This is a genomic window from Enterobacter sp. LU1, assembly GCF_008271405.2.
GTDB classification, from domain to species: domain Bacteria; phylum Pseudomonadota; class Gammaproteobacteria; order Enterobacterales; family Enterobacteriaceae; genus Enterobacter; species Enterobacter hormaechei_C.
In genome coordinates this window covers 3,728,708-3,843,082 of record NZ_CP043438.2, presented here as the reverse complement: position 1 = coordinate 3,843,082, position 114,375 = coordinate 3,728,708, and the positions used below count along the sequence as shown (strand labels likewise).

The 114,375-nt window shown below is 56.2% G+C and carries 106 protein-coding genes, 2 tRNA genes, 1 other RNA gene and 4 pseudogenes (2 of these 113 only partly in view); 65 read left to right on the top strand and 48 right to left on the bottom strand.

Annotation, left to right across the window (positions count from 1 at the left end):
- Together pgaB and pgaA are read right to left on the bottom strand one after the other, a co-directional pair.
- Positions 1-922, bottom strand: partial view of a poly-beta-1,6-N-acetyl-D-glucosamine N-deacetylase PgaB gene (gene pgaB / locus FZF21_RS18370; protein ID WP_047365735.1) — the 5' portion only. It extends 1,016 nt beyond the left edge of the window; only the first 922 of its 1,938 coding nucleotides appear in the window; its start codon is at positions 920-922; its stop codon lies beyond the left edge, outside the window.
- Positions 923-930: 8 nt separating this feature from the next.
- Positions 931-3,369 (bottom strand): poly-beta-1,6 N-acetyl-D-glucosamine export porin PgaA, encoded by a 2,439-nt coding sequence (gene pgaA, locus FZF21_RS18365; protein ID WP_149121182.1) that lies wholly within the window; start codon positions 3,367-3,369, stop codon positions 931-933.
- Positions 3,370-4,037: 668 nt separating this feature from the next.
- Here pgaA and FZF21_RS18360 point away from each other — a divergent pair.
- Positions 4,038-4,565 carry a LuxR C-terminal-related transcriptional regulator gene (locus tag FZF21_RS18360; protein ID WP_045327529.1) on the top strand — a complete coding sequence of 176 codons (528 nt, stop codon included), beginning with the start codon at positions 4,038-4,040 and terminating at the stop codon, positions 4,563-4,565.
- Positions 4,566-4,626: 61 nt separating this feature from the next.
- On the opposite strand, the gene FZF21_RS18355 is transcribed toward FZF21_RS18360, so the two are convergent.
- Together FZF21_RS18355 and FZF21_RS18350 are read right to left on the bottom strand one after the other, a co-directional pair.
- Complete coding sequence (locus FZF21_RS18355; RefSeq protein ID WP_149121183.1) at positions 4,627-7,674, bottom strand: autotransporter outer membrane beta-barrel domain-containing protein; 3,048 nt, start codon at positions 7,672-7,674, stop codon at positions 4,627-4,629.
- A gap of 116 nt (positions 7,675-7,790) precedes the next feature.
- On the bottom strand, positions 7,791-8,105 hold the full coding sequence (locus FZF21_RS18350) for a lipoprotein (protein ID WP_017382737.1): 315 nt from the start codon (positions 8,103-8,105) through the stop codon (positions 7,791-7,793).
- Positions 8,106-8,280: 175 nt separating this feature from the next.
- Between FZF21_RS18350 and FZF21_RS18345 the strand changes: the two genes are divergently transcribed.
- A complete protein-coding gene (locus FZF21_RS18345; RefSeq protein WP_017692678.1) occupies positions 8,281-8,913 on the top strand; it encodes a response regulator transcription factor in 633 nt (210 codons plus the stop codon).
- Positions 8,910-10,694, top strand: coding sequence for a hybrid sensor histidine kinase/response regulator (locus FZF21_RS18340; RefSeq protein WP_063931820.1), 1,785 nt, complete (start codon positions 8,910-8,912; stop codon positions 10,692-10,694). The genes FZF21_RS18345 and FZF21_RS18340 overlap by 4 nt, the downstream gene beginning before the upstream one ends.
- A 948-nt stretch (positions 10,695-11,642) precedes the next feature.
- Here FZF21_RS18340 and tssD read toward each other — a convergent pair.
- From tssD to tssB, 4 genes and pseudogenes are all read right to left on the bottom strand, one after another.
- Positions 11,643-11,864 (bottom strand): type VI secretion system tube protein TssD, encoded by a 222-nt coding sequence (gene tssD / locus FZF21_RS22265; protein WP_244323634.1) that lies wholly within the window; start codon positions 11,862-11,864, stop codon positions 11,643-11,645.
- A 39-nt stretch (positions 11,865-11,903) separates the two neighbouring features.
- Positions 11,904-13,778: pseudogene (gene tssM / locus FZF21_RS18335) on the bottom strand (type VI secretion system membrane subunit TssM); the annotation flags it as partial.
- Positions 13,775-14,632 (bottom strand): annotated as a pseudogene (tssC, locus tag FZF21_RS18330) (type VI secretion system contractile sheath large subunit); the annotation flags it as partial. The pseudogenes tssC and tssM, both read right to left, overlap by 4 nt.
- A gap of 23 nt (positions 14,633-14,655) precedes the next feature.
- Entirely contained in the window at positions 14,656-15,153 is a 498-nt protein-coding gene (gene tssB, locus FZF21_RS18325; RefSeq protein WP_045349727.1) for a type VI secretion system contractile sheath small subunit, read from the bottom strand.
- A gap of 709 nt (positions 15,154-15,862) precedes the next feature.
- On the opposite strand from tssB, the pseudogene FZF21_RS18320 reads away from it, so the two are divergent.
- From FZF21_RS18320 to FZF21_RS18305, 4 genes and pseudogenes are all read left to right on the top strand, one after another.
- Positions 15,863-15,991: pseudogene (locus FZF21_RS18320) on the top strand (type VI secretion system tube protein Hcp); the annotation flags it as partial.
- Positions 15,992-16,393: 402 nt separating this feature from the next.
- Positions 16,394-17,221 carry a DUF3289 family protein gene (locus FZF21_RS18315; protein WP_047738284.1) on the top strand — a complete coding sequence of 276 codons (828 nt, stop codon included), beginning with the start codon at positions 16,394-16,396 and terminating at the stop codon, positions 17,219-17,221.
- A gap of 71 nt (positions 17,222-17,292) precedes the next feature.
- Positions 17,293-17,757, top strand: coding sequence for a DUF943 family protein (locus tag FZF21_RS18310; protein WP_080347220.1), 465 nt, complete (start codon positions 17,293-17,295; stop codon positions 17,755-17,757).
- Between the two features lie 217 nt (positions 17,758-17,974).
- Complete coding sequence (locus FZF21_RS18305; RefSeq protein WP_126513985.1) at positions 17,975-18,265, top strand: hypothetical protein; 291 nt, start codon at positions 17,975-17,977, stop codon at positions 18,263-18,265.
- Positions 18,266-18,512: 247 nt separating this feature from the next.
- On the opposite strand, the gene FZF21_RS18300 is transcribed toward FZF21_RS18305, so the two are convergent.
- The 4 genes and pseudogenes from FZF21_RS18300 to FZF21_RS18285 form a co-directional block, all read right to left on the bottom strand.
- Positions 18,513-19,325, bottom strand: coding sequence for a hypothetical protein (locus FZF21_RS18300; RefSeq protein ID WP_047738286.1), 813 nt, complete (start codon positions 19,323-19,325; stop codon positions 18,513-18,515).
- Positions 19,326-20,053: 728 nt separating this feature from the next.
- A pseudogene (locus tag FZF21_RS18295) lies at positions 20,054-20,773 on the bottom strand (integrase family protein).
- A gap of 158 nt (positions 20,774-20,931) precedes the next feature.
- Positions 20,932-21,007: transfer RNA gene (locus tag FZF21_RS18290), tRNA-Phe, on the bottom strand.
- A 95-nt stretch (positions 21,008-21,102) separates the two neighbouring features.
- Positions 21,103-21,816 (bottom strand): DUF554 domain-containing protein, encoded by a 714-nt coding sequence (locus tag FZF21_RS18285; protein ID WP_017692680.1) that lies wholly within the window; start codon positions 21,814-21,816, stop codon positions 21,103-21,105.
- A 181-nt stretch (positions 21,817-21,997) separates the two neighbouring features.
- Between FZF21_RS18285 and FZF21_RS18280 the strand changes: the two genes are divergently transcribed.
- On the top strand, positions 21,998-24,136 hold the full coding sequence (locus tag FZF21_RS18280) for an ornithine decarboxylase (protein ID WP_047738501.1): 2,139 nt from the start codon (positions 21,998-22,000) through the stop codon (positions 24,134-24,136).
- Between the two features lie 75 nt (positions 24,137-24,211).
- Here the strand turns inward: FZF21_RS18280 and FZF21_RS18275 are convergent, their stop codons facing one another.
- Together FZF21_RS18275 and FZF21_RS18270 are read right to left on the bottom strand one after the other, a co-directional pair.
- Entirely contained in the window at positions 24,212-24,904 is a 693-nt protein-coding gene (locus tag FZF21_RS18275; protein ID WP_015571854.1) for a response regulator, read from the bottom strand.
- Positions 24,894-26,531 carry a sensor histidine kinase gene (locus tag FZF21_RS18270; RefSeq protein ID WP_047738292.1) on the bottom strand — a complete coding sequence of 546 codons (1,638 nt, stop codon included), beginning with the start codon at positions 26,529-26,531 and terminating at the stop codon, positions 24,894-24,896. The genes FZF21_RS18275 and FZF21_RS18270 overlap by 11 nt, the downstream gene beginning before the upstream one ends.
- Positions 26,532-26,876: 345 nt before the next feature.
- Between FZF21_RS18270 and FZF21_RS18265 the strand changes: the two genes are divergently transcribed.
- From FZF21_RS18265 to citG, 8 genes are read left to right on the top strand one after another with little or no spacing between them, the layout of a single operon-like run.
- Positions 26,877-28,238 (top strand): 2-hydroxycarboxylate transporter family protein, encoded by a 1,362-nt coding sequence (locus FZF21_RS18265; RefSeq protein WP_015571852.1) that lies wholly within the window; start codon positions 26,877-26,879, stop codon positions 28,236-28,238.
- A gap of 17 nt (positions 28,239-28,255) precedes the next feature.
- Positions 28,256-29,119, top strand: coding sequence for a fumarylacetoacetate hydrolase family protein (locus FZF21_RS18260; protein WP_015571851.1), 864 nt, complete (start codon positions 28,256-28,258; stop codon positions 29,117-29,119).
- 13 nt (positions 29,120-29,132) lie between these two features.
- The gene (gene citC, locus FZF21_RS18255; RefSeq protein ID WP_015571850.1) at positions 29,133-30,155 is read left to right on the top strand and encodes a [citrate (pro-3S)-lyase] ligase; all 1,023 of its coding nucleotides are present in this window, start codon (positions 29,133-29,135) and stop codon (positions 30,153-30,155) included.
- Positions 30,156-30,171: 16 nt separating this feature from the next.
- Positions 30,172-30,465: a citrate lyase acyl carrier protein gene (gene citD, locus FZF21_RS18250; protein ID WP_040118086.1), complete on the top strand. Its 294-nt coding sequence runs from the start codon at positions 30,172-30,174 to the stop codon at positions 30,463-30,465.
- Positions 30,462-31,337, top strand: coding sequence for a citrate (pro-3S)-lyase subunit beta (citE, locus tag FZF21_RS18245; protein WP_023306921.1), 876 nt, complete (start codon positions 30,462-30,464; stop codon positions 31,335-31,337). Before citD ends, citE begins: the two co-directional genes overlap by 4 nt.
- A 10-nt stretch (positions 31,338-31,347) precedes the next feature.
- The gene (gene citF, locus FZF21_RS18240; RefSeq protein ID WP_023304410.1) at positions 31,348-32,871 is read left to right on the top strand and encodes a citrate lyase subunit alpha; all 1,524 of its coding nucleotides are present in this window, start codon (positions 31,348-31,350) and stop codon (positions 32,869-32,871) included.
- Positions 32,868-33,407 carry a citrate lyase holo-[acyl-carrier protein] synthase gene (gene citX / locus FZF21_RS18235; RefSeq protein WP_047738299.1) on the top strand — a complete coding sequence of 180 codons (540 nt, stop codon included), beginning with the start codon at positions 32,868-32,870 and terminating at the stop codon, positions 33,405-33,407. The genes citF and citX overlap by 4 nt, the downstream gene beginning before the upstream one ends.
- The gene (gene citG / locus FZF21_RS18230) at positions 33,385-34,188 is read left to right on the top strand and encodes a triphosphoribosyl-dephospho-CoA synthase CitG (protein ID WP_047738300.1); all 804 of its coding nucleotides are present in this window, start codon (positions 33,385-33,387) and stop codon (positions 34,186-34,188) included. The genes citX and citG overlap by 23 nt, the downstream gene beginning before the upstream one ends.
- A gap of 79 nt (positions 34,189-34,267) precedes the next feature.
- Here the strand turns inward: citG and FZF21_RS18225 are convergent, their stop codons facing one another.
- The 4 genes from FZF21_RS18225 to mutY all read right to left on the bottom strand — a co-directional run bounded on the left by FZF21_RS18225 (position 34,268) and on the right by mutY (position 38,348).
- Positions 34,268-35,524 carry a nucleoside permease gene (locus FZF21_RS18225; RefSeq protein WP_015571846.1) on the bottom strand — a complete coding sequence of 419 codons (1,257 nt, stop codon included), beginning with the start codon at positions 35,522-35,524 and terminating at the stop codon, positions 34,268-34,270.
- Between the two features lie 271 nt (positions 35,525-35,795).
- On the bottom strand, positions 35,796-36,872 hold the full coding sequence (mltC, locus tag FZF21_RS18220; protein ID WP_017382930.1) for a membrane-bound lytic murein transglycosylase MltC: 1,077 nt from the start codon (positions 36,870-36,872) through the stop codon (positions 35,796-35,798).
- Between the two features lie 124 nt (positions 36,873-36,996).
- The gene (locus FZF21_RS18215; RefSeq protein ID WP_003862425.1) at positions 36,997-37,269 is read right to left on the bottom strand and encodes an oxidative damage protection protein; all 273 of its coding nucleotides are present in this window, start codon (positions 37,267-37,269) and stop codon (positions 36,997-36,999) included.
- A 26-nt stretch (positions 37,270-37,295) separates the two neighbouring features.
- Positions 37,296-38,348, bottom strand: coding sequence for an A/G-specific adenine glycosylase (mutY, locus tag FZF21_RS18210; protein WP_169810408.1), 1,053 nt, complete (start codon positions 38,346-38,348; stop codon positions 37,296-37,298).
- Positions 38,349-38,492: 144 nt separating this feature from the next.
- Between mutY and trmB the strand changes: the two genes are divergently transcribed.
- Genes trmB through FZF21_RS18195 form a run of 3 tightly spaced genes read left to right on the top strand, consistent with a single transcriptional unit; the run spans position 38,493 to position 40,311 of the window.
- Positions 38,493-39,212: a tRNA (guanosine(46)-N7)-methyltransferase TrmB gene (gene trmB / locus FZF21_RS18205; protein WP_015571843.1), complete on the top strand. Its 720-nt coding sequence runs from the start codon at positions 38,493-38,495 to the stop codon at positions 39,210-39,212.
- Positions 39,212-39,538, top strand: coding sequence for a YggL family protein (locus FZF21_RS18200; RefSeq protein WP_003862421.1), 327 nt, complete (start codon positions 39,212-39,214; stop codon positions 39,536-39,538). The genes trmB and FZF21_RS18200 overlap by 1 nt, the downstream gene beginning before the upstream one ends.
- A gap of 56 nt (positions 39,539-39,594) precedes the next feature.
- Positions 39,595-40,311, top strand: a complete 717-nt coding sequence (locus FZF21_RS18195) for a DUF2884 domain-containing protein (RefSeq protein ID WP_003862419.1) — start codon at positions 39,595-39,597, stop codon at positions 40,309-40,311.
- An 83-nt stretch (positions 40,312-40,394) separates the two neighbouring features.
- Here FZF21_RS18195 and FZF21_RS18190 read toward each other — a convergent pair whose 3' ends face one another.
- The 6 genes from FZF21_RS18190 to FZF21_RS18165 form a co-directional block, all read right to left on the bottom strand.
- On the bottom strand, positions 40,395-40,703 hold the full coding sequence (locus FZF21_RS18190) for an endonuclease domain-containing protein (protein WP_047729422.1): 309 nt from the start codon (positions 40,701-40,703) through the stop codon (positions 40,395-40,397).
- Positions 40,704-40,788: 85 nt separating this feature from the next.
- Positions 40,789-41,937 (bottom strand): radical SAM family heme chaperone HemW, encoded by a 1,149-nt coding sequence (gene hemW / locus FZF21_RS18185; RefSeq protein WP_017382926.1) that lies wholly within the window; start codon positions 41,935-41,937, stop codon positions 40,789-40,791.
- Positions 41,930-42,523, bottom strand: a complete 594-nt coding sequence (locus FZF21_RS18180) for an XTP/dITP diphosphatase (RefSeq protein WP_039269793.1) — start codon at positions 42,521-42,523, stop codon at positions 41,930-41,932. Before FZF21_RS18180 ends, hemW begins: the two co-directional genes overlap by 8 nt.
- Before the next feature lie 3 nt (positions 42,524-42,526).
- Complete coding sequence (gene yggU, locus FZF21_RS18175; protein WP_023304404.1) at positions 42,527-42,823, bottom strand: DUF167 family protein YggU; 297 nt, start codon at positions 42,821-42,823, stop codon at positions 42,527-42,529.
- Entirely contained in the window at positions 42,820-43,386 is a 567-nt protein-coding gene (locus FZF21_RS18170) for a YggT family protein (RefSeq protein ID WP_015571838.1), read from the bottom strand. The genes yggU and FZF21_RS18170 overlap by 4 nt, the downstream gene beginning before the upstream one ends.
- Before the next feature lie 21 nt (positions 43,387-43,407).
- Positions 43,408-44,109: a YggS family pyridoxal phosphate-dependent enzyme gene (locus FZF21_RS18165; RefSeq protein WP_047726777.1), complete on the bottom strand. Its 702-nt coding sequence runs from the start codon at positions 44,107-44,109 to the stop codon at positions 43,408-43,410.
- A gap of 17 nt (positions 44,110-44,126) precedes the next feature.
- Here FZF21_RS18165 and FZF21_RS18160 point away from each other — a divergent pair, with 17 nt between their 5' ends.
- Complete coding sequence (locus FZF21_RS18160; RefSeq protein ID WP_047738304.1) at positions 44,127-45,107, top strand: type IV pilus twitching motility protein PilT; 981 nt, start codon at positions 44,127-44,129, stop codon at positions 45,105-45,107.
- A 9-nt stretch (positions 45,108-45,116) separates the two neighbouring features.
- Here the strand turns inward: FZF21_RS18160 and ruvX are convergent, their stop codons facing one another.
- The 8 genes from ruvX to metK all read right to left on the bottom strand — a co-directional run bounded on the left by ruvX (position 45,117) and on the right by metK (position 52,256).
- Positions 45,117-45,533, bottom strand: coding sequence for a Holliday junction resolvase RuvX (gene ruvX / locus FZF21_RS18155; protein ID WP_006811925.1), 417 nt, complete (start codon positions 45,531-45,533; stop codon positions 45,117-45,119).
- Positions 45,533-46,093 (bottom strand): YqgE/AlgH family protein, encoded by a 561-nt coding sequence (locus FZF21_RS18150; protein WP_006811924.1) that lies wholly within the window; start codon positions 46,091-46,093, stop codon positions 45,533-45,535. The genes ruvX and FZF21_RS18150 overlap by 1 nt, the downstream gene beginning before the upstream one ends.
- Before the next feature lie 74 nt (positions 46,094-46,167).
- On the bottom strand, positions 46,168-47,115 hold the full coding sequence (gene gshB, locus FZF21_RS18145) for a glutathione synthase (RefSeq protein WP_047738306.1): 948 nt from the start codon (positions 47,113-47,115) through the stop codon (positions 46,168-46,170).
- A gap of 31 nt (positions 47,116-47,146) precedes the next feature.
- Positions 47,147-47,878: a 16S rRNA (uracil(1498)-N(3))-methyltransferase gene (gene rsmE, locus FZF21_RS18140; protein WP_045333606.1), complete on the bottom strand. Its 732-nt coding sequence runs from the start codon at positions 47,876-47,878 to the stop codon at positions 47,147-47,149.
- Between the two features lie 51 nt (positions 47,879-47,929).
- Positions 47,930-48,637, bottom strand: a complete 708-nt coding sequence (gene endA, locus FZF21_RS18135; RefSeq protein ID WP_003860034.1) for a deoxyribonuclease I — start codon at positions 48,635-48,637, stop codon at positions 47,930-47,932.
- 94 nt (positions 48,638-48,731) lie between these two features.
- Positions 48,732-49,229: a SprT family zinc-dependent metalloprotease gene (locus tag FZF21_RS18130; protein ID WP_015571833.1), complete on the bottom strand. Its 498-nt coding sequence runs from the start codon at positions 49,227-49,229 to the stop codon at positions 48,732-48,734.
- Positions 49,230-49,287: 58 nt separating this feature from the next.
- Positions 49,288-50,685: a galactose/proton symporter gene (gene galP, locus FZF21_RS18125; protein WP_015571832.1), complete on the bottom strand. Its 1,398-nt coding sequence runs from the start codon at positions 50,683-50,685 to the stop codon at positions 49,288-49,290.
- A 416-nt stretch (positions 50,686-51,101) separates the two neighbouring features.
- Complete coding sequence (metK, locus tag FZF21_RS18120; RefSeq protein WP_003860037.1) at positions 51,102-52,256, bottom strand: methionine adenosyltransferase; 1,155 nt, start codon at positions 52,254-52,256, stop codon at positions 51,102-51,104.
- 660 nt (positions 52,257-52,916) lie between these two features.
- Between metK and yqgB the strand changes: the two genes are divergently transcribed.
- The 3 genes from yqgB (at position 52,917) to speB (ending at position 56,240) form a co-directional block, all read left to right on the top strand.
- Positions 52,917-53,048, top strand: coding sequence for an acid stress response protein YqgB (yqgB, locus tag FZF21_RS18110; protein ID WP_057979949.1), 132 nt, complete (start codon positions 52,917-52,919; stop codon positions 53,046-53,048).
- Between the two features lie 8 nt (positions 53,049-53,056).
- Positions 53,057-55,033, top strand: a complete 1,977-nt coding sequence (gene speA / locus FZF21_RS18105) for a biosynthetic arginine decarboxylase (RefSeq protein WP_017382922.1) — start codon at positions 53,057-53,059, stop codon at positions 55,031-55,033.
- 286 nt (positions 55,034-55,319) lie between these two features.
- Complete coding sequence (gene speB / locus FZF21_RS18100; RefSeq protein WP_003860040.1) at positions 55,320-56,240, top strand: agmatinase; 921 nt, start codon at positions 55,320-55,322, stop codon at positions 56,238-56,240.
- Between the two features lie 3 nt (positions 56,241-56,243).
- Here speB and FZF21_RS18095 read toward each other — a convergent pair whose 3' ends face one another.
- Positions 56,244-57,455 (bottom strand): MFS transporter, encoded by a 1,212-nt coding sequence (locus FZF21_RS18095; RefSeq protein WP_026094259.1) that lies wholly within the window; start codon positions 57,453-57,455, stop codon positions 56,244-56,246.
- A 415-nt stretch (positions 57,456-57,870) separates the two neighbouring features.
- On the opposite strand from FZF21_RS18095, the gene FZF21_RS18090 reads away from it, so the two are divergent.
- The 14 genes from FZF21_RS18090 to FZF21_RS18025 all read left to right on the top strand — a co-directional run bounded on the left by FZF21_RS18090 (position 57,871) and on the right by FZF21_RS18025 (position 70,566).
- The gene (locus FZF21_RS18090; protein WP_003860044.1) at positions 57,871-58,194 is read left to right on the top strand and encodes a non-heme iron oxygenase ferredoxin subunit; all 324 of its coding nucleotides are present in this window, start codon (positions 57,871-57,873) and stop codon (positions 58,192-58,194) included.
- On the top strand, positions 58,191-58,499 hold the full coding sequence (locus FZF21_RS18085) for a recombinase-like helix-turn-helix domain-containing protein (RefSeq protein ID WP_003860045.1): 309 nt from the start codon (positions 58,191-58,193) through the stop codon (positions 58,497-58,499). The genes FZF21_RS18090 and FZF21_RS18085 overlap by 4 nt, the downstream gene beginning before the upstream one ends.
- A 10-nt stretch (positions 58,500-58,509) precedes the next feature.
- A complete protein-coding gene (locus tag FZF21_RS18080) occupies positions 58,510-59,532 on the top strand; it encodes an aromatic ring-hydroxylating dioxygenase subunit alpha (protein ID WP_006811913.1) in 1,023 nt (340 codons plus the stop codon).
- Positions 59,532-60,281 carry an SDR family oxidoreductase gene (locus tag FZF21_RS18075; protein WP_017382918.1) on the top strand — a complete coding sequence of 250 codons (750 nt, stop codon included), beginning with the start codon at positions 59,532-59,534 and terminating at the stop codon, positions 60,279-60,281. The genes FZF21_RS18080 and FZF21_RS18075 overlap by 1 nt, the downstream gene beginning before the upstream one ends.
- 12 nt (positions 60,282-60,293) lie before the next feature.
- The gene (locus FZF21_RS18070; RefSeq protein ID WP_003860053.1) at positions 60,294-61,082 is read left to right on the top strand and encodes an IclR family transcriptional regulator; all 789 of its coding nucleotides are present in this window, start codon (positions 60,294-60,296) and stop codon (positions 61,080-61,082) included.
- 78 nt (positions 61,083-61,160) lie between these two features.
- Complete coding sequence (locus FZF21_RS18065; RefSeq protein WP_015571827.1) at positions 61,161-62,087, top strand: VOC family protein; 927 nt, start codon at positions 61,161-61,163, stop codon at positions 62,085-62,087.
- Positions 62,084-63,271, top strand: coding sequence for an FAD-dependent oxidoreductase (locus tag FZF21_RS18060; RefSeq protein WP_047738310.1), 1,188 nt, complete (start codon positions 62,084-62,086; stop codon positions 63,269-63,271). Before FZF21_RS18065 ends, FZF21_RS18060 begins: the two co-directional genes overlap by 4 nt.
- A gap of 25 nt (positions 63,272-63,296) precedes the next feature.
- A complete protein-coding gene (locus FZF21_RS18055; RefSeq protein ID WP_023314815.1) occupies positions 63,297-64,553 on the top strand; it encodes an MFS transporter in 1,257 nt (418 codons plus the stop codon).
- A gap of 10 nt (positions 64,554-64,563) precedes the next feature.
- The gene (locus FZF21_RS18050; protein WP_017382915.1) at positions 64,564-65,094 is read left to right on the top strand and encodes a cupin domain-containing protein; all 531 of its coding nucleotides are present in this window, start codon (positions 64,564-64,566) and stop codon (positions 65,092-65,094) included.
- Positions 65,095-65,104: 10 nt separating this feature from the next.
- Positions 65,105-65,875 carry an alpha/beta hydrolase gene (locus FZF21_RS18045; protein WP_047729428.1) on the top strand — a complete coding sequence of 257 codons (771 nt, stop codon included), beginning with the start codon at positions 65,105-65,107 and terminating at the stop codon, positions 65,873-65,875.
- Positions 65,859-66,653, top strand: coding sequence for an SDR family oxidoreductase (locus FZF21_RS18040; RefSeq protein WP_032654958.1), 795 nt, complete (start codon positions 65,859-65,861; stop codon positions 66,651-66,653). Before FZF21_RS18045 ends, FZF21_RS18040 begins: the two co-directional genes overlap by 17 nt.
- A 9-nt stretch (positions 66,654-66,662) precedes the next feature.
- Positions 66,663-67,433: an aspartate dehydrogenase gene (locus tag FZF21_RS18035; RefSeq protein ID WP_149121185.1), complete on the top strand. Its 771-nt coding sequence runs from the start codon at positions 66,663-66,665 to the stop codon at positions 67,431-67,433.
- A gap of 9 nt (positions 67,434-67,442) precedes the next feature.
- Positions 67,443-68,912, top strand: a complete 1,470-nt coding sequence (locus FZF21_RS18030; protein WP_149121186.1) for an aldehyde dehydrogenase — start codon at positions 67,443-67,445, stop codon at positions 68,910-68,912.
- A 13-nt stretch (positions 68,913-68,925) separates the two neighbouring features.
- The gene (locus tag FZF21_RS18025; RefSeq protein ID WP_149121187.1) at positions 68,926-70,566 is read left to right on the top strand and encodes a thiamine pyrophosphate-binding protein; all 1,641 of its coding nucleotides are present in this window, start codon (positions 68,926-68,928) and stop codon (positions 70,564-70,566) included.
- 82 nt (positions 70,567-70,648) lie between these two features.
- On the opposite strand, the gene FZF21_RS18020 is transcribed toward FZF21_RS18025, so the two are convergent.
- Positions 70,649-71,917: an OprD family porin gene (locus FZF21_RS18020; protein WP_047726790.1), complete on the bottom strand. Its 1,269-nt coding sequence runs from the start codon at positions 71,915-71,917 to the stop codon at positions 70,649-70,651.
- Between the two features lie 210 nt (positions 71,918-72,127).
- Positions 72,128-72,886 (bottom strand): M48 family metallopeptidase, encoded by a 759-nt coding sequence (locus FZF21_RS18015; protein WP_017382909.1) that lies wholly within the window; start codon positions 72,884-72,886, stop codon positions 72,128-72,130.
- Between the two features lie 272 nt (positions 72,887-73,158).
- Here FZF21_RS18015 and tkt point away from each other — a divergent pair, with 272 nt between their 5' ends.
- The 7 genes from tkt to FZF21_RS17980 all read left to right on the top strand — a co-directional run bounded on the left by tkt (position 73,159) and on the right by FZF21_RS17980 (position 81,552).
- Entirely contained in the window at positions 73,159-75,150 is a 1,992-nt protein-coding gene (gene tkt, locus FZF21_RS18010) for a transketolase (protein ID WP_047738317.1), read from the top strand.
- A 356-nt stretch (positions 75,151-75,506) separates the two neighbouring features.
- Entirely contained in the window at positions 75,507-76,526 is a 1,020-nt protein-coding gene (epd, locus tag FZF21_RS18005) for an erythrose-4-phosphate dehydrogenase (RefSeq protein WP_015571810.1), read from the top strand.
- A gap of 49 nt (positions 76,527-76,575) precedes the next feature.
- Positions 76,576-77,739, top strand: a complete 1,164-nt coding sequence (gene pgk / locus FZF21_RS18000; protein WP_003860077.1) for a phosphoglycerate kinase — start codon at positions 76,576-76,578, stop codon at positions 77,737-77,739.
- 92 nt (positions 77,740-77,831) lie between these two features.
- The gene (gene fbaA, locus FZF21_RS17995; RefSeq protein WP_003860079.1) at positions 77,832-78,911 is read left to right on the top strand and encodes a class II fructose-bisphosphate aldolase; all 1,080 of its coding nucleotides are present in this window, start codon (positions 77,832-77,834) and stop codon (positions 78,909-78,911) included.
- Between the two features lie 187 nt (positions 78,912-79,098).
- Entirely contained in the window at positions 79,099-79,953 is an 855-nt protein-coding gene (mscS, locus tag FZF21_RS17990) for a small-conductance mechanosensitive channel MscS (protein ID WP_015571808.1), read from the top strand.
- Between the two features lie 148 nt (positions 79,954-80,101).
- The gene (gene argO / locus FZF21_RS17985; protein WP_015571807.1) at positions 80,102-80,737 is read left to right on the top strand and encodes an arginine exporter ArgO; all 636 of its coding nucleotides are present in this window, start codon (positions 80,102-80,104) and stop codon (positions 80,735-80,737) included.
- A 92-nt stretch (positions 80,738-80,829) separates the two neighbouring features.
- The gene (locus tag FZF21_RS17980) at positions 80,830-81,552 is read left to right on the top strand and encodes an oxidative stress defense protein (protein WP_017382904.1); all 723 of its coding nucleotides are present in this window, start codon (positions 80,830-80,832) and stop codon (positions 81,550-81,552) included.
- 42 nt (positions 81,553-81,594) lie between these two features.
- Here FZF21_RS17980 and argP read toward each other — a convergent pair whose 3' ends face one another.
- Positions 81,595-82,488 (bottom strand): DNA-binding transcriptional regulator ArgP, encoded by an 894-nt coding sequence (gene argP / locus FZF21_RS17975; RefSeq protein ID WP_003860089.1) that lies wholly within the window; start codon positions 82,486-82,488, stop codon positions 81,595-81,597.
- A gap of 127 nt (positions 82,489-82,615) precedes the next feature.
- On the opposite strand from argP, the gene rpiA reads away from it, so the two are divergent.
- Together rpiA and serA are read left to right on the top strand one after the other, a co-directional pair.
- Positions 82,616-83,275 carry a ribose-5-phosphate isomerase RpiA gene (gene rpiA / locus FZF21_RS17970; RefSeq protein ID WP_045327264.1) on the top strand — a complete coding sequence of 220 codons (660 nt, stop codon included), beginning with the start codon at positions 82,616-82,618 and terminating at the stop codon, positions 83,273-83,275.
- A gap of 266 nt (positions 83,276-83,541) precedes the next feature.
- Positions 83,542-84,774: a phosphoglycerate dehydrogenase gene (gene serA / locus FZF21_RS17965; protein WP_017692705.1), complete on the top strand. Its 1,233-nt coding sequence runs from the start codon at positions 83,542-83,544 to the stop codon at positions 84,772-84,774.
- 154 nt (positions 84,775-84,928) lie between these two features.
- Here the strand turns inward: serA and FZF21_RS17960 are convergent, their stop codons facing one another.
- The 3 genes from FZF21_RS17960 to zapA all read right to left on the bottom strand — a co-directional run bounded on the left by FZF21_RS17960 (position 84,929) and on the right by zapA (position 86,104).
- Positions 84,929-85,525 (bottom strand): 5-formyltetrahydrofolate cyclo-ligase, encoded by a 597-nt coding sequence (locus FZF21_RS17960; RefSeq protein ID WP_017692706.1) that lies wholly within the window; start codon positions 85,523-85,525, stop codon positions 84,929-84,931.
- Positions 85,526-85,549: 24 nt separating this feature from the next.
- A non-coding RNA gene (gene ssrS, locus FZF21_RS17955) (6S RNA) lies at positions 85,550-85,733 on the bottom strand.
- 41 nt (positions 85,734-85,774) lie between these two features.
- A complete protein-coding gene (gene zapA, locus FZF21_RS17950) occupies positions 85,775-86,104 on the bottom strand; it encodes a cell division protein ZapA (protein WP_003860096.1) in 330 nt (109 codons plus the stop codon).
- Between the two features lie 167 nt (positions 86,105-86,271).
- Between zapA and FZF21_RS17945 the strand changes: the two genes are divergently transcribed.
- From FZF21_RS17945 to FZF21_RS17910, 8 genes are all read left to right on the top strand, one after another.
- Positions 86,272-86,850 (top strand): YecA family protein, encoded by a 579-nt coding sequence (locus FZF21_RS17945; RefSeq protein ID WP_072253007.1) that lies wholly within the window; start codon positions 86,272-86,274, stop codon positions 86,848-86,850.
- Between the two features lie 31 nt (positions 86,851-86,881).
- Positions 86,882-88,195, top strand: a complete 1,314-nt coding sequence (pepP, locus tag FZF21_RS17940) for a Xaa-Pro aminopeptidase (RefSeq protein ID WP_126543299.1) — start codon at positions 86,882-86,884, stop codon at positions 88,193-88,195.
- A complete protein-coding gene (gene ubiH, locus FZF21_RS17935) occupies positions 88,192-89,370 on the top strand; it encodes a 2-octaprenyl-6-methoxyphenyl hydroxylase (RefSeq protein ID WP_045340102.1) in 1,179 nt (392 codons plus the stop codon). Before pepP ends, ubiH begins: the two co-directional genes overlap by 4 nt.
- Before the next feature lie 12 nt (positions 89,371-89,382).
- Positions 89,383-90,585, top strand: coding sequence for an FAD-dependent 2-octaprenylphenol hydroxylase (gene ubiI / locus FZF21_RS17930; RefSeq protein WP_023295388.1), 1,203 nt, complete (start codon positions 89,383-89,385; stop codon positions 90,583-90,585).
- A gap of 397 nt (positions 90,586-90,982) precedes the next feature.
- Positions 90,983-92,077, top strand: coding sequence for a glycine cleavage system aminomethyltransferase GcvT (gene gcvT / locus FZF21_RS17925; protein ID WP_003860107.1), 1,095 nt, complete (start codon positions 90,983-90,985; stop codon positions 92,075-92,077).
- A 23-nt stretch (positions 92,078-92,100) separates the two neighbouring features.
- On the top strand, positions 92,101-92,490 hold the full coding sequence (gene gcvH, locus FZF21_RS17920) for a glycine cleavage system protein GcvH (protein ID WP_006811885.1): 390 nt from the start codon (positions 92,101-92,103) through the stop codon (positions 92,488-92,490).
- A 124-nt stretch (positions 92,491-92,614) separates the two neighbouring features.
- A complete protein-coding gene (gcvP, locus tag FZF21_RS17915) occupies positions 92,615-95,488 on the top strand; it encodes an aminomethyl-transferring glycine dehydrogenase (RefSeq protein ID WP_047738329.1) in 2,874 nt (957 codons plus the stop codon).
- A gap of 70 nt (positions 95,489-95,558) precedes the next feature.
- A complete protein-coding gene (locus FZF21_RS17910) occupies positions 95,559-96,302 on the top strand; it encodes an SDR family oxidoreductase (protein ID WP_045327261.1) in 744 nt (247 codons plus the stop codon).
- A gap of 2 nt (positions 96,303-96,304) precedes the next feature.
- Here FZF21_RS17910 and FZF21_RS17905 read toward each other — a convergent pair whose 3' ends face one another.
- The 6 genes from FZF21_RS17905 to FZF21_RS17880 all read right to left on the bottom strand — a co-directional run bounded on the left by FZF21_RS17905 (position 96,305) and on the right by FZF21_RS17880 (position 102,222).
- Positions 96,305-96,805 (bottom strand): protein disulfide oxidoreductase, encoded by a 501-nt coding sequence (locus FZF21_RS17905; RefSeq protein WP_045327259.1) that lies wholly within the window; start codon positions 96,803-96,805, stop codon positions 96,305-96,307.
- Positions 96,795-97,397: a DsbA family protein gene (locus tag FZF21_RS17900; RefSeq protein ID WP_045141943.1), complete on the bottom strand. Its 603-nt coding sequence runs from the start codon at positions 97,395-97,397 to the stop codon at positions 96,795-96,797. Before FZF21_RS17900 ends, FZF21_RS17905 begins: the two co-directional genes overlap by 11 nt.
- 1 nt (position 97,398) lies before the next feature.
- Entirely contained in the window at positions 97,399-99,408 is a 2,010-nt protein-coding gene (locus FZF21_RS17895) for a protein-disulfide reductase DsbD domain-containing protein (RefSeq protein WP_063945986.1), read from the bottom strand.
- Between the two features lie 48 nt (positions 99,409-99,456).
- The gene (locus FZF21_RS17890) at positions 99,457-99,816 is read right to left on the bottom strand and encodes a hypothetical protein (RefSeq protein WP_003863427.1); all 360 of its coding nucleotides are present in this window, start codon (positions 99,814-99,816) and stop codon (positions 99,457-99,459) included.
- Between the two features lie 124 nt (positions 99,817-99,940).
- A complete protein-coding gene (bglA, locus tag FZF21_RS17885; protein WP_017382891.1) occupies positions 99,941-101,374 on the bottom strand; it encodes a 6-phospho-beta-glucosidase BglA in 1,434 nt (477 codons plus the stop codon).
- A 116-nt stretch (positions 101,375-101,490) separates the two neighbouring features.
- Positions 101,491-102,222 carry a MurR/RpiR family transcriptional regulator gene (locus FZF21_RS17880; protein ID WP_015571796.1) on the bottom strand — a complete coding sequence of 244 codons (732 nt, stop codon included), beginning with the start codon at positions 102,220-102,222 and terminating at the stop codon, positions 101,491-101,493.
- 266 nt (positions 102,223-102,488) lie between these two features.
- Between FZF21_RS17880 and FZF21_RS17875 the strand changes: the two genes are divergently transcribed.
- Entirely contained in the window at positions 102,489-103,148 is a 660-nt protein-coding gene (locus FZF21_RS17875; protein ID WP_003863433.1) for a hemolysin III family protein, read from the top strand.
- Between the two features lie 111 nt (positions 103,149-103,259).
- On the opposite strand, the gene ygfZ is transcribed toward FZF21_RS17875, so the two are convergent.
- Positions 103,260-104,240: a tRNA-modifying protein YgfZ gene (ygfZ, locus tag FZF21_RS17870; protein ID WP_017692714.1), complete on the bottom strand. Its 981-nt coding sequence runs from the start codon at positions 104,238-104,240 to the stop codon at positions 103,260-103,262.
- 294 nt (positions 104,241-104,534) lie between these two features.
- Here ygfZ and sdhE point away from each other — a divergent pair, with 294 nt between their 5' ends.
- Both sdhE and FZF21_RS17860 read left to right on the top strand, forming a co-directional pair.
- On the top strand, positions 104,535-104,801 hold the full coding sequence (sdhE, locus tag FZF21_RS17865) for an FAD assembly factor SdhE (RefSeq protein ID WP_003863437.1): 267 nt from the start codon (positions 104,535-104,537) through the stop codon (positions 104,799-104,801).
- Positions 104,782-105,192, top strand: a complete 411-nt coding sequence (locus FZF21_RS17860) for a protein YgfX (protein WP_047738334.1) — start codon at positions 104,782-104,784, stop codon at positions 105,190-105,192. The genes sdhE and FZF21_RS17860 overlap by 20 nt, the downstream gene beginning before the upstream one ends.
- A gap of 1 nt (position 105,193) precedes the next feature.
- Here FZF21_RS17860 and fldB read toward each other — a convergent pair whose 3' ends face one another.
- The gene (gene fldB / locus FZF21_RS17855) at positions 105,194-105,715 is read right to left on the bottom strand and encodes a flavodoxin FldB (RefSeq protein WP_015571793.1); all 522 of its coding nucleotides are present in this window, start codon (positions 105,713-105,715) and stop codon (positions 105,194-105,196) included.
- Between the two features lie 101 nt (positions 105,716-105,816).
- Here fldB and xerD point away from each other — a divergent pair, with 101 nt between their 5' ends.
- The 5 genes from xerD (at position 105,817) to lysS (ending at position 111,910) form a co-directional block, all read left to right on the top strand.
- Entirely contained in the window at positions 105,817-106,713 is an 897-nt protein-coding gene (gene xerD / locus FZF21_RS17850) for a site-specific tyrosine recombinase XerD (RefSeq protein WP_003863442.1), read from the top strand.
- 28 nt (positions 106,714-106,741) lie between these two features.
- The gene (dsbC, locus tag FZF21_RS17845) at positions 106,742-107,455 is read left to right on the top strand and encodes a bifunctional protein-disulfide isomerase/oxidoreductase DsbC (protein ID WP_015571792.1); all 714 of its coding nucleotides are present in this window, start codon (positions 106,742-106,744) and stop codon (positions 107,453-107,455) included.
- 5 nt (positions 107,456-107,460) lie between these two features.
- Positions 107,461-109,194 carry a single-stranded-DNA-specific exonuclease RecJ gene (gene recJ / locus FZF21_RS17840; RefSeq protein ID WP_017382886.1) on the top strand — a complete coding sequence of 578 codons (1,734 nt, stop codon included), beginning with the start codon at positions 107,461-107,463 and terminating at the stop codon, positions 109,192-109,194.
- Positions 109,195-109,284: 90 nt separating this feature from the next.
- Positions 109,285-110,383, top strand: a protein-coding gene (gene prfB / locus FZF21_RS17835; protein ID WP_096147815.1) for a peptide chain release factor 2 whose coding sequence is annotated in 2 segments (ribosomal slippage) — positions 109,285-109,359 and positions 109,361-110,383 — 1,098 coding nt in all. Because the reading frame shifts where the segments join, the coding sequence is not laid out codon by codon here.
- Positions 110,384-110,392: 9 nt separating this feature from the next.
- A complete protein-coding gene (lysS, locus tag FZF21_RS17830; RefSeq protein ID WP_003863452.1) occupies positions 110,393-111,910 on the top strand; it encodes a lysine--tRNA ligase in 1,518 nt (505 codons plus the stop codon).
- Between the two features lie 48 nt (positions 111,911-111,958).
- Here the strand turns inward: lysS and idi are convergent, their stop codons facing one another.
- On the bottom strand, positions 111,959-112,501 hold the full coding sequence (gene idi / locus FZF21_RS17825) for an isopentenyl-diphosphate Delta-isomerase (protein WP_003863454.1): 543 nt from the start codon (positions 112,499-112,501) through the stop codon (positions 111,959-111,961).
- A gap of 163 nt (positions 112,502-112,664) precedes the next feature.
- Between idi and actS the strand changes: the two genes are divergently transcribed.
- The 3 genes from actS to FZF21_RS17810 all read left to right on the top strand — a co-directional run.
- Entirely contained in the window at positions 112,665-113,405 is a 741-nt protein-coding gene (actS, locus tag FZF21_RS17820) for an amidase activator ActS (RefSeq protein ID WP_022651807.1), read from the top strand.
- An 80-nt stretch (positions 113,406-113,485) separates the two neighbouring features.
- A tRNA-Gly gene (locus FZF21_RS17815) sits at positions 113,486-113,559 on the top strand.
- Positions 113,560-114,107: 548 nt separating this feature from the next.
- Positions 114,108-114,375, top strand: the 5' end (the start) of a protein-coding gene (locus tag FZF21_RS17810) for a hypothetical protein (RefSeq protein ID WP_080340097.1). Its footprint extends 302 nt past the window's final position; the window shows 268 of its 570 coding nt (coding positions 1-268); the start codon lies at positions 114,108-114,110; its stop codon lies beyond the right edge, outside the window.

Genomic DNA, 114,375 nt, shown 5'->3' with positions numbered 1-114,375 from the left:
CGCGGCTAACCGTGTTGGAAAAGGTTTTTATCGACGGATTTCCAGCGATCAGCAGGCGCGGGATGTTGCCGAGGTCGCGCACGTTTCCCAGCCCGTCCTCCAGGGTAAAGGCCAACTGATAGCCCTGTTTCTGGGCGATAGCGAGCGACGTACCGTTGGCAGCCCCATAGGGCCACACCCAGGCACGCGGCGCTTTTCCCGTCACCTGGGTGATTTTATCGGTGACTTTGCGTACGTCTGCGGCGATCCGCTGGTTGAAGTGTTCATCGGTTTCGTAATGCCCCGTCGCGTTATCGAAAAAACGGTTGGCGATGGCGGGTTCACGGCTTCCCTGCGGGTTGGCCGGAATGCCGTAATGCGAGGCCCAGGTATGCGAGCCAATCTCAATCAGCGGGGACTGGCTGAGCTCGCGAACCATATCCCAGGTGGCAAAGCGATCGCGGGGCGTCATCAGACCGCCGAAGTTAACTTTTTGATTTGCCGGCGTATCCACCCAACTGCCCACCGGCGCCCACAGCGCAGGAACGTTCCAGGCCTGAAGCAGAGGCCAGACCCGGGTGTAAAAGCTGCTGTAGCCGTCGTCAAAGCTGAGCAAAACGGCTTTCGGCGGCAGCGCTTTTTTCCCTTCATGCGCATCCAGAATGTCCTGCACGCTGATGGCGTGATAGCCGTTGTGCAAAAGCCAGCTTATCTGCTCGTTTAACGCGCTGGTGCGAACGGAGAGGTAGCGCTGATCGGCGGCATCATCTTCAACGTCGTGGTAGGCCAGGACCAGAAACTGATTCTCCGGCCAGGGTTTGCTGGCCTCCAGCTGCGGCCTCTTTTCAGGGGCCATAAAGGAGAGCGGCTGCGCGCAGAGGCTCGCGCTGAGGCAGAGCCAGCCGATGACGATCAGGCTTATAGAAAAACGTGTGTTCAGCATATTCATCCTTAAAAGCGTAAAGTCGCATCTAACGTGACGGAGAGATTGCTCTCGCGTTTGCCGTCGTAAGGGCGCTTATCCCAGTTCAGCATCACGCCAGTATCGACAACGTTGTTCCACTGGATGCGTTGCCCGTAACCCAGCAGGGTAACGGCACTCGCGGACTGATTTTTCTGCCAGTAGCTGCCCCCTCCTGCCACGAACTGCTGGCTCCAGAGGGTGTCGTAGTGGCGGTACATCTCATGGTCAACGGACAGGGCAGCCGTCACGGACAGATCCCGTGCCGGGTTGTAATAGAGCGTATTCCGCAGGCTGTTTTTACTGGCGGCGATCCCCGGTTCGAGATCCAGCGTCAGGGTCGGGGTCTGCCAGAGACGCTCTTTCCCAGAGAGGGTGTATTCCTGACGGCGGTTGTGGTCTGAGAAGCGGCTGACGGCGGCGTTGAACTGGTATTCACGTCGCTCGTTTTGATACCAGCGCACCCCACCTTCACCCCGGTTGGCGCTGATCCCATTGCGTAATGCCCGTAAGGGTGTGGCGCGTGACAAGCGTTCGAGATTACCGCTGACCTGCCAGTTATCACTCAGGCTGTAGGTTGTTGAGAGCCGTGCGCCCGGCCTGTTTGTACCGTGATAGCGGTTGCTGGAGAGCTCGGCTTCGAGCGTGAGGTCACGGGGGCGCCACTCAACGCCGCCCAGCAGGTGGCGGCTGATGCCTTTACCTTCGTCGAAATTCCCTTGGGCATAGCGGGCGCCGGCAAACAGCCGCCAGTTATCCGCCACGGGCGGGCCATAGAGCGTGGCGTCCCAGTTCATGTCGTGGCTACCGCTGACGGGGTTATCTGAGTGCAATCCTTTACCCGCGTTCAGACGCAGCTCAGACATATGGTGGACCGCTCTGAGTCTGTCCAGGCGACGGGCGCTGCGATCGGCGGGGGCGAGAGCAATTACGTCATCAGCCAGTAAATCCATCTGGCGCCACTCCTGAAGGTCCATTGCGACGTAAGCCTGCTGTTTTTCAAGCTCCAGATTCGCGGGTTCAAGCGCCTCTGCTCGTTTAAGCTTTTGCTCGGCCGCGCGCGGCAGGCCTCTGGCCTGAAGCAGGGCGGCATAATCAATCTGTAACCCCTGATTTCCCGGCGCCGTTGATGCCAGACGATACGACAGCTTTTCGGCCTCCGGCAGGGCGTTGGTCGCCAGCAAATAGTTAAGTTTGAGAGACTGTCCGGTGAGCCACCGATCGTTCGGCTGAGCGGTCGGGGATCCGAAATCGTAGCGGGTCCAGGGAACGCTGCGGGTCTCGCGCTCAACGTAGCGGCGGGCGGTCTGATACTGCCCCGTATCCAGCCAGGCGTAGAAAAGCGCATGCACCTCATCCTGCGGATCGGAGGCGTAGTGTGGATAGCGTTGCACAAGCGAGAAGGCGGCGACGGCATTTTTCTCCTGCAAATATGCAGAGATCACCCAGCCGATGGCCCAGTCCGGCACCGGATGCTGTGCGGCCGTCAGCGACTCGTATTCGCTAATGACCTGCCGGTAATCACCCTTCGCATACAGCGCGCCAAGCCGATCGATACGGGCAAGGATGACGTCTTCAGCCGCCTGCGGTTCGTTTTGCCAGCGGGAAAGCAGGGTGTGATAGCGATCTAACGCGTTTTGTGCCAGCCGCAGGCGCTCTTTCTCCGTTCTGCCAGGCACATCCGCCAGGCGTACCCTTTCAGCCGCGGCGTTACGCTCAAGGCGGCGGCGCTCCGCGGGAGACATCGCCGCGCTTTGCGACAGCCAGAGTGCAGGCGTGCTTACCCGGTTTTCCGTTAACGCATCGATCGTCTCGCGAAGAAGGGCATTATTCCCGGGAGCGGCGTTCAGTGCGCGCATGTCCGCCAGCAGCCGGTCCCCGTTTTTTCCCTGGCGCATCCAGACATAGGAGAGCGTCTCAAGGTGCGCGGGAGAAGGATCGTCCTTAACCAGCTGCCGGGCTTCCGAAAGCGCGAGGCGATCTCTGCGGGCATCGGCCAGGGTCTTAACATAGCCGATGCGGTAATCGTCGTTATCCGGCGCAAGGCTGAGCGCCTCTTTCCACAGCGATAAGGCGGATGGCCAGGCTTTTTGGTTTCTTCTGGACCGGGCGACGGCAGCGATGGCGCGAGCGGGCAGCGGCATATAAATACCATAACGCTGCCAGACCCGGATAACCTCATCATCGCGTCCTGCCCAGGAGGCTACCTGTAACCAGTCCGCAACCTGTCCGGGTGTTAAAGCATGCTGTTGCTCATAGCGCTGTAGGTAATCAAGAAACAGCGCGTAATTACCGTTACGTGCCTGTTGTATCTGATGCTCATAAACGGATTCATCAGCCTGAACCAGAACAGGAAAGAGTAAAAGCAGGAGCAATAATATTGTGGTGCGATAAAAGAATAACGTAGTGAAGCTAAGCGATCTTTCCATATCTATTTGCCATTTGTTTATCGTGAATCCATTGCATAACACGGCCGCCTTTTAACTCTGTGTTAAAGGGCATAAAGGAGAACATTAAATCTGAATGATGCTACGTTATGGGGTACTTACTTAAAGGTAATTATGAGCCCTCATCTCAGTGGTCTGATTGGGCTTAATGTACACCCGATATGTTGGGGGATAAATAAGTTGAAAAGCGGCTGGGAGGTTTTGAGATAATTCTGGAAGAAGTAAGTTTTTTAGATAATTCAGTGCAGGATTGTTCTTTTTAACTGATTGATGTTAAATGTTTTTTCTTTTGCTGCTTCCTGTTTTTTTATATTAGAAATGAAGTTCTGCTGAGTTAATTAAAGTACTTTCTGGTGCATGTTTGGGAAGTTTCATGACAAAAATTCTTAATGTTCAGAGAAGTGACTTTTCTGAAATTCTTTTTTATTTATAATTAACGCCAGGCATTGAGTGATAGTCTACAAAAAGTCTAGCTCACCAATGTCATATTGAGGGATGATCAAAGCCAGAAAACATTTGCCGTTAATGTAAAACGCTATAAACGAAAGCGTTCTTGTTTCTTAAGAGGCGGGCTTGCTTTAATCTAAAAGGGATGGTTAGTGGCGACTTCAATAGTGTTAGTGACTCAGGATTGTTTCCTTGTCAGGGGGATGCGGCTATTTTTCCCGGATATAATTTGCCTCAGTTCGATAGACAGAAACATATTTGATACCGACGCAAATGAATATACTGTACTGATTGATAGCCGTACGCCGCTCCGTTTATATGATTACCTGATACGCCATCCGGCCAGAACGAGAAAAACGGTCTGCTGCGTTATGCTGGATATGCGTCCTCGAGAGGAGGATCTTCTCAGTATGAAGCTGTTTATGAACACGTCGCTTACGGCTCCGGATATGGCGTCGTTATTCAATCTGGTGCTTGATATGAAAGGCAGGCGTCTGACAACCAAATGGCTGCTTAACTTACGGCTGAGTCGACACGAAGCGATAATGATCAGGTTGCTGAAGGCAGGGAGGTCAATGGAAGAGATTGCAGATAAGCTGAATATGTCGGTTAAAAGCCTCTATCGCAAGCGAACGGTGCTGTCGGAGCGGTTAGGGGCAGGGAACTTCAACGAGGCGTGTTTGTTTATCTTTAAAAACAAACTGCTGGACGTGGTTGGGAACGATCCCTAGCTTTGTCAGAAGCCAAAAGCAGAAACCCGCCACGAGGGCGGGTTCTTTTAATGGAAATAATTCAGAACGACCAGCGCAGATTGGCGTTAACAGAGTTGACGCGGGTATCCGCACCATATTGTCCCTGGTAACCCACATCCAGCGTCGCAGCACGCGACAGCTGTACGCTCACGCCGATATCACCGACCATCACATCCTCATCCACGGCCTGTCCCTGAGTAATGAACGCGTCGCTGCCCGCAAACGCCATGCGCGAAGAGGTATTCTTATCGCCATAGGCGTGCTGCCAGCCCAACGAACCGTAGAGGTTAACGTGCTTCGGCAACTCGGTCACACCGCGCAACCCGAGTGTCGTATAGAAGGTGTTCATCGTTTCGTTACGGACGCTCAGCGCAGCGGCACCGCCGTCTTCCCTGAAGCTGTCGGTATGCAGCCGGATGTACGATAAATTGACGAACGGCTCAATATTCCTGTCTGGCTGGCCGAAACGGTAGCCCGCTTCGGTGAACGCCAGCAGGGAGTTCGCGTCGTAATCTGATTTCAGCCGATCCGAGAAGCCGCTGAAATCAACATTGCGCTCGCCTTCGATCTTGTGCCAGGTGTAACCCAGCGCGCCGCGAAGGGAGAACGCATCCTGTTGACCCGCCGCATACAGACCAAGGTGATAGTTGTCGGTATCCGTTGAGGAGCGACGGCTGTCGACGTCATAATCACCCCGGCTGTAGCCGAAGTAGCCGCCGACACGCACGTTATGGTCCGCCAGTTTGCGATCTGCCCCCAGCAGGAAGCCGGTGGTGTTGCCGTCCAGCTTGCCCACGTTACCGTCGCCGCTGTTTCGGCTCCAGGAGCTGAAGGTCTGGCCCCAGACGCCATTGTTTTGCGGCTCCGGCTGCTGCACCAGCGACATGGCTAACGGTGGTATCGGCAGGCTGTCGTTATCAAACGCGCGCTGCATCCGCTGGTTTAACACGTTAAACACCTGCGTGCTGCCAGCGATCAGGTTGGACTGCATTGACGGATAAACTTCACCAGAAAGCTGGTTGAACGCCTCGCGCGCTTCCGGTGCGCTCAGCAGAAGCAGCGAGTTATACAGCGCCAGCGACGGGCCGCTTTGCGTCAGCGTGGAGAGCGCGCCTGCGGTATTCCACTGGTTGCTGCTTTGGGCCACGGTCTGGAAAATGCCCGGCTTGCCGCTGCCCGGGTTTTCACCGCCAGGATTCTCACCGCCCGGGTTTTCACCACCAGGATTTTCGCCTCCGGGGTTTTCACCGCCAGGATTCTCACCGCCAGGGTTTTCGCCTCCGGGGTTTTCTCCTCCGGGGTTTTCTCCTCCAGGATTCTCGCCACCGGTCTCTTTCTGCGCGATGGTCAGATCGACGGCGTTGGTGCTTTGCTTAAGCGCCACGTCGAGGAATGCGGATTTGGAGATCGCTCCGGCGAACTCACCGTCGATTCCCCCGTCGGAGGTCAAAATGCGGTAGCTTTGGCCCGTTTTATAGCTGGTTTGCGGATCCAGCGCGGTGACCTGTACCTTAGCCTGATTGCTGATGGTGGTTTTGCCCGATACCAGTAGCTGGTCGCTGCGGCCATCTGCTGCGATATCGACGTCATAGAAGGATTCGCCGATAAAGTTCAGATAGCGTTTCAGCGTCAACGTACCGATATTGCCGTCGCCGGGCGAGATATGTCCGCCGGACAGGATCTCGGTCTGGCCCAGCGTCCCGTTGCCGCCCAGCGTGCCGCCGGACTTGATTGACGCGGCGCTGCTATAACCCACCCCGTTGCTGACGTCTGAACCCGCCGTCGCGTTGAGGATCAACGTGCCGCCGTTCTCCGCGCTAAGGGTCTGGACGTCAAAGATATCGTCTTCTGGCTGGGTATTAATATTGCTGGCAATGATGACTTTACCGCCCCGCGCGGTTACGTTCGCCTTGAGTGCGGAAAGATCGCCGTTCAGCGTCGTCTGCCCGGAGGTGTTGATCACATCACCTTCACCGCTCATCGTGTTGCTGAAGAGGTAATTTCCGTCGGTATGGTTGAAGTAGACATAGCTGCCGAACAGTCCGCCACGAAGGCTGATTGCCGTCTTCGCATCGAGGGTACCTGCGCCGCCCGCCGTGCCAAGCGTTGGCTCAGTTAAACCCGTGCCGGTGTCCATATTGCCGCGGCTGCCGATGATGAGCGCACCCCGGTTCGAGCCGGAACCCGATGTCCCCACGATCAGCGCATTGCTGCCAGCGGAAAATGAACCGCCGTCAATCACAGACAGCACGCCATTGCCGTAATCGCCCACGCTCACGCTGCTGCCGCTGGTAAAGCGCGAGTCCTTGCCCGCAATAACCAGTTCGGCAGTTTTCCCTGCGCCGGAGACGCCCGCCACCTGCACGCCGCCAACGTTAACCGTTCCGCCGTTCAGCACATCCAGGTCGCCATATAGCGTCAACGTACGGCCAACGTTCCACTGTGACCCGCTCCCCGTGACGGTGGCTTTCGGGCTCAGCGTGTCGGTTTCACCCGGCCCGGTACCGTTGCCGATGCGCGCATCGTAAGCGGTGCTGAGCGACGCGCCGTCTTCAATCGCAAGCGTGGAGCGTGCGCCCAGATCGGTGCCTACGCTAAGAAAATTACTGGTCACACGAGAGCCGGCACCCGTGGCGATTAGGTGGCTGTCGTAGCCGCGGGTGGTGCCGACAACGATCTCCTTCGCGCTCGCAAGCGCGCCCTCTTCGACTCGCAGGGTGCCGAGGCCAAGATTCAGGTCGCCGCGCAGGACGTACCGATCGTTCACCGCGTTAAGCTCAGCGTCTGGCCCACGGACCGTGACCACGCTTTCATAAATTTGGCCGTCGAACAGCCGACCGATATTGATGTTATAGGCGGTGATTTTGCCATTATCGATCAGCAGGTTTCCGCGTTGGTTACGTCCAACATAAACATCTCCGGTGTAACCCAGCGTTTCGGTAATACGCGACTCGCCATCAAAAAAGGCATCGGCTGCACGCGCGACATCGGCAGGTAAAAAAAGTAACAGCGGCGCGGAAAATAGAGCGAGGTAAAGTCTGGAAAGCGGTGTCTTAACCGCTAAAGAATGTGATGTAGAGTTATTCACGGGCTATCTCCGTACTCATTAGCATGATGTCAGGAACATCGTTTTTATATGAAAACTCAGATACGTCAGATAACGTAAAAGGCGTTATTTATGTACGCCTTTTAATGCGGTGCTAATTATTTATGTGTGACAACTGGTGTACAGGTTGGCGCGCTCAGCGTCGGTGCAGATCCTAAAATTCCCGGCATCATCATCGATGAACAATCGAAAATACGCCCTTTTTCTGTCGTGGCGCGATAAGAGAGTTTTTGTCCTCCCAGTGCGTCCGGCTGGGCGCCATTAACGTTGGATACGGTTATTTCATCCGATGAGCCCAGTCCCAGCATTTTAGCGGTCTCCGCCTGTAGGAGTGGAATAGCCTGATCGGTTTTCAACGTGGAACAACCGGCTAGCATCAACGTAACGGTTAAAACGATTAGTGGTTTTTTCATAAATTATCCTTGATATCCAACCAGTTAATTTCACTGATTGTATTTATGTTTTCTTTTACCCAAATCAGCGAATAATATATTTCTCTTTCCTAATCGAAAAAACCCTCCTAAAGTAGGGTGGGTAGATAATAATTCATCTGTACTCTAAGATATGCGAAGGTAAAAGGAGGCTCCTTTGGGACAGAATTATGCGTTAGTCGTTGATGACCATCCATTGGTAGCAAGCGGCATCGCCAATTTTCTGATTACACATTGCCAGTTTAAGCAGGCGTGTGTGGTGACGAATGAGGATGATTGCTACCGCCAAATTAGGGATCATGGCCCGCCACGTTTGCTCGTAATCGATTTTTGGCTCTCTTCCGGAACGGCCCTGAAATTACTCAAAGAAGTAAAGCAACTTTACCCACAGGTACGACTCCTGGTGGTCAGCGGGGATGACAATAATGATATCTGGCGCAAAGTTAATGCCGCCGGGGGACACGGTTTTGTATTGAAAAGCGAGCCACCTGAGATGTTCTCGCGGGCCGTTTTCGCACTCACTGATAATCAGACATGGTTTCCTGAGGGAAACGAAATTTCCGTTAAGACGAATAATGAGAAGTTAAGTAAATTTAACTTAACGCCGCGACAAATAGACGTGTTAAATATGATTATGCGCGGCCTGCCAAATAAACGCATCGCCGCCCAGCTTTCAATTTCTGAGCCCACGGTCAAAGAACACATCAGCAATATATTGAAAAAGATAGGCGTTAACAGCCGGGTCGAAGCCATCACGCTTCTGCATGGCAAGCAGGAACCGTCGGAATGAGGTTTTTTCAGAGCTTACAAAATGATGGTATCTCTCCTCCGGCGCAGATCCGTTTGCTAAACAACACCTTTCTGCGGCTGGTATTCAGCTTTAGTGCGGTACCCTTTGTTGGTATTCCTTTCGCCATCTGGATTTATATGCTTGGGGATGAACTCGGCCCGACGATTATCTGGATAATTATTTATCTGCTATGTGCCGTGGCGATACGAATATTGCACCGACGCTATCAGCGTGAAGCGAAAGAAAACGGTGAAAGGGACGTTCTGCGACGCTGGCTTCCGCGTATTAATAATATTGCCTTTATTCACGGGCTGGGAATTTCATCACTCTATTTAATTACGCCACAGACGCAGAATTTTGACTTTTTCCTGTTACTTAATATCAGCATTGCCGCCATCGTCGCCGCCAATGCGACGCATCTGACGCCTGTCATCAGTACCTTTACGCGTTTTTTCTTCGCCTCCTGGGGGGTGCTGAACCTCGGTATTATCTGGCGGCTGGATGAGTTGATGTTCATCGTGCTCATGCTGAATCTGCTTTACGGCTTCGCGATTTACCGCCATGCGTTAACTTCCCATGCGTTCTTTATTCAGCAAGCGCTGCTTGAGGAAAAAAGCTCACGCCTTGCGGAACAGTTTCGTCAGGCCAAAGAGGACGCGGAGCAGGCACTGCTGGATAAAAATCAGTTTCTGACCACCGCCAGTCACGATCTGCGCCAGCCCGTACACGCAATGGGCTTTCTGATCGAAGCCATCCTCCACCGAAACCGGGACGACAGCCTGACGCCGCAACTCCTTGACCTTCAGCAGAGCGTTCGCTCGGTGCATTTAATGCTCAATTCTCTGCTCGATCTGAGCAAAATAGAATCCGGGAATGTCCTCTCTGCCCCGACCAAAGTGGATATCGGTGCTCTGCTCGACTCGGTCATCACGCTGTTTCGTGAAGAGGCCAACAGCCGCGCGCTTAGGCTGTGCATCCGGCGGCCTAAACGCCGTATCGACGTGATGGGCGATCCACTGCTGGTGCGACAGTCCCTGATTAACCTGATTCAAAACGCCCTTCGCTACACGCTCCAGGGCGGGGTGCTGGTCGCCATCCGACCGCGCGGTGACGAGTGTATGGTGGAGGTGTGGGACACGGGAGTCGGTATCGCCGATGAAGAGAAGGGCAAAATCTTCTCACCTTACTACCGCCCCGAGCTGGCATGGAAGATCGACAGCGCCGGACACGGGCTGGGGCTGGCCGTCGTTGCCCGTTGTGCCAAGCTCATGAAGGTAAAATACGGGATGCAATCCATTGAAGGTAAAGGCTCACGCTTCTGGATGCGCTTTATCCAATATGCTGGCGAAGATAGCGTGCTGGACACCCCGCCCGCCGCTGACAACACCGCCACGCCGGTACGCTATGCGCCGCTGCACGGTTCCTGCCTGGTCGTCGATGACGACCCGCTGGTGACGTCTGCCTGGGAGAGCCTGATGAGCGTCTGGGGAATCGACGTACGCTGTGCGGCCTCCGCTGAAGAAGCGTTTGCCATCATCGACGACGGCTTTACGCCGTTCGCCGTGCTGTGCGACCAGCGCCTGCGATCGGGTGAAAGCGGCTTCGACATCCTGAAAGCGCTTTTTGACCGTCTGCCGGATATGAGCGGCGCGATAGTCAGCGGCGAATTTAATTCACCGGTTCTGCTGGAGGCGGAGCAGGAGGGTTACCTGGTGCTTCGCAAGCCTCTTGAGCCGGCTAAACTGCATGCGCTGCTGACGCAGTGGTCGGGGTGTCATTAAGGGAATGCAGAAGTGTCGATTCTGGCGGGTTCAGAATGCAAAAACGGACCTCCGTGGAGGTCCGTTAATATGAAATTTGGTGCCCGGACTCGGCGTAGTCCTTTGAGCTAATGAACTGTTTTAAATACTAAAACTATCTTTGGCTATTTTCAAGACCACCAGGCAGACCACCACGAAACTATCCCTTACAGCATTGCCAGCATTGCAGGCAATTAACATTATTTGCCAGCTATTTTGTACGTCGTCAGATGTGGGTTTGGTTCCTGCCACTATCTGATAGCGAAGGGATAAAAGTTGTTGAACCAGCCTCTTGTACACAACATCAATCAGGAAAGGCTCACGGAATTAAGCGCTCTGAGGGACTTGCGTGCGGTACTCCTGTCTGGTGGTTTTGATTTTCTGGAACCCACAACATACAGACTTAACCAGATTTAATTCGCCATGTTAACGAATCACGTAAATCGTTGCGCATCATAAATACACCACCCCGGCAAATGCAGCAGAACATCTACGGTAAGGGTGTCAGATACAGGTGTTTCCATCAACGCTCGCAGGAGCGCCGGATGAGGGGTTTAAATCCCTTTGCTGTAACGTCAGGTCGCCAGGAAAGAAAATCGCTGGATAGCCCGGTACAAACCAGGTATGAATGAGCGATGTCGTTTGTCCATAAATAATACCACCCAGCAGGTTTGTGGCAGAAAACATCATTACAATCAGTCAGGAAACTTCCGGGGCAGCCTATAACCTTTCGTTAATCGGACATATTCAATTTTTTCCAGGGCTGTGGATATTTTTGCAAAAAGTATCTGCGATAGACAACAGACTGGAAGTCAGAACGCTCATCCCCCGTATATCTCTTCCTTAAAAAAGCCGTTCACTCCACAGACTGTAAGCGCTGGTGCCTGCGATACAGTGTTCCCAGTTAATGCTTTCATAGCTAAACGAGATTTACTCTTCTGGCTGCCCTCCACTGTCGGTAATGGTATGGGGAACGTTCAGACTGATATTCGATATTCGGGCATTAGTCAGTTTGAGCTTGTAGTACAGTTCATTTATGCCAAAACGGTTGGTACGGTAAAAAGTAAAAACACAGGTCAGACACTCATTATCCGAAATCGCCTTACCCAGCAGAGGCGAGGATTTATCCACGGGTTTAATGATGGTCAGCATCTGATGATTGACGTTTTGATCGCGGCTCAGACCGTGGCTTAGCGTACTGGTTTTGTCCTTCTGCTCTTCCAGTACGCTGTTTTCCGGTGCAAAGTCGCGTCCCAGCCGGGACAGCAGACGGTAATCCAGTTCGTTCGTTGCTATTTCCCGTTCCTTGTCTTCCAGCTTGCCCGAAAGCGTCAGGGCGTGGGTGTTATCCCGCAGCGCCGTCAGCGCCCGCTGGAATGGCTGATCGCCGCTGATGATTTGCTCCAGCGCATCCGTCAGTTCCGGCAGGGCTTCATAATCGCGAACGTTGAGGTTATCCATTCCGGCGCGCCAGGTGGCGGTGTAGTCGCTGATATACTGCTCGGTGATATGGCGCTGGATTTCATCCCTGTCGGCGTCGCTGTATGCGACACTCTGCGTCAGGTTCAGCACCCACGAATCCAGCGCGGTCAGCTCGACCAGACTGTTACGTTGTTTCACGAAATAGCTTTGCAGTCCGTAGCGGGTCAGGAATTGCGGGATCACCAGTTTGTCATCATCACCGGAGACAAAGACCTTATCAAAGTTAGGGCCAATATGGTCACGTAAATTCAGGTCGGCAGGCAGCACGCCCATGGCTCTGGTACGAAGCGTCTGGTAGACGCGCTGGTATATTGGCAGTTTGCTCAGTTCACGCTGTGCGGCAGCAACCGGCTTGTCATAGGGTGCCCAGCGGCTGATGGCGTCACTGTCACCTGCCGCCCGCTCTGCGTGCCAGTCGGTATGTGCCAGCGCATAGTCCAGGTGGGACATCAGCTGTGTCTGAATATCGCGCTGGCCGTGGAATTCATCGCTCCAGCGCTTCGCCATGTACTGTTTTACCAGTTCATTATTGCGCCCGCTTTTATCCTCCATCATGCGCATAACCCGCAGGACGGCGAGCTTTTCCTCGCTCTCCGGCTGTGCGTTATTCAGATCGCGGATTAGACCGTTAAGCAGGGAAGGCAGATAACGCTGCTCCAGCAAATGAATATAGGTCTGCTCCACATACGGTCCCACGCGGGCACCCTGATACAGCCCCATATCCGCCAGAAAATTATGGTCGCGGTAGTCACCGTAGGCGAGGGTGGCGTCGCGTACCGGGTTAAGCAGCGGCAGTTGCAGGTTGCCATATTCATCAGTACCCTGCGGCGGCGGCACATTCATAAAGGCTTTGGCCTGCGCGAGTACATCAACGCCGGACTGCCAGTTTTTGTTGTAATAGTGATGCCAGCCGCCTGCCAGCAGAATAACAGCTGCGGCACCACAGACGGAGGCTGTTACAAGGCTGCGCCGTGAACTGCCCAGCCAGACGCTGCTTTCATCGGCCAGATTCGGCTCGGCCAGCAGCACCTCCGGGAACAGGCGGCGGGTGAAATAAGGCATGGTTTCCACTAGCGGCCAGGAGGCCAGCGAACTGCTGCCCAGGCCGTACTGGCGGGCGGCGGACTGGGTAAAAATATCATCCACCTGGCCGCGTTGTAGCGAGGAGGTGAGGTACACGCCGCGCAGCATCACGTCCATATTTTCGCCGTCCAGCAGGGCGGTGAGTAAGGATGCAACAATATCTCCCGTTCCCTGCATCTGGCGGGTAAAGCTGAACAGTGCGCTTCGCTGTGCGGCATTCCCCTGCGCCAGCATCAGATCCGCCAGCGCCAGGTTCATCTGCTGTCCCCACGTCTGCCAAAAGGCGTCCAGTTCACTGCGCCAGTCGTCGCTTTCATGGGCATTCCGGGTGAACGTCACGCCAAGGATCGTTTCACGATCTTTTTTGTCCTGCGCATGAAACAGCGCCGCAAACCCGGTCAGCAGATCCAGCCGGGTCAGCACCACATATACCGGCAGGCGGCAGTGCAAACACTGGCGAATCTCCTGTAGCTGCTGGCGCAGACTTTGTAGCAGGGATTGGCAGCCAGCAGAAACGCGGTATTGCCCCACAAATAATCATCGTGGCGCTGGCTGACATCTTCATTATAACGGAACGATTTTACCAGGTTTTCATCGGTCGAGTAGGGATGGCGCAGCAGGAACCGGGGCGCGGTCAGTCCCAGATAACGGGAATCTTCAGACTCCCGTAGGGCACGCCAGCGGGAGTAAGCCGGGCCTTCGAAAATGGCCCCGGGCTCCTTGACGCCAGGTAATTCCGTCCACGAATCCAGCCCGAAAAATTCGGACGATATTGACGACAGGAAAGGTGAATGGGACATGGCGGACACCTGGCTGAGATATTTCAGCAACTTCATATCCCGCGTGGTATTTTTAAACGCAAAATTACCAATTACCGCCGCCACTGGCTCGCCGCCAAACTGACCATAACCGCTTGAATAAACATGCTTATAATAAGCGGACTGGGTGATATCCGCCGCGAAATCGAAGTCGTCAAGTAACTCTTCCTGGGTGGCGTTCAAAAAATGAATTTTGATGTTTTCACGAGTATCAGCCCGTTCAACCAGCAGCTTCAGGGAACGCAACAGCGATTCCACTTCCTGAAACTCTGGAGTATGGATAATCGCGTCCATCTGCCTGCCGGTACGCGCATCAATATCGGCAATCATGGCATCCACGGCCAGAATATTGACGGGTTCCTCGTTACTGTCGTTCTGTAGCATGGCGGCAATAAAAGCCCCCACGCCCTGGCGGGTAATATCGTAGCTTTCTGATGCAGGCTGGACACGGGTCTGCGCCATAATTTCATCAAGCAGTGACGGCGCTGCGGCAGTCTGTGGCGCGCTGGCGGCGGTAATATCTTCCTGTACTGACATACTGAAAATCCTTCTGCAAAAAATTATTTCTTAGCGGCGATGCCCAGTTCCTGGATCAACTGCTCGCGCGTTTCTTCGTTTTCCAGCAGCGCCTGGATTTGCTGGCGGAAGGCGGGAAGGTTCCCCATTGGTGACTTAAGGGCGACCAGCGCTTCGCGCAGCTCCAGCAGTTTTTTTATCTCCGGAACCTGGCGGGCGATGCTGTCCGGGGAAAGATCGCTCATAGACTTAATTTTCAGGTTGATATGCAGACTTTCATCAGGCACATCACTGAGTTCAGCCGGAACCGAAAATTCCCGCTCGATACCCGCTTCCGCAATTACGGCATCGAGGTTGTGTCGGTTAACAGAAACGGCGGTACGTTCATCCAGCGGGGTTTCATCCGGCGCACCTTTCAAATTGCCGGTAATCAAAAGGTTAAGGGGCAGTTCAATATCTGTTGGCACTCCGTCAATTTTTGGAGTGTATTTTATTGAAATTCGTTCTTTCGGCGCGACACTGCCATCATTTTTGTTTCTCATAAGAAATAATCCATTGATTAATTGCCCAGGCCATGAATGCGGCATGATCCATTCAGGAAGAATACCAGGGACGCTGCTTTAATGGCGATGAAAGATAATTTTTGCTTGTGCAGTTTAGATCGCATTTTACGCGCATGAAAAGTTTTTAAAAGCACTTTTTTAGGTCGCGAAAGAAGGGTATTCTTCAGGGTGTTAATAAGTGTGAGTAAATGGCGGTTTTCTTTAAATCCATTTAAAGCAATAAGTTATGAACTCATTTTGTTGAATCATTCATTGTATTTTAAATATTTATGGATTATGTATAACTACAGCAAATAACAAAATAAACATGCATTATTTTTATCAATTATTGATTTTTATAGGTTTCGAGAATGCTTGTTTAATGAGTGATATTGAAGGGGTTATTAATGAGTATAATATTATTCATGATTCAGCCTTTTCAATTTTAAGTTGTTAGAAAATGCAAGCGTTGATGGGTTGCTTATGGTTGTTTGAATGTGTTTTTTTATAGGGATTCTGTTCGGGATTGTTATGCGTTAAATAATTATCTGTGTATTTTTAATACAGCTCGGGCGAATTGTATTTTCAGCAGTCCGTATATGGAAAAAATGCGGTTTCTGGAGTGAGCCGTATTACTTCTTCTGTCTGTAAGTTTTAACCGCAGGCAGTCATCGTAGTTAGTGTAATTAATCAACAAGGAGTTAATAAAATGCCAACACCGTGTTACATCTCCATTACTGGCCAGACTCAGGGGAATATCACTGCCGGTGCATTTACTGCTGATTCTGTCGGCAACATCTATGTGCAGGGCCATGAAGACGAAATGCTGGTGCAGGAATAGGGTAGTAGGCATTTACCATTATGTTGGCAGCAGTGGACGCTCAGCATGTTCTGCCGAAGGAAGCCACAGTGCCGATTACAGATGGATCGAAGCGGTGATGGATATGAAGAGGCCGGACAGTACGATTTTCAGAAGCTGGGTTTTCAGCCGCTGGAGGAAACCGCAGCGGCGACATGATGTACCGCCCTTTTACCGGGAACTGATGGACGCTATGGACAGCAACCATGACGGAAAGGTGACGGTGGAGGGCAGGCAGGAGCAGAGCACGACGGGGGCCATATAAGCCTGGTGAAGGGGGACCTTCGGTCCACTCACTATGTACTGTAGATAATTTAATAGATTATTTATGGAAGATGTTTATTTAACAGAAGATGCGTTTTAGGATAAAAAGGCAATACTATGAAAGTTCCATTACTGAAGTTCCCCACTATGATATTTAAAACCAAACATCTTATGGATGATGAATCGGCTGAGGATATGAAATATGGTGATTTAACAGAACAGCAATTGCGCAATGATTATCATCTGGAGCAGGTATCAGATACCATTGATCCCTGGCGGAATCAATTTTTTATACCTGGAGTAACACAATTTCCTCAACCTCTTTCTGATGCTGAAGTCGTCAGTAATTTGTTCAGCGATTTCAGACTGGAGAGTGCGAAACTTACATTCATGGGGTATCGCAGTGTATTCCTTGCAATGGTTGATCATCTACAGAACAGAACTTCGGGAGTCTTTACAAGTAAAGATCTGGATCTGGCTGCTAAAGAACAAATTGAGAATGATAAATCAGTAAACAGTACCTATCTGTCAATAAAGAGTGTACTGGATCAAAATATTGATTTTGATGCTGGCGGATATCCTGAATCCCATAGGTCAAAATTGACAAGCGGTATTAAAAATAAAGTGTTGCCTAAGTTTGACAGGAACCAGGATAAAATAAATGGGCTGGGATTATCTGTCCACGATATGTATGCTACCCACATTACGTTAACATCGCTGAAGGTGGTTAAGAATACCTACGAAGCAACCATACATTACAGGATGCAGGATCACTTTGGTCTTGACAGTAATGATATCACTCATTGGCTTTATAGCCATTGGGATGTCTTTAAAATTTGGTTTGTACTTCAACATTATGAGAAAGAGAACTATGCTTTTAAACCATTTATTACAGAGATAAATGCTACCGTAAAAATATCAGGTATTAGAGGGTATTATTCCTGACAGTACATATACTGCTTGTGAGATATTTTTTTAATATAATTAGTCCAATATTCTGCATGAGGAATGTGATTGTGTCATGGATAATAACTAAAAAATCCATTCATATTGTGACTGCCGTCATATTATTTATTATATACTTATGGGCAGGTAGGCCAGTAGAGATCGTGGACATCCATTACGATCCGGGTGAACAACTTAACATTCTCGCCAGACACTTCCCTATTACAGACAGAGGGAAACTGAATTGGTGGAGAGAAAATGAAAGAAAAATACTGGAAAAATACAATCTCCCTGAAAATGATTTTTCTGTATATATATGGAATTTTGGTGATGGTTATCAAAAATTATCACCTTATGATGCTGAGGATGAATTTTATTGTTTCCCTGATATAAAATCAGAATCAAAATGTATAAAAAAAGATATATATATGTCCGTTGACTCAGGTGGTAATTATTATCGGATGTTTTTATTTTCTGGCTCTGGTTATTTTTACCAGCCTAAAAAAGATAATGATATGCTTATCAGACAGAATTAAATGTCCAGCTAATCATAAGTTAATTGCTTGGTGATATGATTGGTTTTGTGATTCTTCTTTTTATGGTTTATATATGGCGTGTTTCACAAAGCCATCAATTCTGCTCGTAAGATGAAACTGGTTTGTATGCATTGAGATGATGTTTCTTTGTTGGAAAAATTAGATTTTTCCTGATGTGGGTGTCATGTTATTTTATTAATTTAAAAGGAAGGTGGTTGTGATAATAAATCCTATTGAGCTTGTTTATAAATCATTAACCGGTATAGTTATCCCTTATATGCCGGAACCAGAAAAAGTTCAGGGGAAATGCTCATGCTGTGAACGTTCGGCTGAAGCGTTTGATTATTACGGCTACAGATTGCTTAACAGCTATAAACAACCCGTTATGCACTGCCCGCAATGCCAGACCTTTTTTGTCTCTGCGCCTGATATTTTAGGTCTTGAACCCTCTAAAAAAATATCAAGTCAGCGGTTTGGCCCGGAACCATCATACCGACTGGAATTATGAAGTTTTAGAATTTCTGGAAACAGACGTTCTCCCGCGTTCGTGCGGGTTATCGATACGTATGCAGATTCGCAAGTTGGGTGCAGGCAACTTTACCGCGTTCGCATTCGCGCTCGTCTGCGGCGTGGCCACTGGCGCGGTTTCTGTTCAGGGAAAAAAGTTAAGCCGGATACGAGAAAATATTCATACCGCTGCCTGCCACCGCAAATCACCGGCGGCAGATATTCCTGAACGACACAGTCCGTATCCGTCAGATTTTATTGCTGTACCGATTGACCAGATCCTCAACCACCATTTTGCAGGTTTTCTTTTTCAGATCTGCAATTTGCTGTTCTGTCATATCTTTTTTATTGTCTGTTTTTCCGGTCAACGGAACAGCCATCAATTCTGTATTAGCCGGTGAGTACGTTGCCCACTCCCCGGTCGCAACATCCACCAGAGCAAACCGGATCAGATAGCGCAGCGATGAGCCGGAAACATTCCCGCCTGTATACTTTTTCCAGACCACCTCTTTTATGGCCGCATTATATTTCCCGGCTTCAAGTTCGCTCCAGTAAACCACAATGTTTTTTTGCCTTCCTTTTGCACCGATGTATCGCAGCGCCTGCATATAATTGGCATTGATCACGCCGTTTTTGCTGTCTGAAAAATTTTCCGTGTCGCTGTCTGTTTCCTTTGCAGGCGTTGCTGGTTTAACCGCCCTTTTTTTCCTGGCGACAGGAATACCGGAGAAAGTGGAAACCCGGTAATATCGCTGCATTTCTTTCTGCATGATAACATCAGGTGCACGTGATCCCGATTCCACCAGAATGATGGCAGAATTTTGCGGGATCTCAAACCCATTCGAGGCTTCCTCCACCGCATTCTCAATATCTTCTTCCGTAATATCCAGCGTCAGCTCATCACCAAAAACATCCCGGTCAGTAAGCTGTGATGCGGGAGTGGAAATCGCATCCATGCGTGGTGTAGCAGCTCCGGTTTTCCTGCCATCAATAGATGATAATTTTGTACATCCGGCCAGTAAAAGGATACAAATTATACCGGGCAGTGGCTTCATATTCATCAGTGAGTCCCTATCTTCATATTATATAGTATCGAAACTACCAAATTGGACAGTCATTATACCGTTATTTTCCTGCAATATTAAAAAATAAATTCAATCACCCCATGAATGATTTAGTTGGTAATATAGTTACAATAAATAAAACAGTATAATCAAACCAGACAAACTTTTGGGTAATGATTTATAAAGACCACTCGCAGGCTAAAATATATGATAATGAAGATTATTTATGACGTGTTCAAATCAACGTCATTATTTTAAATTCTGGCCTGCATAAAATTTATTAAGTCATGAAATATCTTTCTCGAAGGTAATTAAATAGCAGCAACTTTTCCAGGAATACATATAACAAGCACATTAAGTAAGCACGGAAAGCTATATAACACGAAATAACCAGGGATCTGGATTATCAGATATTGAGATATTTTCACAGCTAATGGAGAATGTTGATATGTACCCCATCCTTCGTGACACCCAAAATACATCAATGCCGCAGCGCATATCAACGGACTGGCGGACGAGGAAGAGGCGTTCAGGCGTCAGCATGTTTAAGCGCCTGGAGAACGTCAGCAAGTTGTGTGGGAAGGCAGTCGATACGGCAGTCGCCGGGAGATGGAGGGTGACAGGGTTATCAGTCGGTGGGATGGCAGATGATGGCTGAATGCAGGCAGGCAGTAGTACCGGGTACTCAGTGACAGATACGCCGTCATCCGGCAGGCTCAGGCTGCCTAATGCCGCCGCGCATAAATATACGGGTCAATGTATCTCTCGCGGTTCACGTCCAGATAATCCGACCACCACTGCATCATCTCCATACGCGCCTCCAGATGCTCCGCCTTATGCTCGTACGCCGTTGCGCTCCTTGCGGTTCATCTGACGCTCAATGGCATCCTTTGACCACGCGGACTCGTTCAGGGCGCTACAGGCCACTGTTCTGAAACCGTGACCGCAAGCCTCGGTTTTGGTGTCGTAGCCAATTACCCACAGCGCTTTTTTGATGGTGTTTTCACTCATCAGCTTGTTCATGGAACGCGCCACGCGATGAAAATCTCACTCCCTTAACCGCTTCCCGCTGTGCAGGCACCGTCCAGATACGGGCTTCAGATTGAACTCATCCCAGCGGGCGAGACGTAGCTCACTGGAGCGCAAAAAGACGTGCAGATTCAGCTCTAGCGCCAGACGGGTCAGTTCCCGCCTTACGGGGCAGGGAAGGGCAAACACCGGATACCAACAGCTTACGCGCCGCATCGCGCTTTTCTCGGGCTTCTGCCAGCGTAACCTGCGGATAGGGTCCGAAGGCCAGACGGTTTTCCTTACCTTCAAAACGACAGCGGAAATACCACAGCTTAGAGCCGCTGGCGGATACCGTCAGGTACAGACCTTGTGCATCGGTGAGTTTATAAGACTTTTCGAGGGTTTCGCAGCGCGGATTTACTGTTAGTCAACATGAGGGTCTCTCCGTTCATCGAACTGAATGAACCCTCAATCTGACCCACAATTTTCCGGATACACAGGGATAAACCAAAACGGATCAGGAAAGATTTTACGCTAACTCATTGAATCACAAACACATGGGGATTTATAAGGAAGCATAAAAAAGGAAAGGTGGTGCCCGGACTCGGAATCGAACCAAGGACACGGGGATTTTCAATCCCCTGCTCTACCGACTGAGCTATCCGGGCAACGGGGCGCATTAAACCCGATCCTCCCTCCGGCGTCAACGAAATTTGTTGCTTTCGGTGCAGACTGCACACTCTCTCACCATTTCGTCGCAAACTTAAGCGAAAAAGCGCGTCCAGAGCGCGGAAAGCGGCATCGCGAGCAGCAGGGCAGGGAGCATGTTCACCACTGCAAACATCTTAATGCCACAGATGCGCAGCCCTGTCGCCAGCAGCAACAGGCCGCCGACGGCGGTAAAGTCTGCCATCATCGCTGGCGTTGTCAGCGGCAGGATCAGCGTGGCGCAGGTGGCCAGCGCCAGCTGAATAAGCAACATCGGCACACAAATCGCGGCGACGGCGATGCCGAGGGTGGTGGCAAAAATGGTGGCAGTAAAGAAATCCAGAAACGCTTTCGCAATCAATATGCTGGGATCGCCGGTCATCCCTTCCTGCATCGAACCGAATATCCCCGTGCCGCTGGCGCAGAACAGAATAATGATCGCAACGTAGTTCTGAATAAACGACTCGTGCGTGCCGTGCTTTGCCTTGCCTGGTCGGGCAATCAGATTTTTGGCTTTGCCTACCGCGTGATTAATACCTTTTTCCAGATAGCAAAACTCGCCGATGAGCGCGCCGAGCAGCGTCGCCAGTACCATCACCGGCAGGTTGGCGCATTTCACCACTAAAAGGATACCAATCCCTAACGACGCCAGGCCAAAAATAGAAGGCATGGAGACGCGAATACGCTCCGGCAGGCGCTGACTTAATACTGCCCCAAGTACACCGCCCAGCAATACGGCTCCCGCATTGATAAAGGGTCCAATTACCACGTTTAACTCCTGTTATTTAAGCACTGGTATTGCATGATTATGGCACGTTCGTCCCTGATTACGCTTAGCTTTGGGAGGCGTAACGCATACTGATTCCTTCTTGCACCTGAAAATAAAAGGTGACATGATTGCGCGAATTTTCTCCTTCCTGTCTCGCCGTTCGGTGAGGGTATTTGCGCCTATGAAAACCATGAAAATTGCCGTCAGCCGTGAGCTGGTATCCAAAGTTTCTACGCATCGCGAAAAAGTTATGCTGGATAACACTGATTTCACCGATGTGGCGGCAGTCGTCATTACGGTTGTTGAAAGCTACAGCGGCATTCTCGCATTGCTGAAGCGTACGGGCTTTCAGTTACCGGTATTTTTGTTCTCAACAGAGCCAGGAGAGGTGCCAGAGGGTGTCACGGCGATCATCTCGGGTAAAGCACAGGAATTGCTGGAACTGGAATCTGCCGCCTGCCGGTATGAAGAGAACCTGCTGCCACCCTTTTTTGACACCCTGAGCCAGTATGTGGCGATGGGAAACAGCACCTTTGCCTGTCCGGGTCACCAGCACGGTGCCTTTTTCAAAAAACACCCGGCGGGGCGGCAGTTCTATGATTTCTTCGGTGAGAACGTTTTTCGCGCCGACATGTGCAACGCCGACGTTAAGCTGGGCGATCTGCTGATCCACGAAGGCTCCGCCAAGCACGCGCAAAAGTTCGCGGCGAAAGTATTCAACGCGGACAAAACCTACTTCGTGCTGAACGGCACGTCGGCGGCCAACAAGGTGGTGACCAACGCGCTGCTGACCCGCGGCGACCTGGTACTGTTCGACCGCAACAACCACAAGTCCAACCATCATGGGGCGCTGATCCAGGCCGGGGCAACGCCTGTCTATCTTGAGGCAGCCCGTAATCCGTTTGGTTTTATCGGCGGGATTGATGAGCACTGCTTTGATGAGGCCTGGCTGCGGGAACTGATCCGTGACGTCGCGCCGCAGAAAGCCGCCGAGGCGCGCCCGTTCCGTCTGGCGATCATTCAGCTCGGCACCTACGATGGCACGATCTACAACGCCCGTCAGGTGATCGACAAGATCGGTCACCTTTGCGACTACATCCTCTTTGACTCCGCCTGGGTCGGCTACGAGCAATTTATCCCGATGATGGCGGAAACGTCTCCGCTTCTGCTGGAACTGAACGAGAACGATCCGGGAATTTTCGTGACCCAGTCGGTCCACAAGCAGCAGGCCGGGTTCTCGCAAACGTCGCAGATCCATAAAAAGGATAACCATATTCGCGGTCAGTCGCGCTTCTGCCCGCACAAGCGGTTGAACAATGCGTTCATGCTGCATGCCTCCACCAGCCCGTTTTACCCGCTGTTTGCTGCGCTGGACGTGAACGCCAAGATCCACGAGGGCGAGAGCGGACGCAGGCTGTGGGCGGAGTGCGTCGAGCTGGGCATTGAAGCACGCAAGGCCATCATCGCCAACTGCAATATGATCAAACCGTTTATCCCGCCGGTGGTGGCGGGGCGGCCATGGCAGGATCACCCCACACAGGCTATCGCCAGCGAGCGTCGCTTCTTTAGTTTTGATCCGGGTGCAAAATGGCACGGTTTTGAAGGCTATGCCCGCGAGCAGTATTTCGTCGATCCGTGCAAGCTGCTGCTGACCACGCCGGGCATTGATGCTGAAACAGGTCACTATACCGATTTCGGCATTCCGGCGACCATTCTCGCCCACTACCTGCGCGAAAACGGCATTGTGCCGGAGAAGTGCGATCTCAACTCCATCCTGTTCCTGCTGACGCCAGCCGAGAGCGCGGAGAAGCTAATGCAGCTCGTGGCAATGCTGGGGCAGTTTGAACAGCATATTGAAGACGACACACCGCTCGCGGATGTGCTTCCGACTATCTATCAGAAATACCCGGTGCGTTACCGCGACTACACGATCCGTCAGCTGTGCCAGGAGATGCACGATCTCTACGTCAGCTTTAACGTGAAGGATTTACAGAAGGCGATGTTCCGTCAGGAGAGCCTGCCTGCCGTGGTGATGAACCCGCAGGATGCCAACCAGGAGTACATTCGCGGGAACGTCGAACTGGTGCGTATTCGTGATGCCGAAGGACGCATTGCCGCCGAAGGTGCGCTGCCATACCCGCCGGGCGTGCTGTGTGTGGTGCCCGGGGAAGTCTGGGGTGGAGCAGTACAGCGCTATTTCCTGGCGCTGGAAGAGGGCATTAATATGCTGCCGGGTTTCTCGCCAGAGTTGCAGGGCGTTTACAGCGAGAAAGATGCGGACGGGATTAAGCGGCTGTATGGATACGTATTGAATGTCTGAACGTAGGCCGGGTAAGCGTTAGCGCCACCCGGCGAGTGCCCGGCGGCGCAAGCTTACCGGGCCTACAATACTGCGTCAGGCTTCTGCGCGGCGGTACATCCTTCTCGGATGCCCAATCTTCCCGTACAGCATCTCCACCGTCAGAAAACCCACCTCCACGCAGTGTTCCAGATAGCGCCGGGTGGTGGTTTTACTCAGGCCCGTCTCGCTCACCACCTCATCCACCGTAAAACAGTGCGCCGCCTTGTTGTTAAACAGCATTTGCACCCGCGCCAGCGTGTTCTCCTCTATCCCTTTGCTGCCGTTGTCCAGGCGATAGTTTTTCGCCTGCAATTGATAGAGTGAATCTACGTTCTGCTGGTCGACGATCTTCCAGACGCGCTGCTGTTCGGCAAACTGCACAAAACGTTCCAGCGACTGGCTCAGGCGCTTCCAGGAAACCGGCTTGAGGATGTAGTCGAACGCGCCGTTACGAATTGCCTGGCTACAGGTGTCCATATCGCTGGCGGCGGTGATGAAAATCACCGAGCAGTTGGCGCGGGTGAGCATCGGGTTGCTGATAAGGGTGATGCCTTTGCCGTCCGGCAGGTAGTTATCCAACAGCATCAGCTTCGGCTGTTTGCTCTCCAGTTGTACCTGCGCGTCGGCCAGCGACGCGGCAATCCCCACCAGCCTCAGGCGCGGATGTTTACCGATAAGCTCCGCGTGCAGTTGCGCCAGTTCGTTCTCGTCTTCAACAATCAGTACGTCGATAAGTTCATGTTGCATAGTCGGTATCTTCCAGTTCCTGTACGGGGTGCCGGGCCGTTCCCGTGGCGGGAATAAACAGTGAGAAAATGGCACCGCGTGGGGTGTTATCGGCAACTTCAATTGCACCGCCAGCCTGTGTGACATAGCTTTCAATCAGATACAGGCCAATACCATGATCGCCGCGCGTTTTGGTGGTGATGCCGCGCTCAAAGATCCGGTCGCGGATCTCCGGTGTGATGCCGACGCCCTGGTCGGCGACTTCAATAATCAGTTCCTGCTCGTTCAGCTTTATCAGCACGTCCACCGGGGCATGCGGGAGCGGTGCACGCTGGGTCGCTTCAATGGCGTTATCCAGCAAGTTCCCGATGATCGAGATAAGTTCCGATTCGAGCAGCGGCAGGAACGGTTTATCCACCCGGCAGGCCGGGTCGAAACTCAGCTCAACGCCTTTTTCACGCGCGCGGGCGGCCTTTCCAAGCAGCAAACCACACAGCGTCGGAGAGCTAAAGCGGGACGAGATAAAGTCCAGCAGCTCCTGAGCGTGTTCCGACTGCGCCTGTATGTAGCGAATCGCTTCGTCATAACGGCCCATATGCAGCAGGCCGGACAGCGTAGTCATGCGGTTCAGCTGTTCATGGCGCATGATGCGCAGGTTATCAACGTAGCGCTTCACCTGGCTGAGCTGGGCGCTGAGCGAGTCGATCTCGTTGCGATCGCGAAAGGTGATCACCCAGCCCTGCAACGCATCTTCCAGCATGATCCGCACCCGGCTGGCAATAACTGTGAGATCGTTAAAGCGACAGATCTCATCGTGGGTGTCTTTCGCAAGCATGGTTTGCGCGTTGAAGAACGGAACGGGCGCGATCACCTGGCTGATGAGCTGACCCCGCAGTTCGCGGGCGGGCTGGCGTAAGCCTAATAATTTACGCGCCGCCTGGTTAATCACCTCAATGCGAAGATCGTCGTCGATGGCAATCACCCCTTCATAAATGGATTCCATCATCGCCTTTTGCTGGCGCACCAGCAGGCCGATTTCGCGCGGCTCCAGAGAGAATATCTGCTTCTTGATGCTGCGGGTGAAGAACCAGGAGAAAATAAACAGGGCGATAAGCAGCAGCACGGCGGCAATCAGGATATTAACCACCTTGTTGACGGTGATGGTGTCCAGATAGCTCGTGAGATAGCCTACCGAAACAATCCCCACCACCTGCCCGGCATCATTAAAAATGGGCGCTTTGCTGCGCAGCGAAATGCCTAACCCGCCCTTGCGGATGGTGATGGTGCTTTTGCCGTGTAATACCTCGTCGTTATCTCCGCCAACCAGCGTTTTGCCTACCCGGTCGGCAAACACGGAGTGGAAAAGATGCAGCCCCTTATTGTCACCAATCACAATAAAACTGGCGTCGCTGCGGGCGGCTATTTTCTGCATAAAGTCATGGATACCCAGGATATCCTTTTGTTCGACTTCTTTTCGCAGGGTAGGAATAAGCGCAATTTCTTCGGCCTGTATTTTTGCGCGCGCGCTCATTTCCTGATAAAGCTGCCTGCCGACATCGACATAATAATATCCGCCCAGTAATGTGAACAGCACTGAGAAAAAGGCGACCAGCGAAATAAACAGCTTGATCTGAAACGATACTTTCATAACTATCACGCGAGATATCAACAGGTCGGCTGAATATATCATCTTTTAAGGCCAGGATGCCCGCTTTGCCGAAAACTTGTGATCCCTTGCACAGCGCAGCCTGTAAAAGATTTTTCCGAAAGTCTCATCCTCTTAAGGTTAAATGAATAAATGTTATTTCTTTGTTCAGTTAAGAAAAGAAACCATAAAAACCACGGCAATAAATAAGGCGTAAATCACATTAAATAAAAGAAACCATTAAAACCATAGCGTCCATTAAAACTTCGCTTTTAATATGCCATCCCTCACATAAAGTAAGCCTTTGTGACTCTAAGCTGAACGCACAAAATAACTAAGGGGCTTATTATGAGCACAACTGACGATTCATTCTCTGTTACCCACGACCCGATTGATATTCAGCGGCCATCGCTCAAAGAGCGCTGGTGGCATATTATGGATACCTGGAAAATCGGCATTATTCCTCTGCCGCTGTTCGTTCTGGCGGGCGCGCTGATTGCGATTGATTGCCTGGGCGGAAAACTGCCGAGCGACATTGTGGTCATGGTGGCCACGCTGGCCTTCTTCGGCTTTGCCTGCGGTGAATTCGGCAAACGCCTGCCGATTGTCGGCAAGCTCGGTGCGGCGGCAATTTGCGCCACCTTTATCCCTTCCGCGCTGGTCTATTACGGCCTGCTGCCGGACGTGGTGGTTGAGTCCACGACCAAATTCTATAAATCCACCAATATTCTCTACCTCTATATCTGCTGCATTATCGTCGGCAGCATCATGAGTATGAACCGCACCGTGCTGATCCAGGGCTTCCTGCGCATCTTCTTCCCGATGCTGTGCGGTGAAATCGTCGGCATGATTGTCGGCATGGGTGTTGGGCTGGCGCTGGGCCTCGAGCCGTTCCAGATCTTCTTCTTTATCATTCTGCCGATCATGGCGGGCGGCGTCGGGGAAGGGGCGATCCCGCTCTCTATCGGCTATGCCACCCTGCTGCATATGGATCAGGGCGTGGCGCTCGGCCGCGTGCTGCCGATGGTGATGCTCGGCGGCCTGACGGCGATCATTATCTCCGGTTGCCTCAACCAGCTCGGTAAACGCTACCCGCACCTGACCGGTGAAGGCCAGCTGATGCCGAATCGCGCCAACGCTGATGCCACTGTTTCCCAACCTGCGTTCTCCGGCAAAGCGGACGTGACGACCATCGCCTCGGGCGCGCTGCTGGCGGTGCTGCTGTACATGCTGGGCATGCTCGGTCACAAGCTGATTGGTCTGCCAGCGCCGGTGGGCATGTTGTTTATGGCGGTGCTGGTGAAGCTCTGCAACGGCGCCTCTCCGCGTCTGCTGGAGGGTTCCCAGGTGGTGTACAAATTCTTCCAGACCTCCGTGACCTACCCAATCCTCTTCGCTGTCGGCGTGGCGATTACCCCATGGCATGAACTGGTGGCGGCGTTCACCGTCAGCAACCTGCTGGTGATTGTCAGCACCGTTTCCGCGCTGGTGGCGACCGGATTCTTCGTTGGCAAAAAGATTGGTATGCACCCGATTGATGTCGCCATCGTCTCCTGCTGTCAGAGCGGGCAGGGCGGCACCGGTGACGTGGCGATCCTGACCGCAGGCAACCGCATGAGCCTGATGCCATTCGCCCAGATTGCTACCCGTATCGGCGGCGCGATTAACGTCTCTGTCTCACTGCTGATTCTGGGCAACTTCCTCGTTTAAGTTTTCAGGAAAGAACAATGAAACTCGCAAGCTTTTTATACCAGGGAAAACGCAGCTACGGCATCGTACAGGCCGAAGGCGTGATTGATTTGGGCCGCCGCCTGGGCGACCGCTATGGCGACCTTAAAGCACTGTTGCAGGGGAACGGGCTGGCGCAGGCCACCCGTTTTCTGAACGACGCGGTGGATGTACCGCTGAACGCCATCACCTTCTTACCGGTGATTGTCCAGCCGGAAAAAATCCTCTGCGTGGGCATGAACTATGCCGACAAGCGCAAGGAGTTTGACCAGCACAACCCGGCCCCGACGCTGTTTGTCCGCTTCCCGGATTCACAGACCGGCCACAACGAGCCGGTGCTGAAGCCGCGCCACTCCAGCGAGTTCGACTACGAAGGCGAGCTGGCGGTGATCATCGGCAAAGGCGGGGAGAACATCAGCCGCGACGACGCCCTGCGCCACGTGGCGGGCTACAGCTGTTACATGGACGGCTCCGCCCGCGACTGGCAGCACACCTGGTTCACCGCCGGGAAAAACTGGCGCCAGACCGGGGCGTTCGGCCCGTGGATGGCGACGGCGGATGAGATCCCGGACCCGCACAGCCTGGCGATCCGCACCTGGCTGAACGGCCGCATGGTGCAGGAGGACAACACCAGCAGCATGATCCACAAGGTGGCGGAACTGATCGAGTATATCAGCACCTTCACCCGTCTCAGCCCGGGCGACGTGATCATCACCGGCTCGCCTGGTGGCGTGGGTAAAAAGCGCAACCCGCCGCTGTTTATGAAGGAGGGGGATCGAATTGAGGTGGAGATCGAGCATATCGGTCATCTGAGCAACGTGATCGTGGAAGCGCCAGCCGTCGGGCTCGCGGCAGCGCACTGAGTAAGGCGGCAGCATGCAATCGCAACCCATTGATTTTCGGCACACCGTTGTGGCGAAACACCCGGAACGCTTAAGCCAGATCCGCTACCTGCTGGCAGACAGCGGCCTTGGCCTGGACAACGACATCACGCTCTTTGTCGAAGCCTGGTCCGGCGCGCAGCTGGTGGGTTGCGCCGGGCTGGCTGCCAACGTCATCAAATGCGTGGCGGTCAACGAGCAGCTTCGTGGGGAAAACCTCAGCGCGCGTCTGCTGGCAGAGGTGGAAAACGCGGCGCTGGAGCGCGGCCATTTTCACCTCTTCCTCTGCACCCGTCCGTGCAATAAGGAGCGCTTTGGCCGCAGCGGTTTCTGGCCGATTGCCCAGAGCGGGAACAACGCGGTGCTAATGGAGAACACTCCGCAGGGGATCGCGCGCTACTGCCGATCCCTGCGCGCTAAGCGCAGGTGTGGGGAAAAAACGGGCGCGATCGTGATGAACGCCAATCCCTTCACCCTCGGCCATCGTCATCTGGTGGAGCAGGCGGCGACGCAGTGCGATGCCCTGCATCTGTTTGTGGTGCGTGAAGACGCCTCGTTCTTCCCGTTCAGCGCGCGCATTGAGATGGTGCGTGCGGGCGTGGCGCATCTGCCGAACGTGGTGGTGCATGAAGGCTCGCAGTACATCATCTCCCGCGCCACCTTCCCGGCCTACTTCCTGAAGGAGACCGGCAAAGTGCAGCAGGCGTGGAGCGAGATCGACGTGCTGATCTTCCGGGACTATATCGCCCCGGCGCTGGGCATCACGCACCGCTTCATCGGCTCGGAGCCGTTCTGCGACATCACCCGCCAGTACAACCAGACGCTGCACGACCTTCTGGCCTCGCATATTGAGGTGGTGGAGATGCCGCGCATCAAGGCCACCGGCAACGCCATTTCGGCCTCGGAAGTGCGCCGTTTACTCAAGACACAGCAGTTTTCCCGGATCCGGGAGATTGTCCCGGACTCCACCTTCGCGCACCTCGAAGCACATTATCGTGCGAGTGCGGAAGTCGCATAACTATCAGGAATTTATCATGAATATTGTAAGGGAGGCGCTGGCCGGAACGCAGGAGTCCAGCGACCTGATGGTGAAAATCGCCCCCGCTCACGGTGAGCTGGAGATTGTCATCCACAGTGAAGTGATTAAGCAGTTTGGCGAGCAGATACGCCAGGTGGTCAACGACACATTGCGCGCCATGAACGTGCACCAGGGATTAATCATTATTGACGACAAAGGGGCGCTGGACTGTGTGATCCGCGCTCGCCTGCAAAGCGCGCTTCTGCGTGCCGCCGATGAACAGGCCATCAACTGGGGGGCGCTGAAATGAGCAAACTCCGCCGCAGTATGCTGTTCCTGCCAGGCGCCAATGCCGCCATGCTCTCTACCGCCTTTATCTACCGCCCCGACTCCATCATGTTTGACCTTGAGGACGCCGTGGCCCTGCGCGAGAAAGACACCGCACGCATGCTGGTGTTCCACGCGTTGCAGCACCCGATGTATCAGGATATCGAAACCGTGGTGCGCATTAACCCGCTGAGCACGCCGTTTGGCCTGCTGGATCTGGAGGCCGCCGTGCGCGCGGGCGTGGACGTTATTCGTCTGCCGAAAACCGACACGCCGGACGACATCTACGAGCTGGAAGGCCACCTCGAGCGCATTGAGCAGGAGTGCGGGCGCGAAGTGGGTTCCACCCGCGTGATGGCGGCGATTGAATCGGCCATTGGCGTTATCAACGCCGTGGCGATTGCCCGCAGCTCCCCGCGCCTGATCGGCATCGCGCTGGCCGCCTTTGACTACGTGATGGACATGCAGACCGAGCGCGGCGACGGCACCGAGCTGTTCTATGCCCGCTGCGCCGTGCTGCACGCCGCACGCGCCGCCGGTATCGACGCCTTCGACGTGGTGTGGTCCGACGTTAACGACGAAGCCGGGTTCCTGCGCGAGGTCGACCTGATCCGCAAGATGGGCTTCAACGGCAAATCGCTGATTAACCCGCGCCAGATAGACCTGCTGCACAACGCCTACGCCCCGACTCAGGAAGAGGTGGATCACGCCAAAAGGGTGATTGAGGCGGCAGAAGAGGGCGAGCGTAACGGCCTGGGCGTGGTGTCGCTCAACGGCAAAATGGTGGATGCACCGATTATTAACCACGCGCAGGTGGTGCTGGAGCGCGCGGCGGCCTCTGGCGTGCGTCGGTAAGGATGACATAATGAATCAGACAGAACTTCTCCATGTAAATTTCCCCCATCTGCGGGATCTGAAACCCTTTGATACCGCCCACAGCGCGACGCCGTGGCTGGCGGACAGCGAGGCGAAGCACAGCCGCAAGCTCTGCGCCTCAATTGAAGAGGCGGTTAAGCGCAGCGGCTTGCAGGACGGGATGACCATCTCCTTCCACCATGCCTTTCGCGAAGGCGACCGGGTGATCAACACCGTCGTGGCGCTGCTGGCGCGGATGGGCTTCAAAAATCTGACCCTGGCTTCCAGCTCGCTGATGACCTGCAATGACGCGCTGATCGAGCATATCGAGAGTGGCGTCATCACCCGGATTTACACCTCCGGCATGCGCGGCAGGCTGGCGGATGCCATCTCCCATGGGCTGATGGACGAGCCGGTGCAAATTCACTCCCACGGCGGGCGCGTGAAGCTGCTTCAGGACGGCGAGCTGAACATCGACGTGGCGTTTCTCGGCGTGCCGTGCAGCGATGAGTTTGGCAACGCCAACGGCACGCACGGAAAATCGTGCTGCGGTTCGCTGGGCTACGCCATGGTGGATGCGCACTTTGCCCGTAAGGTGGTGCTGCTGACCGAAGCGCTGGTGCCATTCCCCAATATGCCCGCCAGCCTGGTGCAGGATCAGGTGGACTACATCGTGCAGGTGGAGAGCGTGGGCGACCCGGCGAAAATCAGCGTCGGCGCGGCGCGCGTCACCAGCAATCCGCGCGAGCTGATGATCGCCCGCTATGCGGCGGACGTGATTGAACACTCTGGCTATTTCAAACCGGGCTTCTCGATGCAGACCGGCTCCGGCGCAGCGGCCACCGCCTGCACCCGTTTTATGGAAGAGAAGATGGAGCGCGGCGGCGTGAAGGCGCGCTTCGCCCTTGGCGGCATCACCGGCAGCCTGGTGGATCTGCACGAGAAGGGGCTCATCGAAAAGCTGCTCGACACCCAGTGCTTTGACGGCCAGGCAGCGGCCTCGCTGGCGCGCAACCCGAACCACGTGGAGATCTCCACCAACGTCTACGCCAACCCCGGCAGCAAGGCGGCAAGCTGCGACCAGCTCGACGTGGTGATCCTCAGCGCCCTGGAAATCGACGTCGACTTTAACGTCAATGTCATCACCGGCTCCGATGGCGTGATGCGTGGCGCATCCGGCGGACACTGCGACGTGGCGGCGGCAGCCAACCTGACCATTGTGGTCGCGCCGCTGCTGCGAAGCCGCATCCCGACCGTCGTGAAGCGCGTTACCACCCGCCTCACGCCGGGGGAGAGCATTGACGTGCTGGTCACCGACCACGGTATTGCGGTCAACCCGGCGCGCCCGGAGATCCGCGAACGACTTATGGAAGCAGGGCTGAAGGTTGTAGATATCAACGCGCTGTATGAGCGAGCGATTTCGTTGACAGGCGTACCGAAACCGATTGAGTTCACCGACAAAATCGTCGGGGTGATCCGCTACCGCGACGGCAGCGTGATCGACACCGTTCGACAGGTAAAGGAGGAAGTGTGACTATTGCGACACCCGTGCGGACGGGTGTCAGCCTGGACGAACTGCTGGCGGCGAAAGAGCGCCGCGCAGCGCGCCAGGCTGACATGCTTGCGCACTATCAACAACCGGTGATCTCCCTCACGCTGGTTACGCCCGGGGAAATCAAAGACAGCCTTCGCTATCGCAACACCATGGGCGTGGCGCTGCAAATGTGCGACCAGCTGCTGTGGGAAAACCGCTGGCAGGTGCTGGACCGTAAGGTGCTGTGGCTACCCACCGGACCTGAAGCCTTGTGGTGCATCGCGCATCCGGCGGCGGAAATTAAGGCGCACTGTGCAGAACTGGAGCAGACGCACCCACTCGGCAGGCTGTGGGATCTGGATGTGATCTGCCCTGAAAACGGCCACGTGGGCCGTCAGTCGCTGGGGGAGAATCTCAGACGCTGCCTGATCTGTGACGAGCCCGCCCACGCCTGTTCCCGTTCGCGCAATCACCCCGCTGAGCAGGTGGTTTCCCGCGTGGAGAAGATGATCGATGACTGGTTTGCTCGCGACTGAACCGCGCCCGGTTGATCTCCCTGCGCTTGCCGCAGATGCGCTGTGGCAGGAGCTGGAGCTGACGCCAAAACCGGGGCTGGTGGACAGGCTCAATAACGGCTCCCATCGCGATATGGACCATGCCTTGTTTGTCCGCAGCATTATGGCGATTACGCCGTGGTTTGCCCGGTTTGCGGAACTGGGTGAAGCACATGCGGCCAAACCTGCCGATCGGCAGTTGCGGATTCTTCGCCCAATGGGAATGGCCTGCGAGCAGGCAATGTACGCCGCCACGGGCGGGGTAAATACCCACAAGGGCGGGATTTTTGCCCTCGGTTTGCTCTGCTTCGCCGCCGGGCGTGTGAAAAATATCTCTGCGGATAGCCTCTGTTGTGAGGTAAGTAACATCTGTCGTGGGCTGGTGGCGAGGGAGCTGGCCGGGCGCAGCGGGCATGCAACGGCGGGGGAGCGGCAGTTTCAGCTGTACGGTTTAACCGGCGCGCGTGGCGAGGCAGAAAGCGGCTTTGCCACGGTGCGTAAGGCTTTGGATGCGTGGAACGGTCAGTCGCTTCACGGCCTGCTGTTGCGCCTGATGGCGGTAAATCAGGACAGCAATCTCGTTTCGCGCGGCAGCATTGAGGGGCTGCGCTACGTTCAGGGCTACGCGCGGGAATTACTGGCTAACGGCTGGGACTGCGAGGCGTTGCTGAAGATGGATAAGGCATTGATTGAACGCAATCTGAGCCCGGGCGGCAGCGCGGATTTGCTGTCGGTGGGGTGGGTGCTTTCTGGAATAAAATAGCCGGGTGGCGGCTACGCCTTACCCGGCCTACGGTCTGGTTTTGTAGGCCCGGTAAGCGCAGCGCCACCGGGCACAACAATCAATGCGCGATCGGCTGTGCACCGTGCGGCTCGCGCACGTGCTTGTACTTGAACAGCGCGATGAACGCGAAGAACAGCACCAGCGAGTACCCGGCGAAGATCAGCCACACTGGCTGCCAGTTGGTGATGCCGTTGGTGGTGTACATCTCAACCACTTTACCGCTCACCACGCCGCCCAGAATACAGCCGAAGCCGTTGGTCATCATCAGGAACATGCCCTGCGCACTGGCGCGGATTTCAGGTTTCACCTCTTTTTCCACAAACACCGAGCCGGAGATGTTGAAGAAGTCGAAGGCACAGCCGTAAACAATCATCGACAGAACCAGCAGCACGGTGCCGAACGCGCTTGGGTCGCCATAGGCGAACAGACCGAAGCGCAACATCCAGGCGGCGATACTGATCAGCATGACGTTCTTGATACCGTAGCGGCTCAGGAAGAACGGGATGGTCAGGATGAACAGCGTCTCGGAGATCTGCGAGATGGACATCATCACCGACGCGTGTTCGACGATAAAGCTCCCGGCAAACAGCGGATCGTTATCGAAGCTGTGCAGGAAGGTATTACCGAACATGTTGGTGATTTGCAGTTCCGCGCCCAGCAGCATGGAGAAGATAAAGAAGATCGCCATGCGCTTGTTTTTAAACAGTGCGAAGGCGTCCAGGCCAAGCATGGTGCTCCAGCTCTGGTTTTTCTGCTGATTAGATACCGGAATGGTGGGCAGTGTCAGGGTGAACAGCGCCAGCAGTACGGAGAGCGCCGCGCCGATGTAGAGCTGCATATGGCTCAGCTCGAAGCCCGCGAAGCTCACGCCCCACATCGCCATGATAAAGCCGATGGTGCCCCAGATACGGATTGGCGGGAAGTCGGTGACGATATCCAGACCGGCAGATTTCAGGCGATAGTAGGAGATGGTGTTGATCAGGCCAAGCGTTGGCATATAGGCCAGCGAGTTAAGCAGGATCACCATGAACATCGCCCCCGGCGTGGTCACTTCGGCCGCCATAAACAGCGTCCCCGCACCCACCAGGTGGCAAAGCATATACAGCCATTTCGCGCTTAGCCATTTATCCGCCACGATACCGAGCAGCGTTGGCATGAAGACAGCCGCAATACCCAGCGAGCTGTAAACGGCACCGATCGACGCACCATCGAACTTGAGCGTCACAAACATATAGGAGCCGAGTGTAGTCAGCCAGCTACCCCACAGGCAGAACTGCAGAAACGACAAGATTTTAAGCTGCAGCTTAAGGTTCATGTTACTTTCCTCACAAGTGAGCGGGAGATATGTTGTTTTGGGAACATTCAGGGTTGTTATTTGATGCAATTCTATCAGTTGGCAACGATATGTTTTGTTACCTCCCGCAAAAAAATGCAATCCACATTAATTTGCAGTCTGGATTGTGATGCAAATAGCATTTTCGTATGGGTGGGATGAGATGGGTGCGGTCTGATGCCCTCACCCTGGCCCTCTCCCACAGGGAGAGGGGAAGCAGAACACCTTCTCATTGCAGGAGAAGGTGTGTTGACTAGCGGCGACGGTAGTTCTTCTGCGCCGTATTCACCTTATACAGATAGCGGCGTGATTCCGCAGACGGGTGGCGGGTGGTGAGGGTTGAGTAGACATCCCCCGGCGCCATGCTGTTGATGATGTTCGCGGCCTGCACTTTGTCATTTGAGAAGACGCGCAGCACGCTGCCCGCGCCACCGTTATAGGCGGTGATCACCGCATAGCGGCGTGAGGTTGGGTTATCAATCCCGCCCAGGTAGACATTGTTCAGCATCGCCAGGTAGGCCGTACCGGTATCAATGTTGCTTTGCGGATCGAACAGGTAGCTGCGGCTCGGCGTGCCGGATTTCCCCTGTGCGCGGAACACGTCTTTACCGGCGCTGTGCTGTACAACCTGCATCAGCCCCAGCGCGTCGGAACGGCTTACCGCGTAGGGGTTGAACGAGGACTCGGTCTGCATAATCGCCAGGATCAGCGACTCATCCACGCCATACTTACGCGACGCCTGACGCACCATGCCCAGATACTTATGCGCACGCTTGTCGAGGTGGTTCGGCACCAGGTTGATCGTGACGCTGTAGATCACTTTCAGGCCGTTGGTGCGGCTTTTCAGGCGCGTTTGCAGCAGGTAGTCGGCAAATTTCGTGGCGCGGCCTTCCCAGCGGATCGGCTGACCGGTCTGGTCAACGACCTGGCCATACAGAAACGGCTCTTTGGAGATGGTGATGTCATCGGCATCAGAGTAGAGGTCGATAGACCCCGGATCGTCGCCCATCAGCAGGGTTTTGATGATGGCCTGACGTAAATGCGCCGCAGGTTCAGTCCCTGCGATGGTTTCAACCGTAATCGTACCGTCATCGAAGTTGATGTGGCTACGGGTCTGATAGGCGTCGGTGTACTTAACGTAGTCCTTCGGTCCGGCAATAAGAACTTCGTTAAATCCCCATATGTTCTCGATGTTGTGGGCAAACTGCCCCATCAAAATGTCAAAACCGTTGGTGTCCTTGACCCAGGCTTCGTTGTATTCATCGCCTTTTTTGGAAGAACAAGACACAAGCAACGGCGCAACAAGGGCTAGCGCTAAAAGTTTTTTCATCATTCCGGGAGTGCGTGTTGTGTTTGCTTTGGGGTTGCTGTTGCCGGGTGGCGCTGCGCTTACCCGGCCTACAAAACCGTAGGCCCGTGCAAGCGCAGCGCCGCCGGGCAGCAGCCGCAGAGTATTATTTTTCCGGTGGCGTATAGCCTTCGATATGTACGTCTTTACCCTCGAACAGGAAGTTCACCATCTCCTGCTCCAGCAGTTTGCGGTGTTCCGGGTTCATCATGCTGAGCTTTTTCTCGTTGATCAGCATGGTCTGCTTCTTCTGCCACTGTCCCCAGGCTTCTTTGGAGATCTCGTTGTAAATGCGCTTACCCAGGTCGCCCGGGTAGAGCTGGAAATCCTGGCCTTCAGCGTCGCGCTGTAGGAAAGTACAAAAAATGGTTCTGGCCATACTCATTCCTCTTTGTCTTGCCGATGCTAAACCATTGCACCGACACGTAATTGCTGTAACAGGCGCTCCACGGGAGCCGCCAGCCCGACTGATGGCGGTTGCGCTAAGTTATACCAGAGAGCGGTGCCTTCATCCATGCACGACGTGAATGAGGACACGGGAAGCCACATCGGCACAATATCCAGATGGAAATGGCTGAAGGTATGACGGAACGCGTTGAGTTGCGTCAGGGTATCGGCCGCAATGCCGCGCTGTTCAAGCCATGCCCGAAGTGAGGCTTCATCCTCAAACTGTGGGAAGCAGTATAGACCACCCCACAGGCCACTCGGCGGGCGCTGAGCGAGAAACACCTCGTCGCCATGCTGCATCAGCAGCATGTACCCGGTGCGTTCAGGCAGCGTCTGCTTCGGTTTTTTCCCCGGATACTGCGCCCAGGTGTGGTTCGCATAGGCCATGCAGAGGTTGTTTACCGGGCAAAGTTCGCACTTCGGTTTTGAACGGGTGCAGACCATCGCGCCCAGATCCATCATCGCCTGGTTAAAACGCGCCACCCCTTTCGCCGGAGTGACCGCTTCACTGATCTCCCACAGGCGTTTCTCAACCTCTTTCTTGCCCGGCCATCCATCTATGGCGTAGCAGCGTGCGAGCACGCGCTTGACGTTGCCGTCGAGAATAGGGAAATGTTTGCCTAAAGAGAGGGAGAGGATTGCGCCTGCGGTTGAACGCCCGACGCCGGGCAAATCCGCCACCTCGTCAAAGGTCTCCGGAAATTTACCGTTGTGGCGGGTGGCGACCTGCTGTGCGGCTTTGTGCAGGTTGCGCGCGCGGGCGTAATAGCCGAGGCCTGTCCACAGGTGCAGTACCTCGTCCAGCGGCGCGTTGGCCAGATCGGTGATTGTCGGGAAGCGCGCCATAAAACGCTCGAAGTAAGGAATGACCGTCGCGACCTGCGTTTGTTGCAACATCACCTCGGAGAGCCATACTTTGTAAGGCGTTTTTTCAATTTGCCAGGGCAGGGTTTTACGCCCGTATTTGTCGTACCAGTCCAGCACCTGGGCTGAAAATTGAGAGGCTTGCATGGTCATCGATTCGCTTAATCAGGGACGCAGATTGCAGCACAGCGTCAATCTGCTGTAAACCGGATCTTTCCCATGCTTGCATAGAAGCCTTAACTTTGGATAATGCCCGTTTCCCGAACATTCTCACAAGCAGACAACTCTTTTATGAAAAACGACGTCATTTCACCGGAATTTGATGAAAACGGTCGCCCGCTGCGCCGTATTCGCAGCTTTGTCCGCCGTCAGGGGCGCCTGACAAAAGGGCAGCAACACGCGCTGGACAACTACTGGCCGGTGATGGGCGTTGAGTTCAGCGAGCAACCGCTCGACTTCACCGACCTGTTTGGCCGCGACGCGCCAGTGACGCTGGAGATTGGTTTTGGCATGGGCACCTCGCTGGTGACCATGGCAAAAGCGCGCCCGGAGCAGAACTTCCTCGGTATTGAAGTACACTCGCCGGGCGTCGGTGCGTGCCTGGCAACGGCCCACGAAGAGGGCGTTGAGAACCTGCGCGTCATGTGTCACGACGCGGTGGAAGTGCTGCACAAAATGATTCCTGACAATTCTTTGAACATGGTTCAGCTCTTTTTCCCTGACCCATGGCACAAAGCGCGTCATAATAAACGCCGTATCGTTCAGGCGCCGTTTGCCGAGCTGGTGAAAAGTAAGCTCAAGCTGGGCGGCGTTTTCCACATGGCAACCGACTGGGAACCTTATGCGGAACATATGCTGGAAGTGATGTCGTCCCTGGACGGGTATAAAAATCAGTCTGAAAGCAACGACTACGTACCGCGTCCGGATTCACGTCCGGTGACAAAATTTGAACAGCGTGGCCATCGTCTTGGTCACGGCGTATGGGACTTAATGTTCGAGAGGGTGAAATAATGGCAAAGAATCGTAGCCGTCGTCTGCGTAAAAAGATGCACATCGAAGAATTCCAGGAAGTGGGTTTCTCCGTTGCCTGGCGTTTCCCGGAAGGCACCAGCGTTGAGCAGATCGATCAGGACGTTGATGCGTTCATCAACGAGGTGATCGAGCCAAACAAGCTGGCCTTCGACGGTAGCGGCTATCTGGCGTGGGAAGGTCTGATTTGCACCCAGGAAGTGGGGAAATGCACCGAAGAGCATCAGGCGCTGGTACGCAAATGGCTTGAAGACCACAAACTGGAAGATGTCCGCGTTAGCGAACTTTTCGACGTTTGGTGGGACTAATAAAGCAAGAACGGGCCAGCATTAGCTGGCCCATTTTGTCTGAGGGAGTGTTAAAGATGCGCAAAACGTTGCTGGCTGTTGCTTTACTGGCAATCGGATCCACCGCCCATGCGGAGTATAAATGTAGCGTCACCCCGCGTGATGACGTGGTGCTGAGTCCGCAAACCGTGCAGGTTAAGGGCGAGAATGGCAATCTGGTGATTACGCCGGATGGCAACGTGACCTTTAACGGCAAACCGCAAAACCTGACGGCCGCTCAGCGCGAGCAGGCGATGGACTACCAGGCCGAGTTGCGTACCGCGCTGCCCTGGATCAACGATGGCGCGCTGACCCGCGTTGAAAAGAGCCGCGTGGCGCTGGATAAAATCATCACCAAAGAGGTGGGGGAGAGCAGCAATATGCGCACCCGCCTGACGAAGCTGGATAAACAGCTGAAAGAGCAGATGAACCGTATTATCGAGACGCGCTCTGATGGCCTGACGTTCCACTATAAGGCGATCGATCAGGTGCGTGCCGACGGTCAGCAGCTGGTGAACCAGGCGATGGGCGGCATTCTCCAGGACAGCATCAACGAGATGGGCGCCAAAGCGGTGCTGAAGGGTGGCGGTAATCCGTTGCAGGGTGTACTGGGTAGCCTGGGCGGACTGCAAACCTCGATTCAGAACGAGTGGAAGAATCAGGAAGCCGATTTCCAGCAGTTCGGCAAAGACGTGTGTAAACGCGTGGTGTCTCTGGAAGACAGCCGGAAGGCGCTGGTGGGGACGTTGAAGTAACGCCTCTGCGCGAAGGACCCCTCACCCCGGCCCTCTCCCACAGGGAGAGGGAGTAACCAGTTCCCTCTCCCTGTGGGAGAGGGTTAGGGTGAGGGCATCAGGCATTGCAATCGTTGCAAAATAGCCATCAGCACCTGCTCCTCATTAGTCCTGAATTCATTATTCCAGAACCGTACGACTTCCCATCCGTTCGTATTCAAAAACGCGGTACGACGTGAATCATAGTTCTCCTCATCCTGATGTTGCCCACCGTCCAGCTCAATAATCAGCTTCGCCTTAAAGCAGGCAAAATCCACGATATACGGCCCAACCGGCATCTGACGACGAAACTTATACCCGAAGAAACGACGACCTCTGAGCAAATACCAGAGGCGTAATTCTTCGGGTGTCATTTGTTGCAGAGTTGTTTTGATTTTTCCATCCCCACACTCTGCCAGCCTTTCCCTCAGCCAGCAGAACGGGATGTAAAATTCTGAATCAGCCTTCAGGATTTTCAGCGAGGAACAGCTCAAGAAGGGAGTTTAAGAACAGCTTGCCGTGCTCGGTGATCTGCCAGGACTCATCACACTCGGTCAGATACCCCTGCGCCAGCGCCTCGTCAATCTGCGGACGAATCACTGACTCCGGCAGCCCGGTATAACGCGTAAATTCCGCGCGCGGTGCGGCTTCCAGCAGACGGAAGCGGTTCATAAAGAACTCAAACGGCTTATCCGCCGCCTCGACGTCGTGCTGACGCTCCAGGTAGCGGCCTTCCATATACCCGCGCGGGTGACGCGTTTTAGCGGTACGCAGAATGCGTCCGTCCGGGAAGGTCACTTTGCCATGTGCGCCGCAGCCAATTCCCAGATAATCACCAAAACGCCAGTAGTTCAGATTGTGCTGACACTGATAGCCCGGCTTCGCATACGCCGACGTTTCGTATTGCTGATACCCCGCCGCGGTCAAAAGCTGGTGGCCCTGCTCGAAGATATCCCACAGCGCGTCATCGTCCGGCAGCACCGGAGGACGGGAACCAAACAGGGTGTTAGGCTCAATGGTCAGCTGATACCACGACAGATGCGGCGGGTTCAGTTCAATCGCCTGACGCAAATCGTCCAGCGCTTCTTCGAGCGACTGATCCGGCAGGCCGTGCATCAGGTCGAGGTTAAAACTGCGCAGCCCGAGCCCCGTTGCCAGGTTCGCCGCGCGTTTTGCCTCTTCCGGGCCGTGGATACGCCCCAGACGCTTCAGCTTTGGCTCGCTAAAGCTCTGCACGCCGATAGAGATACGGTTCACGCCCGCACGCTGATACTCGACAAAACGGTCGGCCTCAACGGTACCGGGGTTGGCTTCCATCGTAATTTCAGCATCCACTGCCAGGTTCAGGCGTGCGCGCACGCCATCCAGCAGCGTCTGCATCGCCGGGCCTGAAAGCAGGCTCGGTGTACCGCCACCAATAAAAATGGTCTTCACTTCACGTCCCTGTGCGTACGATACATCGGCATCCAGATCGGCCAGCAGATGCGCGACGTAATCATCGTGCGGCACTTCGCCCTTCAGCGCGTGCGAGTTGAAATCGCAGTACGGGCATTTCTGCACGCACCATGGGATGTGAATATAAAGACTCAGAGGCGGCAAATTAGCCATTACGCAGTGCTTCCAGTAACAGTTTCAGGGCGCGTCCACGGTGGGAGATCGCGCTTTTCTCTTCGCGGGTGAGTTCCGCAGCGGTTTTTCCCTCGGTCGGGACAAAGAAAATCGGGTCGTAACCAAAGCCGCCGTTGCCCGCCGCTTCACGGGTGATCACGCCCGGCCAGCTGCCGTGACAGACAATCGGCGTGGGATCTTCCGCGTGACGCATGTAGACCAGCACGCAGTGGAACTGCGCGGTACGCTGTTCGTCAGGGACGTCTTTCAGGGCCATAAGCAGCTTTTCCAGATTCTGCTGGTCGGTGGCGTCCACCCCGGAATAGCGGGCGGAGTAAATCCCCGGCGCACCGCCCAGAAAATCCACGGCCAGACCGGAGTCATCGGCTATCGCGGGCAGTCCGGTGATCTGCGCGGCGTGGCGCGCTTTCAGAATGGCGTTTTCGATAAACGTCAGGCCGGTCTCTTCGGCGGAGTCCACGCCCAGCTCGGTCTGGGCCACCACGTCCAGCCCAAAATCATTTAATAGCGAGGCCAGCTCGCGCACTTTACCGGCGTTACCGGTGGCGAGAACAACTTTCTGCATGGTTTAGTCCTGTTCTTTCAGAGCCGCGACTTCCGTCGGGATAGATTGCGGGTTAAGGATTTTTACCTGTTTATGCCGGCCAAGTTCACCTTTCTCAATGATGACCTGGCTTTTAGCGACGCGAAACTGTTTAGCCAGATATTTGGTCAGATGCGCATTCGCCTGGCCGTCAACCGGCGGGGCAGTGATGGCGACTTTTAGCTCGTCGCCATGCAGCCCAACAATACTGTCGCGGCTGGCTTTCGGCTGAATGTACAGCCGCAAAACCAGCCCGTCGGCGCAGGGGCTAACTGCACTCATAACGCCATCCACAGCCCCGGCAGCAGCATATTACCCGTCGCCTGTAACAGTTCCGCGATACCCATATTCAGCACGTACAGCAGCAGAACGAGAAGCATCGGGGAGAAGTCGATTCCACCCATTGCAGGCAGCAGGCTACGAATCGGACGCAGCAACGGTTCAGTCAGCTGAATCAACGCGTACTCCACCGGGCTACGGCCCCGGCTTACCCAGCTCATGATCGCCATCACCAGCAGGACCCAGAAGATCAGCGAGCCGACGGTTTTAACCAGGATCAGAACGGCTGAAATCCAGATAATCGGCTGGAAAGTGATGACCATAAACAGCACGATCGCTTTGATAACGCTCAGAATAAACGCCATCAGCAGAGATGAACTGTCAATTGGCCCCATTGCCGGAATGACGCGGCGAAGCGGCCCCACAACGGGCTGCGTGATTTTCACGATAAATTGTGAGAATGGATTGTAAAAATCACAACGGGCCCACTGCATCCAGACGCGCAACAGCAGCGCCATCGTATACAGTTCAATGACCGTTGAAAGCAGGAAAGTCAACGTCTTCATGGCGTTCCTCAGGTTTCCTTATTATTGGGGGTAATCGCGCGCACCGAAAATTGCCGTGCCGATGCGCACCATGGTGCTGCCTGCCGCGATGGCGGCTTCCATATCGTCCGACATGCCCAGAGAAAGCGTGTCTACCGTGTCATAGCGCGCCTTAAGCGCCTCAAATGCTACAGCCATTTGCTGTGCCACGGCAAACTGCCTTTCATAACTTGACTCTGGCGCCGGGATAGCCATCAGCCCGCGCAGGGTTAAGCGCGGCAGCGCCGCCACGTCTGCCGCCAGCGCCTTCAGTTCGCCCAGCGTAATGCCGGACTTGCTGTTTTCATCGCTGATGTTGATTTGAATCAGCACGTTAAGCGCTGGCATCTCCATAGGGCGCTGGTCGCTCAGACGGGTAGCGATGCGCAGACGATCGATGGTGTGGCACCAGTCAAAGTGCTCTGCTACCAGACGGCTTTTGTTCGACTGTAGCGGACCGATAAAGTGCCATTGCAGGTCTGTATTTCCCCGTTCCCGGAAAGCGCGAATTTTATCCACGCCTTCCTGCACATAGTTTTCACCAAAGGCACGATGACCGGCGGCTATCGCTTCTGCGATGGCGCTCGCAGGCTTAGTTTTGCTGACTGCAAGCAACGTAATTTCTTCTGGAGCACGGCCGCAACGCGTTGCCGCGGCTGAGATTTTGTCCCGGACCTGTGCCAGGTTATGCGCAATGTCGTTCATTTTCCGAGGAGTAGTCTATGGATGTGGAAGAAATTGTGGCCCTTAGTGTAAAGCATAACGTCTCCGATCTACACCTGTGCAGTGATTCGCCACCGCGCTGGCGCAGGTCAGGCCGTCTTGAACCTGCGCCGTTTCCGCCCCCGGATGTGGAGGCGTTATTAAAAGCGTGGCTCAACGACGAACAGCAGGGCGCATGGTGGGCAAACGGGCAGGTGGATTTTGCCGTTACCCTCGCAGGCCGTCAGCGGCTGCGCGGCAGTGCGTTTAAGCATATGCACGGCGTTTCGATTGCGCTGCGGCTGTTGCCGCTGACGTGCCCGCAGCTCTCTGCGTTAGGTGTGCCGCGAGCGATCCCGGAGCTGCTGTCCAATGACAATGGCCTGATTCTGGTCACTGGCGCCACCGGCAGCGGGAAATCGACCACCCTGGCCGCGATGGTCGATTTCCTCAATCACCAGACGGACGGGCATATTCTGACCCTGGAAGATCCGGTGGAGTTTATGTACCAGAGCGAACGTTGCCTGATCCAGCAGCGGGAGATAGGCCAGCACAGCCCGTCCTTTGCCGAGGCGCTGCGCAGCGCGCTGCGTGAAGATCCGGATGTGATTCTGCTTGGTGAGCTGCGCGACAGCGAGACGATACGCCTGGCGCTGACGGCGGCGGAAACCGGCCATCTGGTGTTAGCCACGCTGCATACGCGCGGCGCGGCGCAGGCGATCGAGCGCCTGGTCGACACCTTTCCGGCGCAGGAGAAAGATCCGGTGCGTAATCAGCTGGCGGGAAGCCTGCGTGCGGTCCTGGCGCAGAAGCTACTTCAGGATGTCCAGGGCGGGCGCGTGGCGCTGTATGAGCTACTGGTGAATACCTCGGCGGCGGCAAACCTGATCCGCGAAGGCAAAACCTGGCAACTGCCGGGCATTATTCAAACGGGGCAGCAGGCGGGAATGCAGAACTTTGAGCAGAGTCTGGCGGAGCGACGGGCGCAGGGGCGGCTGTAGCCCCGGCGCTCAGTAACCCTGTTCGAAATAGCTTTCGAGGATAATTACGGCTGAAGCTGAATCCACGCTGCCTTTGTTCAGCGCCCGGAAACCACCGTGCTCGAACAGGCCAGCGCGTGCCTCGACGGTGCTCAAACGTTCATCGTGCAGCTTAACGGAGACGCCAAAGCGGCCATGGATTTTGTTCGCGAACTTGCGCGCGCGGGCGGTAAGCGGTTGCTCGGTGCCGTCCATGTTCAGCGGCAGGCCGACAATCACGTCGTCCGGCTGCCACTCTTTGAGCAAGCGCTCAATAAGGTTCCAGTCCGGCGTGCCGTCGTTAGCTTTCAGCGCCGTGAGCGGGCGAGCGGTGCCGGTGATCCGTTGACCCACAGCGACGCCGATGCTTTTGGTGCCGAAGTCGAAGGCGAGAAGGGTGCCGCTCATTACGCGTGCCCCGCAACGCCAGGCATGGTCAGAATATCAATGCCAATCAGTTTTGCCGCGTCACGCCAGCGATCGGCGATAGGGGTTTTAAACAGGATATTCATATCCGCAGGGGCTGTCAGCCAGGCGTTGTCCAGAATTTCTTGTTCCAGCTGCCCTTTTTCCCAGGAGGCGTAGCCGAGCGCAACCAGCACCTCAGAAGGCTGACTGGCAGTGCCCAGCGTTTCAAGCACGTCGCGAGAGGTGGTGACGACGGTGTTATCGGAGATACGAATGCTGGACGAGAAAACCGGCGGGGTATGCAGGATAAAGCCACGATCTTCTGCAAGCGGGCCGCCGAGCATCACCGGTTTATCGAGACGGATTTCCGGCAGCCGCGCTTCAGCAGGGATTTTCAGCTTGTCCAGAATGCCTTCCACCTGGAGGTTTTCCAGCGGCTTATTGATGATAATCCCCATCGCGCCGTCTTCGTTGTATTCGCAAATATAGACCACGGAGCGGCGGAAAATTGGATCTTGGAGAGCAGGCATGGCAATAAGAAAGTGATGCTGTAAATTCATTGTCAGAGGTACTGTTTCCTGGTTTAAAAAGCGACAGCGCCCAGTATGGGGATAAACACAGGCGCTGTCACAGGTTATTTCTGTAAACGTTTTTCGATAGCGTCCATCAGCATTCCGGTGATCGAGATCGGGAATTCCGCTTCGATTTCACGAATGCAGGTCGGGCTGGTGACGTTCACTTCGGTCAGACGATCGCCGATGATATCGAGGCCGACGAAGATCAGGCCTTTGGCTTTCAGCGTAGGGCCGACGCGGCGGGCAATTTCCCAGTCGCTTTCGCTTAACGGACGCGGTTCGCCACGGCCGCCAGCCGCCAGGTTGCCACGGGTTTCCCCTCCCTGCGGGATACGCGCCAGGCAGTAAGGCACCGGCTCGCCGTCTACGACCAGCACACGCTTGTCGCCGTCTTTAATGGCTGGCAGATAGTTCTGCGCCATGCAGTAGCGGGTTTCCAGCTCGGTCAGCGTTTCGGCAATCACGCCAATGTTCGGATCGCCCTCTTTCACGCGGAAGATCGACGCGCCACCCATGCCGTCCAGCGGTTTCATGATGATGTCGCCGTGCTTCTGCCAGAATTCTTTCAGCTGCGTTTTGCTGCGGGTGACGAGCGTTTCCGGCGTCAGGTCAGAGAACCATGCGGTATAGAGCTTCTCGTTACAGTCGCGCAGGCTCTGCGGCTTGTTGACGATCAGCGTTCCTTTCTCTTCGGCACGCTCAAGGATATAGGTGGCGTAAATGTATTCGGTGTCGAACGGCGGATCTTTACGCATCAGGATCACGTTAAGGTCGGCCAGGGCAATATCCTGCTCGGTACCGAATTCGTACCATTTTTCGTAGTTCTGCTCGACGTTAACGATGCGGGTGCGTGCGCGGGCTTCACCGTTGATCAGGTAAAGATCGTTCATCTCCATATAGTGGAGTTCATAGCCGCGACGCTGCGCTTCCAGCAGCATAGCGAAGCTGGAGTCTTTCTTGATGTTAATGTTTGCGATGGGGTCCATCACGATGCCGAGCTTAATCATCTTCTTCTCCGGTTATGGGTCAGGCTTTGCTTCAACCCAGATCGCCAAATCGCACCTGTAGCGCGGTAATGGCGGTGAGTGCCGTTGTCTCAGTGCGCAGAACGCGAGGTCCCAACAGAATATCAGTAAACTGGTAACGCGCCGTCATGGCAATTTCGTCAGCCGACAGGCCGCCTTCCGGGCCAATCAGCAGGCGTACACGCTCAACGGGCAGCGGCAGCGTATTGATGCTGGCGCTGGCGCGCGGATGAAGATTGAGCTTAAGCCCGCTTTCCTCTTCTGCACACCAGTCCTCCAGATCCATCGCCGGGCGGATCTCCGGGATACGGTTGCGGCCGCTCTGTTCGCAGGCCGCAATGGCAATTTTTTGCCACTGCTGGATCTTTTTGTTCAGACGTTCCGCATCCAGTTTAACGCCGCAGCGCTCAGAAAAAAGTGGCGTAATGAGGCTTACACCCAGTTCAATGGATTTCTGAATGGTGAACTCCATCTTTTCCCCACGCGACATCACCTGGCCCAGGTGAATGTGCAGCGGGGATTCCCGGTCGTCCACGTCGCCACGCAGCACCTTCACGTGCACGCTTTTTTTATCGGCGAGCGTAATTTCAGCGTCGAAAACCTGATTAGAGCCGTCAAAGAGCTGAATCGCCTGGCCTGCCCCCATGCGCAGCACGCGACCTACATGGTTTGCGGCATCATCAGACAGGGCGATTTCGCCGCCTGGGGTAATCAGTTCAGGGTGATAGATGCGAGGGATGCGCATAGTCAGAAATTCCATGTGTCATGCGATATAAGCGAATTGCCGTAGTGTAGGTTAGCTCTTTTGCGCCTGGCAAGCCCGCTGGACGTAAGGGTTATGATTCCCCTGGACTTTGGCGATACGTTCGTCGCGCTGGCATTCCCAGTCCGTTACCGGGTAGAGTTTGTCCCAGGCATTGAAGAGCTGCGTCTGCTGGCGGGAAAGATTGAGATCGTAGCGGTCGCGCATATAGAAATAAGTGCGGGCGATGCTGCCGCGCGCGCGGGCAGGCGGTTCGGCGACTTTCTCTTTGAAATCGACCTTCATGGCGCACTGACCGTACTGGCCTTCGCCACCGTTCCACTGGCTGTACATGAAGTTTCCGCGGTCGCCATTGACCTCACCCACGGCGGGTTGCAGGTTGTGCATATCGCTTTCCATCTGGCGGTAGACCGGATCTTTTGCGCAATTTTTACGTCCACCGTCCTGCCAGCACTGGCGCTGGTGGCCAAACTGCCAGGCCGGAACAACGTGTTCCCATTCGATTCGGCTGGCGCGGTTCTCGTTCTTGCGCACCTTATAGCCGCAGGATCCCAGATCCACGACCCCTTTCTTACCCTGCCAGTTAATTTTACAGCCGCAGTAGAAATCACCCGGTACGTCGGCGTTAATCTTTACGCCCGCGGTTTTTGCCTGAGAGAAACTGTGAATACCGTCGGCCAGAGCATGGCCGGAGAGCGCTGTCGCCAGAAAAGCGACCGCGAGAGAAACATTACGGGACATCTTACACTCCGTGTCAAAACGAGCCCGCAACGTAACGAATGTTGTTCCCGTATGCAATCAGTCAGATCAGGAAAGTTCCTGAAAGTTCGAGTGATTATTCCGCAACCAGCGGTTCGCCGCATTTAACGCAGCGATAGGTCGCCTCGCCGCGCACCACACGGTTGTGACGGCGGACGGTAAGCTGGTGCTGCTGACACTGGCAGCGGTAGGGGAAGGTATTGCGGCGTACCGATTCCAGCTCGAACTGATGGGTGCGGCGGGCCGGAACCCCGAGCACCGCCTCCATCATCCATTTCCACTCTTTGCCGTGCGGTGCGACGCGGCCAAAGTGCTTCCACACCAGAAGGTGGGCCAGCTCGTGCGGCACCACTTCGTCGATAAACGCCTGCTGGTTTTCCATCATCAGCACCGGATTCAGGCGGATCTCATACGACTCCAGCCAGGCTGTGCCTGCCGCGGTGCCACGCTGCTGATAGACCAGCTTCGGTTCAGGATAATTGCGGCCGAGCTTCAGGTTGGCCTGGGCGAGTTTTTCCCGCAGGCTGCGCATGACGGCTTGCTGAATGGCGATGGGGAGACGGGGAGCTTTCATAGGGGCAGAGCATAAAGCGGGAAGCGGGGAGGCGCAAGAGGCGCCTCCCGCAGGAGGATCAGTCGTGTGCGCCGATTTCGCGCAGAGGACGACCTTTCATCAGGTTACGTTCAATGTGTTCCAGTGAAACATGTTTGGTTTCAGGAACCAGCCAGATAGTGAGAACGATAAAGAACAGGTTCAGACCGGCGTAGACCCAGAAGGTATTGGCGTTACCCAGGGTATTGAGCATGGTCAGGAACGTTGCGCCGACGATCATGTTGGCAATCCAGTTGGTTGCGGTAGAACAGGTGATACCAAAATCACGCCCTTTCAGCGGCTGGATCTCAGAGCACAGCACCCAAATCAGCGGACCGGCGCTCATCGCAAACCCAATGATAAACATCAGCAGCATCGCCACGGCGAAGTACTGTGCCGTTGGAGAGTGAATGCCCATGTGCATCATGGTACCCAGCACGCCCATCCCGACGGCCATCACCAGGAAGCCCAGCGTCAGGGTTGGCTTACGTCCCCAGCGGTCCACCAGACCGATAGCGATAAAGGTCGCCAGCACGTTGGTCAGGCCGACGATCACGGTGCCCCACATCTGCTCGGTGGTGTTGGTGTAGCCCGCCAGTTCGAAGATTTTCGGCGCGTAATACATGATGACGTTCATCCCGGTGAACTGTTGCATGATCTGTAACAGCACACCGAGGAACACCGCGCGGCGGAAGTTGCTGTTCTCTTTGAACAGCGCCCAGCCGGACTGTTTGACCTTCAGGCTTTCGCGGATCTCTTCCAGCTCGTTTTTGGCTTCGGCGCTGGTATCACGCAGGCGTAAGAGCACGCGTTCGGCATCATGGAAGCGGCGTTTGGCGGCGAACCAGCGCGGACTGTCCGGCAGGAAGAAGACGCCAATCAGCAGCAGGATGGCTGGAATGATGATTACGCCCAGCATCCAGCGCCATGCGCCGCTGTAGCTGAATGCGGTATCCGAGAGATAAGCCCCCAGAATACCGATGGTGATCATCAGCTGATACATGGAAATCATGCTGCCGCGGATTTTTTCCGGAGCGATTTCAGACAGGTACAGCGGGGCAGTATAAGACGCCACGCCCACTGCCAGACCGAGCAGCACGCGGGAGATGATCAGCACTTCAACGTTAGGTGCAGCGGCAGAGAACAGTGAGCCGGCAACGAACAGGATCGCGCCGATCATCAGGCTCTTTTTACGCCCGAGCTTAAAGGAGAGCCAGCCGCTGCCGACCGCGCCGACGGCGGCACCGAACATCATGGAGCTAACCACCCATTCCTGAGTGTGTGCGCTAATCTGGAACTCATCGGTGATGAAAGGTAATGCACCGGCAATTACGCCAATATCCAGGCCAAAGAGTAATCCTGCCAGAGCGGCGAGGAAGCAGACGAAGAACGTCATTGCCTTATTGGACGTACGCCCCTGTTTATTATTGTCAGGCATTATGCCCTCCAGTTGGGTTATCAGTTTTTACGATATTAAGAGTAGGTGAGCGGCTCATAAAAATATGTGAGTCAAATCACAACGGTGTAATCGGTTACATTGACTTGTAACCGTAAAAATAATTAAAGCTTTGAAAATATAGAGGTAAATTAATTGATGTGCATCGCGTTTGCACAAATTTCAGACTTAACTGAAAGGGAATGTAACAGCAGAAGAAATGCGATCATGCAAAGAGAATATTCTGAAAGCGGGGTACAGAGAGTGGGGTGTAAACGGTTCCAAACATTGCCGGGTGGCGGCTGCGCCTTACCCGGCCTACAAAAACTCACTACCCGTAGGTCGGGTAAGGCATAGCCGCCACCCGACATAAAAAAGGCCAGCACAAAGGCTGGCCTGTTTAAGCTACTGGCAGTCGATTATTTCAGACCGGCAGCATCACGCAGCAGGGCGGCTTTATCGGTTTTTTCCCATGGGAAATGTTCGCGGCCAAAGTGACCGTACGCTGCGGTTTCCTGGTAGATTGGGTGCAGCAGATCCAGCATCTGAATCAGACCGTATGGACGCAGGTCGAAGAACTCACGCACCAGCAGGGTCAGCTGTTCAGAAGGCACTTTTTCAGTACCGAAGGTTTCCACCATGATGGAGGTTGGCTCAGCCACGCCGATAGCGTAGGAAACCTGGATCTCACAGCGGTCAGCCAGACCGGCAGCAACGATGTTTTTCGCCACATAACGTGCAGCGTACGCCGCAGAACGGTCAACTTTAGACGGATCTTTACCGGAGAATGCGCCGCCGCCGTGACGTGCCATGCCGCCGTAGGTATCTACGATGATTTTACGACCGGTCAGACCGCAGTCACCCATTGGGCCGCCGATAACAAAGCGTCCGGTTGGGTTGATGAAGAATTTGGTCGCAGAGCTCAGCCATTCAGTTGGCAGAACCGGCTTGATGATCTCTTCCATCACCGCTTCTTGCAGGGATTTCTGGTCAATCTCTTCAGCATGCTGCGTGGAAAGAACCACTGCATCGATACCGACGATTTTCCCGTCGTCATACTGGAAGGTCACCTGGCTTTTCGCATCCGGACGCAGCCACGGCAGGGTGCCGTTTTTACGCACTTCAGCCTGACGCTGCACCAGACGATGGGCGTAGGTTACCGGCGCTGGCATCAGCACGTCGGTTTCGTTGGTTGCGTAGCCGAACATCAGGCCCTGGTCACCCGCGCCCTGTTCCAGCGGATCGGCACGGTCAACGCCCTGGTTGATATCCGGAGACTGCTTGCCAATCGCGCTCAGTACGGCGCAGGAGTTGGCATCAAAGCCCATATCAGAATGTACATAGCCAATCTCACGCACCGTGTTACGGGTGATCTCTTCGATATCAACCCATGCGCTGGTGGTGATCTCACCGCCAACCAGAACCATGCCGGTTTTGACATAGGTTTCACACGCTACGCGCGCCTTTGGATCCTGCGCGAGGATCGCATCCAGCACCGCATCGGAGATTTGGTCAGCAATTTTATCAGGATGTCCTTCTGATACGGACTCGGACGTAAACAGGTGTTTTGCCATGTTTTATTTCACCTAAGAGGAATTTGGTTAGCTCAAGCTGCTGTGTGGAATAGCCATAGGAGATAATTCTACCAAGGCCTACAGGATTTTGACACTGGCAGTCTGAGTGTTAATCGGTATGGATGGATTAACATCTGGACGTCTATTTTAGGTCACTTCTTCACCCGATTTCCAGTTTTTTTTGACTCACCTCTCACTGCGTTGAAAACACGGCTGGAAATTTTTCCTGACGACGCTGGCAACCTGCGCATTTTTGTTTTGCTTTTTAGCGACCTTCTCGGTATAAAACGCGGCGCGCGGCTCATATAAAATAAGCGCTCGATGAACACATCGTGTCGCCACTTCCAGCCGGGTTAAGCAGTGAACTTTTAGCTTTGGCTTGTGGTCCGTTTCAGCAGAGGCGGCCGTGGAGGTGATACCAGATAATGAACCATCGTTTTCCGCTCATTCAGCGCAGCCGTTCTGGCGCGCATTTGATTCCCACCCGCACTTCTGGTCTAAACACCTGCCGATGTTATACCCATCTCGGTGCTTCTCAGGATTCCAGAGCCGGTCACGCTTTGTGAAAACTGAACAAGGGCGCTCTTGTTAATACAGGAGTTTTCTCGTGGTTTCGCCGAACCTTGTCATACAGAGTTCGGATACGTGTTTTACAATGATATGAATAAGAAACCGGTCGCACGGTCTGGATTTCAGCATACTCTGCTGGGAAATGGAGCCGTTAATGGGTTGTTATCGCCGTATAACGCTGCGATAGTAGTCAACTGTTTTACACTTAATACAAAGAGTTGAGGTTCGCTATGTCTGACGACATGTCTTCGCTTTCGCCTTCGTCAGCAGGCGAACAGGGTGTACTACGTTCTATGCAGGAGGTTGCGATGAGCTCCCAGGAAGCCAGCAAGATGCTGCGCACTTACAATATTGCCTGGTGGGGCAATAACTACTACGACGTTAACGAGCTGGGCCACATCAGTGTCTGCCCGGATCCGGACGTCCCGGAAGCGCGCGTGGATCTCGCTAAACTGGTGAAAACCCGTGAAGCGCAGGGTCAGCGCTTGCCTGCACTGTTCTGCTTCCCGCAGATCCTGCAACATCGCCTGCGTTCTATTAACGCCGCGTTCAAACGCGCGCGGGAATCGTATGGTTATAACGGCGACTATTTCCTCGTTTACCCGATCAAGGTCAACCAGCACCGTCGCGTGATTGAGTCCCTGATCCACTCCGGCGAGCCGCTGGGCCTGGAAGCAGGCTCTAAAGCGGAGCTGATGGCGGTTCTGGCGCACGCGGGCATGACCCGGTCGGTGATCGTCTGTAACGGCTATAAAGACCGCGAATACATTCGTCTGGCGCTGATTGGCGAGAAGATGGGCCACAAGGTCTATCTGGTGATCGAGAAGATGACCGAAATCGCGATCGTGCTGGAAGAGGCCGAGCGTCTGAACGTGATCCCACGCCTTGGCGTGCGTGCGCGACTGGCGTCGCAGGGTTCCGGTAAATGGCAGTCTTCCGGCGGTGAAAAATCCAAGTTCGGCCTCGCGGCGAACCAGGTGCTTCAGCTGGTGGAAATTCTGCGCGAGCGCGGTCGTCTGGACAGCATTCAGCTGCTGCACTTCCACCTCGGTTCGCAGATGGCCAATATTCGCGACATCGCCACTGGGGTGCGTGAATCCGCGCGTTTCTACGTTGAGCTGCATAAGCTCGGCGTGAATATTCAGTGCTTTGACGTGGGCGGCGGCCTGGGCGTGGACTACGAAGGGACCCGCTCGCAGTCTGACTGCTCGGTAAACTATGGCCTGAACGAATATGCCAACAACATCATCTGGGCGATTGGCGATGCCTGCGAAGAGCACGGCCTGCCGCACCCGACGGTGATCACCGAATCCGGCCGCGCGGTCACCGCGCATCATACGGTACTGGTCTCTAACATCATTGGCGTTGAGCGTAGCGAAATCACCGAAGCCACGCCTCCGGCAGACGATGCCCCACGTTCCCTGCAAAGCATGTGGGAAACCTGGCAGGAGATGCACGAGCCGGGCACGCGTCGTTCCCTGCGCGAATGGCTGCACGACAGCCAGATGGACCTGCACGATATTCACGTCGGCTACTCGTCTGGCACCTTCAGCCTGCAAGAGCGCGCGTGGGCCGAGCAGCTCTACCTGAATATGTGCCACGAAGTGCAGAAACAGCTCGACCCGAGCAACCGCGCGCACCGTCCGATTATCGACGAGTTGCAGGAGCGTATGGCGGACAAAATGTACGTCAACTTCTCCCTGTTCCAGTCGATGCCGGATGCCTGGGGTATCGACCAGCTGTTCCCGGTTCTGCCGCTGGAAGGGCTGAACCACGCCCCGGAACGCCGCGCCGTGCTGCTGGACATCACCTGTGACTCCGATGGCGCAATTGACCACTACGTCGATGGCGACGGTATCGCAACGACGATGCCAATGCCGGAGTACGATCCGGAGAACCCGCCAATGCTGGGCTTCTTTATGGTGGGGGCGTATCAGGAGATCCTCGGTAACATGCACAACCTGTTCGGTGATACCGAAGCGGTTGACGTGTTTGTCTTCCCTGACGGCAGCGTGGAGGTTGAGCTGTCCGACGAAGGGGACACCGTGGCGGACATGCTCGAATACGTTCAGCTGGATCCGAAAAAACTGCTCACCCAGTTCCGCGATCAGGTGAAAAACACCGGTCTGGACGATGCCTTGCAGCAGCAGTTCCTGGAAGAGTTTGAAGCGGGTCTGTACGGGTATACGTATCTGGAAGACGAGTAAGAAAACCTCCCTCTCCCTGTGGGAGAGGGGCGGGGTGAGGGCATCAGGCCGCTGTGCCGCCGATGCCCGGTGGCGCTGCGCTTACCGGGCCTACGAATGTAGGCCGGAGAAGGCGAAGCCGCCATCCGGCAGAATGCTATACTCACTTGAACCCATATGGATTAACGGCGATAATTCGCCCCAATATGCGATTTACGAATCAATCCCTTCCTCGTCGGGTTTAACGACGCGGAGGGGATTTTTTTTCATCTGTTTTTAATGTATCGACTTTATAAGAGGTCAGGACATGAGCACTTTAGGTCATCAGTACGATAACTCTCTGGTATCTAACGCGTTTGGTTTTTTACGCCTTCCGATGAACTTCCAGCCGTACGACAGCGATGCGGACTGGGTGATCACCGGCGTACCGTTCGACATGGCAACGTCCGGTCGCGCGGGTGGACGTCATGGCCCGGCGGCGATCCGTCAGGTTTCCACCAACCTGGCCTGGGAGCACAACCGCTTCCCGTGGAACTTCGACATGCGCGAGCGCCTGAACGTGGTGGACTGCGGCGATCTGGTGTACGCCTTCGGTGACGCGCGTGAAATGAGCGAAAAATTGCAGGCGCACGCCGAGAAGCTGCTGGCGGCCGGTAAACGCATGCTCTCCTTCGGCGGTGACCACTTCGTGACCCTGCCGCTGCTGCGCGCCCACGCGAAGCACTTCGGCAAAATGGCGCTGGTGCACTTCGATGCGCACACCGACACCTACGCGAACGGCTGTGAATTCGACCACGGCACCATGTTCTATACCGCGCCGAAAGAAGGCCTGATCGATCCAAACCACTCCGTGCAGATCGGCATCCGCACCGAGTTCGACAAAGACAACGGCTTCACCGTACTCGACGCGGGCCAGGTGAACGATCGCGGCGTGGACGATATTCTGTCTCAGGTTAAGCAGATCGTCGGCGATATGCCTGTCTACCTGACCTTCGACATCGACTGCCTTGATCCGGCATTCGCACCGGGTACCGGTACGCCGGTGATCGGCGGCCTGACATCAGACCGCGCCATCAAGCTGGTGCGCGGCCTGAAGGATCTGAACATCGTCGGGATGGACGTGGTGGAAGTAGCTCCGGCCTATGACCAGTCCGAGATCACCGCGCTGGCCGCGGCGACCCTGGCGCTGGAAATGCTCTACATCCAGGCGGCGAAAAAAGGCGAATAAGCCTTACGCGCTGATTGCTGCTGCGCGCCGCATGCGCAGCAGCAACATTCCCCCGGCAAGCAGGGTGACAACCTGCGAGACGACCAGCACCGAAAAGCCTGAACTGACCGACCCCACCGATCTCATCACCATCCCCATCAGCAGCGGAATAAACGCCGCGCAGATATTGCCGATCCCATTGATTATGCCGTAAGCGCTGCCCACCGCTTCCCGCGCGGCGTGATGCTGGATCACCGCCGGAATAGCCGCTCCCTGTAGCCCCCAGAAGACGTTAGCCGAAAGCATAAAGAGCGCCAGCCATGCGGGTTGATGGCTGAGCATCAGTGCGATCACGGAGAGTGCCGTCAACGTACCGCCCACCACAAACAGTACCGGCGCCTGTTCCGGCCGCATTTTGTCGAGCAGCACGCCGCCCAGAAACTTTGACCCCAGGCTCAGCAGGAAGGGGACCGCCGCAAGCATGCCCGTCGCGTGCAGCGAGAAGTGGTGCTCGTCACGCAGCCATGCGGGCAGCCACGCGCTGCTGCCCCACAGATAGCTCAGCGTGGCGATTTCAACCAGCAGGATCCAGCCCAGCAGCGGCGTCTGCCAGGCCAGCGTGAAGGTGTGAACAAACCCCGGTTTTTTCATCTTCACCGGGCTGTGTGGCGCGGGCAGAAAACGCCAGATGAGCCCGCCGCCCAACACCAGATTCATCACCGCCAGGGCGTAAAACGACCCGGCCCAGCCCAGATGCGACATCAGCCAGGTCACCAGCGGAAAGCCCACGGCCAGCCCGAGCGAGACGCCCAGCGCGGTCACGGCGTTGGGTTTGCCGATCTCTTGCGCGCTAAAGTTATCGCTGATAAAGCGCGTTTTCAGTGAAAAAAGCGGTCCCTCCGCGATCCCCAGAATCACGCGGGCGATGAGCATTCCCGTCAGCGAGCCGAGCAAAGGTGAAGCCGCGCAGACCGCGGCCCAAATCGCAATGCTGCTTAATAATCCTTGCCGATAATGAAGTTTGCTTTCAATAACTGGCGTTAATAATAAAGCGGAAAACCCATAACCCAGAAGAAAGCAGGTCATGAGCAGGCCCTGTAACATTCTGTTTTCATTTAACTGAAAATGTTCGGCAAATTCCGGGTTTAAAATCATTACCGAGATATTTACCCGATCGACGTAGGAAATAATAATGAGTAATAAAAGCGCTATCGTGCCTTGCCATCTTGCCGTCATCATGTCCGCCTTACGTTTTTTGTAACTTATATTTTTCATCAATGTGATTGTCACGGAGCTAAAATGGTTCACCTGTGAAACTCTTTGTTTATTAAAGATAAATTAAAGTTTCGTTTCACAGGCGAAACGCGAAAGAGGTGACGTTCATTTATTTTTAGAGAGTAAAAAGAAAAGAAGTCAATATCTTTTATTGAAAATAAGAGACCATTAAAAAAACGTATTTCTCACGCTGCAATAATGAAAATTTCATATCGCTGCATTTTTTCGTGATCCCTTGCACACTTAGTTAATTAATTGCCGATCGATTAACAAATTCGTCACATTGTCGCTTGACGAAACATTCATCGCTTTTATATTGACCGTATTAAATAAGAAACAGAGTTTCATATATGAAACAAAAGCCTGGAGGATCGTGATGAGCTGGATAGGCGTATGTGACGCAGAACAAGTACAGGAAGATTTCCCTTTTAGCGGCAACGTCGACGGTAAAGAGATCGGCGTTTACCTGATCGACGGTGAATATTACGCGCTGGAGGACGTATGCCCGCACGCCTATGCCCTGCTGAGCCAGGGCTTCGTGGAAGACGGCAAGGTGGAATGCCCGCTGCACGAGGCGGTGTTCGACGTCAAAACCGGCCAGTGTCTGCACGGCCCCGGAGGACGCAACCTCAACCGATACCCGGTTCGGGTCTTTGAAAACCAGATTCAGATTACCTTCGTTGAGGAGACCGTGGCATGAGCGACACGCTGAACTACAACCCGGCGCTGCCGGAAAGCCGCCAGTTTACCCCGCCGGCAGAGGGCGGTAATGGCGCCATTCACAAGCCGGGCGAGTACCAGAACCTGATCTGGCAGACCCGCAGCCGCGAGCCGGAAAGCTGGGAAGTGAAGCTGATTGCGACGCTGGAAGATCTCTTCGAGCAGGGCGTTGAAACCCTGCCGGAGCTGGTAAGCGGGCTGAACGCGGTGCGTATGCACGACCAGCAGGGCGAGCCGTGGAGCGACGCCAGTTTCCAGGCATTCTTACAGGTTAACGGCTACTGAGGGCAACGTGATGACGACGACCGTACAAAACTATCTTGATAAAGGCCTGCGCGGCCTCTGGTATCCGGTGCTGGCGAGCTGGGAAGTGCAGTCTGCGCCGGTGGGCATCACCCGCCTGGGCGAGCAGATTGTGGTCTGGCGCAATAAAGATGGCCAGGTGCAGGCGCTGGAGGACCGCTGCCCACACCGCGGCGCGCGCCTGTCGATGGGCTGGAACCTCGGGGACCGCATTGCCTGCTGGTATCACGGCGTAGAGGTGGCGGGCAACGGCGAGGTGAAAGACGTGCCCGCCGTGGATAAATGTCCGCTGGTCGGCCAGCAGTGCGTGCGCAGCTATAACGTGCAGGAGGCGCACGGCGCTATCTTCCTGTGGTTTGGCGTCACCGCGGACCAGCAGCCGGACGAACTGACCTTCCCAGATGAACTCGCCGACACGGAAAACTTCAGCAACTTCCTCTGCACCGCCGCGTGGAAATGCAATTACCAGTACGCGCTGGAAAACGTGATGGACCCGATGCACGGCACCTATCTGCACTCCTCGTCGCACTCGATGGCGGAAGGGGATCGCAAGGCCGACATGGTGCTCCAGCCGACCAAAACCGGTTTTATTTTCGAGAAGAAAGGGCAGAGCGGCGTCAATTTTGACTGGGTGGAGCTGGGCAACAGCGGCACCTGCTGGATGCGCCTCTCCATTCCGTACAAGAAGCGCTTCGGACCGGGCGGCCACTTCTTTATCGTCGGCATGGTGGTGCCGGAAGATAACGACAACTGCCGCGTCTTCTTCTGGCGCATCCGCCGCGTGCAGGGCTGGCAGCGCGATATGTGGCGCTTCATGTACCGCAACCGTCTGGAAAAACTGCACTGGGAAGTGCTGGAGCAGGACCGCGTGGTGCTGGAGAGCCTGGCGCCAAACGCGCGCGATCATGAATACCTGTATCAGCATGACGTTGGCCTCTCGCGCCTGCGCCGCATGATGCAAAAGGCCGCCAAAGAGCAGTTGGCGATGCGTGAAGCACAGCAGGGAGCCGCCTGATGAATGGGCTGCTGAGCGGCAAGCGCATCGTGGTGACCGGCGCCGCGCGCGGGCTGGGCTACCACTTTGCCCAGGCCTGCGCGGAGCAGGGCGCGGCGGTGGTGATGTGCGACATCCTCAAAGGCGAGCTGGCCGAGAGTGCCCACCGGCTGCGCGAGCAGGGCTATGCGATCGAATCGCACGTTATCGATCTGGCCGATCAGCACTCTATCGACCAGGTGTTCAGCGCCATTGGCGAGCAAGGGCAGATTGACGGCCTGGTGAACAACGCGGCGATGGCGACGGGCGTGGGCGGCAAAAACATGCTTGATTACGATCCGGATCTCTGGGATCGGGTGATGAGCGTCAACGTCAAAGGCACCTGGCTGGTGACGCGCGCCGCCGTGCCGCTGCTGCGCGAAGGGGCAGGCATTGTGAACGTGGCGTCCGACACCGCGCTGTGGGGCGCGCCGCGCCTGATGGCCTACGTTGCCAGCAAGGGGGCCGTGATTGCCATGACCCGTTCAATGGCGCGCGAACTGGGGGAAAAACGTATCCGGATCAACGCCATCGCACCGGGGCTAACCCGCGTCGAGGCGACGGAATATGTCCCCGCCGAACGGCATCAGCTCTACGAAAACGGACGCGCGTTAACCGGCGCGCAGCAGCCGGAAGATGTCACCGGCAGCGTGGTCTGGCTGTTAAGCGATCTGTCGAGGTTTATCACCGGACAGCTGATCCCGGTCAACGGCGGTTTTGTCTTTAACTAAGGTAGGGCGATGATGGCAAACGATCAGGAAGTGAAGTATCTGGTGCCGGGGCTAGAGCGCGGTTTACAGCTGCTGTTGGCCTTTGGCGAGCAGCATCGCGATCTGACCTTTGCCGAACTGCACCGGCTGGTGGATATGCCGAAGGCCACCGCCTATCGCGTGGTACAGACGCTGGAGTACATGGGATTTCTGGAGCGCAACACGCGCACCAATACCTTTTCGCTGGGCATGAACGTGCTGCGTCTTGGCTTTGAGTACATCGCCTCGCTGGACGTGGCGCAGGTCGGCCAGCCGGTGATCGAGCAACTGCGCGACGTGAGCCAGTGCAGCAGCCATCTGGCGATCCGCGACGGGCGCGACATTATCTACATCGCCCGCGTCAGCGCCGCCGGGTCGCGCATCAACCAGGTCAGCATTGGTACCCGCCTGCCGGTGCACTGCACCTCGCTGGGCCGCATGTTATTGACCGATATTTCCCGCGCTGATTTCGAACAGCTGTTCCCGCATGAGCGTCTGCCGGGCAACACGCCGGGGCAGCTTCACGACCGCGAAGCCCTGTGGCAGATGGTGCAGCAGGACAAAGCCCGCGGGTATGTCATCGGCGAATCCTTCTTCCGCCACGGGATCTCTTCCATCGTCTACCCGGTGTATGACCGAAGCGGCCGCGTGGCGGCGGTGGTCAGCATTCTGGTGCCGTCGGAGGAGATCCCGCAGAGCGACCGCGAGCGCCTGCAAAACGAGGTTCGCCTCGCGGCGGATAAAATTTCTGGCTTCTTAGGGTATTTGTCACAGGCCAGTTAAATCAGTGAGTTAACGTCAGGCGCTTGACTGCGTCGGGCATGTTTTACGCCCAATCTGGGCCAGATGAGGCAACGAACGATGAGTGTAACCGGAATTGAAAAGCTGGAATTTGGTGTGGAAGACCTGACGCACTGCGCCAAATTTATGCGTGATTTTGGCCTGACGGGCGATGCCAGCGGCCAGCGTTTCACCACCCTGAGCGGCGCGCGCGTGGAGCTTAACCCGATCGACAGCCCCGACCTGCCGCCCGCGTTTGAAGCGGGCAACACCCTGCGCCGCATGACCTGGGCGGTTGCCAGCCAGTCAGATCTGGACGCGCTGCGCCCGAAGCTGGCACAACAGCCAGGTTTTCGCGAAGTGGGCGACGCGCTGGAGTGCCTGGACCCGAACGGCATGACGCTGCGCGTGCAGGTGACCCAGCAAACTGACGTGGAACTGAACGTCGAGCCGATTAACCAGTGGGGCGATGCCCGCCGTATCGACACCCCCAGCCCGGTTTACGATCGCGCCCAGCCGATCAACGTGGGGCATGTGGTGTTCTTCGTGGAAGAGCTGGCGGCAGTGGAGAAATTCTACCGCGAGGTGCTCGGCTTCCAGGTCTCGGACCGCTATATCAACCGCGCCGTGTTCCTGCGCTGCGGCGTGCGCGGCGGCCATCACAACCTGTTCCTGCTGCAACTGCCGAACCGCAAGCGCGGCCTCAACCACGTGGCCTTCACCGTGCGCGATATCCACGAGGTGATCGGCGGCGGTATCGCGATGAATAAACATGACTGGAGCACCTTTATCGGGCCGGGCCGTCATCCGGTGTCGTCGGCGTACTTCTGGTACGTCAACAGCCCGACCGGCGGGGCGTTTGAGTATTACACCAACGATGATTACCTGACGGAAAACTGGCAGCCGCGTGAGCTGGAGCATTCCCTGGTCTCCTTTACCGAGTGGGCGGTGGAAGGCGGGATTGACCATGACACACGCCGCCAGCAGAAAAAGCCGGAGGCGGTATGACATCGCGCATTGTCATTATCGGCGGCGGTCAGGCGGGCGGCTGGGCGGCGAAAACCCTGCGCGATGAGGGTTTCGACGGCGAGATTTGCGTGGTAGCGGAAGAAGAGTGGGATTTCTACGAGCGCCCGCCGCTGTCAAAAGCGTCTTTGCTGGAGCCGGACGCGGCGCTCCCAAGGCTGTTTAGCGACGAGGTGCAGCAGGCGCTGAACCTGGCCTGGTACCGGCCGCTGCGCGCTGAATCTGTCGATCGCGATGAGAAAAAAGTTGTTCTTAGCAATGGCGAGCATCTTAGTTACAACATCCTTTTAATCGCTACCGGCGGTCGGGCGCGCCTGCCTTCGCAGGCGTGGGCCAGCCATCCGCAGGTCTACACCCTGCGCCACTGGCAGGACGCGCAGCGTCTGAAAGGGCGGCTGGCGGAAAGCCAAACCCTGGCGATTGTCGGCGGCGGCTGGATCGGCCTGGAAATTGCCGCGTCCGCGCGCAAAAGCGGCGTGGCGGTCACCCTGTTCGAGCAGCAGCCCGCGCTGTGCATGCGCTCGGTGAGCGGCGAGGTGTCGCAGCGCTTAGAGGCCCTTCACCGCGAGCAGGGCGTGGATATCCGTACCGGCTGCGGCGCGCTGGAGCTGGAGGACGATAACGGCCTGCCGGTTATCCACTGCGACGGCCAGCGTGAAACCTTTGATGCGGTGGTGGTCGGGATCGGCGTCGATCTCAATCTGGAGCTGGCGCGCGATGCGGGGCTGAAAACCGGGCGCGGGATCGTGGTGGATGCCCAGGGACGCACGTCGGATCCGTTCATCTTTGCCGCAGGAGATGTCGCCCAGCACCATCACTACGGGCTGTGCATCCAATCCTGGGCCTTCGCCCAGAACCAGGCGGTGGCGACGGCGAAAGCGATGCTCAACCCCGATGCGCCGGGCTATGACGACGCGCCGTGGCTGTGGTCGGATCAATACCAGCACAACATTCAGATCCTCGGCATTCCGCAGCCAGGCAGCAGAACGGTAGTGCGTGAAGAGACGCTGTACTTCTCGCTGGACGACAACGGGAGGCTGACGCAGCTGGTGGCGTTCGACGATGCGCGTACCGTCAAGCTGGCGAAGCGCTGGATGGCGGCGGGGCGGGATCTGTCCGACGTGCCGCTCGCCGACCCGACCTTTTCACTGATGTCACTGCGATAGCTAACCCGCACCCGTAGGGGGAGAGATGACCACACTCGAGACTAACACCGCACCGGTTGAGGCGAGCGGTGAGGGGACCCGCACGCCCGAAAAAGCGGTGCGCTGGGCCATCCCGCTGTCGCTGCTGGCCTGCGTGCTGCTGGCGTTTTTCGACAAAATCAGCATCGCGGCGCTCTTTTCGGATACCCATTTCCAGCAGGCGATGGGCATTGATTTCGACACCACGCGTCTCGGCATTTTGATGAGCGCTTTCCTGCTGAGCTATGGCTTCTCATCGGTGTTTTTAAGCGGTTTAGGCGACAAAATCGCGCCGCTGCGCCTGCTCACCGGGATGATGGCGGTGTGGTGCGTGCTGATGGTGGCGATGGGCTTTACCCATAACTACACGCTGATGATCGTCCTGCGTATTCTGCTGGGCGTGGCGGAAGGACCGCTGTTCCCGCTGGCCTTTGCCATCGTACGTCACAACTTCCCGCAGCATTTACAGGCACGCGCCACCATGCTGTGGCTGCTGGGTACCCCGGTGGGCGCGGCGATTGGTTTCCCGCTCTCCCTCTGGCTGCTGAACACCTTTGGCTGGCAGAGCACTTTCTTTGTGATGGCCATGCTTACCGTGCCGGTGCTTATCTTTGTGCGCATTGGTCTGCGCGGGATCCGCCTGGAGGCAAAACCCGGCACCTCGCAGGCGTCCCGGGACGAGCGGCGCGCGGCGCGGCGCGAGCTGTTTGTCAGCCCGCACTTCTGGATCATCTGCATCTTTAACATCGCTTTCCTGACCTACCTGTGGGGCATCAACGGCTGGCTGCCGGGCTACCTGATCAAAGGCAAAGGCATTCATCTGGAGCATGCAGGCTGGCTGTCGTCGATGCCGTTCATCGCCATGCTGGCGGGGGAAGTGATTGGCGCGTGGCTCTCGGACAGGGTCGATAAGCGCGCGGCGGCCTGCTTTATCTCGATGGCGGGGGCGGCAGTGGGGCTGGCGGCGGTGATGCACCTCGATACCCCGCTCGCCATCATTGCGGCGATGAGCTTCAGCACCTTCATGTGGGGCACCGGCGCACCCAACATTTTCGCCCTGCTGGCGAAGGCCACCCATCCCCGGGTGAGCGCCACGGCGGGCGGCATCTTCAACGGGCTGGGAAACTTTGCGGGCGCGCTGTCGCCGGCGGTGATGGGCGCGCTTATCGCCTTCACCCACAGCATGGATTCCGGGCTGATTTTTCTGGCGGTAATGGCGGCGGTGGGCTGCGTCCTGTTACTGCCGCTGCTGAGACGTTACTGAGGAGAGTGTCATGACTGATTCAACCGTAACCAACAAAACGGGCATCAAACCTGACCATCTGACGATGGAAGAGTGGGTGGAGTCGCGTATCGCGCGCTTCGAAGGCCGTAAATACGACTGGAACGCGCTGAAGTTCCAGGCCGATTTTGACCCGAAATACCGCCGGGCGCAGATGCGCTACATCGGCACCGGCGCAACCGGCGTGGCGAACGACACCAACACCGTGCAGGCGGACCATTTTACCTTCTCCACCATGGTGCTGCCGTCGAAGTGCGAAGGGCCGCTGCACCTGCACGACGACGTGGAAGAGGTGTTCTTCATGCTCAAGGGGCAGATCACGCTGATGATCCAGGACGGCGACAACTACACCGAAACCGTGCTGCGTGAACGTGACCTGATCTCCGTTCCGCCGGGCATCTATCGCGGCCTGTTTAACCACGGCGAAGAAGAAGCGCTGATGTGCGTCATGCTGGGGACCAACAAGCCGGAAATCCCAACCTATCCGTCCGACCATCCGCTTTCCAAAGTGAAGCGGAACTAAGGGGGGCATGATGACGGGTTTTCGTGAACAGGGAAGCGGCATTCCGCTGATGCTGCTGCACGGGATCAGCTCCGGCGCCGCTTCCTGGCACAAGCAGATGGCGCAGAACGGTTTTCGCGTGCTGGCGTGGGACATGCCCGGTTACGGCGAAAGCCCGATGCTGGCCGTAGCGCGGGCAAACGCGGGGGATTACGCCGACGCGCTGGCGGCCATGCTGGATCGCGCCGGTGTCTGGCAGGCAGTGCTGGTCGGCCATTCCCTGGGGGCGCTGGTGGCCAGCGCCTTTGCGGCAAAGTTCCCGGATCGCGTCATTCATCTGGTGCTGGCCGACGCCGCGCAGGGGTACGGCAATGCCGCGCCGGAGCAGCGGGAGCAGGTCTGGCGCAACCGCGAGCAGCAGATGGCGCTGGGGGGCGACATCCTCGCCCAGACCCGCGCCGCGAAGCTGCTGCGCCCCGGCGCGCGCGCGGAAGATATCGCCACCGTCGCGGCGGGCATGCGGGCGCTGCGCCCGGAAGGCTACCTCGCTGCCGCATGGATGCTGGCACATGACGACATTCACGGCTGGCTTAAACGCTACTCCGGCACGTTTGAAGTCTGGTGCGGCGAGCAGGATGCCATCACCCAGCCGGAACTGGTTCAGGGTCTGGCGCTGCGCTACGGCATGCCGTTTATCGCCATTCCGCAGGCCGGGCACGCCAGCTATCTCGATAACGACGCGTTTTTCAACCAACAGCTTTTACGCATTAACGAAGAGGTGCGCGATGAATGCACAAATTGACGGGCGCGTAGCGGTCGTTACCGGTGGTTCTTCCGGCATTGGCTTTGAAACGCTGCGCCTGCTGCTGGGTGAAGGGGCGAAAGTCGCCTTCTGCGGCCGTGACCCGGACCGGCTCGCCAGCGCCCATGCGACGCTGCAAAACGAATTTCCTCACGGGGAGATTTTTGCTTACCGCTGCGACGTGCTGAACGCCGACGAAGTTCAGGCCTTCGCGGATGCGGTGCAGGCGCGTTTTGGCGCGGCGGATATGCTAATCAACAACGCCGGGCAGGGCTACGTGGCGCACTTCCATGACACCCCGCGCGAGGCGTGGCTGCACGAAGCCGAACTCAAACTGTTCGGGGTGATTAACCCGGTGCAGGCGTTTCAGCCTCTGCTGGAGCAGTCCGACATCGCCTCTGTTACCTGCGTCAACTCCCTGCTGGCGCTACAGCCGGAGGAGCACATGATCGCCACCTCCGCCGCTCGTGCCGCGCTGCTGAACATGACGCTGACGTTGTCGAAAGAGCTGGTGGGCAAAGGTATTCGCGTCAATTCCATTCTGCTCGGCATGGTGGAATCCGGCCAGTGGCAGCGCCGCTATGAAAACCGGGCGGACAAAAGCCAGAGCTGGCCGGAGTGGACGGCGGATATCGCGCGCAAGCGCGGCATTCCAATGGCGCGCCTCGGCAAGCCACAGGAGCCCGCGCAGGCGCTGCTGTTCCTCGCCTCGCCGCTGGCCTCGTTTACCACCGGCGCGGCGCTGGACGTTTCCGGCGGCTTCTGCCGTCATCTGTAAGGACACATCATGAAAAAGGTAATGTTGATTGGTTTTGGCGCCATGGCGCAGGCGGTGATTGAGCGCCTGCCCGCCGGCGTGGCTATCGGCTGGATCGTGGCGCGCGCGTCTCACCATGCCGCCATTCACGACCAGTTTGGCAATGCGGTCGAGGCGCTGACGTCGCCGATGGCGTGCGCGCAAACGCCCGATCTGGTGCTGGAATGCGCCAGCCAGCAGGCGGTGGCCCAGTACGGGGAAGAGATCCTGCGTCGCGGCTGGCATCTGGCCGTCATTTCCACCGGCGCGCTGGCGGACAGCGCGCTGGAGCAGCGTCTGCACGCCGCGGGCGGAAAACTGACCCTGCTTTCCGGTGCGGTGGCCGGTATCGACGGGCTGGCGGCGGCGAAAGAGGGCGGGCTTGAGCGCGTCACCTATCAGTCGCGCAAAAGCCCGGCCAGCTGGCGCGGCAGCTATGCCGAGCAGCTTATCGATCTGAATGCGGTGTCAGAGGCAAAGGTCTTTTTTGAAGGCAGCGCCCGCGAGGCGGCGCGGCTGTTCCCGGCGAACGCCAACGTGGCGGCGACCGTGGCGCTCGGCGGCGTCGGGATGGACGACACCCGCGTGCAGCTGATGGTTGACCCGGCAACGAAACGCAATACCCACACGCTCCACGTGGAAGGAATGTTCGGCGAGTTTCATCTGGAGCTGAGCGGACTGCCGCTGGCTTCTAATCCTAAAACCTCCACCCTGGCGGCACTGAGCGCGGTGCGCGCCTGCCGCGAGCTGGCCCTGAGCTGAGGAGAGACGATGGACGATCTGAAGATTTTTATCGGCGGCCAGTGGCGACACGGCGGCGGCAACCCGATGCAGAGCCACTTTCCGGCAGACGGGTCGATCAACGCGACGCTGAATGCCGCCAGTCTGGATGACCTGGAAGCGGCGGTAGACGCCGGAGAGCGCGCCTGGCGCGATCCCGCATGGCGTAACAGCCTGCCGCACATGCGCGCGAAGATCCTGCATAAGGTTGCCGATCTCATTGAATCCCGCGTCGACGCGCTGGCGCAGATGCAGAGCCGTGATAACGGCAAGCCGCTGGCGGAAGCGCGCGGGCTGGTGATGAGCGCGGCGGGAACGGCGCGCTACTTTGCCGCCGCCTGCGAGCTGCTGGAAGGGGAACTGCCGACGCCGCGCCAGCCGGATCTGCTAACGCTGAGCCGCTACGAGCCGCTCGGCGTGGTGGCGGCCATCACGCCGTGGAACTCGCCGATTGCCAGCGAAATGCAGAAGGTCGCACCGGCGATTGCCGCCGGGAACGCGGTGATCCTCAAGCCCGCCGAAGCCACGCCGCTGATGGCGCTGGAGCTGGCGCGGATTTTTGAACAGGCCGGGCTGCCCGCCGGGCTGCTGAGCGTGCTGCCGGGCAAAGGCTCGGTGATTGGCGATGCGCTGGCGCGTCATCCTCGCGTGCGCAAAATTTCCTTTACCGGCGGAACCACCACGGGCCGTCATCTGGCGCACGTGGCGGCGGAAAAACTGATCCCGGCCTCGCTGGAGCTGGGCGGCAAATCGCCGACCATCGTGCTGGAGGATGCCGATATCGAACAGGCCGCGCGCGGGATCTGCTACGGCATTTTCAGCTCGGCGGGGCAGGCGTGTATCGCCGGGTCGCGGCTGTTTATCCACGAGAGTATTTACGCCCCGCTGATGTCGAGGCTGCTGGAATTAACTCGCGGGCTGCGCGTCGGACACCCGTTTACCGACGGCGTGCATGTCGGGCCGCTGATCGGCGAAAAACATCGCCAGAGCGTGATCCAGTACGTCGAACTGGCGAAGCGTGAAGGGGGGCGGGTGCTGTGCGGCGGTGAGATACCCGCCGATCCCGCTCTGGCAAACGGCAGCTTTTTCCAGCCCACGATTATTGAAGGGTTGAGCAACAGCGCCCGCGCCTGTCAGGAAGAGATCTTCGGCCCGGTGCTGGTGGCGATGCCGTTTGCCGATGAAGCCACGCTTATCCGCGAGGCGAACGACTCGGTTTACGGCCTGGCGGCGGGGATCTGGACGCGTGATACCGGTCGCGCCCTGCGTCTCAGCGAGCAGCTGGAGGCAGGCACGGTGTGGATCAACACCTACAAAGTCTTTGCGATTTCGACCCCGTTCGGGGGCTTTAAAGAGAGCGGTCTGGGCCGCGAGAAGGGTATCCAGGGGCTGAAAGCCTGGATGCAACAAAAGAGCATTTATCTGGCGACGGGTAACAGCGTCAACCACTGGTGCGACTGAGAAAGGGTGAGCAATGAGCGAAATGATAAACGTCGGCGACGCCATCGCCAGAACGCTGGAGCAGTATCAGGTTGAGGCCATCTACGGCGTCATCTCCATTCACAACCTGCCGATCGCGGATGCGGTTGGGCAGCGGGGCAATATCCGCTTTGTGCCCGCGCGCGGTGAAGCCGGTTCCGTCACTATGGCCGATGCCCACGGGCGCTTTTCCGGCCTCGGCGTGGCGCTGACCAGCACCGGCGCGGGGGCGGGTAATGCGGTAGGCGCGCTGGTGGAAGCCATGAATGCCTGCACGCCGCTGCTGCATTTAACCGGGCAGGTTGAGAAAACCTGGCTGGATGCCGACACCGGGTTTATCCATGAAACCCGCGACCAGCTGACCTTCCTGAAGGCCAGCTCAAAACGGGCGTACCGCATCAGCAATGCGAATCAGGCGATAGCCATTCTGCATAAAGCCATCCAGGACGCGCAGACCCCGCCATGCGGACCGGTCTCGGTGGAAATACCGATTGATATTCAGGGCGCCAAGATTCCGCTATCGCTGGTGACTAAACCGGTTAAACCGGCATCGGTTCCAGCCGTGGATACCGGAATGGTTGACGCGCTGTGGGCGCAGCTCAAACAGGCGAAACAGCCGCTGCTGTGGCTGGGGGGCGGGGCGCTGGGCAGCGCTGAGGCGGTGAAAACGCTGGCGGATGCGGGAATCACCGTGATTTCCAGCACCCATGCGCGCGGCGTGCTGCCGGACAGTCACCGCGCCAGCCTTCGCGCGTTCCACAACTCGCCGTCGGTTGAGGCGCTGATTGCGCAGTGTGATTTTACGCTGGTGGCCGGTTCTCGCCTGCGCAGCAACGAAACCCGATCCTGGACGCTTGAGCTGCCTTCCCCGCGGGTGCAGATCGATATCGACCCGGCGGCGGCAAGCCGTAACTACCTGATGGATAGCACGTTGATAGCCGATTGTTCAGCGGTGCTTGGCGCGCTGGCTGCAAAAGTACAGGGCCGCGAGTGGGGCAGTCCCCAGTGGGATATGCAGGTGCAGCAGGCGGTCGGGCAAGCCGAACAGGGGCTGCGCGAGCAGTGCGGCGCCTATGCGAAGCTTAACGACGCCATAGCAAAAGCCCTGCCGACAGACGGCCTGCTGGTGCGCGATATCACCGTGTCCGGCAGCCTGTGGGGTAGCCGCCTGTTCAGGGCTAACGGTCCGATGATGAACATTCACTCCCTCGCCGGGGCGATTGGTATGGGGCTGCCGATGGCCATCGGCACCGCGATTGCCAACCCGCAGCGCAAGGTGGTGGGGCTGGTGGGCGACGGCGGCCTGAGCCTCAATTTAGGCGAGCTGGCGACGCTGGCGCAGGAGAAAGCCAACGTGACGCTGCTGATCATGAACGACGGCGGTTACGGCGTGATGCGCGGTATTCAGGATAAGTATTTCGGCGGGCGTCAGTACTATAACGAACTGCATACGCCGGACTTTACCCTGCTGGCGCAGGCGATTGGCCTTCAGGCGTGGAGCGTTGAGCGGGCAGAGGATTTTGATGCGGTGATGACGGAGGCGCTGGCGATGCCGGGGCCGTCGGTAGTGGAAGTGCGGATGGGGCAGATTGGCGCCCTTAAGTTTGCGGGGCCGCCGCAGAAGACGCTTTACTAGCTGTTTCCCCTCATCCTAACCCTCTTCCACAGGGAGAAAACGGTAGGCCGGGTAAGGCGAAGCCGCCACCCGGCTTTTTTCATCAGAACACGTTAAACGGGTATTCCACGTAAGCGCGGATCTCGTCCCCGCCCACGTTGTACTCGCTGGCGTTGCTGGAGACGCGCAGTACGGAGTAGCGCAGCTTCAGCTTCAGATCTTTCGCCGGGCCATCCTGCACCTGGTACTGGATCTGGTTAAACCACTCGTGCTCTTTGCCATTGCTGGTTTCAGAGGTTTTGATGTTATCGCCGCGCACGTAGGCGGTGGTCCAGCTCAGGCCCGGTAAACCAAGGCCGCCAAAGTCCAGACCGTAGGATGCCTGCCAGGAACGTTCATCTTCGCCGTTGAAATCAGACCAGTAGGAGTTCGCCAGCCAGATGGTGTTACCGCCGTCACCCACTCCGCCTTTGTCGCGATAGCCGCCGTAGTTGTAGCCGGTACTGCCGCTGCTCTGCTGGTACGCCACTTTGAACGTGTGAATGTCCCAGATATAGCTCGCTGCCAGGCTCCAGATGGTGTTGCTGCGGCCCGTGTTGAGGCTGTCCGCGTAATGCTGGTCGAGACGGGAGTTATAGCCGTTGAAGTCGAGCACCAGCTGCTGCCCGGTACTGAACGGCTGTTTGAAGTTCATGCCCAGGTACTGCTTGTTCATCACCTCTTCGTTATGAGAGGCGTACAGCGCGCCGCTGAACTGGTCGTTAAACTGATAGCTCGCACCGCCGAAGGAGAGGCTCTTCAGTCCGCTGTCGTGGCGGTCATCGCTTTTACGCTGCTCGTCGGTGAAGTAACCGGCGTTGACTTCCAGACCGTCGATCTCTTTCGAGGTCAGCATGGTGCCGGTGTAGCTTTCAAACAGCAGGCGGGAGCTGTCGGCATTCACGATGGGCAGCTCAGGGCGCTGATTCCCGTAGCTCAGTACGGTATTGGAGATGCGCATTTTGGCGGTTGCGCCAAACTTTGCCAGATCGGATTTTGCCCGGCCGTCGTCTTCCTGCTTAAAGAAGTCGATGCCGTCCGCGCCGCTCTTGCCGCGGCCACCGTCCAGACGCACGCCATACTGCGCGATACCGTCCACGCCGAAGCCCACCAGCCCTTCGGTATAGCCGGATGCAAACGTGGCGATGATCCCCTGACCCCATTCGGCTTTGTCCTGCTGGCCCTGATGGTAGTCGCGGCTGATATACGCATTGCGTAAAAACAGATCCAGATGGCTGTCGTCAATAAAACCCTTGCTGTCGGATTGCTGGCTTGCGGCGGCAGGTAATGCGGCAAATAAACTTAAAGCAATTAATGATAATTCTTTTTTCACGGAGGGAACGTCTCTGTCTGGATATATTAATTTGAATAACTGCGGAAGAGATAATTACCGGAAAAAGTAACCTTTGCAATAATTATGTGACCAGACATTTCAGAGTGGCAGGGTAGATTTGGCGGGGCTTTCAGGGGGGTTATCGATACGTGCTTTTAAGTTAACAATTCATGCGAAATAAAAAGGAGGCAAAACTGCCTCCTTCTGAAATTATTTAATTCCGTCTGCCGCCATACGGTCGCGAATATGCTGTGCACGCTCTTCCGAAGCCGGGTGATCGTCAAACATGGAGCTTTGACGGCCCTCCTCCAGTTTCGCCAGTTTTTCGAAGCTGGTAGCTAAACCCGATGGATTGATGCCGCGTTTGCGCAACAGATCGTAAGAGTAGTCATCCGCTTCCGACTCCTGACGCTGGGAGAACTGCGAGTTCACCAGTTTTTCGCCCACGTCGCCCAGCTGCGACTGGGACAGGCTGCCGACGATGCCGCCCGCAGAGGCCGCCGCTGCACGCACGGCATTGGTGCCCAGCGCAACCTGCATCCCTTTCTTCACGTGACCCAGTGCAACGTGACCCATTTCATGGCCGATCACCGCTTCCACTTCGTTGTCGGTCATCATGTCCATCAGGCCGCTGTAAACGCGAATACAGCCGTTCGCCATCGCAAAGGCGTTGACGTCTTTCGCCATATACACCTTGTAGTTCACCGGCTGACCGTTAATGTTGTCGCCCAGCGCGGAAGCAATCTTGTTCAGACGCTGCGTGTAGGTGCTGTTTGCCGGGGCAAGCGTAGCTTTTCCATCCATATCCTTACAGGCCTCGTCGCTCAACGCTTTCACCTGCGCATCGCTCAATGAGTAGGCCTGAAAAGCTTCTGCGCCTGAGGTCATCAGGCCGTTAGAATCCATATTCTGACAGCCGCTTAGCAGGAGCGTTGTTCCCACAGCCAGCCCGATTGCACGCATTTTCATGATGTTGCTTCCGTACTCGTTAATCTGAATTAATTCCGAAAAATGCACCGTCAACGAAGCCGGTGTCGGGCTAAGTATAAGGAATATCGACAGAGGCGGGCGAGCAGATTGCGCAACATGCGAGCATGATCCAGAGATTTCTTAAGCTGCAAAAGAATGGTCCATGTACATGCCCTGCGGCTTGGGTTACATTGTTGGCACTTTTTTCCGGCGTAGCCCAAAACGCGCTGTCGTCAAGGGCATGGCCTTTAACAGTCCGATCTGGAGTTAAAATGTCCTCACGTAAAGAGCTTGCTAATGCTATTCGTGCGCTGAGCATGGACGCAGTACAGAAAGCCAAATCCGGCCACCCGGGCGCCCCTATGGGCATGGCTGACATCGCCGAAGTCCTGTGGCGTGATTTCCTTAACCACAACCCGCAGAACCCGGCATGGGCAGACCGCGACCGTTTCGTGCTGTCTAACGGCCACGGCTCTATGCTGATCTACAGCCTGCTGCACCTCACTGGCTACGATCTGCCAATCGAAGAGCTGAAAAACTTCCGTCAGCTGCACTCCAAAACTCCAGGTCATCCGGAAGTGGGCTACACCGCTGGCGTTGAAACCACTACCGGTCCGCTGGGTCAGGGCATCGCTAACGCCGTAGGTATGGCGATTGCAGAGAAGACCCTGGCGGCGCAGTTTAACCGTCCTGGCCACGACATCGTTGACCACTTCACCTACGCCTTCCTGGGCGACGGCTGCATGATGGAGGGCATTTCTCACGAAGTGTGCTCCCTGGCAGGCACCCTGAAGCTGGGTAAACTGGTTGCGTTCTACGACGACAACGGCATCTCCATCGACGGTCATGTTGAAGGCTGGTTCACTGACGACACCGCCGCACGTTTCGAAGCCTACGGCTGGCACGTTGTGCGCGGCGTTGATGGCCACGATGCTGACTCGATTAAACGTGCAGTAGAAGAAGCGCGCGCTGTGACGGACAAACCGTCTCTGCTGATGTGCAAAACCATCATCGGCTTCGGTTCGCCGAACAAAGCGGGTACGCACGACTCCCACGGCGCACCGCTGGGCGACGCGGAAATTGCACTGACCCGTGAAGCGCTTGGCTGGAAACACCCTGCCTTCGAAATCCCGTCTGAAATTTACGCTCAGTGGGATGCGAAAGAAGTGGGCCAGGCGAAAGAAGCGGCCTGGAACGAGAAGTTCGCGGCATACGCGAAAGCCTTCCCTCAGGAAGCTGCTGAATTCACCCGTCGTATGAAAGGCGACATGCCGTCTGACTTCGACGCGAAAACGAACGAGTTCATCGCGAAGTTGCAGGCGAACCCAGCCAAGATCGCCAGCCGTAAAGCATCTCAGAATGCGATCGAAGCGTTTGGCCCTCTGCTTCCAGAATTCCTCGGCGGCTCCGCTGACCTGGCGCCATCAAACCTGACCCTGTGGTCCGGATCTAAGCCAATCAACGAAGATACTGCCGGTAACTACATCCATTACGGTGTACGTGAATTCGGGATGACCGCGATTGCCAACGGTATCGCTCTGCACGGTGGCTTCCTGCCGTACACCTCTACCTTCCTGATGTTTGTGGAATATGCACGTAACGCCGTGCGTATGGCTGCGCTGATGAAACAGCGTCAGGTGATGGTCTACACCCACGACTCCATCGGTCTGGGCGAAGACGGTCCTACCCACCAGCCAGTAGAGCAGGTGGCTTCTCTGCGCGTGACCCCGAACATGAGCACATGGCGTCCATGTGACCAGGTTGAATCTGCGGTGGCGTGGAAATACGGCGTTGAGCGTCATGATGGCCCGACCGCACTGATCCTCTCCCGTCAGAACCTGGCGCAGCAGGAGCGTACCCCAGAGCAGCTGGCAAACATCGCGCGCGGTGGTTACGTGCTGAAAGATTGCGCAGGCCAGCCTGAGCTGATCTTCATCGCGACCGGTTCTGAAGTTGAACTGGCCGTTGCCGCATGGGAAAAACTGACTGCTGAAGGCGTGAAAGCGCGTGTGGTCTCCATGCCGTCTACCGATGCGTTCGACAAGCAGAATGCCGCGTACCGCGAATCCGTACTGCCTAAAGCGGTCTCCGCTCGCGTGGCGGTGGAGGCGGGTATCGCTGACTACTGGTTCAAATACGTGGGCCTGAACGGCGCTATCGTCGGTATGACCACGTTCGGTGAGTCCGCGCCGGCTGAACAGCTGTTTGAAGAGTTTGGCTTCACCGTTGAGAACGTTGTCGCTAAGGCGAAAGAACTGCTGTAATTGCCGTTTTGCCCGGTGGCGCTAACGCTTACCGGGCCTACAAATGGCATAAAATGTAGGCCCGGTAAGCGTTAGCGCCACCCGGCTTTTTTGTATGCACGATTCCTCAGACATGTAACTGCTCTGTAAATTATTCCACCGAAAATGTGATGCAAGTCATATAGCTCGCTTATTCATCTGGACAGAGATTCCTTTTATTCCCCGATTCGCTTATTCTTGCTGAAGCGTTTCAGTCGATTAAATGTTCGACAATTGACCAATCAATCGCAGTTTGTGACAGCAAGGATTCCCCTTCGGGCGTCGCTGGATTACTCTTTCAGCCACCTCAAACTCAGGGATAGCTTTGCAGGAGATCTATGACCGTACGCGTAGCGATTAATGGCTTCGGTCGCATCGGACGCAACGTGGTTCGTGCTTTATATGAATCCGGGCGTCGTGCGGAAATCACCGTGGTGGCAATCAATGAACTGGCGGATGCTGCGGGCATGGCGCATTTGTTGAAATATGACACCAGCCACGGTCGCTTTGCCTGGGACGTTCGCCAGGAAAGGGAACAGCTGTTCGTCGGTGACGATGCCATCCGCGTGCTGCATGAGAACAGTATTGAAGGGCTGCCCTGGCGCGAACTGGGTGTGGATGTGGTGCTGGACTGTACCGGCGTGTACGGTAACCGTGAACATGGCGAAGCGCATCTGAATGCTGGCGCGAAAAAAGTGCTGTTCTCCCATCCCGGCAGTAACGACCTCGACGCCACCGTCGTGTTTGGCGTCAACCAGCACGAGCTGCAAGCTGAACACCGCATTGTCTCCAACGCCTCCTGCACCACCAACTGCATTATTCCGGTCATTAAACTGTTAGACGATGCGTATGGCATTGAATCCGGTACCGTGACCACGATTCACTCCGCCATGCACGATCAGCAGGTCATCGACGCCTACCATCCGGATTTACGGCGCACTCGCGCGGCGAGCCAGTCCATCATTCCGGTGGATACGAAACTGGCTGCCGGGATCACCCGTATTTTCCCGCAGTTTAACGACCGTTTCGAAGCGATTGCCGTGCGCGTGCCGACGATAAACGTCACCGCAATCGATCTTAGCGTGACGGTGAAAAAACCGGTAAAAGCCTGTGAAGTCAACCTGTTGCTGCAAAAAGCGGCACAGGGAGCATTTCATGGTATAGTTGACTATACGGAATTACCGTTGGTCTCAGTAGATTTTAACCACGACCCGCACAGCGCCATCGTGGATGGCACGCAGACGCGAGTCAGTGGTGCGCACCTTATCAAGACGCTGGTCTGGTGTGATAACGAATGGGGCTTTGCTAACCGAATGCTCGACACCACGTTAGCCATGGCCGCAAAAGGTTTCAGGTAGAGCGCACCTTGCGCTTGCAAAACTTTAAGAATCAACGAGAGGATTCACCATGTCTGTAATTAAGATGACCGATCTGGATCTGGCAGGTAAACGCGTTTTCATCCGTGCCGATCTGAACGTACCGGTTAAAGATGGCAAAGTGACCAGCGACGCGCGTATCCGTGCATCTCTGCCAACCATTGAACTGGCTCTGAAGCAGGGCGCTAAAGTGATGGTCACCTCCCACCTGGGCCGTCCAACTGAAGGCGAGTACAACGAAGAGTTCTCTCTGCTGCCGGTTGTTAATTACCTGAAAGACAAACTGTCCAGCCCGGTTCGCCTGGTGAAAGATTACCTGGACGGCGTGGAAGTTGCCGAAGGTGAGCTGGTTGTTCTGGAAAACGTTCGCTTCAACAAAGGCGAAAAGAAAGACGACGAAACCCTGTCCAAAAAATACGCTGCGCTGTGCGACGTATTCGTGATGGATGCATTCGGTACGGCTCACCGTGCGCAGGCATCTACCCACGGTATCGGTAAATTCGCAGATGTCGCCTGTGCAGGTCCGCTGCTGGCTGACGAACTGGAAGCGCTGGGTAAAGCACTGAAAGAACCTGCTCGTCCAATGGTCGCTATCGTTGGTGGTTCTAAAGTGTCTACCAAACTGACCGTACTGGATTCCCTGTCCAAAATCGCTGACCAGCTGATCGTTGGCGGTGGTATCGCGAACACCTTCGTTGCTGCGCAAGGCCACAACGTAGGTAAATCCCTGTACGAAGCGGATCTGGTTGACGAAGCCAAACGTCTGCTGGGCACCTGTGATATCCCGGTTCCAACTGATGTTCGCGTGGCAACTGAGTTCTCCGAAACCGCTACCGCAACCCTGAAATCTGTTAACGACATCAAAGATGAAGAGCAGATTCTGGATCTGGGCGACGTTTCTGCACAGAAACTGGCTGAAATCCTGAAAAACGCAAAAACTATCCTGTGGAACGGTCCTGTCGGCGTGTTCGAATTCCCGAACTTCCGCAAAGGGACTGAGATCGTGGCTAACGCTATCGCAGACAGCGAAGCGTTCTCTATCGCAGGCGGTGGTGACACCCTGGCAGCTATCGATCTGTTCGGTATCGCTGACAAGATCTCCTACATCTCCACTGGTGGCGGCGCATTCCTCGAATTCGTGGAAGGTAAAGTCCTGCCAGCAGTAGCAATGCTCGAAGAGCGCGCTAAGAAGTAAGCCATTCAGGGGCAGGGAAACCTGCCCAATTTTCAGCGCGCTTATCAGAGCTCGCACCTTTTCTAACGGCCGAAGATACAGGACTAAGCAACATGTCTAAAATTTTTGATTTCGTAAAACCTGGCGTTATCACTGGTGATGACGTACAGAAAGTGTTCCAGGTAGCTAAAGAAAACAACTTCGCTCTGCCAGCAGTTAACTGCGTAGGTACCGACTCCATCAACGCCGTACTGGAAACTGCTGCTAAAGTTAAAGCACCGGTTATCGTTCAGTTCTCTAACGGCGGCGCTGCGTTCATCGCAGGTAAAGGCGTGAAAACTGACATCCCTCAGGGCGCTGCTATCCTGGGTGCTATCTCTGGCGCACATCACGTTCACCAGATGGCTGAGCACTACGGTGTTCCGGTTATCCTGCACACTGACCACTGCGCGAAGAAACTGCTGCCATGGATCGACGGTCTGCTGGACGCAGGTGAAAAACACTTCGCAGCAACCGGTAAGCCACTGTTCTCTTCTCACATGATCGACCTGTCCGAAGAGTCTCTGGAAGAAAACATCGAGATCTGCTCTAAGTACCTGGCGCGTATGTCCAAAATGGGCATGACCCTGGAAATCGAACTGGGTTGCACCGGCGGTGAAGAAGACGGTGTGGACAACAGCCACATGGACGCTTCTGCTCTGTACACTCAGCCAGAAGACGTTGATTACGCTTACACCGAGCTGAGCAAAATCAGCCCACGCTTCACCATCGCAGCGTCCTTCGGTAACGTACACGGCGTATACAAACCAGGTAACGTGGTTCTGACCCCGACCATCCTGCGTGATTCTCAGGAATACGTGTCTAAGAAACACAACCTGCCGCACAACAGCCTGAACTTCGTCTTCCACGGCGGTTCCGGTTCTTCTGCTCAGGAAATCAAAGACTCCGTAAGCTACGGCGTAGTGAAAATGAACATCGATACCGACACCCAGTGGGCAACCTGGGACGGTATCCTGCAATACTACAAAACCAACGAAGCTTACCTGCAAGGTCAGCTGGGCAACCCGAAAGGCGAAGACCAGCCGAACAAGAAATACTACGATCCACGCGTATGGCTGCGCGCTGCCCAGACTTCTATGATTACTCGTCTGGAGCAGGCATTCAAAGAACTGAACGCGGTTGACGTTCTGTAATTTGAGCTGTTCATAGCGTCAAGAAGGTCCGCATATGCGGGCCTTTTTTTATGCCTTTTCAATAGCCTGATGCCTCTGTTTTTGTGATCTGTTTGGCAATATCATGGCTTTTTGTTTACCCTTTACTGACCTGCCTGTCTCCGTGTGGGATAGATTTTGTGGTTTTTATGAGCATAAGGAAAGATAAATGGAAGATCTCGGTGTTGTAGATAGCATCAATAACGCTGGCTCCTGGCTGGTGCGCAACCAGGCGCTCCTGATTAGTTACGCTGTGAATATTGCGGCGGCAATCGCCATTATTATTGTGGGGATGATCGTTGCCCGCACGGTTTCCCGGGGCGTTAATCGCGTAATGCTATCCCGTCATATCGATGCAACCGTTGCTGATTTCCTTTCTGCGCTGGTGCGTTACGGGATTATTGCGTTTACCCTTATTGCGGCAATGGGGCGGGTCGGTGTACAGACCGCTTCGGTCATTGCCGTACTTGGTGCCGCTGGTCTGGCCGTAGGTCTCGCTCTTCAGGGCTCGCTGGCTAACCTTGCAGCTGGCGTACTGTTAGTGACGTTCCGTCCTTTCCGTGCCGGAGAGTATGTTGATCTCGGTGGCACTGCGGGCACCGTGCTGAACGTGCAGATTTTTTCTACCACGCTGCGTTCGGCAGACGGCAAAATCGTCATTGTGCCAAACAAGAAAGTGATTGATGGCAACATTACTAACTTCTCTCGTGAGCCGGTTCGCCGTAATGAACTCATTATCGGGGTTGGCTATGATTCAGATACTGAGTTGGTGAAAAAGCTGATTACCGATATCATCGAATCAGATGACCGCATTCTTAAAGATCGCGAAATGACCGTTCGCCTGAACGAGTTGGGCGCGTCATCCATTAATTTTGTGGTGCGCATCTGGAGTAAAAGCGGCGATCTGCAAAACGTTTACTGGGACGTGCTGGAGCGCATTAAGCGTGATTTCGATGCCAACGGCATCAGCTTCCCTTATCCGCAGATGGACGTAAATCTCAAACGTGAGAAAGCAGCCGAATAATTTGCTTTAACGTAGGCCCGGTAAGCGTCAGCGACACCGGGCTTTTCTTTTATTAGCCCGGCTAATCCCCAATTAATATTATCAATTTCCTCTAATGTCGTTCCCGCAGTATAGTCTGCCTCCAGGACAACTCTGCGAGAATTACGTCATGTTATCTTATTATTTTCAGGGGCTTGCGTTAGGCGCGGCCATGATCCTTCCGCTAGGACCACAAAATGCGTTTGTGATGAACCAGGGCATTCGCCGCCAGTATCATCTGATGATTGCCCTGCTGTGCGCGGTGAGCGATTTGCTACTGATTTGCGCCGGGATTTTTGGCGGCAGCGCCTTGCTGATGCAGTCGCCGTGGCTGCTGGCGCTGGTTACCTGGGGCGGCGTAGCGTTTCTGCTGTGGTACGGGTTTGGCGCCCTGAAAACGGCCATGAGCAGCAATCTTGAGCTGGCGAGCGCCGAAGTGATGAAGCAGGGGCGCTGGAAGATTATCGTCACCATGCTCGCCGTGACGTGGCTTAACCCGCACGTCTACCTTGATACCTTTGTGGTGCTCGGCAGCCTGGGTGGACAGCTGGACGTTGAGCCCAAGCGCTGGTTTGCGCTCGGTACGGTCAGCGCCTCCTTCCTCTGGTTCTTTGGTCTTGCGATCCTGGCGGCATGGCTGGCGCCACGTCTTCGCACCGCTAAAGCGCAGCGCACTATCAATACCCTGGTTGGGCTGGTGATGTGGTTTATTGCCTTCCAGCTGGCGAAAGAGGGCATTCATCACGTACAGGGATTGTTCAACTAAGCGTTGTCTTATGGACATCTGAACAAGACCCGCTAAGCTTGCTGGCATGAGCCCTGTTGATGGGGCACTCTTCGCAACATGGAGGAATGACAGTGAAGTTTAAGGTGATGGCCCTGGCGGCATTAGTAAGTTTAGGTGCGGTGTCGGTGCAGGCGAATGAACTGCCAAACGGCCCGCACATTGTCACTTCAGGCACGGCAAGCGTGGATGCGGTACCGGATGTTGCAACCCTGGCAATTGAAGTGAACGTGGCGGCGAAAGATGCTGCTTCCGCCAAGAAACAGGCAGACGATCGTGTTGCGCAATACCTCTCTTTCCTGGAACAGAACGGTGTCGCGAAAAAAGACATCAGCTCTGCGAACCTGCGTACCCAACCGGATTACGACTACCAGAACGGCAAAAGCATCCTGAAAGGCTATCGCGCCGTGCGTACTGTGGAAGTGACTGTACGCCAGCTTGATAAGCTCAACGGATTGCTGGATGGTGCGCTGAAGGCTGGGCTGAACGAAATTCGTTCCGTCTCGCTGGGCGTTGCGCAACCGGAGAAATATAAAGACGAAGCGCGTAAAGCGGCGATTGATGATGCCATTCATCAGGCGCAGCAGCTGGCATCCGGCTTCAAGACCAAGCTCGGTCCGGTTTACAGCGTGCGCTACCACGTTTCAAACTACCAGCCAAGCCCGATGGTTCGGATGATGAAGGCGGACGCCGCGCCGGTTTCTGCTCAGGAAACCTATGAGCAGCCAACCATTCAGTTCGACGATCAGGTTGATGTGGTGTTCCAGCTGGAGCCGACTGAAAAGCCCGCTCAGTAACCCGTAGGCCGGGTAAGGCGTAGCGGCCACCCGGCTTTTCTTTTAATCCTGCCTCAAAACCTTATGCCCAAACGCCAGCAGTGCGTCAGTGACGTTGCGCATCATGCGGCTTTCCGGCGCAAAACGGTGCCAGTACAGCATCCGGCGCTGATACAGCCCCGGGGTTAAATCAATCAGCTCACCGCTTTTCAACTCTTTCTCAATCTGCAAATGCGGGATCATGCAGCAGGTGGTTCCCTGACGCGCGAGCTGTACGAAGGCTTCGGACGAGTTAACGATATGACACGGCACGCTGCCCGGCGGCAGATCGAAGTTTTGTTGCAGGAAGGCCTGATGCATATCGTCCAGATGGTCGAACGCGACGGCAGGCGCTTTCAGCAGCGCGGCGCGGGTCACACCGTTCGGGAAGTAGCGCTCGGCAAAAGCTTTTGAACCGACAAACAGGTAATCCAGCGCGCCCAGCTGATCCACCAGACAGCTTGGCAACGCCTGAGGCTGAATACTGACCGCCCCAACCACTTCGCCACGGCGCAGGCGCTCCTGGGTGCGGGTTTCATCTTCAACCTGGAGGTTCAGGCGGATAGGCGAGTCGGCCAGCACCGGCGCAAGGGCCGGCAGCAGCCAGGTTGCCAGACTGTCGGCGTTCACCGCCAGCGACAGTAGCAGCGGCGTGGAGCCGGTCTGTTCATCGCCCAGCCACTCATCTTCCAGCAGTTCAACCTGCCGCAGCAGGGCGAGGAGCTTTTGTCCTTGCTCCGTCGGACGCGGCGGCACGGTACGCACCAGCAGCGGCTGCCCGAACATGTTTTCAAGCTGTTTGATACGCTGTGATACGGCGGACTGGGTGATGCACAGTTTTTGCGCCGCGCGCTCAAAACCGCGTTCACGAATAACTGCATCAAGTGCCTGTAGTGTTCTGTAGTCCGGACGTTTCATTGCTCTGGCTGACTCCTTAATTTTGCTTAATCTGCACTATGACACAATTTTCCCTTCGTGGCAGACGAAATCCATTCGACGTGTTCTATAATGCGCCCTGAGTTTTCACACCACAGGCAAAACGATCATGACGCAGGATGAACTGAAAAAAGCAGTAGGATGGGCCGCTCTCCAGTACGTACAGCCGGGTACCATTGTCGGTGTTGGTACGGGGTCGACGGCGGCGCACTTTATCGATGCGCTGGGCACGATGGAGGGGCAGATCGAGGGCGCGGTTTCCAGCTCCGATGCTTCCACGGAAAAGCTGAAAAGTCTCGGCATCACCGTTTTCGACCTCAACGAAGTGGACCGTCTGGGCATTTACGTTGATGGCGCGGATGAAATCAACGGCCATATGCAGATGATCAAAGGCGGCGGCGCGGCGCTGACGCGCGAGAAGATCATTGCCTCCGTTGCGGATAAGTTCATCTGCATCGCGGACGCCTCCAAGCAGGTCGACATTCTGGGGAATTTCCCGCTGCCGGTCGAAGTGATCCCGATGGCGCGCAGCGCCGTGGCACGTCAACTGGTGAAGCTGGGTGGTCGTCCGGAATACCGTCAGGGTGTGGTGACCGACAACGGCAACGTGATCCTCGACGTTCACGGCCTTGAGATCCTCGATGCCATTGCGCTGGAAAATGCGATCAACGGCATTCCAGGCGTCGTTACCGTAGGGTTATTTGCCAACCGTGGCGCGGACGTGGCGCTGATCGGCACGGCTGACGGTGTAAAAACCATCGTAAAATGATCTGACGGGGGGAGCGCTCCCCCCGCTAAAAAATTTTTGAAAAGCTAAATTCGGTGACTTGTGTCACGTTTTTCCGCCTCTTTTGCCGATCCTGCCACGTTCGTAATTTTCCGCAGCATTTTCCTCTGCCATTTTGCTCTGTATGACTTTTCTTCAGAGTGCCGACGCAAACGTTCATATTGCTGCAATAGTTTTTTTTGATATGTTGGCTGCACGGGATTTATATCCAGCACAACATCAGTTCAGATAAAAACAGGGTCGGGTAAATGGCAAAGGTATCACTGGAGAAAGACAAGATTAAATTCCTGCTGGTTGAAGGCGTGCACCAGAAAGCGCTCGATAGCCTTCGCGCAGCAGGCTACACCAACATCGAATTTCACAAAGGCGCGCTGGACACTGAAGAGCTGAAAGCGTCCATCCGTGATGCCCATTTCATTGGCCTGCGATCCCGTACCCAACTGACTGAAGACGTTATTGCTGCGGCGGAAAAGCTGGTGGCGATTGGCTGTTTCTGCATCGGCACCAACCAGGTTGATCTGAATGCCGCCGCAAAACGTGGTATCCCGGTCTTTAACGCGCCGTTCTCTAACACCCGTTCCGTGGCGGAGCTGGTGATTGGCGAGCTGCTGCTGCTCCTTCGCGGCATTCCGGAAGCTAACGCCAAAGCGCACCGCGGCGTGTGGAATAAGCTGGCTGCGGGCTCCTACGAAGCGCGTGGTAAAAAGCTCGGGATTATCGGTTACGGCCACATCGGTACGCAGCTCGGTATTCTGGCGGAATCCCTCGGCATGCACGTGTTTTTCTACGATATCGAAAGCAAGCTGCCGCTGGGTAACGCGACGCAGGTGCAGCATCTTTCAGACCTGCTGAACATGAGCGACGTGGTCAGCCTGCACGTGCCGGAAAATGCGTCCACCAAAAACATGATGGGGGCGGAAGAGCTGGCGCTGATGAAGCCGGGCTCTCTGCTGATCAACGCCGCGCGCGGTACGGTGGTCGATATTCCTGCACTGTGCGACGCGCTGAAGCGTAAGCATCTGGCGGGTGCGGCGATTGACGTATTCCCGACGGAACCGGCCACCAACAGCGATCCGTTCACTTCTCCGTTGTGCGAGTTCGACAACGTGATCCTGACGCCGCACATCGGCGGTTCTACTCAGGAAGCGCAGGAGAATATCGGCCTGGAAGTGGCGGGTAAACTGAGCAAATATTCCGACAACGGTTCAACGCTCTCTGCGGTGAACTTCCCGGAGGTGTCTCTGCCGCTGCACGGTGGGCGTCGTCTGCTGCACATCCACGAAAACCGTCCTGGCGTGCTGACCGCCATCAACCAGATCTTTGCCGAGCAGGGCGTTAACATTGCCGCGCAGTATCTGCAAACTAACTCGCAGATGGGTTATGTGGTGATTGATATCGAAGCGGATGAAGACATCGCCGAGAAAGCATTGCAGAGCATGAAGGCCATTCCGGGGACGATTCGCGCGCGCCTGTTGTACTGATGGTGCAGTTTGTGGCGTCGGGTGGCGGCTGCGCCTTACCCGACCTACAGTTGTCGTGCGGTTTGTGTGTCGGGTGGCGCTTACGCTTACCCGACCTGTAATGTTCGAGGATTTATGTAGGCCGGGTAAGGCGTAGCCGCCACCCGGCTTTGTTCTACCAGGTCCAGGTTTTACTGGGCGTCACCACCGCCGGCAACGGCACATCCCATTTCTCTACGGGTAATGCCTCCACGCCCTGGCAATCATGCGCATACCCCACCGGCTGCAATCCGTACTGCTGCCAGTTTTGTAGCGTCCTGTCATAGAATCCCCCGCCCATGCCCAATCGCTGGCCCTGCTCGTCAAACGCCACCAGCGGTGTAATCAGCACATCCAGCCCGGAAAGCGGGAGCACGTCGCGCACGTCGAGTTTGGGTTCGGTGATTTTCAGACGATTTACCACCAGCTCGCTGTGCGGATGGTAGTGCAGAAACAGCAGATTGCCCGGGCTAAAGGGATGCAGAACCGGCAGGTAAACTTTTTTCCCGGCGCGCCAGAGCTGGTCGATAAGCGGTTGGGTATCCAGCTCACCATCAAACGAGAGAAACAGGGCGACGGTGTTTGCCATCACCACAGGCGGATAGGCCATCATGCGGGCGGCGGCCTGCTGGGCAAACTGTGCCTGTTGCTCGGCGCTTAGGGCGCGACGACGCTGGCGAATAAGCTGACGGATGTCCTGGCGTGAAGCAGAAACTTCAGGGAGTTGAGTCATGGTAGTCGGTAGAAGAAAAGAGAGGGAATCTCCGAGATGCCGCCGCAGGCTGTAACCCTTGAACCCTTGGTTCAAGGTGAATGTGTCGTCATAGTTTTAAGGCTTCTCGGACGAACCGAGCATGCTCACCAACCATGGAGCGCCACATTCTTGTGGTATGAAATATCGGCTCAGGGGACTGGCCCGCTTGCGAACATCTCAGAGAAATTTTGTCTTCACAGTTACTCTACCATAGTCAACTGAGAAGTGTTATTCAAACTTTGGTCCCGGTCTTTCGGGACTGCGACCTTGATCAAGCAATGCCTGTTCTATGGTCTGCTGGAGCATTTTAATGCGCTGCTCCATGCTTGCCGCGTAATCGCGGGTCTTCGCTTTTTCCTGAGTCAGTTCATAGCTGATGTTCAACGCGGCGATGAAAACCAGCTGCTCAGTATTTGTGACTCTAGTGCGTTCTTTTAGATCTTGCAACCGCTGATTCAAATCGTCCGCAGCCTGATTCAAGGCATCCCTTTGTTCAGGCGGACAATTCACTCGCAGTGAACGGCCAAAAATCTGGAGATCGACGGGTTGTGCAGACATGCCACCTTCCTGCTGATTGACTGCGCTGCCTTCGCTTACTGCCCCGGGGGCTGCGAAGGGGCGACACTATAGCTACCCTGATGTGAAGATACAAGCCCTTTTCTGGTATCACCAGGGTCCAAAGTGGTAGCATATCATGAATATCCTCCCTTTGATGACGAATGCGTATGTCTATACAGAACGAAATGCCTGGTTACAAGGATTTAAACCAGTTACTGAACCAGCAGGGAGTCGGTCTGACCCCTGCCGAAATGCACGGTCTGATCAGCGGCATACTGTGCGGCGGAAACAGCGACAGCTCATGGCAGCCGCTGATCCACGACCTCACCAACGAAGGGCTGGCGTTTGGCCACGAACTGGCGGAAGCGCTGCGTAAAATGCACGCCGCAACCAGCGATTCCCTGGAAGACGATGGCTTTCTTTTTCAGCTTTATCTGCCTGAAGGCGACGATGTCAGCGTGTTCGATCGCGCCGATGCGCTCGCGGGTTGGGTAAACCACTATCTGCTTGGCCTGGGCGTAACCCAGCCTAAACTGGATAAAGTGACCGGCGAAGCGGGTGAAGCGATCGACGATCTGCGTAATATCGCCCAGCTCGGCTACGATGAAGACGAAGACCAGGAAGAGCTGGAGATGTCTCTCGAAGAGATTATCGAGTACGTGCGCGTGGCGTCTCTGCTGTGCCACGACCACTTTACGCGCTCGCAGCCGACCGCGCCGGAAGTTCGCAAGCCAACATTACACTAAGAAAAATAACGCACAGGAGGGTGTCATGGTTATCTCCAGTCAAGAGTATTCTCGCCGTCGTCAGGCGCTGCTGGCAAAAATGCAGCCGGGAAGCGCTGCCCTGATTTTCGCCGCGCCGGAAGCGACGCGCAGCGCCGACAGCGAATACCCCTATCGCCAGAGCAGTGATTTCTGGTACTTCACCGGGTTTAACGAGCCGGAAGCGGTACTGGTGCTGATTAAAAGCAATGACACCCACAACCACAGCGTGATTTTTAACCGCGTGCGCGATCTGACCGCGGAAATCTGGTTTGGTCGCCGCTTAGGGCAGGAGGCGGCGCCAGAAAAACTGGGCGTGGACCGCGCGCTGGCTTACAGCGAAATCAACCAGCAGCTCTACCAACTGCTGAACGGTCTGGACGTGCTCTATCACGCCCAGGGCGAATACGCGTATGCGGATGACATTGTTTTCACCGCGCTGGATAAGCTGCGTAAAGGCTCACGTCAGAATTTGTCTGCACCCGCCACCCTGACGGACTGGCGACCGATGGTGCATGAGATGCGCCTGTTCAAGTCTGAAGAAGAGCTGAACGTGATGCGCCGCGCGGGCGAAATCAGCGCCCTGGCGCATACCCGCGCCATGGAAAAGTGCCGTCCCGGTATGTTCGAGTACCAGCTTGAAGGCGAAATTCACCATGAATTTAACCGTCACGGCGCGCGCTTCCCGTCCTATAACACCATCGTAGGCGGCGGGGAAAATGGCTGCATTCTGCACTACACCGAAAACGAAAGTGAACTGCGCGACGGCGATCTGGTGCTGATTGACGCCGGCTGTGAATATCAGGGTTACGCGGGCGACATCACCCGTACCTTCCCGGTGAACGGTAAATTCACCACCGCGCAGCGTGAAATCTATGACATCGTGCTTGAGTCTCTGGAGACCGCGCTGACGCTGTTCCGCCCTGGCACCTCCATTCAGGAGGTTACGGGCGAGGTGGTACGCATCATGATTACCGGGCTGGTGAAGCTCGGCATTCTGAAAGGCGATGTGGACACCCTTATAACCGAAAACGCCCATCGTCCGTACTTTATGCACGGCCTGAGCCACTGGCTGGGGCTGGATGTGCATGACGTCGGGGCATACGGTCCGGAACGTTCGCGCGTGCTGGAGCCTGGCATGGTGCTGACCGTTGAGCCGGGGCTGTACATCGCGCCGGATGCCGACGTGCCGGAACAGTACCGCGGGATCGGCATTCGTATTGAAGATGATATCGTCATCACCGAAACCGGTAACGAAAACCTGACCGCGACCGTGGTGAAAAAAGCTGACGACATCGAGGCGCTGATGGCGGCGGCACGCGGATGAGCGTAATCATCGTTGGCGGAGGCATGACCGGCGCTACTCTGGCGCTGGCTATTTCGCAGTTAACCCAGGGCCAGCTTCCGGTGCATCTCGTCGAGGCGGTCGCGCCGCAGGCGGCCGATCATCCCGGTTTCGACGCCCGCGCTATCGCGCTGGCGCAGGGGACCTGTCAGCAGCTTGCGCGTATTGGGATCTGGCAGGCGATAGCGGATTGCGCGACGGCGATCGGCACCGTTCACGTCAGCGATCGCGGGCATGCCGGGTTTGTGACGCTGGATGCCCACGATTATCGGATCGAGGCGCTGGGGCAGGTTGTCGAGCTGCATGACGTAGGGCTGCGGCTGTTCCGTCTGTTACAGGACGCGCCTGGCGTCACGCTGCACTGTCCGGCGCGCGTCGCCAGCTTTAGCCGCCGTGACGAGGCCGTCAGCGTGACGCTGGACAACGGCACCACGCTGGAGGGGCAACTGCTGGTGGCGGCGGATGGTTCACGCTCCGCGATCGCCACGCAGTGCGGCGTCGAATGGCGCTCTGAACCCTATGGGCAGGCGGCGGTCATCGCTAACGTCTCTACGGCTGGCGCGCATAACGGCAGGGCATTTGAGCGCTTCACGGAGCACGGCCCGCTGGCCATGCTGCCGATGTCGAACGGGCGCTGCTCGCTGGTATGGTGCCATGCGCAGGATCGGGCCGATGAGGTTCTCTCCTGGTCCGACGAACGTTTTTGTTCCGAGCTGCAAAAAGCCTTCGGCTGGCGGCTTGGGCGCATCACCCATGCCGGAAAACGCGTGGCCTATCCGCTCGCGCTGACGACCGCATCGCAGACTGTCTCCCATCGCGTCGCCCTGGTCGGCAACGCCGCGCAGACGCTGCACCCCATCGCCGGTCAAGGCTTCAACCTTGGCCTCCGTGACGTGATAAGCCTGGCAGAGCTCCTGGCCCGGACGTGGAGCGAACAACAGGATTGTGGCGCATACTCAGTGCTGAGCCATTACCAGAAACGACGCCAGGCGGACAAAGCGGCGACCATTGGCGTCACCGACGGTTTAGTCCACCTGTTTGCCAATCGCTGGGCACCGCTGGTTGCGGGTCGCAACCTTGGGCTGATGGCGATGGAACTGTTCATTCCGGCACGTGACGTGCTGGCGCAGCGGACCCTGGGTTGGGTCGCGCGTTAAGGAGTATTGACCGTGCAAAATGTTGATGTCGCCATTGTGGGCGGCGGAATGGTAGGACTGGCGCTGGCCTGTGGTTTACAGGGCAGCGGCCTGCGCGTGGCCGTGCTTGAGCAAAAAGCGCCGCAGCCTGTGGCGCAGGATGCACCGCCGGAGCTGCGCGTCTCGGCGATCAATGCCGCCAGCGAAAAGCTACTGACGCACCTTGGCGTCTGGTCTGAAATCGTGGCGCTGCGTGCCAGCTGTTACCATGGCATGGAAGTGTGGGACAAAGACAGCTTCGGCCATATCGCGTTTGACGATGAAAGCATGGGCTATAGCCACCTTGGACACATCGTTGAAAACGCGGTGATCCACCACGCGCTGTGGCAGAAAGCACAGCAGTGCAGCGACGTCACGCTGATCGCACCGGCGAAACTCCAGCAGGTGGCGTGGGGCGAAAACGACGCGTTTATCACTCTTGAAAGTGGCGACATGCTGACCGCGCGTCTGGTGGTGGGTGCCGACGGCGCCAATTCCTGGCTGCGTAACAAAGCGGATATTCCGCTGACCTTCTGGGATTACCGCCATCACGCGTTGGTGGCCACAATCCGCACCGAAGAGCCGCACGGCGGCGTGGCGCGCCAGATTTTCCATAATGACGGCATTCTGGCCTTCCTGCCGCTTGCCGATCCGCATCTCTGCTCCATCGTCTGGTCCTTAGAGCCGGAGAAAGCGCAGCAGATGCAGGAGGCGACGCCGGATGCCTTCAGTCAGGCGCTATGCGTGGCGTTTGATAACCGTCTGGGCCTGTGCATGCTTGAAAGCGAACGCCAGACGTTTCCGTTAACCGGTCGCTACGCGCGTCAGTTTGCCGCGCACCGTCTGGCGCTGGTGGGGGATGCGGCGCATACCATTCATCCGCTGGCCGGGCAGGGGGTGAACCTCGGCTTTATGGACGCGGCTGAGCTGGTTGAAGAGCTGCGTCGCCTGCATCGGGAAGGCAAAGATATTGGCCAGCATCTGTATCTGCGTCGCTACGAGCGCAGCCGCAAACACAGTGCGGCGATGATGCTGGCGGGGATGCAGGGTTTCCGCGAGCTGTTTGCCGGAGCGAATCCGGCGAAAAAACTGCTGCGCGATATTGGCCTCAAGCTGGCCGACACTCTTCCCGGCGTAAAACCGCAGCTTCTTCGTCAGGCAATGGGCCTCAACGATCTTCCCGACTGGTTACGTTAATCTCGATCCCCGTCACACTTTATTTTCCCGGCCTCCGCGCCGGGGAAATTTCCTCGTTTGAAATAATCTAATTTCACGTCATTTTTCGCATTAGAAAATCTAATCTTACTATTTTTATGTTACGGAAATTCGGCCCGTTTTTCCGCACGAAATATCACCATCTGCTAAATTCTGTTAGATCATTGTTAATTTTATGCGGGTTTAATCGCATTTTCCCAGTGAATAACTCTGTAGGCTTTTCAGCGATTTTTGGTCATAAGCTAATGTGATGACCCGTTTTACCTTATGGTTAACCGCCGGTTTCGGTGGTAAGTTCAGGTAAAAGAGAACGTTTGCGTCGGCCCTCGATCGCGAGGCCGACACCGGGTTTCACGGTGAATTTTTCAACGAGGAAAAGATGGCTCAACAGACTCCTTTGTACGAACAGCACGTGTTGTGCGGCGCCCGCATGGTGGACTTCCACGGCTGGATGATGCCGCTGCACTACGGCTCGCAGATTGATGAGCACCACGCGGTGCGCACCGATGCCGGTATGTTCGACGTGTCTCATATGACGATTGTTGACCTGCGCGGTAGCCGCACCCGGGAGTTTTTGCGTTATCTGCTGGCAAATGACGTCGCCAAACTGAAGACGCCGGGCAAAGCGCTCTATACCGGCATGCTCAATGCCTCGGGCGGCGTGATTGATGACCTTATCGTCTATTACTTCACTGAAGATTTCTTCCGCCTCGTTGTAAACTCCGCCACCCGCGAAAAAGACCTTTCCTGGATTTCCCAACACGCTGAACCTTATGCCATCGACATCACCGTCCGTGACGATCTGTCGCTGATTGCCGTGCAGGGGCCAAACGCCCAGGCGAAAGCCGCCTCTCTTTTCAGCGACGAGCAGCGCAAAGCCACCGAAGGCATGAAGCCATTCTTCGGCGTGCAGGCGGGGGATCTGTTTATCGCCACCACCGGCTACACCGGTGAAGCGGGCTATGAAATTGCGATGCCAAACGAGAAGGCCGCTGATTTCTGGCGTGCGCTGGTGGAGGCGGGCGTGAAGCCTGCGGGCCTGGGCGCGCGCGATACGCTGCGTCTGGAAGCGGGGATGAACCTCTACGGTCAGGAGATGGACGAAGGCGTCTCTCCGCTGGCGGCCAACATGGGCTGGACCATCGCGTGGGAACCGGCTGACCGTGATTTTATTGGTCGTGAAGCGCTGGAGATGCAGCGCGAGAAGGGCACTGAACAGCTGGTCGGCCTGGTGATGAAAGAAAAAGGCGTTCTGCGCGGCGAGCTGCCTGTACGCTTCACCGATGCCGATGGCAATCATCGCGAAGGCGTGATCACCAGCGGAACGTTCTCCCCGACGCTCGGCTACAGTATTGCCCTGGCACGCGTGCCGGCGGGGATTGGCGAAACGGCGGTGGTGCAGATCCGCAACCGCGAAATGCCGGTCAACGTGACCAAACCGATTTTTGTTCGCGCCGGTAAGCCGGTCGCCTAACTATTTTTATCAGGAGAACTTCAATGAGCAATGTGCCAGCAGAACTGAAATACAGCAAAGAACACGAGTGGCTGCGCAAAGAGGCGGACGGCACTTACACCGTTGGGATCACCGAGCACGCGCAGGAGCTGCTGGGCGACATGGTGTTTGTTGACCTGCCGGAAGTGGGCGCAACCGTGAGCGCAGGCGACGACTGTGCGGTGGCGGAATCCGTTAAAGCGGCCTCTGACATCTACGCCCCGGTGAGCGGTGAAATTGTTGCCGTGAACGACGCGCTGAGCGACTCCCCGGAGCTGGTCAACAGCGAACCGTATGAAGGCGGCTGGATCTTCAAGATCAAAGCCAGCGACGAAGCGCAGGTTGCCGCGCTGCTGGATGCGACCGCGTATGAAGCACTGTTAGAAGACGAGTAATCAGTAATCCCCCTCTCCCTTTGGGAGAGGGCAGGGGTGAGGGTGCCAATCTTCCCCTCACCCTAACCCTCTCCCAAAGGGAGAGGGAACTTAAATTCACTGCACGTTTCAGGAACCATCGCTCATGACACAGACTTTAAGCCAGCTTGAAAACCGTGGCGCTTTCATTGAACGTCACATTGGGCCGGATGCTCAGCAACAGCAGGAGATGCTGAAAACAGTTGGCGCGGATTCATTAAACGCACTGATCGGCCAGATCGTGCCAAAAGACATCCAGCTTGCTACGCCGCCGCAGGTAGGCGAGTCCACGACGGAGTTCGCCGCGCTGGCGGAGCTGAAGGCCATCGCCGGCCTTAACAAGCGCTATAAGTCTTATATTGGCATGGGCTACACCAACGTGCAGCTACCGCCGGTGATCCTGCGTAACATGCTGGAAAACCCGGGCTGGTACACCGCTTATACCCCGTATCAGCCAGAAGTCTCCCAGGGCCGTCTGGAAGCGCTGCTGAACTTCCAGCAGGTGACGCTGGATCTGACCGGTATGGATATCGCCTCTGCCTCGCTGCTGGATGAAGCGACCGCCGCCGCCGAAGCGATGGCGATGGCGAAGCGCGTGAGCAAGCTGAAAAACGCCAACCGCTTCTTCGTGGCGGCGGACGTGCATCCCCAGACGCTGGACGTGGTGCGCACCCGTGCGGAAACCTTCGGCTTTGAGGTGATTGTCGACGACGCTGAAAAAGTGCTGGATCACCAGGACGTCTTCGGCGTGCTGTTGCAGCAGGTGGGCACCACCGGGGAAGTGCACGACTACGGCGCACTGATCGCCGAGCTGAAATCCCGTAAGGTTATTGTTAGCGTCGCCGCTGATTTTATGGCGCTGGTGCTGCTGACGGCGCCAGGCAAACAGGGCGCGGATATTGTCTTCGGCTCAGCTCAGCGTTTCGGCGTGCCGATGGGCTACGGCGGCCCGCACGCGGCGTTCTTTGGCGCGAAAGATGAATTTAAACGTTCCATGCCAGGCCGAATTATCGGCGTATCGAAAGATGCCGCCGGTAACACCGCGCTGCGCATGGCGATGCAGACCCGCGAGCAGCATATCCGCCGCGAGAAAGCGAACTCCAACATCTGTACCTCGCAGGTGCTGCTGGCTAACATTGCCAGCCTGTACGCGGTGTTCCACGGTCCGGCTGGCCTGAAACGTATTGCCAGCCGCATCCACCGTCTGGCCGATATCCTGGCCTGCGGTCTGCAACAGAAAGGTCTCAGACTGCGTCATGAACACTATTTCGATACCCTGTGCGTCGAGGTGGCAGACAAAGCGGCCGTGCTGGCGCGCGCCGAGGCAGCGCAAATCAACCTGCGCAGCGACATTCACAATGCGGTCGGCATTACGCTGGACGAAAGCATCACCCGTGACGATATCCTGACTCTGTTCAACGTATTGCTGGATGATGCACACGGTCTGGACGTTGATACGCTCGACAAAGAGGTTGCGCTCGACAGCCGCTCCATTCAGGAAAGCATGCTGCGCGACGACGCGATCCTGACTCACCCGGTGTTCAACCGCTATCACAGCGAAACCGAGATGATGCGTTACATGCACTCTCTGGAACGTAAAGATCTGGCGCTGAACCAGGCGATGATCCCGCTGGGCTCCTGCACCATGAAGCTGAACGCCGCGGCTGAGATGATCCCAATTACCTGGCCTGAATTCTCTGAGCTGCACCCGTTCTGCCCGGCTGAGCAGGCGGAAGGGTATCACATGATGATCAACCAGCTCTCCGACTGGCTGGTGAAGCTGACCGGGTACGACGCGCTCTGCATGCAGCCGAACTCCGGTGCGCAGGGTGAATACGCTGGTCTGCTGGCGATCCGTCACTATCACGAAAGCCGCAATGAAGGCCACCGCGATATCTGCCTGATCCCAAGCTCTGCCCACGGTACCAACCCGGCTTCTGCCCAGATGGCAGGAATGGAAGTGGTGGTTGTGGCGTGCGACAAAAACGGCAACATCGATCTGGCCGACCTGCGCGCCAAAGCAGAGCAGGCGGGCGACAAACTCTCCTGCATCATGGTGACCTACCCATCCACCCACGGCGTGTACGAAGAAACTATCCGTGAAGTGTGTGAAGTGGTGCATCAGTTCGGCGGCCAGGTTTACCTCGACGGCGCAAACATGAACGCCCAGGTGGGCATCACCTCTCCGGGCTTTATTGGCGCGGATGTGTCGCACCTGAACCTGCATAAAACGTTCTGCATTCCGCACGGCGGTGGCGGCCCGGGCATGGGTCCTATCGGCGTGAAGGCGCACCTGGCACCGTTTGTGCCGGGCCACAGCGTGGTGCAGATTGAAGGCATGCTGACCCGTCAGGGCGCGGTCTCCGCGGCACCGTTCGGCAGCGCCTCTATCCTGCCAATCAGCTGGATGTACATCCGCATGATGGGCGCGGAAGGGCTGAAGCAGGCCAGCCAGGTGGCGATCCTCAACGCCAACTACATCGCAACGCGTCTGAAGGACGCCTATCCGGTGCTCTATACCGGCCGCGACGGTCGCGTGGCGCACGAATGCATCCTCGATATTCGTCCTCTGAAAGAAGAGACGGGCATCAGCGAGCTGGATATTGCCAAGCGTCTGATCGACTACGGCTTCCACGCGCCAACCATGTCCTTCCCGGTTGCGGGAACGCTGATGGTTGAGCCGACCGAATCTGAAAGCAAGGTGGAGCTGGATCGCTTTATCGACGCCATGCTGGCTATCCGCAGCGAAATCGACCGCGTGAAAGGCGGGGAGTGGACGCTGGAAGATAACCCGCTGGTGAACGCGCCGCATACACAGAACGAACTGGTGGCAGAGTGGAACCACGGTTATACCCGCGAGCTGGCTGTCTTCCCGGCAGGTGTGGCAAACAAATACTGGCCAACCGTGAAACGTCTTGATGATGTTTACGGCGACCGTAACCTGTTCTGCTCCTGCGTACCGATGAGCGAATACCAGTAACGTTGTTCCTGTAGTAACGTAGGCCGGGTAAGGCGAAGCCGCCACCCGGCTTTTTTATTGGGAGAAAAGAATGGCAATTGCACTGGTCACCGGCGCCAGCCGGGGTATTGGTAAAGCCACCGCGCTACAGCTGGCAAGCGAAGGCTACACCGTTGCGGTGAATTTTCATCACAACATCAAAGCCGCGACGGACGTCATTAATCAGATCGTGGACGCGGGTGGTAAAGCCTTTGCCGTGCGCGCGGACATCAGCGATGAAGCGCAGGTGATGGCGATGTTCGACAGCATCGATCGCGAAGGTGAGCCGCTCGCCGCGCTGGTGAACAACGCCGGGATTTTGTTTGAACAATCCACGATCGAAAACCTCTCCGCTGAACGTATTAACCGCGTGCTGGCTACCAACGTCACCGGCTATTTTCTCTGTTGCCGTGAAGCGGTTAAGCGCATGTCGCATAAACACGGCGGCAAGGGCGGCGCGATTGTGAATGTCTCCTCGGCGGCATCACGGCTGGGCGCGCCGGGGGAATATGTGGATTATGCCGCCTCAAAAGGGGCGGTGGATTCCCTGACCACCGGCCTCGCGCTGGAGGTGGCGGCGCAGGGCATTCGCGTTAACGGCGTGCGGCCAGGCCTGATTTATACCGATATTCACGCCTCCGGCGGCGAGCCGGGGCGTGTGGATCGGGTGAAGTCGATGTTACCGATGCAGCGTGGCGGTCAGCCGGTGGAGGTCGCCCAGGCCATTGTCTGGCTGCTGAGCGACAAAGCCTCCTATGTCACCGGTAGCTTCCTGGAGCTGGCTGGCGGGAAGTAACGCTACGACGCCAGCCACAGCCGCAGGCGCATTCCCCAGCCGCTGGTCCAGCCGGTGGTGATCGACTTCACTTCACCGTGAGAGATCACCACCAGCGTTGGCGTCACCTTAACATCCCACTTACGCGCCAGTTCTCCGCTGGCGTCGTTGACCGTGGGCATCATCGCCTTCTTCTTCCTCATCCAGGTTTCGAGCGTCGCGTTATTGCCCGAGCGCAGCGCAACCGACATCACGTTACCCCCGTCCGCGGAAAGCGCCGCCACCGACGGCGTGGTGTAGCGGCAGACGCCGCACCATGTCGCCCAGACGTAGACCAGCAGCGGTCGCTCCTTACTCATGGCGATAAGATCGACGGGCTGACCGTCGAGGGTGTGCAGTGCCGTCGCGGAGAAATTCTGCGGCAGCGCGGGCTGGCGGAAATAGTCCACCGCCAGGCTCACGGCTACGCCAATCAGCAGCCACACGCCCAGCTCGCGCAGCAGGCGCGGAAGCTTACTTGCCACGGGCGTTTGCCAGCTGTTCTTTGACCAGCCCCTCCAGGTCGTCATACGGGATTGCGCCCGCCACCATCTGGTCGCCGATAATGGTCGCCGGGGTACCCTGAATATTCAGCACCTGCGCCAGGATGAGGTTCATCTTTAGGCTGTCCATGGTTTTATCATCCGTTTTAATGCTGTCCGTTCCGGTCTTTACCTTCGCGGCGGCGATGCTGGCGTCATCGTGATAGCCCTTTTTCATCATCAGCCGCTGGTGGAGCGCCCAGAATTTATCCGGCGCCTGCTGCCACGTTGAGAGTGCCGCTTTCGCGGCATTTACCGAGCTTTGTCCCTTGAACGGCAGCAGTTTGACGATGAGCTGCACGTCGGGATTTTCCTGCACGATTTTCTCAAGCATTGGGTCGAACTGCTTGCAATACGGGCAGTTGTAGTCAGTGAAGGAGACGATGGTCAGCTTCGGCGATGTCGCGCCGGTTCGCGGGCTGTTGGGGTCGTTAAACAGCAGTTTTGCCAGCTGGTCGCTGGAAGCGTCATCAGAAGGTGCGGCGAAACCGAACGTTGATAACGACAGCAGAAGTAAGGCAACGAAGGCTCTCATGTTATTTTCCTTTTGCATCGGACAGGGTGCTCAGCACCGCTTCGCGGCTTAACAACGCAGGCAGCACGTGGCCCTGCGGTAATCCCGGTCCGTAGATCTGGTTAAACGGTACGGCGGCGCTGCCGCGCGTGGTTAAGAACTGGCTGATGGTATCTGAGGGGCGGCTCCAGTCGCCGCGCAGGGCGACAACGTCCGGGGAGGAGAGCGCATCCTGCACGTCGTCGCGCAGCAGCACGTTGTATTTATTGGCTTTACAGGTCACGCACCAGTCGGCGGTCACGTCGACGAACACCCGTTTGTTCTCCGCCAGCGCGCGGGCAATGGCCTGCTCGCTGAGCGGCTGCCAGTGAATACGATCGCGGCGGGAACCCTCGCCGCCGGAACCGGATACAAACGCGACCGCCCCGGCCACCACTACAGCTAATACCCCGGCGCGCAGTGCCGTTTGCCAGCGGTAGCGCCAGGCGGTGACCAGCAGCAGCGTAAGGATCAGGAACACGCCCAGCGTGATGACGGGCAGGCTGCCAATGTGCACCGTCAGCAGGCTCAGCAGCCACAGCGATGAGCCGAGCATCATCATCCCCAGCACTACGCGTACGACGTTCATCCAGCGTCCCGGACGCGGCAACCGCTGGGCCAGCCCCGGCCAGGCCGCCACCAGCAGCCACGGCAGGCTCATGCCGATACCCATCGCCAGGAAGATCCCCCACAGCAGGGGAAGCGGCGCCGCCAGCGCGACCGAGACCGCCGTACCCAGGAACGGCGCGGTGCAGGGTGTCGCCAGCAGCGTGGCAAACGCGCCTTGCCAGAAATGACCCGCAAGCCCGTTGCCGCCGCGCGTGGCGATGAAGGTGCTGGCGCCGGAAGGGAGACGGATTTCAAACAACCCCAGCAGGCTGGCGCTGAAAAGCACCATCACCAGCGCCATCGCGCCAATAAACCACGGATTCTGGAACTGGATCCCCCAGCCGAGCGCCTGATTGCCTAAGCGTAAAACCGTCATCATCAGCGCCAGCGCGAGGAACGAGATCACGATCCCGGCTACCGACGCAAGAAACTGTCGGCGTACCTGACCCCGCGCCTGCCGTTCGGTTTGCATCAGCGTGCCTAGCTTCATGGCCAGCACGGGCAGTACGCAGGGCATGACGTTAAGGATCAGACCGCCCGCCAGCGCCATCAGCAGCACCCAGCCTAACGAGAGCGTCGGCGCGGCGTTCCCCGGCTGAATGCTCAGGCTGGACTCCTGCGCCTGCCCGCTATCGGCCAGAACCAGCGACAGGGTTTTGCCGCTGAGGTTGGGCGCGGCCTCGCCCCAGTTGTCCGTCACGGGCACGGTGGCGACCAGCGAGTCACCGCGAACGGTGAGGGCCGGTTTGCCGAAATCAACATCATCCATACCGTCGATAAACAGGGACGGTGCCTGCCAGCCTGCGTCACGCTGCGCCGTTACGGTCAGCTTGCCGGGGGCATAGGTGGCGTTAAGCGTTGAGGTCAACCCGCCGCTGAGCGGAAGGGTGCCCATGGCCCGACTGAAATCGTAATCAAAACCGGCGCCTGCGGATGCGGTCATGTTCAGCGAAAACGGGTAGTCGGTAAGAATACAGACGTTGCTACAGGTGGAGAGCGTCAGTACGCCGCTCAGGATCTTCGGGACGTCGCCCCGCAGAGTGATGGGAAAGCTGACATCGCCGTGGTAGCCCTGCGTGGTGATGCCCGCGACGTCGAAACGCTGCGGCACAGGCCAGCGCCAGATCGCCTCGACGGGCTGATGCCATTTAATCGCGGGTGCGACGCCGCCTTCGCCCGGCGAGCGCCAGTAGGTTTTCCAGCCTTTTTGCAGGGCGACGTCCAGCAGCAGGCGGGTTTCGCCAGTGCTTTCGGGTTGCGCACGCAGCCTGACGCTGGCGTGCTGATTATCGGCGGCGCGCAGCCAGCCGCTGTCGGCAGCCTGGCTGAGGGGCAGCCATAGCCAAAGCAGGCAGACCAGCAGTCGCCTGAATACAGTAAACATAAATTTTCTCCGTAAATAATGAATTAACCTGAAGTAACAGGCGAAGGCTCATTCACGGAAGACGCATAATCGCAGATGCACCCTTAACCGGGGCGGGGAGATAACGCGGGGAGGCCACTGCCGTTCGCGGCGCGGTGGACTGGCTGCCAGCAACGCCAGCAGCAGGGTGACGGCAATCAGGGCGCCTTCAAACAAAACAGGCGGGACCGACATCAGCGACTTGGCGCTAAGCTCACACGGGGTTACCGGTGCGTCGGTACTCTCCTGCCCCTGCTGGACAGACTGGCTCGTGGCGGTGACGTTCATGACAAGCGCGTGCATCCCGGCCATCCGCTGGGCGGTGCATATCAGCACCACCAGGCAGGCCAGGGCTACAAGCAGGATAGCGTTGCGTTGTCGCTTGATCATGTTCGCCTCAAATATTCAGGACGCCTATATTATCGGGCGAACATATTTTGGCAACGCAAAAGCTGTAAAGAAGTGTCTGGAAGATAAGCGGTTTGCCCTCTCCGCTTGCAGAGAGGGCGAGCCATTACAGCGTTTCGCCGTTGCTGGCAATGACGGTTTTATACCACTCAAAGCTCTTCTTACGGGAGCGGGACATGTCACCGGTACCGTCGTCGTGCTTGTTTACGTAGATAAAGCCGTAGCGCTTACTGTACTGGCCGGTGGTGAAGGAGACGCAGTCGATGCAGCCCCACGGCGTGTAGCCCATCAGATCCACGCCATCCCAGGTCACCGCCTTCATCATCTCTTCCACGTGGGCGCGCAGGTAGTCGATGCGATAGTCATCGTTGATGCTGCCGTCCTCTTCCACGGTGTCGTAGGCGCCGAAACCATTTTCCACGATAAACAGCGGCTTCTGATAACGTTCGTACAGTTCACACAGCGAATAGCGCAGGCCTACCGGATCAATCTGCCAGCCCCAGTCGGACGCCTTGACGTGTGGGTTCGGCACGCTGCCCTCGAAGCCGGAAATGGCGTCACCGGTACCGCCTTCCGCTTTGACCGCGTTGGTCATGTAGTAGCTGAAACCTAAGTAATCGCAGGTGCCTTCACGCAGGATCTGCTCGTCGCCAGCTTCCATTTTGATGGAGAAGCCACGGCGCTCCCACTCGTTCAGCACGTAAGACGGGTAATAGCCGCGCAGCTGTACGTCGGTAAAGACGTAGCGCTCGCGCATGGATTCCTGAGCGAACATGACATCTTCTGGCTTGCAGGAGTACGGATAGAGCGCCACCATCGCCAGCATGCAGCCGACTTTCATTTCCGGGTTAATGCGGCGTGCGGCTTTCACCGCCAGCGCGCTGGCCACGAACTGGTGGTGCAGCACCTGGTACATGGTCTCTTCCGGGTTGTCGTGCTCGGTATAGACCACACCAGAGCAGCAGTAGCCGAACAGCGGCGCACGCCAGTTGCGCTGGTTGTTGATTTCGTTGAAGGTCATCCAGTATTTGACCTTATTTTTGTAGCGCTCAAATACCACTTCCGAGAAGCGCACAAAGAAATCGACCACTTTACGGTTGGTCCATCCGCCATATTCCTGAACGAGGTGCAGCGGCATTTCAAAGTGGGAGAGGGTGATAACCGGCTCGATGTTGTACTTCAGCAGTTCATCGAACATGTCGTCGTAAAACTTCAGCCCCTCTTCGTTTGGCTGAGTTTCGTCGCCTTTCGGGAAGATGCGCGTCCAGGCGATGGAGGTACGGAAACATTTGAAGCCCATCTCGGCAAACAGCCTGATGTCTTCTTTGTAATGGCCGTAGAAGTCGACGGCTTCGTGGTTGGGGTAATATTTGCCTTCAATCACTTCCTGCGTGATTTCTCGCGGAACGCCGTGTGCGCCGCCGGTGAGCACGTCGCAGATGCTTGGCCCTTTGCCGCCTTTGTTCCAGCCGCCTTCAACCTGGTGCGCCGCTACCGCGCCGCCCCATAAAAAATCTTTCGGTAAGGTGAGTTTTTTCATCTTTGCTATTCTCAATTCAGGACTTATTGATTTCGAGTCTAGCAAAGCGGAATTAAATGTCACGATATAACATTTTGCGGAAATTGTAATTTGTCACATCAAAAAAACAGGATGTTTTATTCTGTTAATTTCTTCGCCAGTTTCCGGCCTAATGATTCCAGAATATAGATGACGGGAATTTGCGTGGTGATATCGTAAACGCCGCCAATGCGCGTTTGCGGTACGTGCCAGGAGAGGTTAAAGTCCGCCAGCTTTGCGAGACGTGAATGTTCGTGGCTGGTGACTGAGAGCACCTTGCAGTGGTGCAGGCTGAACTGGCTGGCGAAGCGCAGGATCTCCTCGGTCTCGCCGGAGACGGAGAGTACAATGGCCAGCGCATTTTTAGCCATGTCGTTAGTGACCGGGAAATAAGGATCGTCGATATGGTTACTGAATTTCCCGATATTTGAAAAGAAACGTGCGCCATATTTTGCCAGCGATCCGGAGGTGCCCGCACCGACAAAAATAATTCGTTCAGATGATAAAATAATATCGACCGCGTTATCTAATAGCGCATCAAACTCTTCGTTATTTACGCTTTTAAAGAAGCTGATGATTTCACTGGCACCAAAATTCGCCTGCTGCGGCTCGTTCTGCTCCAGATAGAGTTTAAAGCGCACCCGAAATTCCGAGTAACCATCGCAGTTGAGCTTGCGGCAGAAGCGCAGGATAGTGGTAGTGGAAACGCCCGCCGCATCCGCCAGCTCGCGGATGGTCATGTACATCACTTTATCGCGGTTCTTAATGACATAGTTGTAGACCATCATTTCCAGATTGTTGAGGCTGGCAATGGCGGAATGGCTGAACATACTCACAATGGCTAAACTCGCTGTCGGACACTATTCCTGAAGCATACCATGATGACGAAGGGCGGGAGACGGATTTATCTCCTTGATTACTTAGATGTTAATGAAATCATTTACACCTGTACGGTGGATTGTTTTTACATTATGCTGATTTATAAGGATAAATCTTGAATGTGGATTTATTTTAGCTAACAGGTGTTCACTGGAATCATTCTCAGTTAGCATAGACTGGCGATGAATAATCATCTTTTGTTTTCCCGGAGTTAAGTATGGTGAGCAGACCATTAATCGCACAGGGATATTCGCTGGCTGAGGAAGTAGCCAACAGTATAAGCCACGGCATTGGCCTGGTTTTTGGGATTGTCGGCTTAGTGTTATTGCTGGTACAGGCAGTGGATACCAACGCCAGCGCGATGGCCATTACCAGCTACAGTCTGTATGGCGGGAGTATGATCCTGCTTTTCCTGGCCTCAACGCTGTATCACGCTATTCCGCATCAACGGGCGAAGATATGGCTCAAGAAATTTGACCACTGCGCTATCTATCTTCTTATTGCGGGTACCTATACGCCGTTTTTGCTGGTGGGGCTCAACTCACCGCTGTCGCGTGGTCTGATGATTGTGATCTGGAGCCTGGCGCTGCTGGGGATCCTGTTTAAGCTGACTATTGCGCACCGGTTTAAAGTGTTGTCGCTGGTTACCTATCTGACAATGGGCTGGCTGTCGCTGATTGTGGTGTATCAGTTAGCTATTAAGCTGGCGGTGGGGGGCGTGACGCTTCTGGCGGTGGGCGGGGTGGTCTACTCGCTGGGCGTGATTTTCTACGTCTGCAAGCGTATTCCGTACAACCATGCCATCTGGCACGGCTTTGTGCTGGGCGGCAGCGTGTGCCACTTCCTGGCAATTTATCTGTATGTTGGGCAGGTGTAGTTTTTTTGTAAGGTGCGGCCTGATGCCCTCACCCCGACCCTCTCCCACAGGGAGAGGGAGAATATCAACACCGTAGGCCCGGTAAGCGCAGCGCCACCGGGCGATACAGCATCAATCTTCCAGAGAATACGGCAGCGGCTCAATGCTGAGCGTGTTTGCATCATCCCGCACGCGGAACACGCTGTCGGGCTCCATATCATTATTCATGACAACCTGCACCAGCAGGCGGCCATCATCGAGCTGGACGGCGGCTAACACGGTGCCGGTACGGCGCCAGTTTTCGCCCATCTTCATCTCAAGATCTTCACCCGCTTCCGGCACACGGCTGGCGTGACCAGCCAGCGTCCACAGGGCGCGTTTGTTCGCGCCGCGGAATTTCGCACGCGCCACCATTTCCTGACCGGTGTAGCAGCCCTTCTTAAAGCTGATACCGCCCAGCGCCTGGATGTTTGTCGCCTGCGGGATAAACTGCGCGCTGTTTGCCGCGTCAATCACCGGCAGGCCCGCTTCGATGTTCAGCGCCAGCCACTGCTGGCTGTTGTTGAGCTGTGCTTCACCGCGCAGGGCGTCAGTGACGCGTTCCGCCGTTGCTTCGTCGGTTACCAGCAGGAAGCGCTCCGCCGGGTGTTCGAACCACAGAATGGAGGTCGCTCCCTCGCTGACCAGCTGTTTTTTAGCATCCGGCAGCTCGGCAAACAGGTTTTTCAGCGCTGCACGCGCCTGGAAACCCGCGACCCCCAGCAGAACGTGTTCATCGTCCGGGGCGATGGTGACTTTAGAAAAGACCGCGTATTTTTTCAGCTCTTTAAGCTGGGCGTCACGCAGGCTGCGGCGCTCAATAAAGGCGAATCCGTCCTGACGGCGGAACAGACGCAGGTTGCTCCACATTTTGCCTTTTGGATCGCAATGCGCGGCCAGCAGATGCTGGTGCTCAGTCAACTGCGCCACGTCCGCCGTGACCTGGCCTTGCAGGTATTTTTCACTGTCCGCACCAGTCAGTGTCGCCAGTGCCCAGTCATCAAGAGTAATCAGCGTCAGCGGCAGACGCGCAGAGGCGGCGGGCTGGCGAGGAGAAAATGGTGTAAATGCCATAGTGATGTCCTGAATTGCTTAACGCTTTGATAATACCTAATGGTAAAAGAGACTGTATTCAATGCAAGCGCTTTCAGCAGGCCATTCGTGCCATTAAACGGTTATGCGTGGCGCTACGCAAAATAGTGTAATCCGCTGTCTTTATAAGGATTATTCAGGGAGCCTGCTCGAGGTTCGCAATATTCCAGTAAAGAAAAGGTCAAAAACACGTTACACTAGCAGGTGTTCCCGGAGAGCAATAATGAATACCAAACGGGATACCGACTGTGCCAAACGTAATGCAGGAAACAGAACATGGATATTAACAACAAGGCCCGTATTCACTGGGCGTGCCGTCGCGGCATGCGTGAACTTGATATCTCCATCATGCCTTTCTTCGAGTATGAGTACGACAGCTTAAGCGATGACGATAAGCGCCTGTTTGTCCGTCTGCTTGAGTCTGACGATCCGGATTTATTCAACTGGCTGATGAATCACGGCAAGCCCGCCGACACCGAGTTGCAACGGATGGTGCAATTAATTCAAACACGGAATCAGGAACGTGGTCCTGTGGCAATCTGATCTTCGCGTCTCCTGGCGCTCACAGTGGATGTCCTTACTGCTCCACGGTCTGGTGGCGGCACTGGTGTTATTGGTGCCGTGGCCGCTTAGCTATACCCCTCTGTGGTTGCTATTGCTGTCGTTTGTGGTGTTTGACAGCGTGCGCAGCCAGCGTCGAATCAACGCCCGTCAGGGTGAAATTAAGCTGCTGATGGATTCTCGCCTGCGCTGGCAGGGAAAAGAGTGGGAGATGATGGGGACGCCGTGGATGCTTAACACCGGGATGATGCTACGGCTGCGTCGGGTCGAGGATAACCGTCGCCAGCACCTGTGGCTGGCCGCAGACAGTATGGATCCTTCGGAGTGGCGAGATCTGCGCCGGTTGATCGTGCAACAGCCGACGCAGGAGTAAATCAGCTGAATTGCTCGGCCATCTCACCCAGAATCTGCTCGCACCAGCTCTGGAGGCGCTCGTCGCTAAGATCGTACTGGTTGGTTTCATCCAGCGCGAGCCCGACAAACAGCTGACCGTCGGCAATAATCGGTTTTTGACTGGTGAACTCATAGCCTTCCGTAGGCCAGTAGCCGATAAAGGTCGCGCCCTTTGGCGCCAGTTTGTCGTGCAGCATGCCGAGTGCGTCAAGGAACCACTCCCCGTAGCCCAACTGGTCGCCCATGCCGTACATCGCAATGATTTTGCCTTCAAAATTGACTGAATCGAGCTGATCCCAGATGGCTTCCCAGTCTTCCTGAATCTCACCAAAGTCCCAGGTAGGGATACCCAGAATGAGCACATCGTACTGCTCCATCAAGGCAACCGCGTCATCTTTCAGGTTATGCAGCGTCACCAGTTCCGGGCCAATGATGTCACGAATTTTTTCCGCCGCCATTTCGGTGTAGCAGGTGCTGGAACCATAGAACAGACCAATATTCATCGCGTAACTATCTCAATTCTTGCTATGACTTTGCGCGTAGTGTACCAGAAACCGATGGCATTCAGGCATAATGGCCAGATTGCAGAACCAAAGGGGCTGATGTGGAAAAGGATCTCGCACTCATCGAACAGTTTCTCGACGCGCTGTGGCTGGAGAAAAACCTCGCTGAAAATACGCTCAGCGCCTATCGTCGGGATCTCACGCTGCTGGTCGAGTGGCTGGCACATCGTGGGCTGACGCTTGAAAGCGCGCAAAGCGATGACCTGCAAGGGTTACTGGCTGAGCGGATGGAAGGGGGGTACAAAGCCACCAGCTCTGCACGTCTGCTGAGCGCCATGCGCCGCCTCTTCCAGCACCTGTACCGCGAGAAGATCCGCGCGGATGACCCCAGCGCACTGCTGGCATCGCCTAAACTGCCTCAGCGGCTGCCAAAAGATCTCAGCGAAGCACAAGTTGAGAGATTATTACAGTCGCCCGCAGTTGACCTTCCGCTGGAGTTACGCGATAAAGCCATGCTTGAACTATTGTATGCCACGGGCTTGCGCGTTTCCGAGCTGGTGGGCCTGACGATGAGCGATATCAGCCTGCGTCAGGGCGTGGTGCGCGTTATCGGTAAAGGGAACAAAGAACGGCTGGTGCCGCTGGGTGAAGAGGCGGTCTACTGGCTGGAGACGTATCTGGAACACGGGCGTCCGTGGCTGCTGAACGGCGTCTCCATAGATGTATTGTTCCCGAGCCAGCGCGCGCAGCAGATGACGCGACAAACGTTCTGGCATCGCATTAAACATTACGCCACACTGGCGGGTATTGACAGTGAGAAGCTGTCGCCGCACGTTTTGCGTCACGCCTTCGCGACGCATCTGTTAAACCACGGCGCTGATTTACGCGTGGTGCAGATGTTGCTTGGACACAGCGATCTTTCAACGACGCAAATATACACCCATGTCGCGACGGAACGCCTGCGGCAGCTACACCAACAGCACCACCCTCGCGCGTGAGTGCCGACGAATTGTTACAGGAACAAATATGAAAAAGTCTTTAGCGCTGCTCACCCTGCTGGCAGCTTCGGTTTCCGGTATTGCCCATGCGGACGATGCCGCCATTAAACAGTCTCTGACGAAACTCGGCGTCGCCAGCAGCGAGATCCAGCCAGCGCCGGTGGCTGGCATGAAAACGGTGCTGACCAACAGCGGCGTGCTGTACGTGACCGAAGACGGCAAACACATCATTCAGGGGCCTATGTACGACGTGAGCGGCGCGCAGCCGGTGAACGTCACTAACCAGCTGCTGATGAAAAACCTGAACGCGCTCGAAAAAGAGATGATTGTCTACAAAGCGGCGCAGGAAAAGCACGTTATTACCGTCTTCACCGACATCACCTGCGGCTACTGCCACAAGCTGCATGAAGAGATGAAAGACTACAACGCGCTGGGCATTACCGTGCGTTACCTGGCTTTCCCACGCGCCGGCGTGCAGAGCCAGCCTGAGCAGGATATGAAAGCGATCTGGTGTGCGAAAGACCGCAACAAGGCCTTTGATGACGCGATGAACGGCAAAGGCGTGAAGCCCGCGTCCTGCGATATCGACATCGCTAACCACTACGCGCTGGGCGTACAGTTTGGCGTGAGCGGTACGCCAGCCATTGTGCTGAGTAACGGCTACGTGGTGCCGGGCTACCAGGGGCCAAAAGAGATGAAGGCGTTCCTCGACGAGCACCAGAAACAGATGGGTGGTAAATAATTCGCGTGAAAGCCCCGATAAAACTGCGCCGCCGCGATGCGGGTGAAACCGCGGATTTACCAGACACGCTTCCGCTGCTGTTAAAGCGGCTGTACGCCAGCCGTGGCGTGCGTACGGCAAGCGATCTTGAGCGCAGCGTCAAAGGCATGCTGCCCTGGCAAGCGCTGAGTGGCATCGAAAAAGCGACTGAAATGCTCTACGACGCGTTCCGGGAAGGCACGCGGATTGTCGTGGTGGGCGATTTCGATGCCGACGGCGCAACCAGTACCGCGCTGAGCGTGCTCAGCCTGCGTGCGCTGGGCTGCGATAACGTGACTTACCTGGTGCCGAACCGGTTTGAAGACGGCTACGGCCTCAGCCCGGAAGTGGTCGATCAGGCCCACGCCCGTGGCGCACAGATGATCATGACCGTGGATAACGGGATCTCTTCTCATGCGGGGGTCGATCATGCCCATGCGCTGGGGATCCCGGTACTGGTCACCGATCACCACCTGCCAGGCGAAACTCTGCCTGCCGCCGAAGCCATCATTAACCCGAACCTGCGCGACTGCGATTTCCCGTCGAAATCGCTGGCCGGAGTAGGGGTGGCGTTTTATCTGATGCTGGCGTTACGCACGTTGCTGCGAGATAAGGGCTGGTTCGAATCGCGCGGGATTGCCGTGCCGAACCTCGCGGAGTATCTCGATCTGGTGGCGCTGGGAACCGTGGCGGACGTGGTGCCGCTCGATACCAATAACCGTATTCTCACCTGGCAGGGCTTAAGCCGCATTCGGGCAGGTAAATGCCGTCCGGGGATTAAGGCGCTGCTGGAAATTGCCAACCGCGATCCGCTGAAGCTTGCGGCAAGCGATTTAGGCTTTGCCCTCGGCCCGCGCCTGAACGCGGCGGGGCGGCTGGATGATATGTCGGTTGGCGTTGCGCTGCTGCTGTGCGACAACATCGGCGAAGCGCGCGTGCTGGCCAGTGAGCTGGACGCACTCAACCAGACCCGTAAAGAGATTGAGCAGGGCATGCAGGCCGAAGCGCTGACCCTGTGCGAAAAGCTGGAGCGCAGCGGCGATACCCTGCCGGGCGGGCTGGCGATGTATCACCCCGAATGGCACCAGGGCGTGGTGGGCATTCTGGCGTCGCGCATTAAAGAGCGTTTCCACCGCCCGGTGATCGCGTTCGCCCCCGCCGGGGACGGCACGCTGAAAGGCTCCGGTCGTTCCATTCAGGGTCTGCATATGCGCGATGCGCTGGAGCGTCTGGATACGCTGCATCCGAACCTGATGATTAAGTTCGGCGGTCACGCGATGGCGGCAGGCCTGTCGCTGGAAGAGGCGAAGTTCGACGAATTCCAGCGTCTGTTTGGCGAACTGGTCACCGAGTGGATCGATCCGGCTCTGTTGCAGGGTGAAGTGGTTTCTGACGGTGAGCTTTCACCGGCTGAAATGACCATGGAGGTGGCGCAGATGCTGCGCGATGCCGGCCCGTGGGGGCAGATGTTCCCGGAGCCGCTTTTCGACGGACGTTTTCGTTTGCTGCAACAGCGCATCGTGGGCGAACGCCATCTCAAAGTGATGGTGGAACCGGTCGGCGGCGGACCGCTGCTCGACGGCATCGCCTTTAACGTTGATACCTCCATCTGGCCGGACAACGGCGTGCGCGAGGTTGAGCTGGCCTATAAGCTGGATATTAACGAGTTCCGCGGTAACCGCTCCCTTCAGATCATCATCGACAATATCTGGCCAATTTAGCGTCAGTAATCTCTATAAAAAAGGGCGTGGATTCGGTACAATCCCGCTCTTATCACCGCATTTTGACAAGCTCATAAAAGAAAACAGACCATGTTTGAAATTAATCCGGTAAAAAACCGCATTCAGGACCTCACGGAGCGCTCTGACGTTCTTAGGGGGTATCTTTGACTACGATGCCAAGAAAGAGCGTCTCGAAGAAGTAAACGCCGAGCTAGAACAGCCGGACGTCTGGAACGAACCTGAGCGCGCTCAGGCGCTGGGTAAAGAGCGTTCCTCCCTCGAAGCCATCGTAGATACGCTGGATCAAATGGCGCAGGGTCTGGAAGATGTTTCTGGGCTGCTGGAGCTGGCTGTCGAAGCCGACGACGAAGAAACCTTTAACGAAGCCGTGGCAGAGCTCGACGTGCTGGAAGAGAAGCTGGCGCAGCTGGAATTCCGTCGCATGTTCTCCGGCGAATATGATAGTGCTGACTGCTATCTCGATATTCAGGCAGGTTCTGGCGGTACCGAAGCGCAGGACTGGGCGAGCATGCTGATGCGCATGTACCTGCGCTGGGCGGAAGCGCGCGGTTTCAAAACCGAGATTATCGAAGAGTCCGAAGGTGAAGTGGCGGGTATCAAATCCGTTACCATCAAGATTATTGGCGATTACGCCTACGGCTGGCTGCGTACTGAAACCGGCGTTCACCGCCTGGTGCGTAAGAGCCCGTTCGATTCCGGCGGCCGTCGTCACACCTCCTTCAGCTCCGCGTTTGTCTACCCGGAAGTGGATGAAGATATCGATATCGACATCAACCCGGCGGACCTGCGTATCGACGTTTACCGCGCATCCGGCGCGGGTGGTCAGCACGTTAACCGTACGGAATCTGCGGTGCGTATTACCCACATTCCAACCGGGCTGGTAACACAGTGCCAGAACGACCGTTCCCAGCATAAGAACAAAGACCAGGCCATGAAGCAGATGAAAGCGAAGCTTTATGAGCTGGAGATGCAGAAGAAAAATGCTGAGAAGCAGGCGATGGAAGACAACAAGTCCGATATCGGCTGGGGCAGCCAGATCCGTTCTTACGTCCTTGATGACTCCCGCATCAAAGACCTGCGTACCGGGGTTGAAACCCGCAACACGCAGGCGGTGCTGGACGGCAGCCTGGACCAATTTATCGAAGCAAGTTTGAAAGCAGGGTTATGAGGAACCAACATGTCTGAACAACAAGCACAGGGCGCTGACGCGGTAGTCGATCTTAACAACGAACTGAAAACCCGCCGCGAGAAGCTGGCAGCGCTGCGCGAGCAGGGCGTGCCGTTCCCGAACGATTTTCGTCGTGACCATACCTCAGACCAACTGCACGCAGACTTCGACGGTAAAGAGAACGAAGAGCTGGAAGCGCTGAACGTTGAAGTGTCCGTGGCGGGCCGCATGATGACCCGTCGTATCATGGGTAAAGCGTCCTTCGTGACCTTACAGGACGTTGGCGGCCGCATTCAGCTGTACGTCTCTCGTGACGACCTGCCGGAAGGCATCTACAACGAGCAGTTCAAAAAGTGGGACCTCGGCGATATCCTGGGCGCTAAAGGTAAACTGTTCAAAACCAAGACCGGTGAACTGTCTATCCACTGCACCGAACTGCGTCTGCTGACCAAAGCCCTGCGCCCGCTGCCGGACAAGTTCCACGGTTTGCAGGATCAGGAAGCGCGCTATCGTCAGCGTTACCTGGATCTCATCTCTAACGATGAATCCCGTAAGACCTTCAAAATTCGCTCCCAGATCATGGCCGGTATTCGCCAGTTCATGGTTAACCGCGACTTTATGGAAGTAGAAACCCCGATGATGCAGGTGATCCCAGGCGGTGCCTCTGCCCGTCCGTTCATCACCCATCACAACGCCCTGGACCTGGACATGTACCTGCGTATCGCGCCGGAACTGTACCTGAAGCGTCTGGTGGTCGGCGGTTTCGACCGTGTGTTTGAGATCAACCGTAACTTCCGTAACGAAGGTATCTCCGTACGTCATAACCCAGAGTTCACCATGATGGAACTCTATATGGCGTATGCGGATTACAAAGATCTGATCGAGCTGACTGAATCCTTGTTCCGCACCCTGGCGCAGGACATTCTGGGCACCACCCAGGTGCCTTACGGTGAAGAGGTGTTCGACTTCGGCAAGCCGTTCGAAAAACTGACCATGCGCGAAGCGATCAAGAAATACCGTCCGGAAACCAACATGGCGGATCTGGATAACTTCGACTCTGCGAAAGCGATCGCTGAAAGCATCGGTATTAAGGTTGAGAAGAGCTGGGGCCTGGGTCGTATCGTGACCGAGATCTTCGAAGAAGTGGCCGAAGCGCACCTGATTCAGCCGACCTTCATCACCGAATACCCGGCGGAGGTGTCTCCCCTGGCGCGTCGTAATGACGAGAACCCGGAAATCACTGACCGCTTCGAATTCTTCATCGGTGGCCGCGAAATCGGTAACGGCTTTAGCGAGCTGAACGATGCAGAAGATCAGGCGCAGCGCTTCCAGGATCAGGTTAACGCGAAAGCGGCAGGCGACGACGAAGCGATGTTCTTCGACGAAGACTACGTGACCGCGCTGGAGCACGGCCTGCCGCCGACGGCTGGCCTGGGTATCGGTATCGACCGTATGGTGATGCTGTTCACCAACAGCCACACCATCCGCGACGTGATCCTGTTCCCGGCGATGCGTCCGGTGAAATAAGCCTTTAAGACGTAAAAAAAGCCCCGTGCGTTTATCGCCGGGGCTTTTTTATTGCGCCGCGAAGGCGCTGAGTTTTTCACGCGCGGTGTTCGCTTCCTGCACCATCCACGGGCTAAATGCCCACGGTGTGGCGTCCAGCGCGCGGAATAGCGCGTCCAGCTCCACCCACTGATACTCCATTACTTCATCGTCATTGATTGCGAGGGTATTCGTTACGCGGGCGGCATAGACCGGGCAGATTTCGTTTTCAACGATCCCTGACGGGTCGGCTTCACGGTAGCGGAACTCCGGGGCAATGGGGGTGATGTCTGTGATTTCGGCGCCGACTTCAAAGCGACAGCGGCGGATAATCGCCTGCTCTGTCGCTTCGTCGGCCTGTGGATGACCGCAAACGGAGTTGGTCCATACGCCGGGCCAGGCTTTTTTACTTAATGCGCGCCGGGTGATCAGACATTCTCCATTAGCGTTAAACAGCCATGAAGAGAAGGCCAGGTGTAGCGGGGTGTGTGACGTGTGCGCGGCGTACTTCTCCTGAGTGCCAATCACCTTTCCCTGGTCATTTACCAAAATAACGTGTTCTTGAATACTCATTGATGCTCCAGTGCCAAAATGCTTAATGGTTCAGCACCATCAGCGGAATTATTATACTGCATTCTTATGCGAACGGTTTGGCCCACAGAGCGGAAAAGGGCATGACCGGCATCAGTTTGGGCTGCTATCATAGTGCGCCATTCACGCTGACCGAGGAGCTGTTTTGTTTGCAGGAAGCCTGACGAGAAACCCGATCATTGCCGTTTTCTGCCTGACGCTGACGCTACTTGTAGCAGGATGCTCGGGGAGTAAATCTTCGGATATGGGCAGTTATTCCGGTGCAGTCTATACCGTTAAGCGCGGGGACACGCTCTACCGCATCTCACGCGCCACGGGAACCAGCGTGAAGGAGCTGGCGCGCCTGAATAATATCTCTCCACCGTATACTATTGAGGTAGGGCAGAAGCTCAAGGTTAACGGCGGTTCCTCCTCAGGGAAAAAGTCCTCAACGCGTAAAACAGCCAAAGTCACGCCATCCTATCAGGTGCCTAAATCATCCTGGCCGCCGGTCGGTCAGCGCTGCTGGATCTGGCCTGCAAGCGGAAAAGTGGTTGCGCCGTACTCGCTCTCGGAAGGTGGCAATAAAGGTATTGATATCGCTGCCGCACGCGGCACACCGGTTTACGCTTCAGGGGCCGGGAAGGTGGTCTATGTCGGTAACCAGCTTCGTGGATACGGTAACCTGATCATGATTAAGCATGGTGAGGACTACATTACGGCGTATGCGCATAACGACACGATGTTGGTCAATAACGGGCAGAACGTGAAGGCGGGGCAGAAGATTGCGACCATGGGCAGTACCGGGACGGATACGGTTAAGCTGCACTTCCAGATCCGCTATAAGGCCACGGCCATCGATCCGCAGCGTTATCTTCCGGCGCAGGGCAGTAAGCCGAAGTGTTAAGTGATTATTTAATCGCCACTTAGTGGGGTAAAGGCTTGTATGAAGAGGCGTAAGGTCTATAATGCCTTACGCACCTCAAAGCGGGCGTAGTTCAATGGTAGAACGAGAGCTTCCCAAGCTCTATACGAGGGTTCGATTCCCTTCGCCCGCTCCAGACTTCTCCCCTTGTGGCAAAACTTCGATAAATCTCGCTTTTCATTCAACAAGTTACATAACATAAGTTGTCGCGATCGTTCTATCATTGAACGACAAAGTACCAACAAGAGGTACACTGTTAGTTGTCACGGATAGTTACTATGGAAGTAAGAGTATAACTATTCGACGGCGGCAGTTCCAACCTAACACCACGATAGCACAACGTGAACGCAAAGCCTGATCCGGGCATTGATTCTCATAACCTTACAGTGAAGCGCATTTTTTGCCGATGCTCCCACATGCCACACGTCGAGATGACATTGCAGGGAATAAACAGGTTTTATGGCGGTGTTCGTACCTAAAAACGATATGCAGGCTCTGCCAGCGGTTCGGCCTCGCTCCTTCGGATACATGGTCATCCTGATAAACTTCACTGTCTGACATAACCCCTGCTGAAGTCGCCTAACGGCTCCGCACGTTGTCTTACCACCAACGGGCTTATTGGCCTTAATTGCCTTGATTTGAGTATGGTATCATGGGAGGAAAATCTTAAAAGAAGGGTGGTTTATGGGCTGGTCTTCGTTGGTTAGGATAACCATTGGCATATTTCTGTTAGCTGGATTGTCGTCTTCTGCATACGCAAAGAACTGTAAGAAAGGGATTCCATGCGGTAATTCATGCATTGCGGTTGGAAAAACGTGCCGGATTGGATCAAGCTCCGCATCTACATATAAAAATTATTCCTACTCTTACCCGTCATCTTCTTTTCATAGTTCAACCACGAAATCTTCTTCACATTCCCCATCAGCTAAGGGTGGCGGAAAAAACACGGCGT

What these genes read in the sequence shown, in the direction of transcription:
- gcvT (WP_003860107.1), top strand. Translation starts at nt 90,983, where the DNA reads ATGGCTCAACAGACTCCTTTGTACGAACAGCACGTGTTGTGCGGCGCC.
- serA (WP_017692705.1), top strand. Translation starts at nt 83,542, where the DNA reads ATGGCAAAGGTATCACTGGAGAAAGACAAGATTAAATTCCTGCTGGTT.
- pgk (WP_003860077.1), top strand. Translation starts at nt 76,576, where the DNA reads ATGTCTGTAATTAAGATGACCGATCTGGATCTGGCAGGTAAACGCGTT.
- bglA (WP_017382891.1), bottom strand. Translation starts at nt 101,374, where the DNA reads ATGAAAAAACTCACCTTACCGAAAGATTTTTTATGGGGCGGCGCGGTA.
- FZF21_RS18215 (WP_003862425.1), bottom strand. Translation starts at nt 37,269, where the DNA reads ATGGCCAGAACCATTTTTTGTACTTTCCTACAGCGCGACGCTGAAGGC.
- FZF21_RS18180 (WP_039269793.1), bottom strand. Translation starts at nt 42,523, where the DNA reads ATGCAGAAAGTTGTTCTCGCCACCGGTAACGCCGGTAAAGTGCGCGAG.
- pgaA (WP_149121182.1), bottom strand. Translation starts at nt 3,369, where the DNA reads ATGGAAAGATCGCTTAGCTTCACTACGTTATTCTTTTATCGCACCACA.
- FZF21_RS17890 (WP_003863427.1), bottom strand. Translation starts at nt 99,816, where the DNA reads ATGATCAAGCGACAACGCAACGCTATCCTGCTTGTAGCCCTGGCCTGC.
- dsbC (WP_015571792.1), top strand. Translation starts at nt 106,742, where the DNA reads ATGAAAAAGTCTTTAGCGCTGCTCACCCTGCTGGCAGCTTCGGTTTCC.
- FZF21_RS18190 (WP_047729422.1), bottom strand. Translation starts at nt 40,703, where the DNA reads ATGACACCCGAAGAATTACGCCTCTGGTATTTGCTCAGAGGTCGTCGT.
- sdhE (WP_003863437.1), top strand. Translation starts at nt 104,535, where the DNA reads ATGGATATTAACAACAAGGCCCGTATTCACTGGGCGTGCCGTCGCGGC.
- speA (WP_017382922.1), top strand. Translation starts at nt 53,057, where the DNA reads ATGTCTGACGACATGTCTTCGCTTTCGCCTTCGTCAGCAGGCGAACAG.
- FZF21_RS18360 (WP_045327529.1), top strand. Translation starts at nt 4,038, where the DNA reads ATGCGGCTATTTTTCCCGGATATAATTTGCCTCAGTTCGATAGACAGA.
- ruvX (WP_006811925.1), bottom strand. Translation starts at nt 45,533, where the DNA reads ATGAGCGGCACCCTTCTCGCCTTCGACTTCGGCACCAAAAGCATCGGC.
- FZF21_RS18095 (WP_026094259.1), bottom strand. Translation starts at nt 57,455, where the DNA reads ATGACGGCAAGATGGCAAGGCACGATAGCGCTTTTATTACTCATTATT.
- gshB (WP_047738306.1), bottom strand. Translation starts at nt 47,115, where the DNA reads ATGATTAAGCTCGGCATCGTGATGGACCCCATCGCAAACATTAACATC.
- FZF21_RS18160 (WP_047738304.1), top strand. Translation starts at nt 44,127, where the DNA reads ATGGATGTGGAAGAAATTGTGGCCCTTAGTGTAAAGCATAACGTCTCC.
- ygfZ (WP_017692714.1), bottom strand. Translation starts at nt 104,240, where the DNA reads ATGGCATTTACACCATTTTCTCCTCGCCAGCCCGCCGCCTCTGCGCGT.
- trmB (WP_015571843.1), top strand. Translation starts at nt 38,493, where the DNA reads ATGAAAAACGACGTCATTTCACCGGAATTTGATGAAAACGGTCGCCCG.
- tkt (WP_047738317.1), top strand. Translation starts at nt 73,159, where the DNA reads ATGTCCTCACGTAAAGAGCTTGCTAATGCTATTCGTGCGCTGAGCATG.
- mscS (WP_015571808.1), top strand. Translation starts at nt 79,099, where the DNA reads ATGGAAGATCTCGGTGTTGTAGATAGCATCAATAACGCTGGCTCCTGG.
- argO (WP_015571807.1), top strand. Translation starts at nt 80,102, where the DNA reads ATGTTATCTTATTATTTTCAGGGGCTTGCGTTAGGCGCGGCCATGATC.
- citC (WP_015571850.1), top strand. Translation starts at nt 29,133, where the DNA reads ATGCAATCGCAACCCATTGATTTTCGGCACACCGTTGTGGCGAAACAC.
- tssD (WP_244323634.1), bottom strand. Translation starts at nt 11,864, where the DNA reads ATGCTGACCATCATTAAACCCGTGGATAAATCCTCGCCTCTGCTGGGT.
- FZF21_RS18260 (WP_015571851.1), top strand. Translation starts at nt 28,256, where the DNA reads ATGAAACTCGCAAGCTTTTTATACCAGGGAAAACGCAGCTACGGCATC.
- galP (WP_015571832.1), bottom strand. Translation starts at nt 50,685, where the DNA reads ATGCCTGACAATAATAAACAGGGGCGTACGTCCAATAAGGCAATGACG.
- FZF21_RS18060 (WP_047738310.1), top strand. Translation starts at nt 62,084, where the DNA reads ATGACATCGCGCATTGTCATTATCGGCGGCGGTCAGGCGGGCGGCTGG.
- idi (WP_003863454.1), bottom strand. Translation starts at nt 112,501, where the DNA reads ATGAGTATTCAAGAACACGTTATTTTGGTAAATGACCAGGGAAAGGTG.
- FZF21_RS18200 (WP_003862421.1), top strand. Translation starts at nt 39,212, where the DNA reads ATGGCAAAGAATCGTAGCCGTCGTCTGCGTAAAAAGATGCACATCGAA.
- FZF21_RS17895 (WP_063945986.1), bottom strand. Translation starts at nt 99,408, where the DNA reads ATGTTTACTGTATTCAGGCGACTGCTGGTCTGCCTGCTTTGGCTATGG.
- FZF21_RS18040 (WP_032654958.1), top strand. Translation starts at nt 65,859, where the DNA reads ATGAATGCACAAATTGACGGGCGCGTAGCGGTCGTTACCGGTGGTTCT.
- FZF21_RS18350 (WP_017382737.1), bottom strand. Translation starts at nt 8,105, where the DNA reads ATGAAAAAACCACTAATCGTTTTAACCGTTACGTTGATGCTAGCCGGT.
- FZF21_RS18055 (WP_023314815.1), top strand. Translation starts at nt 63,297, where the DNA reads ATGACCACACTCGAGACTAACACCGCACCGGTTGAGGCGAGCGGTGAG.
- speB (WP_003860040.1), top strand. Translation starts at nt 55,320, where the DNA reads ATGAGCACTTTAGGTCATCAGTACGATAACTCTCTGGTATCTAACGCG.
- FZF21_RS18035 (WP_149121185.1), top strand. Translation starts at nt 66,663, where the DNA reads ATGAAAAAGGTAATGTTGATTGGTTTTGGCGCCATGGCGCAGGCGGTG.
- FZF21_RS17900 (WP_045141943.1), bottom strand. Translation starts at nt 97,397, where the DNA reads ATGAGAGCCTTCGTTGCCTTACTTCTGCTGTCGTTATCAACGTTCGGT.
- fbaA (WP_003860079.1), top strand. Translation starts at nt 77,832, where the DNA reads ATGTCTAAAATTTTTGATTTCGTAAAACCTGGCGTTATCACTGGTGAT.
- FZF21_RS18270 (WP_047738292.1), bottom strand. Translation starts at nt 26,531, where the DNA reads ATGAAAGTATCGTTTCAGATCAAGCTGTTTATTTCGCTGGTCGCCTTT.
- FZF21_RS18150 (WP_006811924.1), bottom strand. Translation starts at nt 46,093, where the DNA reads ATGAATTTACAGCATCACTTTCTTATTGCCATGCCTGCTCTCCAAGAT.
- metK (WP_003860037.1), bottom strand. Translation starts at nt 52,256, where the DNA reads ATGGCAAAACACCTGTTTACGTCCGAGTCCGTATCAGAAGGACATCCT.
- FZF21_RS18225 (WP_015571846.1), bottom strand. Translation starts at nt 35,524, where the DNA reads ATGAACCTTAAGCTGCAGCTTAAAATCTTGTCGTTTCTGCAGTTCTGC.
- FZF21_RS17880 (WP_015571796.1), bottom strand. Translation starts at nt 102,222, where the DNA reads ATGTTCAGCCATTCCGCCATTGCCAGCCTCAACAATCTGGAAATGATG.
- FZF21_RS18165 (WP_047726777.1), bottom strand. Translation starts at nt 44,109, where the DNA reads ATGAACGACATTGCGCATAACCTGGCACAGGTCCGGGACAAAATCTCA.
- lysS (WP_003863452.1), top strand. Translation starts at nt 110,393, where the DNA reads ATGTCTGAACAACAAGCACAGGGCGCTGACGCGGTAGTCGATCTTAAC.
- FZF21_RS18090 (WP_003860044.1), top strand. Translation starts at nt 57,871, where the DNA reads ATGAGCTGGATAGGCGTATGTGACGCAGAACAAGTACAGGAAGATTTC.
- FZF21_RS18275 (WP_015571854.1), bottom strand. Translation starts at nt 24,904, where the DNA reads ATGCAACATGAACTTATCGACGTACTGATTGTTGAAGACGAGAACGAA.
- argP (WP_003860089.1), bottom strand. Translation starts at nt 82,488, where the DNA reads ATGAAACGTCCGGACTACAGAACACTACAGGCACTTGATGCAGTTATT.
- FZF21_RS18170 (WP_015571838.1), bottom strand. Translation starts at nt 43,386, where the DNA reads ATGAAGACGTTGACTTTCCTGCTTTCAACGGTCATTGAACTGTATACG.
- zapA (WP_003860096.1), bottom strand. Translation starts at nt 86,104, where the DNA reads ATGTCTGCACAACCCGTCGATCTCCAGATTTTTGGCCGTTCACTGCGA.
- FZF21_RS18300 (WP_047738286.1), bottom strand. Translation starts at nt 19,325, where the DNA reads ATGAATATGAAGCCACTGCCCGGTATAATTTGTATCCTTTTACTGGCC.
- rsmE (WP_045333606.1), bottom strand. Translation starts at nt 47,878, where the DNA reads ATGCGCATCCCTCGCATCTATCACCCTGAACTGATTACCCCAGGCGGC.
- FZF21_RS18065 (WP_015571827.1), top strand. Translation starts at nt 61,161, where the DNA reads ATGAGTGTAACCGGAATTGAAAAGCTGGAATTTGGTGTGGAAGACCTG.
- rpiA (WP_045327264.1), top strand. Translation starts at nt 82,616, where the DNA reads ATGACGCAGGATGAACTGAAAAAAGCAGTAGGATGGGCCGCTCTCCAG.
- FZF21_RS18130 (WP_015571833.1), bottom strand. Translation starts at nt 49,229, where the DNA reads ATGAAAGCTCCCCGTCTCCCCATCGCCATTCAGCAAGCCGTCATGCGC.
- mutY (WP_169810408.1), bottom strand. Translation starts at nt 38,348, where the DNA reads ATGCAAGCCTCTCAATTTTCAGCCCAGGTGCTGGACTGGTACGACAAA.
- epd (WP_015571810.1), top strand. Translation starts at nt 75,507, where the DNA reads ATGACCGTACGCGTAGCGATTAATGGCTTCGGTCGCATCGGACGCAAC.
- FZF21_RS18030 (WP_149121186.1), top strand. Translation starts at nt 67,443, where the DNA reads ATGGACGATCTGAAGATTTTTATCGGCGGCCAGTGGCGACACGGCGGC.
- FZF21_RS17945 (WP_072253007.1), top strand. Translation starts at nt 86,272, where the DNA reads ATGTCTATACAGAACGAAATGCCTGGTTACAAGGATTTAAACCAGTTA.
- FZF21_RS18280 (WP_047738501.1), top strand. Translation starts at nt 21,998, where the DNA reads ATGAAAACCATGAAAATTGCCGTCAGCCGTGAGCTGGTATCCAAAGTT.
- FZF21_RS18045 (WP_047729428.1), top strand. Translation starts at nt 65,105, where the DNA reads ATGACGGGTTTTCGTGAACAGGGAAGCGGCATTCCGCTGATGCTGCTG.
- FZF21_RS18025 (WP_149121187.1), top strand. Translation starts at nt 68,926, where the DNA reads ATGAGCGAAATGATAAACGTCGGCGACGCCATCGCCAGAACGCTGGAG.
- FZF21_RS18080 (WP_006811913.1), top strand. Translation starts at nt 58,510, where the DNA reads ATGACGACGACCGTACAAAACTATCTTGATAAAGGCCTGCGCGGCCTC.
- FZF21_RS18340 (WP_063931820.1), top strand. Translation starts at nt 8,910, where the DNA reads ATGAGGTTTTTTCAGAGCTTACAAAATGATGGTATCTCTCCTCCGGCG.
- endA (WP_003860034.1), bottom strand. Translation starts at nt 48,637, where the DNA reads ATGTCCCGTAATGTTTCTCTCGCGGTCGCTTTTCTGGCGACAGCGCTC.
- FZF21_RS18075 (WP_017382918.1), top strand. Translation starts at nt 59,532, where the DNA reads ATGAATGGGCTGCTGAGCGGCAAGCGCATCGTGGTGACCGGCGCCGCG.
- FZF21_RS18085 (WP_003860045.1), top strand. Translation starts at nt 58,191, where the DNA reads ATGAGCGACACGCTGAACTACAACCCGGCGCTGCCGGAAAGCCGCCAG.
- fldB (WP_015571793.1), bottom strand. Translation starts at nt 105,715, where the DNA reads ATGAATATTGGTCTGTTCTATGGTTCCAGCACCTGCTACACCGAAATG.
- FZF21_RS17910 (WP_045327261.1), top strand. Translation starts at nt 95,559, where the DNA reads ATGGCAATTGCACTGGTCACCGGCGCCAGCCGGGGTATTGGTAAAGCC.
- FZF21_RS18050 (WP_017382915.1), top strand. Translation starts at nt 64,564, where the DNA reads ATGACTGATTCAACCGTAACCAACAAAACGGGCATCAAACCTGACCAT.
- yggU (WP_023304404.1), bottom strand. Translation starts at nt 42,823, where the DNA reads ATGAGTGCAGTTAGCCCCTGCGCCGACGGGCTGGTTTTGCGGCTGTAC.
- FZF21_RS17875 (WP_003863433.1), top strand. Translation starts at nt 102,489, where the DNA reads ATGGTGAGCAGACCATTAATCGCACAGGGATATTCGCTGGCTGAGGAA.
- gcvP (WP_047738329.1), top strand. Translation starts at nt 92,615, where the DNA reads ATGACACAGACTTTAAGCCAGCTTGAAAACCGTGGCGCTTTCATTGAA.
- citE (WP_023306921.1), top strand. Translation starts at nt 30,462, where the DNA reads ATGAGCAAACTCCGCCGCAGTATGCTGTTCCTGCCAGGCGCCAATGCC.
- FZF21_RS18070 (WP_003860053.1), top strand. Translation starts at nt 60,294, where the DNA reads ATGGCAAACGATCAGGAAGTGAAGTATCTGGTGCCGGGGCTAGAGCGC.
- gcvH (WP_006811885.1), top strand. Translation starts at nt 92,101, where the DNA reads ATGAGCAATGTGCCAGCAGAACTGAAATACAGCAAAGAACACGAGTGG.
- citG (WP_047738300.1), top strand. Translation starts at nt 33,385, where the DNA reads ATGACTGGTTTGCTCGCGACTGAACCGCGCCCGGTTGATCTCCCTGCG.
- hemW (WP_017382926.1), bottom strand. Translation starts at nt 41,937, where the DNA reads ATGGCTAATTTGCCGCCTCTGAGTCTTTATATTCACATCCCATGGTGC.
- mltC (WP_017382930.1), bottom strand. Translation starts at nt 36,872, where the DNA reads ATGAAAAAACTTTTAGCGCTAGCCCTTGTTGCGCCGTTGCTTGTGTCT.
- tssB (WP_045349727.1), bottom strand. Translation starts at nt 15,153, where the DNA reads ATGAGAAACAAAAATGATGGCAGTGTCGCGCCGAAAGAACGAATTTCA.
- FZF21_RS18195 (WP_003862419.1), top strand. Translation starts at nt 39,595, where the DNA reads ATGCGCAAAACGTTGCTGGCTGTTGCTTTACTGGCAATCGGATCCACC.
- FZF21_RS18315 (WP_047738284.1), top strand. Translation starts at nt 16,394, where the DNA reads ATGAAAGTTCCATTACTGAAGTTCCCCACTATGATATTTAAAACCAAA.
- FZF21_RS18015 (WP_017382909.1), bottom strand. Translation starts at nt 72,886, where the DNA reads ATGAAAATGCGTGCAATCGGGCTGGCTGTGGGAACAACGCTCCTGCTA.
- citF (WP_023304410.1), top strand. Translation starts at nt 31,348, where the DNA reads ATGAATCAGACAGAACTTCTCCATGTAAATTTCCCCCATCTGCGGGAT.
- ubiH (WP_045340102.1), top strand. Translation starts at nt 88,192, where the DNA reads ATGAGCGTAATCATCGTTGGCGGAGGCATGACCGGCGCTACTCTGGCG.
- FZF21_RS17960 (WP_017692706.1), bottom strand. Translation starts at nt 85,525, where the DNA reads ATGACTCAACTCCCTGAAGTTTCTGCTTCACGCCAGGACATCCGTCAG.
- FZF21_RS18265 (WP_015571852.1), top strand. Translation starts at nt 26,877, where the DNA reads ATGAGCACAACTGACGATTCATTCTCTGTTACCCACGACCCGATTGAT.
- citD (WP_040118086.1), top strand. Translation starts at nt 30,172, where the DNA reads ATGAATATTGTAAGGGAGGCGCTGGCCGGAACGCAGGAGTCCAGCGAC.
- yqgB (WP_057979949.1), top strand. Translation starts at nt 52,917, where the DNA reads ATGAATAAGAAACCGGTCGCACGGTCTGGATTTCAGCATACTCTGCTG.